The sequence below is a fragment of the Enterococcus sp. DIV1411a genome, from assembly GCF_050531945.1.
Taxonomy (GTDB): Bacteria; Bacillota; Bacilli; order Lactobacillales; family Enterococcaceae; genus Enterococcus_B; species Enterococcus_B faecium.
The window spans coordinates 1650001-1765343 of sequence record NZ_CP172892.1 but is presented as its reverse complement, the minus strand read 5'-3'; the positions used below and the strand labels follow the sequence as shown (position 1 = coordinate 1765343).

General features: G+C 37.5%; 104 protein-coding genes, 1 tRNA gene, 2 rRNA genes and 1 pseudogene (2 of these 108 only partly in view). 91 read left to right on the top strand and 17 right to left on the bottom strand.

The window, feature by feature from the left end; genetic code table 11:
* From IGJ87_RS08530 to tagD, 22 genes are all read left to right on the top strand, one after another.
* On the top strand, positions 1-552 hold the 3' portion of the coding sequence (locus tag IGJ87_RS08530) for a glycosyltransferase family 2 protein (protein WP_010721710.1). The gene continues 156 nt to the left of window position 1, outside the view; 552 of the gene's 708 nt are visible here — the last part of the coding sequence; its start codon lies off the left edge, out of view; its stop codon occupies positions 550-552.
* 99 nt (positions 553-651) lie between these two features.
* Positions 652-1518, top strand: coding sequence for a glucose-1-phosphate thymidylyltransferase RfbA (gene rfbA / locus IGJ87_RS08525; protein WP_002286449.1), 867 nt, complete (start codon positions 652-654; stop codon positions 1516-1518).
* A 13-nt stretch (positions 1519-1531) separates the two neighbouring features.
* Positions 1532-2104, top strand: coding sequence for a dTDP-4-dehydrorhamnose 3,5-epimerase (rfbC, locus tag IGJ87_RS08520; RefSeq protein ID WP_010721711.1), 573 nt, complete (start codon positions 1532-1534; stop codon positions 2102-2104).
* Positions 2105-2125: 21 nt separating this feature from the next.
* The gene (gene rfbB / locus IGJ87_RS08515) at positions 2126-3154 is read left to right on the top strand and encodes a dTDP-glucose 4,6-dehydratase (protein ID WP_002296544.1); all 1029 of its coding nucleotides are present in this window, start codon (positions 2126-2128) and stop codon (positions 3152-3154) included.
* A gap of 97 nt (positions 3155-3251) precedes the next feature.
* A complete protein-coding gene (gene rfbD, locus IGJ87_RS08510; protein ID WP_002294531.1) occupies positions 3252-4103 on the top strand; it encodes a dTDP-4-dehydrorhamnose reductase in 852 nt (283 codons plus the stop codon).
* Positions 4104-4137: 34 nt separating this feature from the next.
* Positions 4138-6171: a DUF7657 domain-containing protein gene (locus IGJ87_RS08505; protein WP_010721712.1), complete on the top strand. Its 2034-nt coding sequence runs from the start codon at positions 4138-4140 to the stop codon at positions 6169-6171.
* Positions 6172-6214: 43 nt separating this feature from the next.
* The gene (locus IGJ87_RS08500; protein ID WP_010721713.1) at positions 6215-7495 is read left to right on the top strand and encodes an EpaQ family protein; all 1281 of its coding nucleotides are present in this window, start codon (positions 6215-6217) and stop codon (positions 7493-7495) included.
* Positions 7496-7704: 209 nt separating this feature from the next.
* Positions 7705-8511, top strand: a complete 807-nt coding sequence (locus IGJ87_RS08495) for an ABC transporter permease (RefSeq protein ID WP_002289081.1) — start codon at positions 7705-7707, stop codon at positions 8509-8511.
* An 11-nt stretch (positions 8512-8522) separates the two neighbouring features.
* On the top strand, positions 8523-9743 hold the full coding sequence (locus tag IGJ87_RS08490) for an ABC transporter ATP-binding protein (protein ID WP_002289079.1): 1221 nt from the start codon (positions 8523-8525) through the stop codon (positions 9741-9743).
* The gene (locus IGJ87_RS08485) at positions 9733-11319 is read left to right on the top strand and encodes a class I SAM-dependent methyltransferase (protein WP_010721714.1); all 1587 of its coding nucleotides are present in this window, start codon (positions 9733-9735) and stop codon (positions 11317-11319) included. The genes IGJ87_RS08490 and IGJ87_RS08485 overlap by 11 nt, the downstream gene beginning before the upstream one ends.
* Positions 11320-11357: 38 nt before the next feature.
* Positions 11358-13496 (top strand): glycosyltransferase family 2 protein, encoded by a 2139-nt coding sequence (locus IGJ87_RS08480; RefSeq protein ID WP_010721715.1) that lies wholly within the window; start codon positions 11358-11360, stop codon positions 13494-13496.
* A gap of 293 nt (positions 13497-13789) precedes the next feature.
* A complete protein-coding gene (locus tag IGJ87_RS08475) occupies positions 13790-15181 on the top strand; it encodes a sugar transferase (RefSeq protein WP_002295430.1) in 1392 nt (463 codons plus the stop codon).
* 58 nt (positions 15182-15239) lie between these two features.
* On the top strand, positions 15240-16043 hold the full coding sequence (locus IGJ87_RS08470) for a glycosyltransferase (protein WP_033602991.1): 804 nt from the start codon (positions 15240-15242) through the stop codon (positions 16041-16043).
* A 32-nt stretch (positions 16044-16075) separates the two neighbouring features.
* Entirely contained in the window at positions 16076-16930 is an 855-nt protein-coding gene (locus IGJ87_RS08465) for a LicD family protein (RefSeq protein WP_082208319.1), read from the top strand.
* Positions 16927-17628 (top strand): IspD/TarI family cytidylyltransferase, encoded by a 702-nt coding sequence (locus tag IGJ87_RS08460; RefSeq protein WP_002297058.1) that lies wholly within the window; start codon positions 16927-16929, stop codon positions 17626-17628. Before IGJ87_RS08465 ends, IGJ87_RS08460 begins: the two co-directional genes overlap by 4 nt.
* A 7-nt stretch (positions 17629-17635) precedes the next feature.
* A complete protein-coding gene (locus IGJ87_RS08455; RefSeq protein WP_010721718.1) occupies positions 17636-18703 on the top strand; it encodes an NAD-dependent epimerase/dehydratase family protein in 1068 nt (355 codons plus the stop codon).
* Positions 18696-19664, top strand: a complete 969-nt coding sequence (locus IGJ87_RS08450; RefSeq protein WP_010721719.1) for a glycosyltransferase family 2 protein — start codon at positions 18696-18698, stop codon at positions 19662-19664. Before IGJ87_RS08455 ends, IGJ87_RS08450 begins: the two co-directional genes overlap by 8 nt.
* A 33-nt stretch (positions 19665-19697) precedes the next feature.
* Positions 19698-21230 (top strand): lipopolysaccharide biosynthesis protein, encoded by a 1533-nt coding sequence (locus IGJ87_RS08445; protein WP_010721720.1) that lies wholly within the window; start codon positions 19698-19700, stop codon positions 21228-21230.
* A complete protein-coding gene (locus IGJ87_RS08440; protein ID WP_002337658.1) occupies positions 21230-22360 on the top strand; it encodes a glycosyltransferase in 1131 nt (376 codons plus the stop codon). Before IGJ87_RS08445 ends, IGJ87_RS08440 begins: the two co-directional genes overlap by 1 nt.
* Positions 22360-23775 (top strand): O-antigen ligase family protein, encoded by a 1416-nt coding sequence (locus tag IGJ87_RS08435; RefSeq protein WP_010721721.1) that lies wholly within the window; start codon positions 22360-22362, stop codon positions 23773-23775. The genes IGJ87_RS08440 and IGJ87_RS08435 overlap by 1 nt, the downstream gene beginning before the upstream one ends.
* On the top strand, positions 23768-24610 hold the full coding sequence (locus tag IGJ87_RS08430; protein ID WP_010721722.1) for a LicD family protein: 843 nt from the start codon (positions 23768-23770) through the stop codon (positions 24608-24610). The genes IGJ87_RS08435 and IGJ87_RS08430 overlap by 8 nt, the downstream gene beginning before the upstream one ends.
* 14 nt (positions 24611-24624) lie before the next feature.
* The gene (gene tagD / locus IGJ87_RS08425; RefSeq protein WP_002334670.1) at positions 24625-25023 is read left to right on the top strand and encodes a glycerol-3-phosphate cytidylyltransferase; all 399 of its coding nucleotides are present in this window, start codon (positions 24625-24627) and stop codon (positions 25021-25023) included.
* Positions 25024-25283: 260 nt separating this feature from the next.
* Here tagD and IGJ87_RS08420 read toward each other — a convergent pair whose 3' ends face one another.
* Together IGJ87_RS08420 and IGJ87_RS08415 are read right to left on the bottom strand one after the other, a co-directional pair.
* Positions 25284-26192: an IS982-like element ISEfm1 family transposase gene (locus IGJ87_RS08420; protein ID WP_010721723.1), complete on the bottom strand. Its 909-nt coding sequence runs from the start codon at positions 26190-26192 to the stop codon at positions 25284-25286.
* A gap of 189 nt (positions 26193-26381) precedes the next feature.
* A complete protein-coding gene (locus IGJ87_RS08415; RefSeq protein WP_000997695.1) occupies positions 26382-27560 on the bottom strand; it encodes an IS256-like element ISEf1 family transposase in 1179 nt (392 codons plus the stop codon).
* A 232-nt stretch (positions 27561-27792) separates the two neighbouring features.
* Here IGJ87_RS08415 and IGJ87_RS08410 point away from each other — a divergent pair, with 232 nt between their 5' ends.
* From IGJ87_RS08410 to IGJ87_RS08400, 3 genes are read left to right on the top strand one after another with little or no spacing between them, the layout of a single operon-like run.
* On the top strand, positions 27793-28725 hold the full coding sequence (locus tag IGJ87_RS08410) for a GH25 family lysozyme (protein WP_010721724.1): 933 nt from the start codon (positions 27793-27795) through the stop codon (positions 28723-28725).
* Positions 28726-28771: 46 nt separating this feature from the next.
* Complete coding sequence (locus IGJ87_RS08405; RefSeq protein WP_002337799.1) at positions 28772-29080, top strand: hypothetical protein; 309 nt, start codon at positions 28772-28774, stop codon at positions 29078-29080.
* Positions 29081-29119: 39 nt separating this feature from the next.
* A complete protein-coding gene (locus IGJ87_RS08400) occupies positions 29120-30067 on the top strand; it encodes an NAD-dependent epimerase/dehydratase family protein (protein ID WP_010721726.1) in 948 nt (315 codons plus the stop codon).
* A gap of 39 nt (positions 30068-30106) precedes the next feature.
* On the opposite strand, the gene IGJ87_RS08395 is transcribed toward IGJ87_RS08400, so the two are convergent.
* Positions 30107-31267 carry a serine hydrolase domain-containing protein gene (locus IGJ87_RS08395; RefSeq protein ID WP_002295411.1) on the bottom strand — a complete coding sequence of 387 codons (1161 nt, stop codon included), beginning with the start codon at positions 31265-31267 and terminating at the stop codon, positions 30107-30109.
* Positions 31268-31431: 164 nt separating this feature from the next.
* Here IGJ87_RS08395 and mltG point away from each other — a divergent pair, with 164 nt between their 5' ends.
* The 7 genes from mltG to IGJ87_RS08360 all read left to right on the top strand — a co-directional run bounded on the left by mltG (position 31432) and on the right by IGJ87_RS08360 (position 36950).
* On the top strand, positions 31432-32607 hold the full coding sequence (mltG, locus tag IGJ87_RS08390) for an endolytic transglycosylase MltG (RefSeq protein WP_002295410.1): 1176 nt from the start codon (positions 31432-31434) through the stop codon (positions 32605-32607).
* Between the two features lie 135 nt (positions 32608-32742).
* A complete protein-coding gene (gene greA / locus IGJ87_RS08385; protein WP_002295409.1) occupies positions 32743-33222 on the top strand; it encodes a transcription elongation factor GreA in 480 nt (159 codons plus the stop codon).
* 167 nt (positions 33223-33389) lie between these two features.
* A complete protein-coding gene (gene liaF / locus IGJ87_RS08380) occupies positions 33390-34121 on the top strand; it encodes a cell wall-active antibiotics response protein LiaF (protein WP_002295408.1) in 732 nt (243 codons plus the stop codon).
* Positions 34118-35185, top strand: a complete 1068-nt coding sequence (liaS, locus tag IGJ87_RS08375; RefSeq protein WP_002318624.1) for a two-component system sensor histidine kinase LiaS — start codon at positions 34118-34120, stop codon at positions 35183-35185. The genes liaF and liaS overlap by 4 nt, the downstream gene beginning before the upstream one ends.
* Positions 35186-35191: 6 nt before the next feature.
* On the top strand, positions 35192-35824 hold the full coding sequence (locus IGJ87_RS08370; protein WP_002295404.1) for a response regulator transcription factor: 633 nt from the start codon (positions 35192-35194) through the stop codon (positions 35822-35824).
* Between the two features lie 139 nt (positions 35825-35963).
* Positions 35964-36629, top strand: a complete 666-nt coding sequence (locus IGJ87_RS08365) for a potassium channel family protein (protein WP_002289151.1) — start codon at positions 35964-35966, stop codon at positions 36627-36629.
* Between the two features lie 27 nt (positions 36630-36656).
* Entirely contained in the window at positions 36657-36950 is a 294-nt protein-coding gene (locus IGJ87_RS08360; RefSeq protein WP_002318627.1) for a HesB/YadR/YfhF family protein, read from the top strand.
* A gap of 67 nt (positions 36951-37017) precedes the next feature.
* On the opposite strand, the gene IGJ87_RS08355 is transcribed toward IGJ87_RS08360, so the two are convergent.
* A complete protein-coding gene (locus IGJ87_RS08355; protein ID WP_002289148.1) occupies positions 37018-37965 on the bottom strand; it encodes a phosphoglycerate dehydrogenase in 948 nt (315 codons plus the stop codon).
* Positions 37966-38142: 177 nt separating this feature from the next.
* Positions 38143-38946, bottom strand: a complete 804-nt coding sequence (locus tag IGJ87_RS08350) for a DUF1189 domain-containing protein (RefSeq protein WP_010721727.1) — start codon at positions 38944-38946, stop codon at positions 38143-38145.
* A 145-nt stretch (positions 38947-39091) separates the two neighbouring features.
* Here IGJ87_RS08350 and IGJ87_RS08345 point away from each other — a divergent pair, with 145 nt between their 5' ends.
* Complete coding sequence (locus IGJ87_RS08345) at positions 39092-39982, top strand: cation diffusion facilitator family transporter (RefSeq protein WP_240397767.1); 891 nt, start codon at positions 39092-39094, stop codon at positions 39980-39982.
* Between the two features lie 24 nt (positions 39983-40006).
* On the opposite strand, the gene IGJ87_RS08340 is transcribed toward IGJ87_RS08345, so the two are convergent.
* Positions 40007-41185 carry an IS256-like element ISEf1 family transposase gene (locus tag IGJ87_RS08340; RefSeq protein ID WP_000997695.1) on the bottom strand — a complete coding sequence of 393 codons (1179 nt, stop codon included), beginning with the start codon at positions 41183-41185 and terminating at the stop codon, positions 40007-40009.
* Positions 41186-41241: 56 nt separating this feature from the next.
* On the opposite strand from IGJ87_RS08340, the pseudogene IGJ87_RS08335 reads away from it, so the two are divergent.
* From IGJ87_RS08335 to IGJ87_RS08315, 5 genes and pseudogenes are all read left to right on the top strand, one after another.
* Positions 41242-41352 (top strand): annotated as a pseudogene (locus tag IGJ87_RS08335) (cation diffusion facilitator family transporter); the annotation flags it as partial.
* Between the two features lie 47 nt (positions 41353-41399).
* Positions 41400-41870 (top strand): GtrA family protein, encoded by a 471-nt coding sequence (locus tag IGJ87_RS08330; RefSeq protein ID WP_002292862.1) that lies wholly within the window; start codon positions 41400-41402, stop codon positions 41868-41870.
* An 84-nt stretch (positions 41871-41954) separates the two neighbouring features.
* On the top strand, positions 41955-42563 hold the full coding sequence (locus IGJ87_RS08325) for a superoxide dismutase (protein WP_002298541.1): 609 nt from the start codon (positions 41955-41957) through the stop codon (positions 42561-42563).
* A gap of 133 nt (positions 42564-42696) precedes the next feature.
* A complete protein-coding gene (locus IGJ87_RS08320) occupies positions 42697-42897 on the top strand; it encodes a cold-shock protein (RefSeq protein ID WP_002292860.1) in 201 nt (66 codons plus the stop codon).
* 754 nt (positions 42898-43651) lie between these two features.
* Positions 43652-44878, top strand: a complete 1227-nt coding sequence (locus IGJ87_RS08315; RefSeq protein WP_002295400.1) for an LCP family protein — start codon at positions 43652-43654, stop codon at positions 44876-44878.
* A gap of 301 nt (positions 44879-45179) precedes the next feature.
* On the opposite strand, the gene IGJ87_RS08310 is transcribed toward IGJ87_RS08315, so the two are convergent.
* Both IGJ87_RS08310 and IGJ87_RS08305 read right to left on the bottom strand, forming a co-directional pair.
* Positions 45180-46321, bottom strand: a protein-coding gene (locus tag IGJ87_RS08310; protein ID WP_100970418.1) for an IS3 family transposase whose coding sequence is annotated in 2 segments (ribosomal slippage) — positions 45180-46093 and positions 46093-46321 — 1143 coding nt in all. Because the reading frame shifts where the segments join, the coding sequence is not laid out codon by codon here.
* Positions 46322-46386: 65 nt separating this feature from the next.
* Entirely contained in the window at positions 46387-46845 is a 459-nt protein-coding gene (locus IGJ87_RS08305; protein WP_430609133.1) for a TspO/MBR family protein, read from the bottom strand.
* 321 nt (positions 46846-47166) lie between these two features.
* Between IGJ87_RS08305 and IGJ87_RS08300 the strand changes: the two genes are divergently transcribed.
* A complete protein-coding gene (locus IGJ87_RS08300) occupies positions 47167-47745 on the top strand; it encodes a lytic polysaccharide monooxygenase auxiliary activity family 9 protein (protein ID WP_002292856.1) in 579 nt (192 codons plus the stop codon).
* Positions 47746-47918: 173 nt separating this feature from the next.
* On the opposite strand, the gene rlmD is transcribed toward IGJ87_RS08300, so the two are convergent.
* Entirely contained in the window at positions 47919-49301 is a 1383-nt protein-coding gene (rlmD, locus tag IGJ87_RS08295) for a 23S rRNA (uracil(1939)-C(5))-methyltransferase RlmD (RefSeq protein ID WP_002318633.1), read from the bottom strand.
* 107 nt (positions 49302-49408) lie between these two features.
* On the opposite strand from rlmD, the gene recX reads away from it, so the two are divergent.
* The 3 genes from recX (at position 49409) to ntdP (ending at position 52004) form a co-directional block, all read left to right on the top strand.
* Positions 49409-50206, top strand: coding sequence for a recombination regulator RecX (recX, locus tag IGJ87_RS08290; RefSeq protein ID WP_010721729.1), 798 nt, complete (start codon positions 49409-49411; stop codon positions 50204-50206).
* Positions 50199-51377 carry an A/G-specific adenine glycosylase gene (gene mutY, locus IGJ87_RS08285; RefSeq protein ID WP_010721730.1) on the top strand — a complete coding sequence of 393 codons (1179 nt, stop codon included), beginning with the start codon at positions 50199-50201 and terminating at the stop codon, positions 51375-51377. The genes recX and mutY overlap by 8 nt, the downstream gene beginning before the upstream one ends.
* A 93-nt stretch (positions 51378-51470) precedes the next feature.
* Positions 51471-52004: a nucleoside tri-diphosphate phosphatase gene (gene ntdP, locus IGJ87_RS08280; RefSeq protein WP_002290817.1), complete on the top strand. Its 534-nt coding sequence runs from the start codon at positions 51471-51473 to the stop codon at positions 52002-52004.
* A 77-nt stretch (positions 52005-52081) separates the two neighbouring features.
* Here ntdP and IGJ87_RS08275 read toward each other — a convergent pair whose 3' ends face one another.
* The gene (locus IGJ87_RS08275) at positions 52082-52516 is read right to left on the bottom strand and encodes a GNAT family N-acetyltransferase (protein WP_002290819.1); all 435 of its coding nucleotides are present in this window, start codon (positions 52514-52516) and stop codon (positions 52082-52084) included.
* 141 nt (positions 52517-52657) lie between these two features.
* Between IGJ87_RS08275 and IGJ87_RS08270 the strand changes: the two genes are divergently transcribed.
* From IGJ87_RS08270 to IGJ87_RS08255, 4 genes are all read left to right on the top strand, one after another.
* A complete protein-coding gene (locus IGJ87_RS08270; protein ID WP_002290821.1) occupies positions 52658-53776 on the top strand; it encodes an AI-2E family transporter in 1119 nt (372 codons plus the stop codon).
* 127 nt (positions 53777-53903) lie between these two features.
* Positions 53904-55280 carry a hemolysin family protein gene (locus tag IGJ87_RS08265; RefSeq protein ID WP_002295395.1) on the top strand — a complete coding sequence of 459 codons (1377 nt, stop codon included), beginning with the start codon at positions 53904-53906 and terminating at the stop codon, positions 55278-55280.
* A 400-nt stretch (positions 55281-55680) separates the two neighbouring features.
* Entirely contained in the window at positions 55681-57261 is a 1581-nt protein-coding gene (locus tag IGJ87_RS08260) for a peptide chain release factor 3 (RefSeq protein WP_002290823.1), read from the top strand.
* Between the two features lie 194 nt (positions 57262-57455).
* Positions 57456-57680, top strand: coding sequence for a hypothetical protein (locus tag IGJ87_RS08255; protein WP_010723843.1), 225 nt, complete (start codon positions 57456-57458; stop codon positions 57678-57680).
* 204 nt (positions 57681-57884) lie between these two features.
* On the opposite strand, the gene IGJ87_RS08250 is transcribed toward IGJ87_RS08255, so the two are convergent.
* Both IGJ87_RS08250 and IGJ87_RS08245 read right to left on the bottom strand, forming a co-directional pair.
* Positions 57885-58205: a DUF1827 family protein gene (locus IGJ87_RS08250; protein WP_002290825.1), complete on the bottom strand. Its 321-nt coding sequence runs from the start codon at positions 58203-58205 to the stop codon at positions 57885-57887.
* Positions 58206-58352: 147 nt separating this feature from the next.
* Entirely contained in the window at positions 58353-60587 is a 2235-nt protein-coding gene (locus IGJ87_RS08245) for an ATP-dependent Clp protease ATP-binding subunit (RefSeq protein ID WP_002287598.1), read from the bottom strand.
* A gap of 478 nt (positions 60588-61065) precedes the next feature.
* Between IGJ87_RS08245 and IGJ87_RS08240 the strand changes: the two genes are divergently transcribed.
* From IGJ87_RS08240 to IGJ87_RS08215, 6 genes are all read left to right on the top strand, one after another.
* Complete coding sequence (locus IGJ87_RS08240; RefSeq protein ID WP_002287602.1) at positions 61066-61332, top strand: phosphocarrier protein HPr; 267 nt, start codon at positions 61066-61068, stop codon at positions 61330-61332.
* Positions 61332-63059, top strand: coding sequence for a phosphoenolpyruvate--protein phosphotransferase (ptsP, locus tag IGJ87_RS08235; RefSeq protein WP_002290826.1), 1728 nt, complete (start codon positions 61332-61334; stop codon positions 63057-63059). Before IGJ87_RS08240 ends, ptsP begins: the two co-directional genes overlap by 1 nt.
* A gap of 163 nt (positions 63060-63222) precedes the next feature.
* Positions 63223-64269, top strand: a complete 1047-nt coding sequence (locus tag IGJ87_RS08230; RefSeq protein ID WP_002319376.1) for a glycosyltransferase family 4 protein — start codon at positions 63223-63225, stop codon at positions 64267-64269.
* Positions 64270-64285: 16 nt separating this feature from the next.
* A complete protein-coding gene (locus IGJ87_RS08225; protein WP_002287605.1) occupies positions 64286-65509 on the top strand; it encodes a glycosyltransferase family 4 protein in 1224 nt (407 codons plus the stop codon).
* 88 nt (positions 65510-65597) lie between these two features.
* Positions 65598-66485 carry an NAD(P)-dependent oxidoreductase gene (locus tag IGJ87_RS08220; protein ID WP_002287606.1) on the top strand — a complete coding sequence of 296 codons (888 nt, stop codon included), beginning with the start codon at positions 65598-65600 and terminating at the stop codon, positions 66483-66485.
* A gap of 85 nt (positions 66486-66570) precedes the next feature.
* Positions 66571-66801 carry a YkuJ family protein gene (locus IGJ87_RS08215; RefSeq protein WP_002287607.1) on the top strand — a complete coding sequence of 77 codons (231 nt, stop codon included), beginning with the start codon at positions 66571-66573 and terminating at the stop codon, positions 66799-66801.
* Between the two features lie 56 nt (positions 66802-66857).
* On the opposite strand, the gene IGJ87_RS08210 is transcribed toward IGJ87_RS08215, so the two are convergent.
* Entirely contained in the window at positions 66858-67823 is a 966-nt protein-coding gene (locus IGJ87_RS08210; protein ID WP_002326067.1) for a GIY-YIG nuclease family protein, read from the bottom strand.
* 305 nt (positions 67824-68128) lie between these two features.
* Between IGJ87_RS08210 and fabT the strand changes: the two genes are divergently transcribed.
* The 21 genes from fabT (at position 68129) to IGJ87_RS08105 (ending at position 84396) form a co-directional block, all read left to right on the top strand.
* Positions 68129-68569, top strand: coding sequence for a fatty acid biosynthesis transcriptional regulator FabT (gene fabT / locus IGJ87_RS08205; protein WP_002287610.1), 441 nt, complete (start codon positions 68129-68131; stop codon positions 68567-68569).
* A gap of 9 nt (positions 68570-68578) precedes the next feature.
* A complete protein-coding gene (locus IGJ87_RS08200; RefSeq protein ID WP_104770843.1) occupies positions 68579-69541 on the top strand; it encodes a beta-ketoacyl-ACP synthase III in 963 nt (320 codons plus the stop codon).
* Positions 69542-69593: 52 nt separating this feature from the next.
* Positions 69594-69818: an acyl carrier protein gene (locus IGJ87_RS08195; RefSeq protein ID WP_002287614.1), complete on the top strand. Its 225-nt coding sequence runs from the start codon at positions 69594-69596 to the stop codon at positions 69816-69818.
* Between the two features lie 106 nt (positions 69819-69924).
* Positions 69925-70842 (top strand): ACP S-malonyltransferase, encoded by a 918-nt coding sequence (gene fabD / locus IGJ87_RS08190; RefSeq protein WP_002326069.1) that lies wholly within the window; start codon positions 69925-69927, stop codon positions 70840-70842.
* 11 nt (positions 70843-70853) lie between these two features.
* Entirely contained in the window at positions 70854-71591 is a 738-nt protein-coding gene (fabG, locus tag IGJ87_RS08185) for a 3-oxoacyl-[acyl-carrier-protein] reductase (protein ID WP_002326070.1), read from the top strand.
* An 18-nt stretch (positions 71592-71609) separates the two neighbouring features.
* Entirely contained in the window at positions 71610-72845 is a 1236-nt protein-coding gene (gene fabF, locus IGJ87_RS08180; RefSeq protein ID WP_002287619.1) for a beta-ketoacyl-ACP synthase II, read from the top strand.
* A 2-nt stretch (positions 72846-72847) separates the two neighbouring features.
* Positions 72848-73324, top strand: coding sequence for an acetyl-CoA carboxylase biotin carboxyl carrier protein (gene accB, locus IGJ87_RS08175; protein ID WP_002290844.1), 477 nt, complete (start codon positions 72848-72850; stop codon positions 73322-73324).
* Between the two features lie 24 nt (positions 73325-73348).
* The gene (gene fabZ / locus IGJ87_RS08170) at positions 73349-73768 is read left to right on the top strand and encodes a 3-hydroxyacyl-ACP dehydratase FabZ (protein WP_002287621.1); all 420 of its coding nucleotides are present in this window, start codon (positions 73349-73351) and stop codon (positions 73766-73768) included.
* Between the two features lie 7 nt (positions 73769-73775).
* On the top strand, positions 73776-75155 hold the full coding sequence (locus IGJ87_RS08165; RefSeq protein ID WP_430609125.1) for an acetyl-CoA carboxylase biotin carboxylase subunit: 1380 nt from the start codon (positions 73776-73778) through the stop codon (positions 75153-75155).
* Positions 75156-76025 (top strand): acetyl-CoA carboxylase, carboxyltransferase subunit beta, encoded by an 870-nt coding sequence (gene accD, locus IGJ87_RS08160; protein ID WP_002290846.1) that lies wholly within the window; start codon positions 75156-75158, stop codon positions 76023-76025.
* Positions 76018-76803, top strand: a complete 786-nt coding sequence (locus IGJ87_RS08155) for an acetyl-CoA carboxylase carboxyl transferase subunit alpha (RefSeq protein ID WP_002343529.1) — start codon at positions 76018-76020, stop codon at positions 76801-76803. Before accD ends, IGJ87_RS08155 begins: the two co-directional genes overlap by 8 nt.
* 227 nt (positions 76804-77030) lie before the next feature.
* The gene (locus IGJ87_RS08150) at positions 77031-77558 is read left to right on the top strand and encodes a YqeG family HAD IIIA-type phosphatase (RefSeq protein ID WP_002287626.1); all 528 of its coding nucleotides are present in this window, start codon (positions 77031-77033) and stop codon (positions 77556-77558) included.
* Positions 77555-78664 (top strand): ribosome biogenesis GTPase YqeH, encoded by a 1110-nt coding sequence (gene yqeH / locus IGJ87_RS08145; protein ID WP_002290850.1) that lies wholly within the window; start codon positions 77555-77557, stop codon positions 78662-78664. Before IGJ87_RS08150 ends, yqeH begins: the two co-directional genes overlap by 4 nt.
* A gap of 15 nt (positions 78665-78679) precedes the next feature.
* The gene (gene yhbY, locus IGJ87_RS08140; RefSeq protein WP_002290852.1) at positions 78680-78991 is read left to right on the top strand and encodes a ribosome assembly RNA-binding protein YhbY; all 312 of its coding nucleotides are present in this window, start codon (positions 78680-78682) and stop codon (positions 78989-78991) included.
* A gap of 9 nt (positions 78992-79000) precedes the next feature.
* On the top strand, positions 79001-79651 hold the full coding sequence (locus tag IGJ87_RS08135) for a nicotinate-nucleotide adenylyltransferase (RefSeq protein ID WP_002326075.1): 651 nt from the start codon (positions 79001-79003) through the stop codon (positions 79649-79651).
* Positions 79635-80228, top strand: coding sequence for a bis(5'-nucleosyl)-tetraphosphatase (symmetrical) YqeK (yqeK, locus tag IGJ87_RS08130; RefSeq protein WP_002326076.1), 594 nt, complete (start codon positions 79635-79637; stop codon positions 80226-80228). The genes IGJ87_RS08135 and yqeK overlap by 17 nt, the downstream gene beginning before the upstream one ends.
* 20 nt (positions 80229-80248) lie before the next feature.
* Positions 80249-80608 (top strand): ribosome silencing factor, encoded by a 360-nt coding sequence (rsfS, locus tag IGJ87_RS08125; RefSeq protein ID WP_370531476.1) that lies wholly within the window; start codon positions 80249-80251, stop codon positions 80606-80608.
* Positions 80609-80611: 3 nt separating this feature from the next.
* Positions 80612-81352, top strand: coding sequence for a class I SAM-dependent DNA methyltransferase (locus tag IGJ87_RS08120; protein WP_002287639.1), 741 nt, complete (start codon positions 80612-80614; stop codon positions 81350-81352).
* Between the two features lie 216 nt (positions 81353-81568).
* Complete coding sequence (locus IGJ87_RS08115; protein WP_002324388.1) at positions 81569-82720, top strand: nucleotidyltransferase; 1152 nt, start codon at positions 81569-81571, stop codon at positions 82718-82720.
* A 130-nt stretch (positions 82721-82850) separates the two neighbouring features.
* On the top strand, positions 82851-83570 hold the full coding sequence (locus IGJ87_RS08110) for a YebC/PmpR family DNA-binding transcriptional regulator (RefSeq protein WP_002287641.1): 720 nt from the start codon (positions 82851-82853) through the stop codon (positions 83568-83570).
* A gap of 178 nt (positions 83571-83748) precedes the next feature.
* The gene (locus IGJ87_RS08105) at positions 83749-84396 is read left to right on the top strand and encodes a hypothetical protein (RefSeq protein ID WP_002319388.1); all 648 of its coding nucleotides are present in this window, start codon (positions 83749-83751) and stop codon (positions 84394-84396) included.
* Positions 84397-84488: 92 nt separating this feature from the next.
* Here the strand turns inward: IGJ87_RS08105 and helD are convergent, their stop codons facing one another.
* Positions 84489-86768: an RNA polymerase recycling motor HelD gene (gene helD, locus IGJ87_RS08100; protein WP_104770845.1), complete on the bottom strand. Its 2280-nt coding sequence runs from the start codon at positions 86766-86768 to the stop codon at positions 84489-84491.
* 277 nt (positions 86769-87045) lie between these two features.
* Between helD and IGJ87_RS08095 the strand changes: the two genes are divergently transcribed.
* From IGJ87_RS08095 to IGJ87_RS08075, 5 genes are all read left to right on the top strand, one after another.
* Positions 87046-88869: a heavy metal translocating P-type ATPase gene (locus IGJ87_RS08095; RefSeq protein WP_002327143.1), complete on the top strand. Its 1824-nt coding sequence runs from the start codon at positions 87046-87048 to the stop codon at positions 88867-88869.
* Between the two features lie 46 nt (positions 88870-88915).
* Positions 88916-89095: a 2-hydroxymuconate tautomerase gene (locus IGJ87_RS08090; RefSeq protein WP_002287649.1), complete on the top strand. Its 180-nt coding sequence runs from the start codon at positions 88916-88918 to the stop codon at positions 89093-89095.
* Positions 89096-89431: 336 nt separating this feature from the next.
* Entirely contained in the window at positions 89432-91372 is a 1941-nt protein-coding gene (thrS, locus tag IGJ87_RS08085; RefSeq protein WP_002326078.1) for a threonine--tRNA ligase, read from the top strand.
* Positions 91373-91596: 224 nt separating this feature from the next.
* Positions 91597-92445 (top strand): MurR/RpiR family transcriptional regulator, encoded by an 849-nt coding sequence (locus IGJ87_RS08080; RefSeq protein WP_002326079.1) that lies wholly within the window; start codon positions 91597-91599, stop codon positions 92443-92445.
* A 293-nt stretch (positions 92446-92738) separates the two neighbouring features.
* On the top strand, positions 92739-94892 hold the full coding sequence (locus tag IGJ87_RS08075; protein ID WP_002287654.1) for a peptidoglycan D,D-transpeptidase FtsI family protein: 2154 nt from the start codon (positions 92739-92741) through the stop codon (positions 94890-94892).
* Positions 94893-95322: 430 nt separating this feature from the next.
* Here the strand turns inward: IGJ87_RS08075 and IGJ87_RS08070 are convergent, their stop codons facing one another.
* The gene (locus IGJ87_RS08070) at positions 95323-96132 is read right to left on the bottom strand and encodes a Cof-type HAD-IIB family hydrolase (protein WP_002296740.1); all 810 of its coding nucleotides are present in this window, start codon (positions 96130-96132) and stop codon (positions 95323-95325) included.
* Positions 96133-96424: 292 nt separating this feature from the next.
* On the opposite strand from IGJ87_RS08070, the gene IGJ87_RS08065 reads away from it, so the two are divergent.
* Together IGJ87_RS08065 and IGJ87_RS08060 are read left to right on the top strand one after the other, a co-directional pair.
* Positions 96425-97861, top strand: a complete 1437-nt coding sequence (locus IGJ87_RS08065; RefSeq protein ID WP_002298256.1) for an NCS2 family permease — start codon at positions 96425-96427, stop codon at positions 97859-97861.
* Positions 97862-98030: 169 nt separating this feature from the next.
* A complete protein-coding gene (locus IGJ87_RS08060) occupies positions 98031-99227 on the top strand; it encodes a multidrug efflux MFS transporter (protein WP_002290958.1) in 1197 nt (398 codons plus the stop codon).
* A 61-nt stretch (positions 99228-99288) separates the two neighbouring features.
* On the opposite strand, the gene IGJ87_RS08055 is transcribed toward IGJ87_RS08060, so the two are convergent.
* Positions 99289-99474: a YjzD family protein gene (locus tag IGJ87_RS08055; RefSeq protein ID WP_002295359.1), complete on the bottom strand. Its 186-nt coding sequence runs from the start codon at positions 99472-99474 to the stop codon at positions 99289-99291.
* 230 nt (positions 99475-99704) lie between these two features.
* Here IGJ87_RS08055 and dnaE point away from each other — a divergent pair, with 230 nt between their 5' ends.
* From dnaE to pyk, 3 genes are all read left to right on the top strand, one after another.
* Positions 99705-103019, top strand: coding sequence for a DNA polymerase III subunit alpha (gene dnaE, locus IGJ87_RS08050; protein WP_002325491.1), 3315 nt, complete (start codon positions 99705-99707; stop codon positions 103017-103019).
* 167 nt (positions 103020-103186) lie between these two features.
* The gene (gene pfkA / locus IGJ87_RS08045; RefSeq protein ID WP_002304759.1) at positions 103187-104149 is read left to right on the top strand and encodes a 6-phosphofructokinase; all 963 of its coding nucleotides are present in this window, start codon (positions 103187-103189) and stop codon (positions 104147-104149) included.
* A gap of 73 nt (positions 104150-104222) precedes the next feature.
* The gene (gene pyk / locus IGJ87_RS08040; protein ID WP_002295355.1) at positions 104223-106007 is read left to right on the top strand and encodes a pyruvate kinase; all 1785 of its coding nucleotides are present in this window, start codon (positions 104223-104225) and stop codon (positions 106005-106007) included.
* Positions 106008-106041: 34 nt separating this feature from the next.
* On the opposite strand, the gene IGJ87_RS08035 is transcribed toward pyk, so the two are convergent.
* On the bottom strand, positions 106042-106944 hold the full coding sequence (locus IGJ87_RS08035; protein ID WP_002319209.1) for a LysR substrate-binding domain-containing protein: 903 nt from the start codon (positions 106942-106944) through the stop codon (positions 106042-106044).
* Positions 106945-107129: 185 nt separating this feature from the next.
* On the opposite strand from IGJ87_RS08035, the gene IGJ87_RS08030 reads away from it, so the two are divergent.
* The 8 genes from IGJ87_RS08030 to IGJ87_RS07995 form a co-directional block, all read left to right on the top strand.
* The gene (locus tag IGJ87_RS08030) at positions 107130-107699 is read left to right on the top strand and encodes a YceD family protein (RefSeq protein WP_002295352.1); all 570 of its coding nucleotides are present in this window, start codon (positions 107130-107132) and stop codon (positions 107697-107699) included.
* A gap of 57 nt (positions 107700-107756) precedes the next feature.
* Positions 107757-107936, top strand: coding sequence for a 50S ribosomal protein L32 (gene rpmF / locus IGJ87_RS08025; RefSeq protein WP_002290970.1), 180 nt, complete (start codon positions 107757-107759; stop codon positions 107934-107936).
* Between the two features lie 169 nt (positions 107937-108105).
* Complete coding sequence (gene gndA, locus IGJ87_RS08020; protein WP_002295350.1) at positions 108106-109527, top strand: NADP-dependent phosphogluconate dehydrogenase; 1422 nt, start codon at positions 108106-108108, stop codon at positions 109525-109527.
* Positions 109528-109719: 192 nt separating this feature from the next.
* Positions 109720-110406 (top strand): response regulator transcription factor, encoded by a 687-nt coding sequence (locus IGJ87_RS08015; protein WP_002290973.1) that lies wholly within the window; start codon positions 109720-109722, stop codon positions 110404-110406.
* Positions 110403-111908: a HAMP domain-containing sensor histidine kinase gene (locus IGJ87_RS08010; RefSeq protein ID WP_104770846.1), complete on the top strand. Its 1506-nt coding sequence runs from the start codon at positions 110403-110405 to the stop codon at positions 111906-111908. The genes IGJ87_RS08015 and IGJ87_RS08010 overlap by 4 nt, the downstream gene beginning before the upstream one ends.
* A gap of 684 nt (positions 111909-112592) precedes the next feature.
* Positions 112593-114152 (top strand): 16S ribosomal RNA (locus IGJ87_RS08005).
* 76 nt (positions 114153-114228) lie between these two features.
* Positions 114229-114301 (top strand) — tRNA-Ala (locus IGJ87_RS08000).
* A gap of 292 nt (positions 114302-114593) precedes the next feature.
* Positions 114594-115343: ribosomal RNA gene (locus IGJ87_RS07995) — 23S ribosomal RNA — on the top strand; it runs 2165 nt beyond the window's last position.
* The 16S and 23S rRNA genes sit together here with 1 tRNA gene alongside, the layout of an rRNA operon.

The following is a 115343-nucleotide window of genomic DNA, read 5'->3' as shown; positions in this document are numbered from 1 at the left end:
AAAGATAAGCGAATCCAGCTTTTTTCGGGGCCTCGTCAAGGATTGATCACTAATTTTGGTTATGCGATCCAGCAGACGAAAGGAGATCTAATCTTTTTGGCAGACCAAGATGATGTTTGGTTGGAGACAAAAGTGAAAAAGATCACTGACTATTTTGAGCAGAATCCGGATCAGCTAGTAGTAGTTTCTGATTTGATCATTGTGGACAGCGAGCTGCAAGAGATCCATGATTCGTATTTTTCGTTTCGAAATTCCAAAGAAGGATGGCTTAATAATGTGATAAGAAGTCACTATATTGGTGCTGGTATGGCTTTCCGGTCTTCTTTAAAACCCGATATTTTGCCGATCCCGTCAGAAGTGCCGATGCATGATATGTGGATTGGTTTGCTGGGAGGAAAGAAGACTGGGTTCCTAAGAGAACCGTTAACTCTGTACCGAAGACATGATTTAAACGCGAGTGAGATTGAAACACATTCTAAATTACGGCAAAAAATTTCTTGGCGTATTCATCTGATTACGGCGTTGATCAAACGAAAATGGTTTAAACGTTGATAAAAGATGTTTAAATCCTTAATATTTCCATGACAAATATAACAATTGATGAGATAATAACAAAGTGAAATTTGAAATCAAAAAGGAGAACATATATCCATGAAGGGAATCATTCTTGCTGGGGGCAGCGGAACACGTCTGTACCCTTTAACAAAGGCAACATCGAAACAATTGATGCCGATTTATGACAAACCAATGATTTATTATCCAATGTCTACTCTGATGTTGGCAGGAATCAAAGAAATTCTGATTATTTCAACGCCACAAGATACACCACGTTTCAAGGAATTATTTGGAAACGGAAATGATTTAGGACTGCAGATCGAATATGCAGTACAAGAAAGTCCAGATGGATTGGCACAAGCGTTTATCATTGGAGAAGAATTTATTGGAGATGATAGTGTCTGCTTGGTATTAGGGGACAATATTTACTATGGTGGCGGTCTGTCTAAAATGTTGCAACGAGCAGCTTCAAAAGATACAGGAGCAACAGTATTTGGCTATCATGTCAATGATCCAGAACGCTTTGGTGTAGTAGAATTTGATGAGAATATGCAAGCTTTGTCGATTGAAGAAAAGCCTGCTCAGCCAAAATCAAATTACGCTGTAACTGGCCTTTATTTTTATGACAATGAGGTAATTTCTATCGCTAAAGGTATCAAACCTTCAGAACGTGGAGAACTAGAGATTACGGATGTCAATAAAGCATATTTGGATAAAGGAAAACTATCCGTAGAACTTATGGGACGCGGATTTGCTTGGCTTGATACAGGAACACATGAATCATTGCTTGAAGCATCTACCTTTATCGAAACAATTGAAAAACGTCAGAACTTAAAAGTGGCTTGTTTGGAAGAAATTGCTTACCGTATGGGCTACATCGATAAGGAACAATTGCTGGCCCTTGCACAGCCATTGAAAAAAAATCAATACGGTCAATATTTATTGAATTTGGCCGCTGAATAAGGAGTCCTTACAGATGAAAGTAACAGATACAAAATTAACAGATGTCAAAATCGTAGAAATGGATGTCTTTGGCGATCATCGCGGTTTCTTCACAGAAAGTTATTCAAAAGCAAAATTTGCAGAACATGGATTGAAATATGACTTTGTTCAAGACAACCATTCACTATCAGCTGAAGCTGGTGTCCTTCGGGGGCTTCATTTCCAAAAAGGAGAAGCTGCACAGACAAAATTGATTCGGGTAGTCACTGGAGCAGTTTTAGATGTAGTAGTGGATATCCGCAAAGGTAGCCCGACTTATGGTCAATGGGACGGATTTATCTTATCTGAACATAATCATCGACAGTTGCTTGTACCTAAAGGATATGCCCATGGATTCGTTACTTTGACACCAAATGTGAACTTCCTTTATAAGTGTGATAATTACTATAATGCAGAAGCAGATGGGGGCATCGCATTTGATGATCCAGATCTAGCGATTGATTGGCCAATTGATCCATCAAGAGCGATTATGTCGGAAAAAGATCACCGTCATCCGACATTAAAAGGATTTGAAGCAGAAAATCCATTTGTTTACGGAGAAATCTAAGAATTAAGGAGAAATTTTCTTATGAAAAACATCATTGTTACCGGAGGTGCCGGATTCATCGGCTCTAATTTCGTTCATTACGTGGTAAACAATCATCCAGAAGTGCATGTCACTGTTTTGGATAAACTGACTTATGCAGGAAACAAAGAGAACTTGGCTGGACTTCCTAGCGATCGCGTAGAATTGGTCGTAGGAGATGTTGCAGATGCAGAATTAGTGGACCGTCTAGTAAAAGAAGCGGACGCAGTTGTTCATTACGCGGCAGAATCCCATAACGATAATTCATTAAAAGATCCTTTCCCATTTGTACAAACGAATATCATTGGTACGTATACACTTTTAGAAGCTTGCCGCAAGTATGATGTACGCTATCATCACGTATCTACTGACGAGGTTTACGGCGATCTTCCATTACGTGAAGACCTGCCAGGACATGGGGAAGGCGAAGGAGAAAAATTCACTGCGGAAACACCATATAATCCTTCAAGTCCATATTCTTCTACAAAAGCTGGTTCAGATCTGTTAGTAAAAGCATGGGTGCGTTCTTTTGGCTTACGTGCAACCATTTCAAACTGTTCAAACAACTATGGTCCTTATCAGCATATTGAAAAATTTATTCCTCGCCAAGTAACGAGTATCTTAAGCGGTATTCGTCCAAAATTATATGGCGAAGGAAAGAATGTTCGTGACTGGATCCATACGAATGATCATTCTTCAGCAGTGTGGCTGATTTTGACGAAAGGCAGAATTGGCGAAACCTATCTGATCGGTGCAGACGGTGAAGAAGATAATAAGACCGTGATGGAATTGATCTTAGAAATGATGGGCCAACCAAAAGACGCATACGACCATGTAAACGACCGTGCAGGGCACGATTTGCGTTATGCAATCGATTCGACAAAATTGCGAGAAGAGCTAGGTTGGCAGCCTGAGTTTACGAACTTCCGTGATGGGTTGGCTGACACGATCAAATGGTACGAAGAACATGAAGACTGGTGGAAAAAAGAAAAAGAGGCCGTTGAAGCAGCATATGCCAAAAATGGACAATAATACAGAGGAAATTTCACTGTATTAATGGAAAAACACATGTGAGGCAGGCGCTCGCCTGTCTCTTTTTTAAAATAAAAATCAAGGAGCGGATAACCATATGTTTTTATTAACTGGAGGAAATGGACAATTAGGTACAGAATTGCGCCATTTATTAGATGAAAAAAATCTGCCATATGTTTCAACAGATGCAAAAGACTTGGATATCACAGATGCTGAGAAAACAATGGCTTATATTACAGAATTAAAACCCGATGTTATTTTCCATTGCGCAGCTTACACAGCAGTAGATAAAGCAGAAGAAGAAGCAAAAGAATTAGATGAGAAAATCAATGTCGATGGCACAAGAAATGTAGCACTTGCAGCAAAAGCTGTGAATGCACAATTCGTCTATATCAGTACAGACTATGTTTTCGATGGAAAAAACAAAAATGTAGAATACGAAGTAGACGACCAAACGAATCCACTAAATGAATATGGTCGTACGAAATTATTAGGCGAAAAAGCAGTAGAAGAGATTTTAGAAGACTATTATATCATACGAACTTCTTGGGTTTTCGGGATCTATGGACACAATTTCGTCTTCACGATGCAACGCCTAGCGGAAACCCGCGACAAACTGACTGTAGTAAATGACCAGTTTGGGCGACCAACTTGGACACGTACTTTGGCAGAATTTATGGTATATGTCATCGAAGAAAAAGCACCATTTGGTATTTATCATTTGTCGAACGAAAATAGCTGTTCTTGGTATGAGTTCGCAAAAGAAATATTGAAAGATACAGATGTAGAAGTTGCACCTGTTACGTCAGAAGAATTTCCGCAAAAAGCAACACGTCCGCAGTATTCAGTCATGAGCCTGAAAAAGACAGAAGCGTTAGGTTTTGTCATACCAACTTGGCAAGAAGCACTTGCGCAAATGCTGGAAGCTGCCAAAAAAATGAATAAGTAATTTCCTTTTTATCAAATAGAATTTGGAGCATGATATGGAAAAACAAACAAGAAGTGCACGACGAAAAGAAAAGCCAAAAGCGAATCAGGCAGATTCGAATTTGGTGCTTGACCTGTTTCTAAAACTCCGCTATCTTATTGGCGTTTTAGTCATCGTGGTCATCGTTACTTTTAATTTAAACGGAAGTTCACTTGGTGTTTGGGATAAATATGTGTCGCAAAGAGACGATGGGAAAAAAACTGATGTGATTTTTGGACAGAATCGGGAAGTGCGGTCAGACGAATGGCTGGTGCAGACACCTTTTTACCTCTCACAAGCTGAAGAGGACTTTCCGTTGGTGAACGAGGATTATTCATTAAACGGACAAAACATGATCATTGCGTATAATTCTCCTGTAAAGGATATTACGGTTATCGGAAAACCATTCAACTGGGGATTCTTTTTCCTCGGAAGAGATCGAGGACTTTCCTTTTATTGGGCGATGAAATTAGTCGTCATGGTCTTGCTTGGATTCGAAGTACTGATGATATTAACGAAGAGGAAAAAAGCTCTATCGCTAATCGGTGCATTTGCGCTGACATTTTCTCCAGCAGTCCAGTGGTGGTTCATGCAACATGTGGGCGATTTGATTTTCTTTACTTTGGGACTGATGACTGCTTTTTATCATTATTTCTACAATCATGATAAAAAATGGCTACGAACGTTGATGATGCTTTTGGTGGTTATTTTCGGTATTGGGTTTATTTTAGTGATTTACCCAGCCCATCAAGTGATGCTGGCGTACTTGCTGATTTTTTATTTTGTTGGCCTGCTTATTTACTATAGCAAGAAAGTTTCATGGGATCTGTTGGATGTAGTGTTGATTGGAGGGGCAGTTTTATTTATTGGCGGAGTCATGGTTCATTTCTGGCTAACGTCAAAAGACGCATTGTTAGCTTCTTTGAATACCTTATATCCAGGAAAACGGGTAAGTACTGGAGGAAAGTGGACGATTGGCGAATTTTTTTCTTTCCTTACAAATTGGAAAATTCCTTTTGAAGATATCAACTATTCGAATAACTCTGAAGTGGCCCTGTTCTATCACTTTTTTCCAACTGTATTCCTAGCAAGTCCATTTGTGTTATTTGGCAAAAAAGATAGCGAACAAAAGTTACTGGGACGTATTTTGATGATTTTTTGTCTGTTTTCTATCTTTTGGATTACCGTTGGGTTGCCAAAATGGCTAGCAGGAATCACTCTGCTGTCTTATGTTCCTCCATTAAGAGCCATCCTTACTTTTAGTTTTGCGGCTTGTTTATTATCGATCTGGTTTATCGCTTATATTTGGAGAGAAGATGTTATTCCTATTTGGTATAAATTCATTTTGTTGGCAGTAAATGCATGGTCTTATTTCTATGCGATTACGCATTCGAAAATGGATAATTATTTTTCGGATTTTGAAACCATCGCAGTTGCTGTGTTGGGAACAGTGATTTTAGCTTTTGCATTATTTGGCTGGAGACGCTTGTTTTACCTCGCTTTTGTCGCCTTAGTTATCGTATCTGGCTTTTTCGTCAATCCAGTCGTAGAAGGTACAGGAGCGATTTTTGAAAAAACACTGGCAAAAGAAATCCAAAAAATCGATCAACAAGATCCTGGTAAAGTTTGGTTGTCTGAAGATGAATTATATAACTTCACCCCAACATTGGGAGTGAAATCCTTCAATACAGTACGCTTTTATCCAGATATAGCTGCATGGAAGAAAATCGATCCGAAAGAAGAATACGAGAAGTATTATAATCGGTATGCTCATACAAGAGCTTTTATCGCTAAGGAAGATACAAAGTTCATTTTAGATCGTCCAGATATGTTTTCGGTCACGTTGAATTTTGAAGACGCAGAAAAATTAGGGATCGACTATGTGATCAGTAAACGACCATTAACTGATTACAACCAATTATATGAAGCGCAGTTCACGCAGCTATATGGACCGGATAAAGACGGTTATATGATTTTTAAAGTAGAATATCCGGATTATCCAGATGTACCACAAACACAAACTCAGGAAAATCAGCTAGTCGTACAGTAATAGGCTAGCTGAGAATAATCCTGAAATATTAGTAGAAAGGAGAGTGGAGATAATTCAAGCAATCGTACAAAAATTTGTCAACAAAATGAGTGTCGGTTTCTTGCTTTTGTTGCTGACGCTAGTCTTTTTTGTTTGGACAGCAGGGTTAGGTTTTCCAGCAACTTTGTTTATATATAACAATAGTTCATTACTTATCGCTTTTAGTGTGGCTATTTTGCTCATTTTAAATGTTTATAAAGCAAAAGGCGTCGATTTTCTTTATCTAGGTGTTGCGCTTGCCCTTTTCATTTTCTTTTCTTACTTTCGGGAATTAAGAAATGAGTCTTTATTTGGAGACTTACTGTTTCCTTTGATTATTTTATTTTGTTTAGTAATTAAATGGATCGAGTGGACAAAATGGGATCGCGGTATTTATCTGATTGTCTTTACGGTCTTCCTCGGAATCACGTTATATCGTGTATTTACAGAGATCCAAGTACCAGAAGGACAAAGCATCTGGGCTCCAGGCAATTCGCTTTCTGATATTTGGATCAATACGAATACAATCGGAAGTTCTTTGATGACTCTTGCTTTATTGATCAGTGGATTTGCCAGTTCTTTTGAACGATGGTATGTTCGAATCATCGGTGGGATAGCAGTCGTTGCAGCCTTTTTAGGTATTTGGGTCTGCCAATCTAGAGGTGCATTAGTCGCGTTGATTGTTTTTGCGATATTGGATCTTTTACCTAAATCGTTGATGCGTGTCATTCGTGCGCCATTTATTGCCTACACGGTTACGATTCTTTTAGCTTTGCCGATTTCTTATCTGGCGGCTGTCTCTGAAAAAGTCAATTTGTTTACCGGTCGAGAAGATATTTGGCATAAATTCTATCAGACGCTAGGAGAAAAATCTGAACAAGTTTTACTAGGAATGAAAACATTTATCTTCCAGCGAGGAAACCAATTTTTAGGAAACCACAATAGTTATAATTCTATTTTGAATATCTATGGATTGATAGGATTTGGGATTGCTGCTTTGCTGCTTATCCTTTTTATTGGTCGCTTAACGTTGAAAGCAGATTTATCCAACGGGCAGATGACTTTTATCTGGGCCTTTTTTGCGGTGATGATGCAGTCATTTATGGAGGATACATTGACTTCATACCCATGGGTTCCGATTATTTATATCCTGTTGGCTATGGCCGTTCATCGATATGATGAACCAGAAGTTACGGAGGAATTCTATGTTATGGAAGAGGCATATGACGATATGACTTATGATGATACATCTTATGAGGAACAACCAGATAGCGCTCATTCTTCCAGGATCCAACGCTATCATTGATAGGCACAAAATACGAGAGAGGCTGTGACAACCGTCGCAGCCTTTTTTGGTTTATTGCAATTGTCTAGCATCTTCTGTAAAATAGAAACGTTAGAGAAAATCTTGTATCATAGAAAATTAAGAAAGAAATAAGAACGCAGCTCGGTACCAAAAATATGGTAAAATGGCACTTGACTGTAATTCACTGAAAATCGCTTGGAGGAACACAAATGTTTAAAGATTTGTATTTATTTATGAAGGACATTTATCAGAACAGAAAATTACTGCTACAGTTTTCGATCAATGACTTCAAATCAAGATATGCAGGATCGTTTTTAGGAATCTTATGGGCGTTTATCAATCCGCTATTTACTGTATTGATTTATTGGCTGGTATTTGGTGTTGGACTGAAAGCACAAATGATCGATGCAAAATACCCATTTATCGTATATTTAGTTACCGGGATGATTCCCTGGTTCTTCTTCTCAGATGCATTTGCATCAACTACGGTTGTTTTTCGGGAATATACTTATTTAGTAAAGAAAGTCGTATTCAATATTCGTATCTTGCCCACGACGAAAATCCTATCCAATCTGTACACCCATTTATTCTTCATTCTGATTGGCATAGCTGTCGCGCTTATAAATGGTATATATCCTTCAGCAATGTCTTTACAGCTGATTTATTATTTATTTTGCATGTGTGCTTTCTTGACAGGATTGACTTGGCTGACGGCATCGATCCAACCATTTTTACCTGATATCATGCAATTAATTACGATCGTGCTGCAGTTGATCATGTGGACATTACCGATATTATGGAGCCCTAATCAGTTTGATTCAGGTCTTGTAAGCATATTGAAATTAAATCCGCTGTACTATGTTGTTCAAGGTTATCGTGAGTCATTTTTAAGTGAAGCTTGGTTCTGGGAGCATGGAACATATACTTTGTATTTCTGGGTTTTCACGTTAGTAATGTTCGTAATCGGCTCTGCAGTGTTCCGTAGATTGAAACCACATTTTTCAGATGTGCTGTAAGGAGAATAGCTATGACAGAATATGCAATTAGACTAAAAGATATCACAAAATCTTATAATATGTACGCAAAACCTTCGGATCGATTTCGTGAAGCCCTCAATCCTTTTAAGAAATCCTATCATGATGTATTTTATGCGTTGAAAAACGTGAATGTAGAAATAAAAAAAGGTGAGATGATCGGTTTCGTGGGAGAAAACGGATCGGGAAAATCTACAATGTTGAAAATCATTACGGGAGTACTGACACCAACATCCGGCACGATGGAAATCGAAGGAAAAATCTCAGCTTTGCTAGAACTAGGATCAGGATTCAATCCTGAGTATTCTGGCTATGAAAATATCTATTTAAATGGAATGGTTCTAGGATTTTCAAGAGAAGAAGTCGATGAAATGGTCGATGATATCATTGAATTTGCTGATATTGGCGACCATATTTATCAACCTGTAAAAACCTATTCAAGTGGGATGTTCGTTCGTCTAGCTTTTGCTGTAGCGATCAATGTGAATCCTGATATTTTGATTGTGGATGAAGCATTGGCAGTAGGAGATCTTGAATTCCAACTGAAATGTATGGAAAAATTTACAGAAATTAAGAACTCGGGAAAAACGATTTTATTCGTTTCTCATGATATTAGTTCGATTCGCCGTTTTTGTGATCGTTCCTATTGGTTGAAAAATGGAGAAGTTGTCGAATATGGTGATACGATGGAAGTAACGACGAATTACGAAAACTTTTTGAAGAAAAAATCAGTTAAAACAGTAGATCGAAATAAAAACCAAGTAGAACGCTTCGCAGCTCCAGATATCGTAGACGTGACGAAAGCCGAATTGTTGGATAAAGATAAAAATCCAGTGGATATGCTGGAACAAGGAGAAAAACTATACGTTAAAGTAACCTATGAAGTAAAAGACGATACAATCAAAAATCCAGTTTTAGGAATTGCTCTGCGTACAGTCGACAATTTTTATGTGTGCGGACTCAATACTCTACTAGATGGTATCAAGATCCCTTGGAAAAAAGGTGAGAATATCTTTTATCTGGAGTATGAAAAGTTAGGTTTGTTAGCTGGTGAATATTATTTTGACGTTGCGGTCTTTGAAGAAAATGCAACGGTTCCTTTGGTATACAAGACAAAATACATGAACTTGTTTGTCAGCGGTTCTTATATCGGAGAAGGCATCGTGGTCTTAGACCATAAATGGGAAGAAGGGACTCATAGCAATGAAATATGATTTTGAAATGGACCTAGATGAACAAAGCAGTGTGGGAAAAATTGCCGCACAGATCAAACCAGGAAGTAAAGTTTTAGAGTTTGGTCCTGGAAACGGCCGATTAACGAAACATTTGATCGGAGCAAAACAATGTGAAGTGAGCATTGTCGAGCTAGATAAGGAATTGTTCGATTTTGTCAGCGAGTTTGCCCAAGATGGATTTTATGGAGATATCGAAAGTTTTGAATGGGCAAACTATTATGCTGGACAAACATTTGATTACGTTTTGTTTGCCGATGTTTTAGAACATTTGGTAGATCCTGGAAAAACGTTGAAGAAAGTTAGAGAATTTTTGAATGAAGAAGGAGAAATTCTAATTACATTCCCTAACTTGGCGCATAATTCTGTCATGATTGATTTGTTCAATAATCAATTGCCATGGGCTTCTTATGGTTTGCTAGATGAAACCCATAATTCTTTTTATACTCATGATGGCTTCCAAAAAGTTTTTGAAAAAGCAGGATTATACATCAATATTGAAGATTATTTGTACTTAGCTGTAGGTGATACAGAATTAAAATCAACTTATGAAGAATTGCCGGAAGCTGTACGTTATGATTTCAAAATGCGACCATTTGGCGAAGTCTACCAATACTTCTTCTCATTGATGAAACATCCAGTAGCACAAAGTTCCATTGCGCAGCCACAAAATTCTAATTATGTGAAAGTATTAGAAGTAATCCAGCAAACGAAACAAGATGAAATAATTCAACAAATACCATTCAATAATTTCACAGGGGAAAATGAGACACTAAGTTTCCATGTATCAGAATTAGCAGAACGAATGGTGTTTCGCTTCGCGCAGCAACCTAGCTTTATCGAATTCAGCGCAGAAGCTGCTGGAGAAAAACTCACATTTATCGATTCAAATGCTGTAGTCAAAACAGTAAATGATTGTTATTTGTTTGATGGTAAAGATTTACCAGAGTTTTTTTTAACGGATATTGCAGGGAAAGAAGTGACTATCCATTGTCACTATCGTTTTATCGGAGAATTGACACCAACAATGAAAGAATTGCTGGAAACAATCCGTCCAATGGCTGAAGTTACAAAGCAGCTTTCTGAGAAAAATGATGAATTAGAAAGAGAAAATCATCATCTTATTGAGAATAATACAAGATTAGATCAGACGTTGAAAACAACCATAAATCGCTATTGCACGTTGTTGGAAAGTGGTGAATGGACAATCAAACATAGATTAGGGCGACGTAAGAAAGAAACATCGAAAAAAATCCAAGAAAAAGAGCTTTCTCTATGTATTGACGAAAAAATCTGGGATGCAGAAACAAAGATATTGAAAATCATCGGGTGGGGAATCGCTAATTCGGATCGCCAACCATTGTCCTATAAGTTATCAGCCGACCAATCACCATTTTTTGAAGCAATTCCTGTTTTACGAGAAGAAGTCAATCAAGCAAAACAGCTAGCTGAAGGAGCAAAAGCAGGATTTGAACTGCGGATCCTTTGCGAGAAGGAACGTTCATTCTTAGTGGAAGCAGTGGCTCAAAATGGTCAATCATGGATCATTGAAATGTAAATAATGATTAACTTATAAAGATAAGGAGTAAACGAATCGTGCAAAAAAAAGAAATTGCCGTATTTATCGATCAAATCACTCGTGAACGGACCACTGGCGATTTGCTTATTGTGGGCTGGGCAATTGATGAAGTGACCAAAGAAATCCCTACGATAAAGGTAGAAAAAGAAAATGTGATTGCTGAAGCAACACATGTCGTAAGATTGGATATCAATCATTTATATAATCTTGATGTTAAGACCCAAAGCGGTTTTAAGGTACGTTTATCAGGGAAAATGAGAGGAAAAGCAATCTTAGACTTCCAAACAGCAAGACATCAAAATGGCATAGCTGTGAAATTAAACGGTAAATATCCTTATGATGACGGCATTGAATCTTCATGGGAAAGAAAAAAAAGATTACTGAAAAAAGGGATAAATTATGCAAGGACTCATGGAGTAAAAAAAGCAATCCGCCGGGTCAAACTGGAATTGAAACCAGGATCGATCGACTATGCAGAGTGGATCAGTCGTCATGAGAAACCTGATCTGAAAGAGCAAAGGAAGGAAGTACAAGGATTTGCCTACCGCCCATTGATTTCCATACTTATGCCTGTCTATAACGTTGAAATCAAATGGCTCGAAAAATGCATTGATTCGGTACTTGATCAAACGTATGATCACTGGGAACTATGTATCAGTGATGATGCTTCTACTGATCCAGCTATCCGAAAGTGTCTGGAATCCTATCAAGCAAAAGATGATAGAATCAAAGTCGTTTTCCGACAAGAAAATGGACACATCAGTCTGGCAACTAATTCTGCATTGGAAATGGCAGAAGGAGAGTTTATAGCGCTCTTAGATAATGATGACGAATTACCCCCATTTGCATTATATGAAGTGGCAAAAGTGCTAAACGTACATCCAGAACTGGATTTGATCTACAGTGACGAAGATAAAATCGATGCAGATGGGAATCGCTTTGACCCGCACTTCAAAGCAGACTGGTCTCCCGATACATTGATGGGAAATAATTATATCTCTCACTTAGGCGTATATCGGACAAGCATTGTTAAAGAACTTGGCGGTTTCCGTAAAGGATATGAAGGCTCTCAAGATTATGATTTGGTTCTTCGTGTGACAGAACAAATTCCTGCAGAACACATTTACCACATTGACCGTGTCTTGTATCACTGGCGGACGATCCCGGGATCAACTGCAAGCAATGGAGAAGCTAAAAGCTACATCTATGATTCTGGAGTGAAAGCATTGACAGATGCTCTATCTAGAAGAAATATCAAGGGAAGCGTACATCCTGGCAGAATTTCTGGTTTTTATGAAATCACTTATGATGTTTTGCAAGAAGACTTGGTCAGTGTGATCATTCCAACTAAGAATGGCTATGAAGATCTAAAAACTTGTGTGGATTCGATCATCGAAAAAACGTCTTATCCAAATTATGAAATCATTATTGCAGATAATGGAAGTACAGATCCTAAAATGCAAGAATTATTTGCAGAATACAAGCATCAGCTGAAAGACCGATTTATCGTCGAATTAATTGACATTCCATTCAATTATTCACGTATCAACAATCTGGCAGCAGAAAAAGCAAACGGCAAATACTTTTTATTCTTGAATAACGATACAGAAGTGATTGAACCTGACTGGATGACAGCGATGGTTTCTTATGCACAGTTTGATCGAATCGGCTGTGTAGGAGCAAAATTATTTTATCCGGATGATACAACGCAGCATGCAGGTGTATTATTAGGGATCGGTGGCGTTGCAGGACATGCATTGAATAACTATGATCGAACACATTGTGGTTACTTTGGCCGATTGGTCATTGACGTCAATTACTTAGCAGTCACTGCAGCTTGTATGATGGTCAAGGCAGCTGACTTCAATGCTGTCAATGGATTTGATGAAACATTAGAAGTAGCATTCAACGATGTTGACTTGTGCTTGAAAGTTTATGAACTGGGTCGTTACAATGTCTATGCACATCAAGCAGAATTGTACCATTTCGAATCTAAATCAAGAGGTTATGAAGATACACCAGAAAAACAAAGACGTTTTGCTGGGGAAATCAAAAAAATGCAAGATAAGTGGCCTTCTTATATTGCTCATGACCCATTTTATAACGATAATCTAACTAAAGAAGGAATCGGCGATTTTTCGTTGAGACCTGATTGATTAAAAGAACTGTATTTTCATTTTTATTAATGAAAATACAGTTCTTTTAATTTAATTATATGAATATTGTAACTTGTGAATAAGGAATTAGCAGGAGAATACTAGTTCAGCATAAAGGAAGTGATGGGACTTCTGAGACAACTTTCTGTTATGCAGAAATACACATATAAACAGACAATAAACGCTTTTCCCCGTTTCTTTTAATTTCCTTTACAATTTGGTTATTCACTAGGTTTTTAAACTTTGCTATGGTAAGATGATAGAGGCATTATTTTATGGTTAGGAGTGTATATATGAATAAAAATGGGGAGTGGAATGCGGCACGCAGAATATTCATTATTCTTATGGATGTACTTGTATTAAATGTGTCGATCTATCTTAGTTTTTTGCTGAAATTCCAGGGAGAAGTACCAGTGAGAAACTTAGAGACCTTTCAGCATTCAGCAATTTTTATTTCCATCATCTTTATTGCGTTGAATATTTTGTTAGGAGCTTATGTATTCTATAACCGAATGATCAGTGATATTGTCTTCATTACTGTTATTGGACAAGTACTAATAGCATTGGGGATCATGGTAGTTACTTTTGCTGGCCGATGGTTTGCATTTCCGCGTGGCGTCATTTTGATCTCGTTTATCCTAGGTACGATATTACTTAGTGTTTACCGGATAGTCGTTTACAAACTGTACTTAAGAGTCAGTCGTGATAAGAAAGTCCTTATCGTAGGTTTGGAGAAAGATGTCGCACCAGCTATCCAAAATTTTCAATCTAAGAAAAACAATAAACATAAGGTTGAAGCAGTGGCAATCGATAATTATTACGAAAATACAAAAAAATTGATCGATGATATGGATATCGTCTATTTGGCTTCTAAAATCCCAGAAGATGAAAAAATCAACATTTATCAATTAGTGACTAAAAAAGAGAAGAAATTATTTTTAAATACGACTTTTGAGAATCTGACAATGATAAATCCGAATATTATGAATTTTGAAGATGAAAGCATCATTGAAGCTTCTGGGTTCAGAATCCAACCAGAATACGAACTATTCAAGCGTCTCTTTGATATCATCGTTTCGCTTATTTTACTGATCCTCGCCTCACCTTTTATGCTAATCACAGCGATTTTGGTAAAAACAACTTCACCTGGACCAATCATCTATAAACAAGTACGTATTACGAAAAATCAAAAGGAATTTTCAATCTATAAATTCCGTTCCATGAGTGCGACAGCTGAAGCAAAATCAGGACCAGTCTTGGCTAAAAGTAACGATGCACGTGTGACACCAGTAGGTAAATTTATCCGTGCTGTACGTTTTGACGAATTACCTCAAATCTTTAATGTATTGAAAGGCGATATGTCGATTGTCGGTCCAAGGCCAGAAAGGCCATTTTTCGTTGATCAGTTCAATGAAGAAAATCCTTATTATTACTTAAGACACAATGTACGTGCGGGAATTACCGGATATGCACAAGTATACGGAAAATATGTATCAGATTATAACAGTAAACTACGTTTTGATTTGTTGTATATCAAAAAATATTCATTACTATTAGATTTGAAGATTTTACTTCAAACAATCAAAATCTTATTTGATAAGATGTCATCTCAAGGACTAGATGAAGATGAAAATATTAGTTCATTAGCAGAAATCGACTTTTCACAAGAGAAAATTTATCGCTAGATTGGAAAAATTTTGAGCAAAGAAGTAGGAGAGAACATTGGAAAATAAAAATGTAAGTATGCTGCTTTCTTTATATGATAAAGAAAAGCCAGAGTATTTAAAGGAAGCATTAACTAGTATTTTTGAGCAAACAGTAATGCCAAAAGAAATTGTATTAGTTTATGACGGCCCTATAAATGAAAAACTTCAAGTAGTTGTCACTTATTTCCAACAAAAAGATCCTCACTTGTTTACAGTTGTAAAATTAGAAAAAAATCAAGGATTGGGGATTGCTTTAGCAATTGGATTAGAACATACGAAAAATCGCTTAGTAGCCAGAATGGATACAGATGATATAATGGAACCCCAACGATTAGAAAAACAATTAGAGATCTTCCAAAAAGATCCAGAAATAGCGATTGTTGGGAGTAATATTGAGGAATTTACTGGCACGCTTAGCAATGTTATCGGAAAAAGAATTGTACCTGAATATAACAATGCAATTCGTGTATTTTCTAAAAGAAGAAATCCCTTTAATCATATGACCGTTATGTTTGATAAAAAAGCTATTTTGGAAGTGGGAAATTACCAACCATTAAGTGGGTTTGAAGATTATTATCTTTGGGCAAGATTATTAAAGGCAGGTTATAAAGGATATAATATTCAAGAAACATTAGTCTATGCGCGAACTGGCAAAGATATGTATGCAAGAAGAGGCGGAATGAAATATCTTGGTTCTGGTCTTATAGGTCGTTATCGTATCTGGAAAGACGGTTTAGGGTCAGTAAAAGATTTTATAATTGTTTCTTGCGGACATATTTTTATTAGCTTACTACCAAATCAATTAAGAGGAAAATTTTATCAAACGCAATTAAGAAAATAGGAGGTTTTTCTTTGTATAGCACTGATCCAAAAATGAAAAAAATACAACAGATTACGTTGAAAATGTCTCAAGAGATTGTTGATTTTTGTCTAAAAAATCAACTTCTTTGTTATTTCTGCGGTGGTGGTGCCATCGGTACTGTGAGAGAACAAGGGTTTATTCCATGGGATGATGATTTAGATTTCTTTATGCCTAGAGAGGATTATGAAAAATTTTATCAACTATGGGTTAATTCAGAAAAAAGTAAAAAATATCCCATACAGAAGGCTTCTAAAAATTATAATGATCATAATTCTTTTACAACTATCCGCGATGCAGATACTACATTTATTAAAACTTATCAAAGAGATTTAGATATAGTCCATGGAATTACTATTGATATTTTCCCGTTAGATGTTGCCCCTGTTTCGAAATTTAGCCGTAAAATTCAAAAACTATGGGCTTTAGTATATGCTTTATTTTGTTCTCAAGTCGTCCCTGAAAAACATGGTGGAATAATGGCTACAGGTAGTAAGATACTCTTATCTATTTTCCGCTCACCTCGTATGAGATATAAGATATGGTCTTTTGCTGAAAAACAAATGACAAAATATAATAATGAACCAACGGGCTATGTGACTGAACTTTGTGTCGGACCTAAATACATGGGAAATGTTTATCCTGCAAAAGACTTTGAATCTGCTGTGTGGGTGCCATTCGAAGATACAGAGATGCCAGTACCAGTTGGTTATGATAATTATTTAAGTCAAGTTTTTGGTGACTATATGCAGCTTCCGCCTGAAAAAGATCAGGTTTCTCATCATGAAGCAGTTTATATTGATCCAGAACATCCATACACAATGTACAAAGGAAAATATTATTTAACTAAAGGAGCAGAAAAAAAATGATTACAGCTATTATTATTGCCGGTGGTGTGGGTAAACGAATGGGACAAGATATCCCAAAACAGTTCATTACAATTGAAGGAAAACCTATTATTATCTATACTTTAGAATCATTTCAACACCATCCTCAAGTTGACCGGATTTTAGTCGTTTGCAAATCTGGTTGGGAAGAAACGATGTGGGCGTATATCAAAGAATTCAATATTAGCAAAGTCAAATGGGTCATTACAGGTGGATCAAAAGGACAAGAGTCGATCAATAATGGTGTTCAGTTTTTGAAAGACTATTCTGAAGATGATGATACGATCATCATCCATGATGGAATCCGTCCACTAGTAGACGAACTGGTATTGTCAGATGTAATCGTTAAATGTAAAGAATTTGGTAACGGTGTAACCTCTCTACCTTACAACGAACAAATTTTTATCAAGAAAACAGAAGAAACGACGGAACAGTATGTCGATCGTAACACATTGAGGCGTGTCTCAACTCCACAAGCTTATCAATACGGAAAACTACGGGCAGCATATGACCGGGCAGTGAAAGAAGACATCGGTATGACTGATTCTTCTTATACGAATACCATGATGGTAGATTTGGGAGAAACTTTATATTTTGCTGCTGGTTCTGATAAAAATATCAAATTGACAACAACAGATGATCTAGAATTGTTCAAAGCATATTTAAAAATGAAAGACTAGGTGAAAGATGATGACGTTGATTAAACAACCAATGTACCAAGAAGATTTGGCAAAAGTAATCAATCATACACCAAAAATAAAACAGCTACATGGAAAATCCGTTCTGATGATTGGTGCTTCTGGAATGATCGGCTCTTTTTTGATTGATACGTTGATGGCTGCTAATGAACAACTAGGCATCAAAATCAAAGTTTATGCAATGGGCAGAAACCGTCAGAAGCTTGAAAAAAGGTTTGCCAGTTATCTTGAATTAGATACTTTCGAAATTGTTGAAGGTGACGTCACAGAACCCTTACCAAAAGAAATTCAAGCTGACTATTTGATACACGGTGCAAGTAACACACATCCTAAGGCTTACGCAACTGATCCAATCGGTACGATCATGACTAATCTTGCAGGTACAGAGCAAGTATTGGAACATACAGTAGCAACCCAACCGGTTAGAGTATTATTTTTATCAACAGTAGAAATCTATGGCGAAAATCGAGGCGATATAGAAAAATTCACAGAAGATTACTGTGGATACATCGATTGTAATACACTGAGAGCAGGCTACCCTGAAGGAAAAAGAGTCAGTGAATCATTATGCCAAGCCTACATCGCAAAACACGACCTCGACATCGTGATTCCAAGGCTTTGCCGTACGTTTGGTCCGACGATGCTTTTATCTGATACGAAAGCATCCTCACAATTTATTTTAAATGCAGTCGAACAAAAAGATATTGTTTTAAAAAGTGAAGGAAACCAATATTTTTCGTATGTATATGTTGGAGATGCTGTTTCTGCTATTCTTCATTTACTGCTTGAAGGAGAAAAAGGAGAGGCGTACAACGTTTCTTCAGAAAACTTTGATTTACGACTAAAAGAATTAGCCCAACAGCTAGCTGATATCAGCGGTAAACAAGTAATTTTTGAATTGCCGGATGAGATTGAACAAAAAGGTTTCTCAAAAGCTAGCACAGCGATACTTGATAACAAGAAAATCAAAGAAAATGGTTGGTATCCAATATTTGAATTGAAAGAATCATTGATACACACAGTAGAATTAGTTAAAGGTGAGAAGCAAAATGTGTGAGATTAGTATTATTGTTCCTGTCTATAAAGTAGAACCTTATTTAAGAAAATGTGTAGATTCAATCTTAGCACAAACATTTACTGATTTCGAAGTGATATTAGTAGATGACGGTTCTCCCGATAACAGTGGTAAAATATGTGATGAATATGCATCAAAAGACAGTCGTGTCCGTGTCATCCATAAAGAAAACGGAGGATTAAGTAGCGCAAGAAATGCCGGGATTGATGTGGCACGAGGAAAGTATTTAGGTTTTGTTGACAGTGATGATTATATTGCTGAAGATATGTATGAAGTTTTGTATGAGAATTTGAAAAATTATGATGCTGATATCAGCTCTGTTGAGTTGATTCCTTTTCATGACGATAAGTATAAGAAAGCTAACAAAGAAAAAAAAGTAATTCTATTAAATAAAAAGGAAGCAATAAAATCTGTCTTAGAAGGAACACAATTTTATGCATACGCATGGAACAAACTTTATCGCAAAGAACTTTTTTATAACAAGCGATATTTAGATGGAAAAACTTTTGAAGATGCTTATATAATTATAGATATATTGCTTGAATCTGAGAAAATCATTGTATCAAATGAAGAAAAATATTTTTATCTACAAAGGAATGATAGTATAATGGGTAAAAAATTTTCTAAGAAAACTTTTGATGTTATAGAAGCATGGCAGTATAATCAGAAAAAAATATTGAGATATTTTCCTGATTTAAAAGATTCATATCAGCGTAGAGTATGTTGGGCATATTTTTACGTTTTGGATAAGTTGATTTTATCTAGTGATTATAAGCAGATTCCAGAGACAAAAGAAATCATTGGATTTCTGAAAAAAAACAGAAGATTCATATTATTTTATCATGGCTTTACTAAATCAAGAAAAATAGCAATTGTCGCTTTAAGCTTTGGAAGCATATGGTACAAAAAACTGGTTGAGATTCAATTAAAAAAACTTGATTAGTTGAGTTTGTAAAAATTAAAGCGGAGGAATTATATGAAAAAATCACGACTTTACTATTCACTAATGAACTCATCTATTTCTACTATAGTATTTTTTCTAAAATTAGTTATGCAATTTGTGGTAAGAACATTCTTTATAAGGTATCTAGGCGTAACTTACTTAGGATTGAATGGTCTCTTTTCTAATGTACTTAGTATTTTGTCTTTAGCTGAATTAGGAATAGGTACATCTATTGTATATTCTATGTATAAACCTATAGCAGTAGGGGATAGAGAAGAAATAAATGCATTGATGGATTTGTACAAAAAAGCTTATCATTATATAGGAATTGGAGTTGCAGTTATAGGTGTCAGTGTTATCCCCCTTTTTCCTTATATTTCAGGGAATTATTCAATTACTAATGAATTTATTTTGTACTATCTGTTGTACTTATCAAATTCAGTTTTAAGCTATTTCTTTACTTATAAGCGGTCATTATTGATTGCGCATCAACGAACGTATGTTGTAAATTTAAATGATTTTATTTTTTTATTGCTAAGTAATATTTTTCAAATATACTTACTTGTACATTATAAAAGTTTTTCATTATATTTACTTGTTCAATTAGTTTTTACACTATTAGGGAACCTAAGTATTTCTTTCAAAGTTGACAAGGACTATAGTGAATTAAAAAGATATCAAAAAAAGCAGCTGTCTAAGAAAAAAATGAGTAACATTAAAAGAAATGTAATTGGGAATATGAGCTCTAAAGTTGGCGGGGTTATTGTTATGGGGACAGACAGTATCTTAATCTCTAGTTTTGTAGGTCTCTCAGCAGTCGGATTTTACTCCAACTATACAATGATAATTAATAATGTTCAAAATCTCTGTAAACAGGTAACTAACTCAATAACTGCTAGTATTGGTAATTATATTGTTAGTGCAAACACAAAGGATGCATTGGATTTATTTAAAAAACACTTGTTTGTAAATTATTCAATGTTATATTTTTCCACTTTAATCCTTGCTTCAGTGCTTAATCCTTTTATAATTTGGTGGATTGGCGATAAATATGTTTTGCCTTCTTTTACCGTTTCTTTAATTATTATTAACTTAGTGGTGCAAATATTTAGAAATACAAGCTTTGTTTTTATAGACTCCTATGGTCTATATTGGATTCAAAGATGGAAATCCATTATTGAAGCCACCATTAACTTAACGTGCTCATTAATATTACTAATATTTTTTGATATGGGTATAAATGGAGTACTCTTAGGTACATTAATATCTTCACTAGGATATGTGTTATGGGTAGAAGTATTTTATATTTTTAAGTATGGTCTTAAGGTAAGTATATCGGTGTACTTAAAGTTATTTACAAAATATTGCTTTTTGTTAGTTTTAGCTACCCTAGTTACCCTTTATTTACAATCCTTTATTGTTTATAGTGGCTTAGTTAGCATAATATACAAAGCTATTATATCAATTTGTAGCGGGGGAATTCTATACTTGATTTTTTACTCGCGATCAAGTGAATTTAAATATCTACTCAATATAGCTAAAAAAGTCTTAGGGAGGAAATTTTAATGAATATTTGCATAGTCAGCCCTTCGTTTGGTTATGGAGGAGCGAATATCATCGCTGCAACGCTTGGAAAGGAACTAGATAAGACTCACAATTTAGTATATTATTCTTACAAGTATACAGATAATTATTCTAATCTTCCCGAAGAAAAAATATTTTTTTTTAAAGGGACGCATAACAAATTATTGGACAAGTTTAAAAAAAGTACAGAATACATTTTTAGTGGTGGAGAATTTACCCCGTACAAATACTATAAAGGAGAAATTGAACAGCTTTACGAATTAATTGAAACATTTAATGTAGAGTGCATCATTCTAAATTCTTTTACTGCAGTGTCAATATTTGCAATTCCTTTGAATAAAAAATATCCTAAGGTTAAACAAATAGCGTGGATGCATGAATCTGCAGAACAGAGTTTTGGCTCTTTAGTAAAAAATTATTTAAGATCATATGAAAAATCTTTAGCAATAGTAGATAGAGTAGTGTGTTTGACGCAAACAGATCTAAAGACTTATAGACAATACAATAATAATTCAGTAGTAATTCATAATCCTGTTACTTTTAATACCAGTGAAGAGTCTAATTTAGAAGAGAAAGTAATTTCTTTTACTTCTAGATTAGATATAGAGATTAAGGGACTTGACTATCTAGTTGAAGTAGCAAAAAAGATACCAAATAATTGGAAAATAAGAGTTGCAGCAAATGGTAGAGAGGACCAAATAGAAGAGTTTTTAAGGCTTATAAAAAAGAATGGTGTAGAAAATGTAATTGAATATGTTGGTGCTTTGAAAGGAGAAGCATTAATCGAACATTATGTAAATAGTTCTATTTTTATCTCCACTTCACGAATTGAGTCATTTCAGCTTGTCTTAATCGAAGCAATGGAATGCGGGTTACCCGTAATCAGCTTTAAACATAGTGGGGCTAAAGAAATTTTAGATAATGGTAAATATGGTATTTTAATCGAAAACTACAAAATTAATGAAATGTCTAGAGAAGTAAATAAACTATGTAATAGTTATGAAGAGCGTTTAAAATGGCAAAACATTTCATTAAAAAGAGTTAATGATTTTAATATGGACGAAATAAAAGAATACTGGATACAACTTTTGGACAATTTAGGAGTGAAATAATGGATAATCTTAAAAATAAACCTTATCTGGAAAAATCATATTTACTTATTTTAATTTTTGCGTTAATCATTCGATCTATGAATATATACAGTTTGCTACCTTCCACATTAGATAGTATATTATTTACTTTTTTAGCTTTTGTTGGTTTTATTGTGGTTCTTTTTGAATTATACATTTTTTTAATAGAAAAACATAAAGATTGGACCGATTGGTTAATCGTAATATTTCTGGCAGCATTTCTGATATCTACGATATTAAATAGAAATTATGGAATAACTAGTAATTTAAAACTACTAGTATGGAATAGTATTTATACAATCGGAATATATCAATTTATCAAAAGACAAAAGAATAGTTTTTCTATAATAGATTATATAAATTACATTGTGATGATAGGAATGTTTCTACTATCATTTGTATCTCTAGTAATGTATATTATTCAATATAGTTATGTATTTGTCTATGGACCTGGACCAAGAGATCACATAAGAATCGGCTTTTTAGAATCTAGACTATTTGGAGTCTTTGGAGACCCAAATTACGGTGCAACTACTGCTTTGGTTACTATTGTATTATGTTCATACTATTTGTTTAAGTATTTCAATACAAAAAATTTCTTTATCAAAACATTTTTTATAGTTAATATCGTAGTACAATACTTCACCTTATTGCTAACAGGTTCGAGAAGCGCTTTACTTTTAAGCTATTTAGCTTTCGGATTTATTGCATTTTCTATAATTTTTTATAAACAAGGATTAAAAAAGACCTCTACTTTTAAAAATTTTTTATATTCATGTGTGTTGACTCTATTAGTACTATTTGGATATTTGATAGTTCAAAATGGGACAAAAGATGTGTTAGTTACTATACCTAATAAGATTTACTCAACATTGTATAAAACAGAAGAAAGAAATAAAAAAACTATTGAAGAGAAAAAAGAACCTATAAGTTTAGACCGTAAAGATGTTGTAGATAATTCTGATATTTCAAATATGCGTTTCTCAATTTGGAACAGTTCAGTTGAAATATTCAAAACTTCTCCTATTTACGGTACTTCTCCGAGAAATTTATTACCATATGCTCATGACAAATTACCTAATACTTTTATTTCTCAGAAATCTATAGTAGTGCATAATGCTTTTTTTAATGTCTTGACAAGTGTTGGCTTACTTGGCTTTATCCCCTTTATGGTATTTTTGGTATTTAATGGAGTAAAAATTATATTTTGTTATTATTCCTATCAAAAGGAGCTAAGTTTACAATTCTTAACTTTACTCACCGTTGAAATTGTTTTAGTTATGTCCGGTATGTTTAATAATGAAATTATTTTGGTCAATACAGTTGGTTCTTTCTTATTTTGGAGTTATTTAGGCGCACTAAATGGAAATTTAAAGGGGGCGTTAAGAAATGAGTAAAATGGAGCGAAAGATGAATCTGACAGAAATTAAGTCGGCTGCTTTAGAAATGTTACTTTACGTTGATTCTATTTGTAAAAAAGAGAAACTACGCTATTCAATCTATTATGGAACTCTTTTAGGAGCTGTTCGCCATGGAGGTTTCATTCCATGGGATGATGATGTAGATATAGTTATGCCTAGGAATGATTATATAAAATTATTGAAGATTCTTGAAAATGACAAAAAATATATTTTAGCTAGTCCATATAATCGTAACAATTATCGTTATACTTTTTCAAAGTTATTTAACCCAAAAACTAAATTAGTATCAACACAAGTGTTTAATTACGAAGAAAAGGACTTGGGTGTTTTTCTTGATATTTTTCCGTTTGATGGGTTACCAGATGATCCTGTAAAACAAAAAGAAATAGGAGAAGAGATGGATGAATTAAAACTGAATTTTATGAATAGTATAGGAAAATTATATGCACGTTCTTATTCATATCCAAGAAGTATAGCTAAATTAATTATTAAGTATCCTCTCCATAGAAATTTAGTGAGAAAAGGAGGATACAAGTTTTGGAATGATTTATATGAAAAAAAATCTTTAGATTATCCTTTTGAAAAAAGTAACTTTTGTGGACATCTAGAGTATGTTAAGTTTTCAAAGGCTGTTTATCCTACTGAGTGGTTTGAATGGGATAACTTAATTCCTATTCAATACGAAGGCCATGAATTGCAATGTATTAAAAATTACGAGGATTTTTTAACACAATACTATGGAGAGTATATGCAATTACCTCCAAAAAAAGAACAGATTTCAAATCATCATTATGTAGCATTCTGGAAATAAGAGGTGGAATTAATATGAAGAAAGTTATAACGTACGGTACTTTTGACTTATTGCATTATGGACATATAAATTTGCTGAGGCGAGCGAAAGAACAAGGTGATTATCTTATAGTTGCATTGTCAACTGATGAATTTAATTGGAATGAAAAACAAAAGCGATGCTACTTTGACTACGAAAAAAGAAAGCAGCTATTAGAGGCAATAAGGTATGTAGATTTGGTTATTCCTGAAAATAGTTGGGAGCAAAAAATTAATGATATTAAAGAGTTTAAAGTAAATAGATTTGTAATGGGTGATGATTGGGCTGGAAAATTTGACTTTATTGAAAAAGAAACTAATGCTGAGGTAATATACCTTCCACGAACACCTGAAATCTCTACTTCTCAAATCAAAAAAGATTTATATTATAAATAATCTCTAGTTGCAAAATTGAGTTTATCAAAATAATTTTAAGATTCTAATAGTATTTAGAAACATTGAAAATATAATAAGATGAGAAGGTATAATCGCTGACAAATGATTTTACCTCCTCATCTTTTTTCTTATAATAGGCACGAGACAATTATTATAGATTGAATTTTCAAAGTCTCTAAATAAAGTATTTGGGAGATCTTTTGCTTATATTCTCCAGAGGCATCTTAAGGTATAGTTAATACCCGTGGTGCTAGTTAATTTTAATATCCTAAAGAATATCTCAAAGTTCCTTCAAAACGTCGTTGTGCTCGACTTAATAGAACACTGTAAGCCAGTAATATGCTTTCAAATCTACTCTCTAGCCCTTTAACAGAACGTGAGTTGAAATTTTGACAACCTAATTTTTCTAAGGAAGAAAAAACAGTCTCAACTGTTTTTCTTTGTTTTCCAAGTAAGCTGTGGTCTAGTTTTTCTGATTTATCCATGTTTTTACGTGGCGGAACGGATATTGTAATGCCCTTAAGGGCAAGCTTTTCATGGATTTTATGGCTAATATATCCTTTGTCCCCTAGGATATTGGGAAGATTCGCTTCTTCCGATAAAGTCTCTAACACTTTCACGTCATGGACACCTGGATTCGTGATTGAGTAAGTAATCGGAAAGCCAGTCTTAGTAACGATCATATGAATTTTAAGACCATAAAAATAAGATTTTTTTGTTGAGTTATAGCCAACTTTGGCTATTTGATTCAATAGTTTTGCTTGTCTATTTCTAACTGGTTTACATAATGGACTAGGAAAACTATCTATAATTCCGACTAGTTCACCTTTGGTGAGCTTCTTGATGAAAAAGTATCGAATAATCTTGATAGTGTAAGCTAAGTTTGAACTTAAGCGAGTGAATCGACTCCTACTAGGAAAGTCACCATTAGGAAATAAGACGGAACAAACCGCTCTATACGTGGCTCTTTGGCTAGTATAGCCATTAATTATGCCCCATATAACACAAGTAATAATCACTGTATCGCGTTGCTTCAGTTGATCAGTATTTCTTCGGTTTTTAATCTTATCTGGTACACAATTGTGGTATATGTTAGAAACAGTTCTCATAATTTCCTTGAATGTTATAAAAGTATCTGTATAATGTTCAGTATATTTTGATGAACGCATATGTAGTCCTCATTTCTTGGGAGTTTTGAGACTACTATATGCGTTTTTTTGTTGATTTACCAACATGTTTAGACATTTTCCTCTAGGAAAAAATTAACTAGCACCACGGGTTAGTTAATATATTTGTATATTAATAAGGGAGCGTCAATAATTTTGTGTAAATAAATTGTCCTCCTGCAAAATAATTAGTTACTCAGTAAACATTGAAACTAATGTATCGGTTACCTGTTGAAAACCTTTATGGCTTCTGTTTAGAAATTTTTGATTGTATGTATCAAAAATGCTGACTAGAAAGCGTTCTAGTGATTCTTCATTTTGAAACTGCTCTTTTCTACGGCTGTATCTTTTAATTTGCTTATTGAAAGACTCGATTAGATTGGTTGAGTAAATGGTTCTACGAATGCTAGGTGGAAAATCATAAAAAGTTAATAAGTCTTGGTTTTCTATGAGTGACTGCGTCACTTTAGGATAGTTTTTCTTCCATTTCTCAATCATGCCGGATAAGAAGGTATTCGCTTCTTCTTTTGAGTTAGCTTGATAAACAGCCTTAAAGTCATCACAGATTTCTTTTCGGTCTTTGACACGTACTTTATGAGCGATATTACGAGATACATGGATACAACAATGCTGATATTTTGCTTTAGGATAAATTTGATGGATAGTATCTTTCATGCCTTTTAAGCCGTCCGTAATAAAAAGCAAGACTTCTTGAACTCCTCTGGAGTTAATATCCTGTAGCAGCTCATTCCAAACGTATGTTGATTCAGTTGGAGCAATCGCATAACTCAGTACTTCTTTAGTGCCGTCTTCTCGTATACCAATGGCAATATAAATCGCTTCTTTGGATACAGTTTGACGTTTTAGTGGAATGTAAGTAGCGTCCATAAAAATAGCGACATACTTATCATTTAAGGCTCTGGATTTAAAGGCATTTACTTCTTCAGTCAGAACTTTAGTCATGTTGGACATGGTTTGTGGAGTATAGTGATGACCGTACATTTTTTCGATCAAATCAGCAATTTCAGACATCGTAACACCTTTTTCGAATAAATGGATAATAGTGGTTTCCAATGTATCGTTTGTTCTTTTGTAGGCTGGTAAAGTTTGTTGTTTAAACTCACCATTACGATCTCTAGGTATTTCCAATGTTAATTCACCATATTCGGTTTTGATTGATCGAAAGTAAGAACCGTTTCTCGAATTACCTGAATTAAAACCAGTGCGATCATATTTTTCGTAATCTAAAAAAGCCGTTAATTCAGTCCGTAGGAGTGTGTTTATCGCTTTTTCTAAGTGCGAACGGAATAATTCATTTAAATCGCCTTTAGTGACTAGAGTTTGCACAATTTCTGTAGTAAAATCATTCATAGGGAAGTCCTCTTTTCTGTGAATTGGTTGTCGTTAACTTTATTCTACAGAAGGGACTTCCTTTTTTGTATGGATTTTTTCATTTACACAAAATATTTTATACTCTCATTAATAACTAGTATCTCTTTTTTTTATAATTATAAAAATCATTATTTAGTCCCTTTTATTATATGCTATAATTACAATAACACTAGTTTACTAAGTGTGTAGAAATAGAATTAAGGAGATACTTATGAAAAGTACAATAGCTATCTTTATTAATATTGTCATATTGGTAGCCTCATTATTTACTTCAACAAATTATTCCATAGCAGATACCCAAACTTATAATCAGACTGAAATTAGCAGTGATGTAGGCATGTATAGCTACGAAAGCAGTGATGGGAAAAATGAAGAAGCAATATCTGAATCTTCTCAATCTATTATTAGTAGAGAAGAAACTGATAGCTCCAGTAGTTCGTCAAGATATATTTATTCGTCAGAATCTACTTCTAAAACTTCTGAAGCAAACTCTGACACTGAGGAAGCAAATTCTGATACTGAAAAAACAAATGTAATCCAATACGACACAATAAATGAGTATCCATCCAATAGATCTGATTTAAATTATAGTTCTAAAAGAAATAGAAGCAATGTCGCCATTGATTCACTAATAACACCTTCGGATAAGAATCCGGGAACAGATTTTATTGATGTGTCTTCACATAACGGACCAATAACTGTGGAACAATTTAAAAAAATTAAATCTTACGGGATAAAGGCTGTTATAGTTAAAGTGACTGAGTATACAACTTACATCAATCCATATGCTCACACCCAAGTTTCTAATGCCAGGGCTGCGGGAATGAGAGTAGGTGGCTATCATTATAGTTGGTATGAAAACGAAAATGAGGCTAAAGCTGAAGCAAATTATTTTGCTAAAAATGCTAGCGATGTTGGGTTAACAAAAGCAGATGTCATGATAAATGATCTAGAAGAAAATAGTATTTCAGCTAATCCAAATCATACTAAAAATGCTCAAGCTTTCGAAAATCAGCTTAAATTGCTTGGTTATTCTAATATACAACACTATATAGGGTTAAACTGGATTAATAATGGATTGATTAATCCTCAAGTTTTGGGTGAAAAAAATATGGGTAGCTGCTTACCCTTATACTGTCACTGATGAAAAAAAATATCAACAATATAGTGCTTGGCAATGGACGTCTCAAATGTCTTTTCCAGATGTCCCAGGGGTTTTCGATGTATCTGTTGACTATGAAAATAAAATCAGTGGACTACCACAAGGTATCCCTCTAACCGATAATCGGTATGTGACCATTACAAAAAAAGGATACAATTTATGGTCAAACTTTAATTGGAGTAAGCGTAATAGTACAGATAATTTATACAATCAAACGTTTGAATCAAGAGTGAAGTATAATCATATTAACGGTTCGACCTACTTATCTTTGTATGATTTCAATGGGATATGGAAAGGATATTTGAACGCAGAAGCTATAAACCTTATAAAAAATTGATTTTTATAATATAACGAAATTTTAACTGGAGTGAATTTGATGGATACTATATTGATTACTGGCGGAGCTGGTTTTATCGGTTCAACGCTAGCGAATTATTTGGGAAAAGAAAACAAAATCGTAGTAGTCGACGATTTATCAATGGGAAAAAAAGAAAACTTGGATATGGAGAAACAAGTGACTTTCATTGAGGGGGATGTATCAGATCCTCAATTGATGGAAAGAATCATGAAACAGTATCAGTTTGCCTATATTTTTCATTTAGCTGCTGTAGCTAGTGTGGCAGATTCTGTAGAACGTCCTCTAGAAACTCATCGTGTAAATTTTGACAGTGCGCTTTTATTGCTTGAATTGGTACGAAAATATCAATCTGATTTAAAACGATTGGTATTTAGTTCATCAGCTGCAGTTTATGGCGATGAACCAACGTTGCCAAAAAAAGAAGAATCGGTCATCCGTCCTTTAACACCATATGCCATCGATAAGTTTGCAGCAGAACAATATGTTTTGGATTACTGTCATTTATATGATGTTCCGACTAGTGCTGTCCGATTTTTTAACGTTTATGGTCCAAATCAAAATCCTAACTCTCCATATAGCGGAGTTATTTCGATTCTAGTGGACCGATACAAAAAACAATTGGCAGGAGAAAAAACAGAATTTACTTTATTTGGTGATGGTAGCCAATCTAGAGACTTCGTTTATATAGAAGATGTTATACAAGCACTTTTACTTGTTGCTAAGGAAGAAAAAGCTTTAGGACAGCAATTCAATGTCGGTACAGGAAAAAGCACTACGCTACTTGAATTGATTCATTCAATTGATCAAATCTTAGGAACAGAGCTAGCGCTTAAATATGAAGCGGAGCGTTCAGGGGATATTCGTGATTCTTTAGCGGATATTTCAAAGATCCGTTCTTTAGGTTATCAACCCAAATTTGATATATTGAACGGAATGGAACGTTATTTAAAGACAGAAATCGATTAAAACAAAAAACCAGCATCCTGCTGGTTTTTTTGTTTCGACTTAGCTTTTTAAATTAACACCTTCCATCAGTTCGTAAATCTGATTTCTTAAATCAGTGGCCGGCAATTTGATGTTTTTATCAGATTGGATATTACTTTCCATGACGATTGCATCTTTTGTGTCTTTTTTCATCGCCGCTACTGCATGGAATCGATTGATATTTCCCTGAGCAAGGATATAATCATTTCCACTGTAAACACCGCCGCTGTAAGGATGTTTATCACCATTATTTTGCCACAATGAGAAAAGTAGTTCTTTTGGTATAATATCGCCAGACAGAACACTGGTAAAGAATTTGTTCAAGTCATAAACAGACATACTTATATTTCCTGTGCCTAATTCATTTCGGATGTCTGTTTCAGGCTCGACCAATGCTTTTGAATAATCGTCAGTTGCAGACATTTGGTAAGATACAGCATGCTGAGGGGAATTTTTTACATTTTCATAAAAATCTGTATGTTCTAGATGGAGTGGCCGAATGATTTCTTTTTTTAAAAGAGTTTCATAAGGCTGATTCGTTAGTTTGATCAATACCCCTGTAAGCAATGTATAATTTAATGGTTCATAATGATACGTATCATAATCAGTAAATTTCAAATGATGAAGGGCAAACTGAATGATCTCACTATCTGACATAGGTTTTTTTGGAGAAGCGGTTCGATGAAGACCAGAGCGCATGTAAAGCATATTTTTGATTGAGATTTGCTGACTTCCAGGAATCTGAGGATAAAATTCAGATAGCTTTGTGTCAAAAGTTATCTTGCCAGATTGAATTTGTTTTAGGATAAGTAAAGCAGTCATCGCTTTTTGGATCGAACCGATTTGATAGTAAAGAGAAGGAGAATTCGATTCTTTTATGCGTAGATTTGCGTACCCATATCCTTTTTCTAATATCACTCGATTATTTTTGCGTACATAAATCGAACCGATATAATCTGATTTTTGCAGTAATTGATCAATTTTGCTGGCAAGCATCTGCTCATTAGATGTTAAATTGGAAGCAAGTTGTGCGGGTTCCGTTTTATAAATTTGTGGTTGAGGTTGTTTTGTTAATTGCCATCCTGTAATGATGCCTGTTGAAAAGAAGCTGACAGCCAGCAACAAAACTGCGAGAAAAGAAAGAGAGATCTGCTGTTTTTTTTGATGTTTTCCTTTTGCCATGTTAATTCCTTTCTATCCATTTTTAACTATTTTTCATTGTAATCCTCAAAAAGAGCATTTGCCACTTACAATTTTGACATAATATTTGGTAAAATAATTCACGGCAGTAGAAATTTCATGTATAATAAACAGAGTTACGAAGATGATAGTAAGGAGGAGTTGTTTTGTCAGGAAACAAACAACACCCAAGCAAAGACAAAAAAGAAGCCAGTAAGGCAGCTACAGCAGATATAATCGACAAGCGGAGAAATCTGCGTAAAAAAGAAGATAAGATCGTGAGGAAGATCATTTTAGTGATCGCTCTTACATTATTGATTATTGGCGGATTTCTCGGGTTTACCGTATATCGTTATGTAGATAGCGGGTTGAAGCCTTTAGATAAATCGGACGACCAATTAGTCCAAGTGGAAATCCCAAGCGGCTCTTCTAATAAGCAGATTGGCGAAATTTTGGAGAAAGACAATATTATTAAAAGTGGGATTGTTTTCAATTATTATACAAAATTTAAAAATTTAACTGGCTTTCAAGCTGGTTATTATCAGTTAGCGCCTAATATGACTCTTGATGAGATTGGCAAGCAGTTGCAAGAAGGCGGCACATCTGAGCCAACAAAAGTTGCAGATGGGAAAATTGCCATTCCAGAAGGCTACGACATCGATCAGATTGCTGAGCGGGTAGCGAAGGTAACTGGTAAAGACAAGAAAGAATTTTTAGATTTAGTAAATGATGAGACTTTCTTTAACGAGTTGTATCAAAAATTCCCAGAATTGTTGGAAAGTGCCTCTAAAGCTGAGAACACAAAATACCGTTTGGAAGGCTACTTATTCCCAGCTACTTATGATTACTACACGAGTACTTCGCTTAAGGATCTTGTGATTGAGATGGTGAACAAGACAAATACGGTCATGCAAAACTATTATTCAGCTATCAAACAGAAAAATTTGACTGTACAAGAAGTTTTAACTTTGGCTTCTCTAGTTGAAAAAGAAGGCGTAAAAGAAAATGATCGTAAAAATATTGCACAAGTCTTCTTTAACCGAATCAAGGCAAATATGCCACTTCAGTCAGATATCTCTGTTTTATATGCATTAGGAGAACATAAAGAATTGGTGACGTATGAAGATACAGCTGTAGATTCACCATACAATTTGTATACCAATACCGGCTATGGGCCTGGTCCTTTTGACAATCCAAGCGAAGAGGCAATCAAGGCAGTATTAGAACCAGCAGAAAATGACTATTATTATTTCGTAGCAGATACGAGCACTGGAAATGTTTATTTCGCTAAAACGTATGAAGAACATATGGAACTAGTGCAAAAATATGTAAATAATTCTTAGAAAAACAGGGGCTAGTCATTGATCATTTTTAGAAAAACATTTACATTTTAAGAAAAGCGTGGTAATCTTTTTTGGACTATATTCCTCAAAAGATTACCTTTTGCGGTATTTTATCGAAAAAAGGAGACGTTACACATGGTAGAGAAAGTTTATCCAATGACTCTAGAAGGTAAAGAAAAATTAGAAAAAGAATTAGAAGAACTAAAAACAGTTAAACGCGGAGAAATCATTGAACGAATCAAAATCGCTCGCGGTTTCGGAGATCTTTCCGAAAACTCCGAATACGAATCAGCTAAAGATGAACAAGCATTTGTTGAAGGAAGAATCACAACAATTGAAAATATGATCCGTTTTGCACAAATCATCGATAATGACGGCGTAGATGCAGATGAGGTATCGATCGGTAAAACAGTTACGTTCATCGAGTTGCCTGATGGAGATGAAGAAGAGTACACGATTGTCGGAAGTGCTGAAGCAGACCCGTTTTCTGGAAAGATTTCCAATGATTCTCCTATCGCGCAAGCATTGATTGGCAAACGTAAAAATGATGAAGTAACCATTGCTACACCAGGTGGCGATATGTTAGTTAAAATCGTCAAAGTAGAACAAGCGTAGTCTGACTGAAAGATCTAGAGAGTTCATCTTACTGATGACGCACTCTAGATCTTTTCTCTTTGAGTATTGCAGGTTTCACTGAACGATCTTACATCTAAAGTCCTATAGCCAACAGTCAAAAAAATAGGTATGATGAAATGAGAATGTGTCAGGAGGGAGAAAAAGCGATGAATAGTTCTTGGCGTTTTTTTGTGGTAGTCGAAGCACTGCTGCTGTTATTTGCTGTTTGGCAAATCGTAAACAATACTGGACTTTTGCTTTTAGTAATATTCGGTATTTTCAATATATATCTAGCTATGCGCAAATATCCTCGTACTAAATTTCAAAATTTTCAATTGATCTTAGGGAGCTTGGTCATTTTTTTTAGCTTAGTCAACAGTCCTGCTTTATGGATGATGGTTGTATTGGCCGTTTTATTTATCGGGCTGAAAGGTGTAGAGATTTCAGGAATAGATTTGACAAAAAATGCTTTTTGGCGAAAAAAACAGATCATGATGGTCCAAACAGAGCAATTAAAAACACATAATAATGAGCGTAAAAGACAGCAATTATTTGGTAACCAACGTATTGGAAACGACGTCTATGAATGGGATGATATCAACATTGCCATCATTTCTGGTGATACTATCATCGATTTGGGCAATACACTTTTGCCAAAAGATGATAATATTGTGATTGTAAGAAAAGGGATAGGCAGAACACGGATCTTAGTACCCCTGGGAGTGGCTATTCGTTTAGAGCATGCGACATTAGTAGGAAATGTCTTGTTTGAAGAAGAGCAGTTTTCCTTAAAAAACGAACAGATCAAAATCTGCAGCAGTGATTATGATGAAAATCCTCGCAGATTGAAGATCATTACCAATACCTTGGTTGGAGATGTCGAGGTGATACGAATATGATGGGAAGAATATCCAAAGCAATGCTAGCTGTTTATTCGGGGATTGCGGCTTTCCTTATTATTCTATTTTCACTTTTCACTTATTTTTATGCCAGTAACCAAAGTCATTGGTGGGGAGAATTGCTGCGTGCGCGTTTATTATACGTTCCGCTTATCTTCCATTTGATGGCAATTTCATTAGGTGTAGGATTGATCGTATTTCTATTGTTATCACTTATTCAAAAGGCAAAATACGGGAAAATCGAAGAAAAGCTTCGTGCACTTTCTTCTGGCAATTATGAATCCAAACTTTTGCATCAGCCGATCCCAAGCGCGTCGGATGATCTGTACATCAAAGATATTGATATGGAAATTACTAAAATAAAAGAAAAAATGATCGAAGTATCCAGTGAATTACAGATTATGACTAGCCGTCCTCAATATGTAGATGGACAAACCAAAGAAGAGATTTTAGAATTAGAAAGGCATCGATTAGCTCGTGAGCTTCATGATTCAGTTTCACAGCAATTATTTGCAGCGATGATGATGATGTCGGCATTGACGGAGCAAGCAGAAAAAAGTGAGACACCAGAAATGTTCCGTAAGCAGTTGAAAATGGTGGCAGAGATCATCAACGCTTCCCAGTCTGAGATGCGTGCGCTGCTTCTTCATCTGCGTCCAGTCAATTTAGAAGAAAAAAGTTTAAAACAAGGCATTGAGCAGTTATTGAAGGAATTGCAGAATAAAATCCAGATTTCGCTAAAATGGGATGTAGAAGATGTAAAATTAACTAGTTCCATTGAGGATCACTTGTTCCGAATCGTTCAAGAATTGTTATCAAACACATTAAGACATGCTAAGGCTAATGAATTAGAAGTCTATTTGCATAAAATAGATAACAATCTTTTATTACGTATCATTGACGACGGGACAGGATTTAATATGAATGAAACCAAAACGGGAAGTTATGGATTGAACAATATCAAAGAACGAGTAGCTGGTATTGGTGGAACAGTAAAAATCATTAGTTTTAAAGGGCAAGGTACGAGCGTGGAGATCAAGGTCCCTTTGATGAAGGAGGCATAGATAAAGATGATAAAAGTTTTATTAGTAGATGACCATGAAATGGTACGCTTAGGCGTCTCTTCTTATTTATCTATCCAAGAAGACATTGAAGTGATTGGAGAAGCTGAAAATGGACGTCAAGGCTATGAAAAGGCGATGGCACTTCGACCAGATGTCATTTTAATGGATCTAGTCATGGAAGAAATGGATGGCATCGAATCAACAAAAGCAATCTTAAAAGATTGGCCAAAAGCCAAAATCATTATCGTCACAAGTTTTATTGATGATGAAAAAGTTTATCCTGCAATTGAAGCAGGAGCAGCAGGATATTTGTTGAAGACGTCTACCGCACATGAAATAGCTGATGCTATAAGGGCTACGCAACGCGGCGAGCGAGTATTGGAACCTGAAGTGACAACAAAAATGATGGAAAAAATGAGTCGGCGAAATGATCCAGTATTGCATGAAGAATTAACGAATCGAGAAAATGAAATTTTGATGCTGATTTCTGAAGGGAAAAGTAATCAGGAAATCGCGGATGAATTGTTTATCACACTGAAAACAGTTAAAACGCATGTGTCGAATATATTAGCTAAGTTAGAGGTAGAAGACCGAACTCAAGCAGCTATCTATGCGTTTAAACATGGTTTGGTGAAATAAAAACGATGATAAAGAGGATAATCAAAAGCTGAGAAAATAACTATTATTTTTCTTGGCTTTTTTACAATAATGATGCTTGCTTTTGTTTTTGGAAAGGCTTTGTTATACTGAGAAAAGAAGATACTAAAGGAGGAAAATGGTGAAACAAAATTTTGCAATTGTAGGCCTTGGACGATTTGGCGGAAGCATCTGCCGTACACTGATCGAAGCTGGACAAGAAGTACTGGCTATTGACAGTAATGAAGATCGAGTCAATGAATATATGAATATAGCCACTCATGCTGTTGTGGCAAATGCACAGGATGAGATGACACTTCGTTCATTAGGTATAAGAAATTTCGATCATGTAATTGTCGCTATTGGAGAAGATATCCAAGCCAGTATCTTAGTTACTCTGATGGTAAAGGAAATGGGCGTACCGAATATTTTAGCAAAAGCCCAAAATGAGTACCATGCCCGTGTACTAGAGAAGATCGGAGCAGATCGTGTCGTACACCCTGAGCGAGACATGGGGATACGGATTGCACATAACTTAGTATCAAAGAATATTCTAGACTACTTAGAGCTGTCAGATAAATATTCTTTAGCAGAAATCCGAGTCTCCAATCCTAAATTTTTCAACAAAACATTAGCTGAATTAAATTTCAGGCAACGTTTTGACTTAACAGTAGTCGCCATACGAAGAGTAGATCAAACGGTTATCGCTTCTCCTGCAGCAGATGAATATGTTCGCGAAAATGATAATCTACTGGTGATTGGAGAGACAGGCGATGTGGATATTCTAGACGATAAGATGAATCAATAGAAAGAAAAGAGAAAGTAGGTTGTTGGGATGGAATTAACGGTAACGCCAAAAGCACAAAAGTGGTTTGACTCAGAAATTGATCTGCCAGAAACTTACGGAATACGTTTTTTTGGAAAAGTCTACGGCAAAACAGAGGTTCATGATGGTTTTTCGATTGGAATGTCAGTTGAACAGCCAGAACATCCTGTAAAGAAAGTGGAAATGGATGGGACACTTTTTTTTATCGAGGAAGCAGATGAATGGTTCTTTAAAGGATATGATTTACTTGTTGATTATGATCCCAACCTGGAGGAGCCAACCTATCACTTTAAAAAACAATAAAAAAAGAGAGGGTGACACAAGTTTTGTCACCTTCTCTTTTTTCTTTTGAAAATATTGTTTTCAGCTATTAATATCCTGCAGACAATTTTACTTGATTGGTTTGAAGCTCATGGGTGGCAAAGTAGCTTTTCAGATTGGTTAAAAAAATAGCCATTAATTTCTTTTGAAAATCAGGTGTCAAACCTGCAATGTGGGAAGTAATCAGTACATTGTCCATTTTCCAAAGAGGATGATCTTGTGGAAGAGGCTCTTCCTCAAAAACGTCTAATGCTGCAAAGGAAAGTTGCTGGTTATTTAAAGCCTGCACCAGATCTTGTGTCTTAACAGAAGCACCACGGCCAACATTGATGAATACAGATTTTGGATCAAAGTGTTCAAACATATGCTGATCAAAGAGCCCAGTTGTTTCCTCCGTTAGAGGTAAGATATTGACTACGAAATCTACTTCAGGAAGAACTTCCTTTAGTTGATTTAAAGAAAAAGTCTTTTCCATTCCTTCTGCTGGATGACCGGATGTATTGATTCCATAGCAGTTCATGTCTAATGCTTTGCATTTTTTTGCAATCATTTTTCCAATATGGCCAGTTCCAATGATTAGTATTTTTTTTCCTTGGATAGATTGGTAATGGACCGATGAACCTAACCATTTCATGTCACTCTGTGCTTTTTGTGCTTGAAAAAGACCACGAGAATACCCAAGGATGATTCCTAAGACATGCTCCGTAATCGATTCACTGTGGATGCCACTACCATTTGAAAGTAAAATATGTTTCTTTGAAAAAGTCTCAAGGGGTAGCTGATCAACACCAGCTGAGATAGATTGGACCCATTTCAAGGTAGAAGAGGCTAATAGTTTTTCTTGGTAGTCTGAGTTCCAGCCCAAACTGATCTCTACATTTTGTAGATCCTCTGGTTGTAATTCTGTTTTAAAGATATAACCAGGCGCTATAGTATGGATTTCTTCGATAAATTCATCACGAAATGGACGATCTGCATAAATGATTCTTTCTGACATAGTTAATTTCCCGCCTTTCTTTACTCTAAGTGTAGCGCATACAAGAAGAACTTTGAAGCGCCTTGCTTGTTTTTTGAGAAAGAAATATTTTTCAAATAAAAAAGGGGCTGTGACAAAAAAATGTCACAACCTCTAAAAGGGTCTATTGAAGTAGAAATAACGAGTTGTCTTTATTTCTTAATTGATCGATATTTTTGCCCATCCTTTGACAGCTTGAGCAAAAATAAAGATTCCTGCAAAAGCAATGAAGGCGCTTGTGTCAAAAGAAGGAAGAAAGACCATCAAGATTGTTGCAATTATAGTAGGCAATGAAATTGAATAGATCAATGTTTTTAAACAATCAAGAAAAGTAGCTTTTGTTAGTCGAAAGCGTGCATAGAGAAAAGCAGCAATGTTGGTAAATAGCAAAGTGATCAGCAGATTCAGAAAACTAGGATAAATAGAAAATATAAATGTCAGGACTTTTATCCAAAGTGGTATAGATGCTTTACTTAAAAAAGAACGGAGCTCCTTACCTGTTAAGTTTTTTAAAGATTCATTGGTGTAGGGAAGTTCTAATTGGTTATTGTTCAACAAAGCAGAAGTCGTGCCTGTATTAGGAAGAGCTATGATAAGTTTGTTTTTTAACATCCCGACACTAACAAAATTCCCCATCAAATCAGTAGAGATGTCCTGTTCTGTTCGTTTTCCCTCTGGATCAAATGTGAAGATAATGGAGTTTGTTTGGTAAATGAATCCTTCTTTTTCTTCGGTTTGAAGCTGCCCGTTTTGGATTGTAAAATCAGGAATGCGAGTAGCAATCTTTTGCCCATCCAATTGAATGTTGTTTAAGACTTGAAAAACTTGAAAAGAGATTGGCAAAGCCATAATTATACTCAAAACTAAAAGATAGACAATGGCTTTCCAAAATGGGACATTTCTCGCCTCCTTTAGGTCTTTGAATCGTATAAAGGAACTGATAATTAATTGTTTTGTTGTCATAAGTACTCCTCATCTAGTAGTGTCATCACTTGCAATTCTAGCGAAGTATCAAGTGAAATACAAGTGCTTTAGGGAAACAGCTGAATGATTGGTGAAATATCAAAAAAATGTTATTCTTGTCTAAAGACTATCCAATATAAATAAAATGGAGGAAGGAATAGTGCCTACACAGCCACAGAGATCATCAAAAAAACTATTTGGAGTAGTGGTTTTGAATGCGGTGATCACTTTATCAGAATTTATTGGAGGGATTATGTCAGGGAGTTTGTCTCTTGTTTCAGATGCTTTCCATAACCTTAGTGATACATTGGCAATTATTTTTTCTTACGGGGCACAAAAAATGGCCCGAAAAGAAGCAAATAAAAAACGTACGTATGGCTACCAGCGTTTAGAAATATTGAGTGCTTTCATCAACTCATTCATATTGATCATATTATCCTTGTTTTTAACCGTTGAAGCATTCAAGCGGTTCACTTCACCAGAAAAGATAAATAGTCATTTGATGCTAACAGTAGCAGTTATTGGATTGCTCGCGAATTTGTTCTCAGTATTATTATTACGACAAGAAGCAGATGAAAGTTTGAATATAAAATCTAGTTATTTGCATTTGTTAAGTGATACACTGTCTTCGGTAAGTGTGATTATCGGAGCAATTTTGATCCGTTTTTTCGATATCTACTGGATCGATCCAGTTATTACACTGATCATTTCGATATATATATTGATAGAAGCGATAATGGTGATCAAAAAAGCTGCCGCTATTTTGATACAAAGTGCACCTGCTATCGACTATGAAAAAATGGAACAAGAAATTGAAGCAATCGATGGGGTAAAGGATGTTCATCATGTCCATATTTGGCAGTATAGCGAAAAGATAATTATTTTCGACGGACATATTGATTTTGAAGATCAGCTACTAAGCGAGATTGAAAAGATATATCCTCGTATAATTTCTTTATTAAAATTAAAATATGGTATTACACATGTGACGATCCAAGCAGAGACAAAGGGAGCGTCAATAATTTTGTGTAAATAAATTGTCCTCCTGCAAAATAATTAGTTACTCAGTAAACATTGAAACTAATGTATCGGTTACCTGTTGAAAACCTTTATGGCTTCTGTTTAGAAATTTTTGATTGTATGTATCAAAAATGCTGACTAGAAAGCGTTCTAGTGATTCTTCATTTTGAAACTGCTCTTTTCTACGGCTGTATCTTTTAATTTGCTTATTGAAAGACTCGATTAGATTGGTTGAGTAAATGGTTCTACGAATGCTAGGTGGAAAATCATAAAAAGTTAATAAGTCTTGGTTTTCTATGAGTGACTGCGTCACTTTAGGATAGTTTTTCTTCCATTTCTCAATCATGCCGGATAAGAAGGTATTCGCTTCTTCTTTTGAGTTAGCTTGATAAACAGCCTTAAAGTCATCACAGATTTCTTTTCGGTCTTTGACACGTACTTTATGAGCGATATTACGAGATACATGGATACAACAATGCTGATATTTTGCTTTAGGATAAATTTGATGGATAGTATCTTTCATGCCTTTTAAGCCGTCCGTAATAAAAAGCAAGACTTCTTGAACTCCTCTGGAGTTAATATCCTGTAGCAGCTCATTCCAAACGTATGTTGATTCAGTTGGAGCAATCGCATAACTCAGTACTTCTTTAGTGCCGTCTTCTCGTATACCAATGGCAATATAAATCGCTTCTTTGGATACAGTTTGACGTTTTAGTGGAATGTAAGTAGCGTCCATAAAAATAGCGACATACTTATCATTTAAGGCTCTGGATTTAAAGGCATTTACTTCTTCAGTCAGAACTTTAGTCATGTTGGACATGGTTTGTGGAGTATAGTGATGACCGTACATTTTTTCGATCAAATCAGCAATTTCAGACATCGTAACACCTTTTTCGAATAAATGGATAATAGTGGTTTCCAATGTATCGTTTGTTCTTTTGTAGGCTGGTAAAGTTTGTTGTTTAAACTCACCATTACGATCTCTAGGTATTTCCAATGTTAATTCACCATATTCGGTTTTGATTGATCGAAAGTAAGAACCGTTTCTCGAATTACCTGAATTAAAACCAGTGCGATCATATTTTTCGTAATCTAAAAAAGCCGTTAATTCAGTCCGTAGGAGTGTGTTTATCGCTTTTTCTAAGTGCGAACGGAATAATTCATTTAAATCGCCTTTAGTGACTAGAGTTTGCACAATTTCTGTAGTAAAATCATTCATAGGGAAGTCCTCTTTTCTGTGAATTGGTTGTCGTTAACTTTATTCTACAGAAGCGACTTCCTTTTTTGTATGGATTTTTTCATTTACACAAAATATTTTACACTCTCGAGACAAAGGCAAAGGATCAAAAAAAATTAATTTTTTTAAATAAAGATGAAAGTTATTGAAATATAGAGTATGATAAATAAGAATTTTTAATAAGGTAGGTTGGCTCATGAAGCAGTATCGACAGTTAAAAGGATATTTAGAAGCAAAAGGATATTGGGAGATACTAGTCTATCTCTTTTTTGGTGGTTTGGCTACGATTGTAAATTTTGTTAGTTTTGCTCTCGCACGCCAATATTTTGATTTAAGTATGGCCTTATCCAATTCTATTTCGTGGTTTTGTTCTGTATTGTTTGCTTTTGTAACGAACAAACTTTGGGTATTCCATTCAAAATCACCGAATTTTACACATGCACTTATTGAATGCGGTAAGTTCTTCTTCTACCGTATCCTTTCTTACGGATTGGACATGGGGGCAATGGTATTGTTGATCAATGTTATGAACAGCAATGAGTATGTGGCGAAAATCATCACTCAAATTATTGTTATCCTAGCGAACTATATTTTCAGCAAGTTGTTTATTTTTAAAGAAACTGAGGTTTTTGAAGAAGAAGTAGGTCAAAGTGAAAAAGACGACTAGGCATAACAATTGAAGAATTTCCTTCTCTTTGTTACTCTTTGTAATGTAGACATTATTAAGAAAACATTGAGGAGGAATTTTTTTATGACTTACACATTACCAGATCTACCTTATGCATATGACGCATTGGAACCTTATATTGACGAAGAAACGATGCATCTGCATCATGATAAGCATCACAATACTTATGTGACGAATTTAAATGCAGCAATTGAGAAATACCCAGAATTAGGCGAAAAAACAATAGAAGAATTATTATCTGATATGGACGCTATTCCAACAGATATCAAGACAGCTGTACGTAACAATGGTGGCGGACATGCTAACCATTCATTTTTCTGGGAAATCATGGCACCAAATGCTGGTGGCGAACCTACAGGAGAAATAAAAGAAGCGATTAATGAAGCTTTTGGTGATTTTTCTTCTTTTAAAGAAGAATTCAAAAAAGCAGCCGCTGGACGATTTGGTTCTGGATGGGCTTGGCTTGTAATGGAAAATGGAAAATTAGCTATTACCTCTACTGCAAATCAAGATTCTCCATTGATGGAAGGAAAGACACCAATTCTAGGTTTGGACGTTTGGGAACATGCTTATTATTTGAAATATAAAAATGTCCGACCAGATTATATTGCAGCATTCTGGAATGTTATTAATTGGGATGAAGTAAACAAACGTTTCGAAGCAGCAAAATAACCATTTCCTCCGTCATATCAGTCTTAAAAATAATTTGGAAAATAAAAGAGCGAAAGCTTGCTAGCGTTTTCTAAATTGGGTATAATGTTCTTGCAAGGTTACTTGCAAGAACTTTTTTGGAGGCTATACATTTATGGAACACGGAACGGTTAAATGGTTCAACAATGAAAAAGGATTTGGGTTTATTACAGTAGACGGCGGAGATGACGTATTTGTTCATTTCTCAGCAATTCAAGGAGACGGCTTCAAGAGCCTGGAAGAAGGTCAAGAAGTAGAATTCACGATTGTTGAAGGTGCACGCGGACCTCAAGCTGCTGAAGTGACTAAATTATAATAATTTGTTGAATAAAGACACGACTTCTTAGAGAGTCGTGTCTTTTTGTCTATTTATGAAGTTTTTAGATTTTTTGGCTAAGTAAATGCATTTGTTCACTTGACATGTCCTAACTAATTATCAAGCAAGGAACATTTTCTTCGTTAGTAATGGATTTTAAAGAAATTTCAGTTTTTTGGATGTTGAATAAAAGACCATTTGTGAAACCACTAGTATACATACTCATTCTCATGTCAATTCTATTACTTTAAAAGAAAATCGTTTTACTTTGAAGAGGAGCATATCTATCCATTAAAAGATGATGGTAATGCAATCACTAGTTCGAGTCATTTTAATAGCCATGCAGTGAGCTGGAAATAAAACGAATAGAAGATGGGTTTAACAAAAGGAACAGTCATAGGAAGAAATTTTCGTGAAATCGAATGATAATCTGAACGGTAGGCAAAGACTGTTAAAAAGATGAGAAAGGTATGTGCGATTATTTTACTGCACGATTATTTGGAAAATACCTTGTTGTTCGCTTTTTCTGGAAAAAATACATAAAAAAAGATAAAACGATTGCGAACTGCGTGTATTCGGTCTTTCGATCTTTTTCACGGTATGGTATGATAGTTAAGAATTTTGAGAAATTTTAAAAAATAATAATCGTTACACAAAAATGTTTTTTAAAGTTTTCTTATGATTAAAAAGTGAATTTGCTGATTGAACAGTTATATGAGACAATATTTTAGAAAATGTGAAACAGAGGTGTATTATGAAGCGATGGCAAAAAGTTCTATTAACCTTGTTAGGGGTATTCGTTTTGCTGATTGCCGGATTATCAGCATACGGAATCAGATTTATGGGAGAAGCGAGCCAAACAGTAAACAAAATTTCTAAAAACTCTAATCGAATATCCTCCAAACGTTCTGAGAGAGTAAGCATTGATGACAAAGAACCTTTTTCGGTTTTGCTATTAGGTTTAGATACCGGTGGATTAGGAAGAACGGAACAAGGACGTTCTGATACGATGATGGTAGTAACAGTTAATCCGAAACAAAAAAAATCAACGATCATCAGTTTGGACCGAGATATTTATACGAATATCGTAGGTTATGGAACGGTAGATAAATTAAATCATGCCTATGCATTTGGTGGTGTCGAAATGGCCATGGATTCAATTGAGCAACTGCTCGATATTCCTATTGATCATTATGTAACGATCAATTTGGATGGCATGGAAGATTTGATCAATGCGGTCGGTGGCATCAAAGTGAATAATAAAATTGACTTTACTTTGGATGGTGTCCATGTACCAGTAGGTGAACAAACATTGAATGGAGAAAAAGGTTTAGCCTATTCTCGAATGCGACACGAAGATCCAGAAGGCGATATCGGTCGACAACGTCGTCAGCGGGAAGTAGTGACGAAAATCGTCAATAAAGTTTTAAGTTTAGATGGCGTAAGCAATTATAGAAAAATTTTAAAAGCAGTTGAGAACAATGTGACGACGGACTTAGATTGGGATGACATGCTTGATGTAGCGACGAACTACACCCCGGCGTTTGAAACAATCAAACAAGACCAGTTGCAAGGCGAAGGACAAATGATCAATGATATCTACTATCAAATTTTAGGAAAAAATGATCTTCTTTCGATCCAAAATGAACTGAAGAAACAATTAAATATAAAAACAAGCGATACATTACCTAATTTGAAAAATGAGAATGCTTCAATGATGTTCTTTGATGATTCGGAAGATGGCGATTCGACAAACGGTGATGGATCGAATAGTGAAGGGTACACCGATTATTCTTCCTATTCAGAAAACACATATGATCAGTACCAAGATCCGAATACCTATTATCAGCAAACAGAAGATACAAGTCAGTACTATACACCAAGTCAAGATACTCAAAGTTATGATCCTTACGCTGGACAGGAACAAAATGGTTATGGTTATGACCAGAATAATGAGTATGGAACAACAAGTGGGTACTAGAAAAAAATAGTTTGGTTAATAAAGAGTGCCACCTAAATTAGACAAAAAATCTAACTTAGGTGGCACTTTTTCTATGTGTTAAATTACAGGACGTCTCTTTTTAGCGCTTAGTTTAAAAAATAAATTGGATTTGAGTCAATACCTCGGACACGATTTGTGAGAATTTTTTCGAGATTCCAGCGGGTGAGTATCTCATCGTTTCGACCAGCGGTCAAACCAAAACCGTTTGACCGCTGATCGAAGCGATGAAGTTGAAACCCTGTGGAAATCTCGCCAAAAAAATGTAGGTGGTAGCTAGGAACTAAGCTTGCAATGCCAACTCCTCCATCTGATTTGGTGTTAAATAGTTGATACTACTATGGATTCGCTTGCGATTGTAAAATCCTTCAATGTATTGAAATAACGCTAAATGAGCAGCTTCAAAGTTTTCATACGCTTTTGATGGATAGACTTCTTCTTTTTTGAGTGAGGCGTGAAACGATTCGATACCGGCATTATCGTAGGGACAGCCCTTACGACTGAAGGAGTGCCGAATGTTCAATTCATTCAGCTTTGCCTCATAGGCTTCGCTAGTGTACTGAGAACCCAAATCTGAGTGGATGATCAAGTTCTCGGAGGGTGTTTGGTTTAAGAGCGCATTGTCAAGGGTTTCGATAACCAATTCTTTCGTCATCTGCTTGCCAAACTTCCAACCGATGACTTTCTTTGTGTGGAGGTCTTGAATAGTGGAGAGGTAGGTCCAGCCATCTTTTAGGGTATGAATATAGGTAATATCTGTCACCCATTTTTGATTGATCGACGTAGTGGTAAAATCTTGGTTTAACAGGTTTTTACGTCCTTCACTTTTAACTTTCGCTTGTTTGCCAGGCTTGTACTTCTTGAGGGTGACTGAACGCAAGCCTAATTTTCTCATCAGTATTTGTACTTTCTTTAAGGACAAGGTCTCGCCACGGCCAACAAGAATCTTATGAATTTTAGGCGCACCATAGATACCCTTGTTTTCAAAGTAGATTCCTGAAATCAAGCGGTTTAAGCGTTTGTTTTCTGATTGGCGCTTGGAAGGTTTCTTTTTCTTCCAGTCATAGTAGCTGGATTTCGGTGCTTCCAAAACGGTACACATTTGTTTTACGTCATGATCATGAACATTTGATTGAATAAATTCGAAGACATCACTCATTTTTACTTTTGAGCGAATATGGTTAAAGCCTTTTTTAGGATAGTGTTTTCCTCCTGCATGCGGGCCATTTCCTTTTTCATCGCTAGGATTTCTGCCTCAGTCATGCCGGTTGCTACATTCTTTGTATGAAGCTTCTTCCAACGATAAATCGTTTGTGTAGCGATACCATATTGCGCTGCCAGTTCTTCGACCGATTGGCCAGACTGGTTTAAATCTAAGATCATCTTCTTAAAGTCTTCATCAAATTTTTTCTTGGCTTTTGCCATCGTGGACACGTCCTTTTCTTAGTAGTTAGATTCTACCAAATCGTGTCCATGAAATCATCCTAACATCAAATTGAATAATTCAATAGAGTTGCGAATAGTACCCATAAATAATAAGGAATCATGAGCCACATTGCCAGGCGATGATGCCGCCACAACTGATACATAAGCACTGACAAGAAAATAACTAAAAGTGTAATATCGATTGCTGCAATGAAAATATTTCTTAAATTAAAAAATAGAGCAGACCATATAAAATTAAAAATGAACTGAATCACAAAAAGACCGACAAGATTGTTTCGCTGTTTTTTGTTGTTGTGATTAAGTAACAAATAAAGAGAAATACCCATCAATATATACAGTAAGGTCCACATCGGCCCAAATATCCAGCTAGGTGGTGCAAATGGTGGAAGTTGCAAAGAATAGTAATATTCTCCGGGATTTCCGCTAAGCAACCCTGATAAAAAGCCTAATATGACAATTCCTATAACACAAACCCAAAAACGAATATCTTTTATCATCTTCATTTTACTAACTCCTTTCTATAATAGTAGTTTACCATGAAGGCTCACAGCAAGACCTGTATTTAGTTTGTGAAGTAAGAAAAAAATTGATAATTGTTGTTATTAAAAAGTTGAACATTTGTTTATATGAATGATGTTTTTGAAAAAGATCATATGATTTGATTCTCATGTTTTCTATTTGTACTTTTCTCGTCTACTTCTGTTATAATCTGCATCTTACTTTTTTCACCTTTTTTACTTCAACATAAAATTATAAAATCATAATGTTTGTGTTAATGAAATAAAGCGTTTACAATGTGGTTATCAAATGAAGGAGGTTTCTACATGAAAAAGATTAGTACGTTATTGTTTATTGGGTTAGTTAGTTTAGGGTTGTTCGGTTTTAGCATTCCAGGTTTTGCGCATGGTTATATTACTTCTCCAGGAAGCCGTGCATACCTAGGAACATCAGCAGCAGGAAACTTAAATCAAAATGTCGGAAGAGCACAATGGGAACCGCAAAGTATCGAAGCTACCAAAAATACATTCATTGATGGAAAAATTGCTAGTGCAGGAGTCAGCGGCTTTGAGCCTTTAGATGAACAGACATCTAACAGATGGCATAAAAACATGGTTAATCCAGGAACATTAAATATTACTTGGAATTTAACAGCACAACATCGGACAAGTACTTGGGATTACTACATTACCAAACCAACTTGGAATCCTAATCAACCTTTGAAATTTAGTGATTTTGAATTGATCACAAAAATAGACGACAAAGCAACTGTTCCACCAAAAACAGTCAACCAAACGATCACACTTCCGCAGGATCGAAAAGGATATAATGTGATTTTAGCAGTATGGAATATCAGCGATACGACAAATGCATTTTATCAAGTGATAGACGTGAATATCCAATAATAATCAAAAAGGGCTGTGACAAAAACTATGTCACAACCCTTTTTTTAAATAAATAGTGTCCTCCTGTTAACTCTTCGGTCACAAGTACAGTATTCATAAAACATGAAGAGCTATTTTTGTTTGGCTGTTCTTATTACTTGATACAGGGCAGACTTTTTCACAACCTCTTTCATTTAGTCAGCGAGTCTCGTCATCTTCACGACAACTTCACAACGTGCAGTCTGAGGAAACATGTCGACAGACTGTAAATATTCAATCTTGAACTTTTTACTTAAATCAACCAGATCTCTGGCAAGTGTAGAAACATTACAGGAAATATAAACAAGTTTTTTTGGAGGGTATTTCAATAATGATTGGATCAATGCGTTATCCAAACCCGTACGTGGTGGATCTACGATGATACCATCAGGCTGAAAACCTTCATTCAACCATTTAGGCAGAACTTGCTCTGCTGTCCCGACTTCATATCGAGTGTTGTGATATCCTAATCTTTCCGCATTTTTTTTTGCATCAGCGATTGCTTGAGGAACGGTATCCATTCCCCGTACTTCTTTGGCTTGTTTTGCTACACTTAAGCCGATCGTCCCAACTCCGCAATAAGCATCCACGATCGTTTCATTAGGCTGGACATCTAATGCTTTAATTCCTTCGCCATAAAGCAATTCGGTCTGCTGAGGATTGAGTTGAAAGAAGGCACGAGGAGAAAGATCGAAAGTCACTTCATTGATTTGTTCTTCAATGGCTTCTTTTCCCCATAAGTGGATCGTTTCATCCCCCATCACGAGAGACGTTTTTTGTGCCTGGACATTTTGCATGATTGAAACAACTTCGGGCAGTCGTTCATTGATCTCACGGATCATTGCGTTTTTTTGCGGGAATTTTTTACTGCGAGTAATAAAAACAACTTGTAACTCCCCAGTTTTGACACCGATTCTAACCATGATTGTGCGGAAGATTCCACTGTTTGTCCGTTCATCATAGATGGGTGCATCAAATTTATTCAATAGTTGAACAACAGTATTCATTACTTTTTGTGTTCGAGGTTCTTGAACCAAGCAGTCTGTTATAGGGACTAACTGATGAGAGTTTGCTTCGTATAAACCAGCTTCAATTTTTTGAGTCTGCTTATTTTTTCGTAACTGAAATTGTGCTTTGTTTCTATAATGCCAAGGCTCATCCATCCCGATCGTCGGCAAAAGTTGATAAGATCGAAAGCCTGCTGGTTTGAATTTTTCCAATGCTTGCAAAAGCAGATCCTTTTTAAAATCCAATTGGGCTTGATAAGCTAAGTGTTGTAATTGACAGCCACCGCATTCATAGTAAACAGGACATGGTGCCACTACGCGATCTTTGCTTGTTTTTTTGACTTTTATTAATTCTCCTTCTGCATAGCGAGGGGTTGCTTTCGTGATTTTCACTAGTACTTCTTCTTTTGGTAGTGCATATGGAACAAATATGATCAACCGTTTGAAATAACCGATTCCTTCACCATTTATGCCTAAACGCTTGATTTTCAAAGGAACCGTTTGTCCAGTTTTGACAATTGTTTCTGCCATAAGTATCTCCCTTTTTTCTTTTTTCTGTGGTTTATTCTAACATATAATACCTGATTACGGGGATTTTCTGTGGTATGATAGAGAATATATGTTCGAGGAGGATGTTTATGTTAACCGTTACGAGAATCAGTAAAGGCAAAGGCCCTTTCTATCGCGTAGATTTATCTGAAGGAGAAGCTTTACAAGTATCTGAAGATGTATTAGTACGCTATCGATTATTAAAAGGACGGGAATTAGACGAAGAAACTATCCAAGAGATCAAGAAGAGTAGCGGAGCTGATTTCGGTTTTCACCTAGCAATGAATTACTTAAGTTATCAGTTGCGATCGGAAAAAGAAATCCGAACATACTTAAAAGAAAAGGAAATCCTTCAAGAAGATCGAAATAAAATCGTAGCCCGCTTAAAAGAATTGGACCTTGTCGATGATTTGGTCTATGGGGAAAGTTATGTGCGCACGAATATACGCTTAAGTGACAAAGGACCAAAGAAATTAGCGCAGCAGATGCAGCAAAAAGGTTTGAAACCTGAAATCATTGAACAAGCGCTCAGCCAATATACATTTGAAGACCAAGTTCAAAATGCACATCAGACAGCCGAAAAAGCGTTTGGAAAAAATCACGGAAAAAGCCAAAAAGAATTATTGAGAAAAATCCAACAAACATTGATGACGAAAGGCTTTTCTCAAGAAGTGATCCAACAAGCGATGGCTGATCTTCCGCAAGAAGCAGATCAAGAAATAGAATATGATTATTTAATCAAACAAGGAGATAAACTATGGCGAAGAAATTTAAGATTTGAACCTAAAAAAAGAAATCTAAAAGTAAAGCAAAGCTTATATCAAAAAGGATTTGATTTGGATATGATCCAGCGATTCATTACGGAAAAGGAAGAGGAAAGTGAATAAAGAATGGGAAAAATGGACAGATAAAGAAACAAAAGAATTTCAAGATCAGTTCATTCAATGGTATGAACAAGAAAAAAGAAACCTGCCTTGGCGCTATAATCGTGATCCTTATCGTATCTGGATCTCTGAGATCATGCTTCAGCAAACCAGAGTAGACACAGTGATCGATTATTTTTATCGTTTCATGGAATGGTTTCCTACAATTGAAGAGTTAGCAAATGCTCCAGAAGAAAAGCTTTTAAAAGCATGGGAGGGCCTTGGTTATTACTCAAGAGCCCGAAACATCCAAGCTGCTGCTAAACAGATCATGTCTGAATTTGACGGAAAAATGCCGCAAACGCCTGAAGAAATCAGCTCATTGAAAGGAATAGGCCCCTATACGACAGGAGCGATTGCAAGTATCGCATTTGGACTTCCAGAACCCGCAGTTGACGGCAACGTGATGCGAGTAGTCAGCAGATTGTTTTGCATTGAAGCAGACATCGCAAAAGCTTCTAGCAGGAAAATCTTTGATGAAGCGATGCGGAAAATCATTGATGAAAAGCATCCAGGTGAATTCAACCAAGCAATGATGGATCTAGGTTCAGCTATCTGTACACCAACTTCTCCAAAGTGTGAGACTTGTCCGATCCAAGCCTTTTGTTTAGCTAACAAACGAGGAATCCAAACGAGTTTTCCTGTAAAAACAAAAAAAGCAAAGCCAAAAGACGTTTATTATATCAGTGCGGCTCTTCAAAATCATTCTGGAGCGTATTATTTTGAAGAAAGAGATAGCCAAAAATTGCTGGCGAATATGTGGACATTTCCAATGATGGAAGTGACACAAGAGGAGTATGAGCGATTGAAAAAAGAATGGGAAACAAAGCCAGAAATCGATCTGTTTGATGACCTAGTAGCAGAAGAAGAGCAAAATCTCCCATTTGAAAAGCAGGAACTCTTTGTTTGGCAGACACGACATTTAGGAGAAGTTACTCATATTTTTAGTCATCTGAAATGGCATGTTCTCCTTTTTTACGGACGGGCAACCGAGGGAGCAGAACAAGAATTTACCGAGAACAAAACTTCGAAGTGGTTGAAGCCTGATGCATTTGATTCGGTCGTTTTTCCTAAGGTCCAAATGAAACTGGTAGATCAGTTAGAGAAAAATCGAAACAATAGGAATCCTTTCTAGGCAAAGCTCATTTTTATTGATATAATAATTATGATGTCGGTGTAATGAACACCCAAACACAAAGCACAAAATGCTGCTTAAGGAAGGGTTGCTATGGGAGTTCCAAAAGAAGGAGAGTTTGTGACGATCCAAAGTTACAAGCACGACGGCAAATTGCATCGAACGTGGCGAGATACCATGGTATTAAAAACAAGCGAACACTCTATGATCGGCGTGAATGATCACACATTAGTCACTGAATCTGATGGACGCCGATGGGTAACGCGCGAACCAGCGATTGTTTATTTTCATAAAAAATACTGGTTCAATGTAATAGCAATGATCAGAGAAAAGGGGGTTTCCTATTATTGTAATCTAGCTTCACCTTTTTTGCTGGACGATGAGGCCTTGAAATATATCGACTATGACTTGGATATCAAGGTATTTCCTGACGGCGAGAAACGACTATTGGATGTCGATGAATATGAGATGCACAGCAAAATGATGAATTATCCGAACGATATTGACTTCATCCTAAAAGAAAATGTGAAGATTCTGGTTGACTGGATCAATAATGGAGATGGCCCGTTCTCGGAAGGCTATATTGATATTTGGTATAACCGTTACAAGCAATTGTCGCGTAAGTAAACACAAAAAAGAACAGTAAGCCAGTGAGAGATTTTTCTCAAAAGCTTGCTGTTTTTTGCTTTTTTCGAAATAAATTTTTATAAAGTCTTTTTCATATAAATATGAGGCATGCCAGCATCTTCAAAAGGATCGCCGTAAGCTGTATATCCTAGTTTTTCGTAAAAAGTTTCAGCTGTGGACTGTGCCCCTAATAAAATCGTATTATAGCCTTGATTCTTAGCAAAGTTTTCTGCTTCTTCAATCAGTATTTTTCCTAACCCTTGGTGTCTGTATTCAGAAAGAATCGCCATCCGCTGTAATTTCATTTTTCCGTTTTCTAAAGGCAAAAGACGTACAGTTCCTTGCGGTTCTTTTTTATCTGAGTACAGGACGAAGTGGATACAATGGGCTTCATCTTTGTCTATTTCTCGAGACAAAGGCACACCCTGTTCGACTACAAAAACTTGATGCCTGATCCGTACAGCATCTAAGTAAATATTGCTCATTGTATCTTTTGTTTGTACAACTTTCATGGTCTAGCCACCTTCCTTTCGTATAGTATACTGGAAAATAAAACAAATAAAAAGTATGGCAAGTTTTCAAAAATAAAAAAAGAATAAAAGAATTTTTAACGAATATAATATATACTAGTAAGAAAGAAAGGAGGAAATCTATTGTTTGAAAAACTTAGACAGTCTAAACTAATGTTTTGGTCGCTTGAATTATTAATCATAGCTGCATTGATCATGATTTCATCAGAAATAAACTTTATTTTCGAACCGATCGGGACATTTTTTTCCACGTTATTTGCACCTGTACTGATTGCAGGCTTTCTTTACTATTTATTGAATCCTATTGTCAAGCTGTTGATGAAAGCAAAAATCAAAAGAATATGGGCTGTCGCAATTGTGCTGCTCCTTTTAGTTGCAGCAATTATTTGGATTTTACTTAGTGTCATCCCAAGTCTAGTACAGCAAATTTCCTCATTGGCATCTAATATGCCTGATTTCATCAAACAGGTAGAAAGCTGGTTGAAAGAGGTAGCCGAATTGCCTTTGTTCAAGGAAGTAGATATTAATAAATATTTTGAGCAATTAGACATTTCTTACGGGACAATCATTCAGCAATTCCTTAGTGGAGTATCCAATAGTTTAGGTTCGATCGTTGGAACGATCGCTTCGGCAACCGTAGTAATCATTACAGCACCATTCATCTTGTTCTATATGTTGAAAGACGGAGAAAAACTAGTGCCAAACATCCAACAGTTTTTCCCAGAAAAAAGAAGAAACCAAATTGTGGAGTTATTGGGGCAACTGAATAAAACATTGGCTAATTACATTAGCGGACAAGCAATCGAATGTTTATTCGTTGGTACCTTCACATTTTTAGGATATATGGTAATTGGTGTGGATTATGCTTTCTTATTTGGGGTCATTGCGGGATTGACAAACCTAATCCCATATTTAGGACCTTATCTAGGACTAGCACCTGCATTTCTAGTAACAGTCTTCAATGATCCGGTAAAAGCATTACTTTGTTGTGTGGTTGTGCTAATCGTCCAACAGTTGGATGGGAATATCATTTATCCTAATGTAATTGGGAAATCACTGAAAATCCATCCATTAACGATCATTATCGTTCTTCTAGTAGCTGGAAATATTGCCGGATTGCTTGGTATCTTCTTAGGTGTTCCTTTTTACGCAATCTGCAAGACGATCATTTCCTATATAATCAAAATCGTCAAAGAAGACAAGCAAAATGAAAACAAGAAGAAAATTGCTACGACCTCGTAGGTAGTTTTAGTACACTTGTTTTTATTGCAAAGAAAATTGCTTTGTGATACCATTTTAACGTGGCTATAGTGCCACGTTTTTTTCTATCGTAAACTAAAAATTAATTTTATAAGGAGAGAATGCGATTATGAATGCTGACCCTGAGAGTCAGTCGCTGTTAGCGCAGATTTTATTATTGATCGTTTTGACATTGATCAATGCTTTTTTAGCAGCTTCCGAAATTGCTGTTGTTTCGATCAATAAGAATCGAATCGAGCAAAAAGCTGATGAAGGAGATGTGAAATCTCAAAAGCTTTTAAAAATATTGCAGAATCCAAATAATTTCCTATCGACAATCCAAGTAGGAATCACTTTGGTCAACATTTTGTCTGGTGCTTCACTAGCTAATACTTTATCGGAACGGTTAGCTCCGGTATTAGGTGGCGGCACAGCGGCAAAAAATATTGCAAATATCATTGTGCTGGCTATTTTGACCTATGTATCGATTGTTTTTGGAGAATTGTACCCTAAACGTATTGCTTTAAATAAATCAGAAGAAGTCGCAAAGTTCACTTCAGGGCTGATACGCTTGATTGGTGTAGTAGCTAAGCCCTTCGTCTGGCTGCTTTCTGCTTCCACAAGTTTATTGGCGCGTATCACGCCGATGACTTTTGATGATGAAGATTCAAAAATGACCAGAGATGAAATGCGTTATATGCTTGAAAACGAAGGCGTATTGAATAATGAAGAATTAGAAATGCTCCAAGGGGTTTTTTCTCTTGATACGAAAGTTGCCCGAGAAGTCATGGTCCCACGAACGGATGCATTTATGATTGATATCAACGACACTGTGGAAGAAAATGTGAATGAAGTTTTATCCGAAAACTATTCAAGAATCCCTGTTTATAACGAAGACAAAGATAAAGTAGTCGGAATCCTTCATACAAAGAATTTACTAAAAGCTGCCCATAAATTCGGCTTTGATAATTTAGATATCAAGAAAATCATGCAGGAGCCTTTATTCGTTCCTGAAACGGTCTTTATTGATGATCTGTTATATGAAATGAAAAAGACGCAGAATCAGATGGCTATTTTATTAGATGAATATGGCGGCGTCGTTGGGTTAGCAACACTAGAAGACCTTTTAGAAGAAATCGTCGGAGAAATCGATGATGAATCAGATGAAGTTGAGAATCTTTATGAAAAAATCGATGAACACGAATATATCATCCAAGGACGTATGCTGATTGATGAGTTCAATGAAGCTTTTGACAGCGATCTGCATATGAGTGATGTAGATACGATGGCTGGTTATTTGATTACAGCATTAGGCATGATTCCGGATGAAGGCGAAAAGTTATCGTTTGATGTCGATAATATTACGCTGGTTTCTGAAGAAATGGAAGGTTCTCGAATCCTTAAAATCCGTGTCATTTTTCATGATCCGGAAGAAACAGAAGCGGAACCTGAAGAAGAACGAAGATACTTCAGAAAAGAATTCGAAGATGACGAGCCAAGAAGATAATTGGAAACTTGGTTATGAAAGACGTGTTGCTTGAATAAACAAGCAACACGTCTTTTCTTTTAGTCAGCTGACAAAAAAATATTTGACTCTTATGGTTTGGTGGCTTTTTCATTCGCTGAATCCATGCTATACTGATTCAGTTGTAGTAGTTGACAAAGGTTGTGAAAAAGCTATCCTGCATTAAGTAATAAGAGCAGCCAAGCAAAAACAGCTTCTCGTGTTTTTGGCTTGGGCGGGCTTATTGCTGATAGGCTGTCTCTAGAACGCCGTTTACTCGGAAAAAGAGACTGCTACACGGCTTTTGTCACAGCCCTATATGAAATTGTCTTTCTTTAAGAGATCGGACAATCTGTGCCTAGAGAAAATATAAATAATTGAATGGAAGAAATGGAGTTAGGTTATGAATAATCCAGAATTAAAGCAACAAGTGGACAATCGCAGAACTTTTGCGATCATTTCCCATCCGGATGCTGGGAAAACAACGATTACAGAACAATTACTATTGTTTGGTGGGGCTATCCGTCAAGCCGGGACCGTAAAAGGCAAAAAAACAGGTAATTTTGCCAAATCAGACTGGATGGAAATCGAGAAACAACGTGGGATTTCTGTTACTAGTTCTGTTATGCAGTTTGATTATCAAGGGAAACGAGTAAATATCTTGGATACACCAGGACATGAAGATTTTTCTGAAGATACTTATCGTACTTTGATGGCCGTGGATAGTGCGGTTATGGTAATCGATAGTGCAAAAGGGATCGAAGCACAGACAAAGAAATTATTCCAAGTTGTAAAAAAACGTGGCATCCCGATATTTACTTTTATCAACAAACTAGATCGTGATGGTCGTGAACCATTGGAATTGTTAGAAGAATTAGAAGAGCTATTAGATATCGAATCTTATCCGATGAATTGGCCAATCGGTATGGGTAAAGGGCTAGAAGGTCTTTATGATATCTACCATAATCGTGTAGAGTTTTATCGTCCGGAAAATTATCAGGATGAACGATTAGTAGAATTGGATGAAGATGGACTGCTTCCCGAAAATCATCCTCTAACTGAAAATTCCTTATATGAACAAGTCTTAGAAGAAGTAGAACTAATCAAAGAGGCTGGAGATGCATTTAATCAAGAAAAAATTGCTCGTGGCGATCAGACACCAGTATTTTTTGGTTCTGCATTGACTAACTTCGGTGTACAGACTTTTTTAGAGACTTTCGTTGAATTGGCACCAGCTCCTTATGGACACAAAACACAAGATGATCAGATGGTAAGTCCTTATGAGGAAGAATTTTCAGGTTTCGTATTCAAGATCCAAGCAAATATGAATCCAGCCCATCGTGACCGAATCGCTTTTGTCCGAATCTGTTCTGGAACATTCGAACGAGGAATGGATGTCTGTTTGGAACGTACAAATAAAAAACTGAAATTAAGCAATGTCACACAATTTATGGCAGATTCGAGAGAAAACGTCGAAAAAGCAGTAGCAGGCGATATCATCGGTGTATATGATACAGGTAATTATCAGATTGGGGATACATTGTTCGAAGGAAAACTAAAAGTTGCTTATGAAGAACTCCCTTCATTTACTCCAGAGCTATTTATGAAAGTGACTGCAAAAAATGTCATGAAGCAAAAATCCTTCCACAAAGGAATCTATCAATTAGTTCAAGAAGGAGCGATTCAGCTTTATAAAACATATCTAACGGAAGAATATATCATTGGAGCTGTTGGTCAGCTACAATTCGAAGTATTCCAATATCGTATGTTAAATGAGTATAACGCCGAAGTAATCATGTCTCCAATGGGACACAAAATCGCTCGCTGGATCGATCCAGAAGATTTGGATGAGAAGATGAGTTCAAGCCGCAATATCTTGGCTCGTGACCGTTTCGACCAACCATTGTTCTTATTCGAGAACCAATTTGCAGAACGCTGGTTTGCGGATAAATATCCTAATGTAAAATTAAAAAGTTTGATGTAAAGAAGTCTTGACAAGCTGCCCTGCATCAAGTAATAAGAATAGCCAAACAAAAACAGCTTCTCATATTTTGTTTAGAGCCGTGACGGATTTTCCGTGACGGCTCTTTTTACTATTTAAAATCATAGAAATGTCTAATCAAAAAAATATAAAAATTATTTTGCGTACATATGATTAAAGAAAGGAGAGTGTGACACATGGAAACAGAATGGCAAAGACGTGAAAGAAAAAAACAGAAAAAAGAAGAGATGTTACAATTATGTCAATTATTAGATGTAAAAGACTGGGACAAAAACGAGCAGATTGCACAAAAAGTACGATCAATCATCCATAAAGAGAAAAAAGTTAAAAATAAAGACACGCGTAGAACTGAAAATGAAAAGAGAAAAGTACAAAAGAAAAGAGAAAAATCAAAAAGCTAGAAAGAAAAAGAGGCTGGGACAGAAGCGTTTAACTCCAAGAAATAAGAAGGAATTCACGAAAATTGCTTTTCAAATTTTTGTGAATTTCAGCTTATTTCCGAAGGAGTTGCTTCTGCTTCCGCCGTTTATACGTGTTTAGAGCGTGAGACAAAAGTGTTCTTTACTTTTGTCCCACGCTCTTTAATTATTATGTTCAAAATTTGTTTACACGGCTAATGTAGCGCCTAATTCATGTTTTGGAATCGAGATCTCAACAAGGCCTGCCAATTCGATTACTTTGATTTCATCCTCGTGGTAAACGGCGTCTTTGATTTTATCTAAGAAATAATTTTTAGCATCTTCGATTTCTTTCGGCTGGATTTTACGTTTGTCATTGATCAGCAGAATTTCATTATGTTCAGGGGCTTCAGTGTAGACAATAGTGGTATTTCCGGCTGTGTAGACCTTGACTAGATGGGCATCAGTGTTTTCAAGCTGGTTTAATACAAGACGGGAATGGCTGTTTGTTACATTTACCAATTTCATGGCGCTCACCTCTTTTATGTATTTTTAATTGCTTGTTTCTCTTATTATAATTTCTTTTTTATAAAATGAACAGTATTTTGACTTTTCTGAAAAAAGAATGAGACGGCATTTCTCAAAGAAATACCGTCTCACGCTATAAAACTGGATTTATTCAGCCGTTTCTTCGGCTGATTCTTTTGCCAAACGTTCTGGTTTAGAAGTAACGATGATTTTTCCATCTTTATCCAGTTTTGCTTTCAACTCATGGATAGAAGGGTGATCAAGATAAAATTCAGCGATACCATCTTCGATTTGTTCTTGGATCGTGCGTCGAAGAGGACGAGCACCCATAGATGGATCATAGCCTAAGTCAACTAATTTTTCTTTGACATTCGTAGGAACTTCGATGTGAAGTTGCTGTGCTGCCAGCATTTGGTTGACATCGTCTAGCATTAGTGTGACGATTGTCATCAAGTTTTCTTTTGATAATGCACTGAATTCGATGATCCCGTCAAAACGGTTCAGAAATTCTGGTGTAAAGTAGTTGTTTAATTGGTTCAATACAGAACGAGTAACACCTTCGCGTGCCGCACCAAAACCAACGTTTGCTTCTACTTTACCAGTTCCGGCATTACTTGTCATAATGATGATCGTATCTTTAAAGCTGACCGTTCTTCCTTGTGCATCTGTCAATCGACCATCATCTAAGATTTGCAAGAACATATGCAAAACATCTGGATGAGCTTTTTCTACTTCATCTAACAAGACAAGACTGTAAGGATTTCTCCGTACTTTTTCTGTTAATTGACCAGCTTCTTCGTATCCGACATAACCTGGAGGAGAACCAATCAATTTAGAGACACTATGTTTTTCCATATATTCAGACATATCGAAACGAATCATTGAATCTTGTGAACCGAATAGTTCGTAGGCAAGTTGTTTCGCAAGCTCTGTTTTACCTACACCAGTTGGACCAACAAATAAGAAGGAGCCGATTGGACGATTCTGTTTGTTTAATCCAACACGGTTTCGGCGAATCGCTTTCGCTACTCGATCTACAGCGTTATCTTGTCCGATGACATGAGCTTTCAAGTCATCTGCTAAGTTTTTCAGTTGTGTCTGTTCTTTTTCTTTTAATTCACCCACTGGAATACCTGTCCGTTGTTCAACGATTTTTTCCATATCTTTTTCGGTAATCACAGGTGTTTCCTCTTCAGTGAGCTGACGTTCTTTCATTTTTTGAAGTTTATTGATCTGATCGCGATAATAAGCTGCTTTTTCGAAATCTTCTTCTCGAGAAGCTAAAACTTTTTGTTCTTCTGCTTCTTGCAGTTTTTTCTCGATTGTTTTAGGATCAACGATTTGGATCGTCAAGTTTTTCTTAGAACCTGTTTCATCTAGCAAATCGATGGCTTTATCCGGCAAGAAGCGATCTTGGACATAACGATTGGATAAAGTTGCGGCTGCTTCGATGGCCTCATCAGTATATTTTACATGATGATAGTCTTCATAACGTTTTTGCAAACCTTTCAAAATACTAATCGTTTCTTCGACAGTTGGTTCATCTACCCGTACAGGTTGCATACGACGTTCTAAAGCAGCGTCTTTTTCGATGATGCGGTACTCGTTTAAGGTAGTAGCACCAACCATTTGCAATTCTCCTCGAGCTAAAGCTGGTTTTAAAATATTACCAGCATCCATATTTCCATCACCAGCAGAACCAGCACCGACGATTTCGTGAACTTCATCTATGAATAGGATCACATTTTCTGCTTGACGGATCTCTTCAATCAATTTTTGCATACGTTCTTCAAATTGTCCTCGTATACCAGTACCTTGGACTAAAGATACGACATCTAAACGAATGACTTCTTTGTCCATTAATTTTTGCGGTACATCACCATCTACGATTTTTTGTGCTAAACCTTCAACAACGGCTGTTTTACCAACACCTGGTTCTCCAATCAAGACAGGATTGTTCTTGGTTCGGCGATTTAAAATTTCAATGACTCGTTTGATTTCGTCATCGCGTCCGATCACAGGATCGATATCACCTTGTCGTGCTTGTTCTGTGATATTGATTCCATATTCTCCCAATAAACCTTCTGTATTGCCTTGAGGTGGCTGACCACCATTGAAGTTGTTGTTTCCGCCAAATTGTGTTGGTGGTGTTTGCTCATAATTTCCTTGCTGTTGCATTTGGCGAGACATGGAACGGAAAAGATCGTCCAAACTGCCAAATCCAAATGGATCGTTTTGGGCCATATTAGTCAGACCTCCATTTTGTTGATTTTTGATTTTTTGATAACAGCTCTGACAATAATCAAGTTGTGTCCGCTGACCATTGACAGTGGCATACAAGTGAATCGTTGCCTCATTCTTGCCGCAGTTTTGACAAAGCATGAATCATTCACGTCCTTTCACAAAAATGGGTACATCCATATTTTACATCTCGTTTTTCATGAGGTAAAAGAATAACCCCTAGTTTTTTAAGAGATTTATGAGGTAGAAAAGGTGAAATTTCTATTGACCATTCCTGACCTTTGACTCTTATTATACTAAAAATAAAAAGGGAAGCAAGTAATTCGTTTCATATGAAAACAAAGAGGGTCAAAGGAAAGAATGATAAACGTCAGGAGAAGAGAAAGCGACAAGAAAAAGAAAATAAACATGTTTGTTATAAAATGTGAAGAAAAGGATGAAAAAGAATCCGGAATAATTTGAATACTTTTATCTGAAATTGAATGAAAACTGTTGTATCTAACGAAAAAAAATGTTAATCTTTACAGATGAAAGGGTGGCATTTGTTAGGATTCTCTGAATTACTAAAAAAGAAAACCCTCACATAAAAACAACACTCACTTAAAGGAGACCGATTAATATGGAAAAGAAAGAATTTCACGTAGTAGCAGAAACTGGGATCCACGCTCGTCCAGCTACACTATTAGTACAAACAGCAAGCAAATTTAACTCTGATGTAAACTTAGAGTATAAAGGTAAATCAGTAAACTTGAAATCAATCATGGGCGTTATGTCTTTAGGTGTAGGTCAAGGTTCTGATGTTACTATTACTGCAGAAGGTGCTGACGAAGCTGATGCAATGGCAGCAATCGTTGAAACAATGAAGAAAGAAGGCTTATCTGAATAATGGTTGAAATGCTAAAAGGGATTGCCGCTAGTGACGGTGTAGCCGTTGCAAAAGCTTACCTGCTAGTTCAACCGGATTTAACATTCAGTAAGGCAACAGTAGAAGATACTGCGGCTGAAGAAGCTCGTTTGGATGCTGCATTAGCTAAATCTACTGAAGAATTGCAGCAAATTCGTGAAAAAGCAGCGCAAAGCTTAGGTGAAGCAGAAGCGCAAGTATTTGATGCCCATTTGATGGTTCTTTCAGATCCAGAAATGGTAGGTCAAATCAAGCAAAATATTAAAGACAACAGCGTAAATGCTGAATCAGCGCTAAAAGAAGTAACGGATATGTATATCGGTATGTTCGAAGCAATGGAAGATAATGCTTATATGCAAGAGCGTGCTGCAGACATTCGTGACGTTGCTAAACGTATTTTAGCGCACTTATTAGGCGTTACTTTACCAAATCCATCAATGATCGACGAAGAAGTGGTCGTTGTTGCACATGACTTGACTCCAAGTGATACAGCACAATTAGATCGCAATTTTGTAAAAGCGTTTGTAACAGACATTGGTGGACGTACTTCACATTCTGCTATCATGGCACGTTCTTTAGAAATTCCAGCAATCGTTGGGACAAAAGAAATTACTGCTAAAGTCAAAGAAGGCGATATTTTGGCTGTCAACGGGATCGAAGGCGATGTAATCATCGATCCTACAGATGAACAAAAAGCTGAATTTGAAAAAGCAGGTGCAGATTACGCAGCACAAAAAGCAGAATGGGAAAAATTAAAAAATGCAGAAACTGTCACAGCTGACGGCAAGCATTTTGAATTAGCTGCAAACATCGGAACACCAAAAGATCTAGTTGGTGTCCATAATAATGGTGGAGAAGCAGTTGGTCTGTACCGTACTGAATTCCTGTATATGGATTCTCCAGACTTCCCAACAGAAGATGACCAATATGAAGCTTATAAAGCTGTATTAGAAGGTATGGAAGGAAAACCTGTAGTTGTTCGTACAATGGACATCGGTGGAGATAAAGAACTACCATATCTGCAATTACCTCATGAAATGAATCCATTCTTAGGATATCGTGCATTGCGTATCAGTTTATCTGAACAAGGCGATGAAATGTTCCGTACACAAATGCGTGCATTGCTTCGTGCATCTGTTCATGGTAACTTACGTATCATGTTCCCTATGGTAGCTACACTCAAAGAATTCCGCGCAGCAAAAGCGATCTTTGAAGAAGAAAAACAAAAATTGATCAGTGAAGGCAAGGAAGTATCTGATACGATCCAAGTCGGCATCATGATCGAGATTCCAGCAGCAGCAGTCTTAGCAGACAAGTTTGCAAAAGAAGTAGATTTCTTCTCTGTAGGTACAAACGATTTGATTCAATACACAATGGCAGCAGACCGTATGAACGAACGCGTTTCTTACTTGTACCAACCATATAACCCATCAATTTTACGTTTGATCAAAAATGTAATTGATGCAGCACACGCTGAAGGAAAATGGGCAGGTATGTGTGGAGAAATGGCTGGAGATCAAACAGCTGTTCCATTGCTAGTAGGTATGGGTCTAGATGAGTTCTCAATGAGTGCGACATCTATTCTTAAAACGCGTAGTTTAATGAAACGCTTGGACACAGCGAAAATGGCTGAACTTGCTGATCGTGCATTGAAAGAATGCGATACGATGGAAGAAGTCGTTGAACTTGTTCATGAATATGTAAAATAAACAACGTATCAAAAGCTGGTGTGGCTTGTAAAAGAGCTACGCCAGTTTTTTTGTTCTTTTTTAAGAAAACGTTTTCGTCAGTAAGAATAGACAAAAATAGGGCTTAAGTTTGAGTGACAGTTTGTAGGCTATGTTATACTATATAAGTGAAGGGGGACGTAAGGTGAAGGTATTATTATATTTTGAAAGTGAAAAGATGCTTGCAAAATCTGGAATCGGGCGTGCGCTTGATCATCAAAAACGTGCTCTGACGGAAGTCGGTATCTCTTATACACTAGATGAAAAAGAAGATTATGACATCCTGCACATCAATACATACGGAATCAATAGTCATAACATGGTCAATAAAGCCAGAAGAGAAGGAAAAAAAGTTGTCTATCATGCGCATTCTACAGAGGAAGATTTCCGAAATTCCTTTATCGGATCGAACCAGCTTTCTCCTATCGTAAAAAAATATCTGGTAGGATTGTACCAAAAAGCGGACTATCTGATCACGCCAACACCTTATTCAAAACAGTTGTTGGAAAGCTATGGTATCCGTGTGCCGATTCAAGCTATTTCCAATGGGATCGACTTAGAGAAATATCGCCCTGATCCAATGAAAGAACAAAAGTTCAGAGAATATTTCAAACTGTCTCCGGATCAAAAAGTAATCATTTGTGTCGGTTTGTTTTTCGAACGTAAAGGAATCATTGATTTCGTAGAAATTGCTAAGAAGATGCCCGAATACACATTTATTTGGTTTGGCCATGTTCCCATGTACTCGATTCCTCGGAACATCCGGAAAATTGTAAAAGAAGATCATCCTGAAAATGTCCTGTTTCCTGGATACATTCGTGGAGAGATCATAGAAGGTGCGTATTCAGGTGCAGACCTATTCTTTTTCCCTTCTTATGAAGAGACAGAAGGGATCGTTGTTTTAGAAGCTTTAGCAAGCAAACAAAACGTACTTGTTCGAGATATTCCAGTGTATAATGGCTGGTTAGAAGATAGCAAGAACTGCTATATGGGGAAGACAAACGAAGAATTTATCCGACTGATCCAACAGATTACCAATCAAGAACTACCGAGTACGACACAAGCCGGTTATCAAACAGCAAAAGAGCGAAGTATCAATAAAATCGGTGAAGAACTTAAAAATGTATACGAAAGTGTACTGAATGAAAAAGTCTCTAGCAAATTAAAAAAAGTAAATCAGATCAAGGACTAGTTTGGAGGCGAAAAACATGAAAATCGGCTTTTTTACCGATACCTACTTTCCGCAAGTCAGCGGAGTTGCTACATCGATCAAAACATTAAAACAAGAATTAGAAAGACATGGGCATGAAGTCTATATTTTTACAACGACCGATCCTAATGCGGATAAGTTGGAAAAAGATGTGATTCGAATGCCAAGTGTACCATTTATTTCTTTCAAGGATCGAAGAGTTGTTGTTAGAGGCATGTGGTATGCTTATTTGGTTGCCAAAGAACTAGAACTAGATCTTATTCATACCCATACAGAATTCGGAGCAGGGATACTTGGGAAGATGGTAGCTAAGAAGCTGAAAATACCTCTGATCCATACTTACCATACGATGTATGAAGACTACCTTCATTATATCGGTAAAGGAAAAGTGATCAGGCAATCCCATGTAAAATACTTGTCTAGATTATTTGCAAATCATACGACAGGTGTAGTTTGTCCAAGTGAACGTGTTATTGATACATTACGCAGCTATGGTGTAATAGCACCGCTTCGCGTGATTCCTACTGGTATCGACATTGAAAAATTCAAACGTTCTGATATCACTCAGCAGGATATCAGCAAATTAAGGGAGTCACTAGGTCTTCAGGAAAACCATTTGATGATTCTTTCTTTAAGCAGGATTTCTTATGAGAAAAATATCCAAGCCTTGATTAATGGGTTTCCTCAGGTCATCTCCGCTTATCCTAACGCCAGATTAGTTATCGTAGGAAAAGGACCTTATGTAGAAGAGTTAGAGGAATTGATCTCAGAACTGCAGTTAGAAGAATTTGTGCAGTTCACAGGAGAAGTGGACAACAATGATGTAGCACTTTATTATAAAGCGGCAGATTATTTTGTCAGTGCTTCTACTTCAGAAACACAAGGGCTTACTTATACAGAAGCGATGGCAGCCGGAACACCTTGTGTCGTGGAAGGAAATGCTTATTTGAACCGATTGTTCGATCATCCTTCATTAGGGAAAACTTTTGAAACCGACGAAGACTTTGCACCAGCACTTATTGATTATATTTCCAGTGAAGTTCCTAAAGATCCAAAAGTTTTAGAAGCTAAACTTTATGATATTTCATCTACACATTTCGGCGAAGCTATGATCGAATTTTATCAAGACATGGTTGTTTATCATGAAGAAGAGATGCGAAGAAAAGAAGAAGAAGACTCGATTGAACGAATCAAAATAAAATTAAATTCATTTAAAAGATAAAATTCAAACATTTTTTATGAAAAAATCCTTGTTTCTAGCGTATACTAGCATAGAAGCAAGGATTTTTGATTTTTAGGAGGTCGAAAAAATGAAACTTGGTTTTATCGGAACAGGCGTCATGGGAAGTGCTGTCGCACGCCATCTACTAGAAGCAGGACACGAAGTAGCTGTCTATAATCGGACAAAAGCAAAAGCTGATCCTTTAGTAACAGAAGGAGCTATCTGGGCAGATACACCAAAAGCGGTAGCAGAACAAAGTAATATTCTCTTTACAATGGTAGGTTACCCCAAAGATGTAGAAGAAATCTACTATGGACAGTCGGGGATTTTTTCTGCAGATATCTCAGGACATATTTTAGTTGACTTGACTACAAGTACACCAAGCCTGGCAGAAAAAATTGCAAAAACAGCAAAAGAAAAAGGCGCAGATGCGTTAGATGCACCGGTATCCGGTGGTGACTTAGGAGCAAAGAATGGTACACTGACGATCATGGTCGGTGGAGAAGAAGCCGTTTATGATCAAGTACTGCCTTTATTCAAAGAATTTGGTACGACATTTACATTGCATGGTTCTGCTGGGAAAGGTCAGCATACAAAAATGGCTAATCAGATCATGATTGCAGGTACGATGACAGGAATGACGGAAATGCTTGTCTATGCACAAAAAAACGGACTTGATTTAAAGAAAGTGATTGAGACGCTTTCAGGTGGAAGTGCAGCTAACTGGTCTTTAAGCAATTATTCTCCTCGTATTTTAAAAGAAGATTACACACCTGGTTTTTTTGTCAAACATTTTATCAAAGATTTAAAGATTGCATTAGAAGAAGCAGAAAAAATGGACCTTGTATTGCCAGCAACTACCCAAGCATTGAAACTATATGAAGAGTTGGCAGATAAAGGTTTTGAGAATGACGGAACCCAAGCTTTGATCAAACTTTGGTGGCCTGAAGGAAAAATACCAGAAAAAAAATCATAAAAAACGAGTTTTTTTAGAGAAAATCAATGCAAGTAGGCTATGCTTTTGATACAATATAACAGAAATAAGAAAAGGAGGACCTCCGATGACACATTCACAATTAGTCGCAATCATAAAACGACTGGAGGCTATGGTCGAGTCAGCAGATAATGAACTGCAAGTTCGCCGTTTTGAAAAAGAAGGCGTAGAGAAGTGTACAGTAACTTATGATAAAGCGACCGATACATTTGAATTAACTGAAACAGATACTCATCAGCAATACGAATTTGATAATATCGATATCGTAGCGATGGAAATCTATGACTTAATCCAATAAATTTTAGGATAATTGACATTTGAAGTTGAAGATGCCTAAAAGAAGCCGAGAAGCAACTAATTTAGTTGCTTTTCAGCTTCTTTTTTGTTTAACAGTTCAATTTCAGACTGTTCTTTTTCTAATTTTTTGCGGTAACTGATCAAGATTTGTACAGGATCGATTTCTTCTTTTGATAATTGACGTTTCAAAGATAAATGAGCTTCTTTCTTTTCATAATAGAAGTCAGGAGAAACATCACCAGAGGCAATCATTGTTTCTACAAGTTGACCATAACAAACGAGGTAGTGCTTTTTCTGACTCTCATCTGCTGCTAATGGCATGCTGAAGGTGAGCGATGGTGTTCTTAAAAACTGCTTTTGTTCCTGGATCCGTCTAATAAAATAAGTAACTAATTCGATATCTTTTTGAAGCATACCGGCTTTTTCGAAATTCAACTGATAGATGAAATGTTGTTGTCTTTTTTTCAAGTAAGTCAGTAGCTTTTTGTTTCGGCCTTGAAACAGCCCTTGGAGTTCCTTTTTTTTCTGTTCAAAAGTCATTTCCTGTAGGTCAGGAAGCTGGACACGCAAAGCTAACAAACTAATTTCAGACAACCAAGGCATTTGATAAGTTTCTTCCATTATACGCAAAATAGACGGCATTTTTTTATAGAGACGAAAAGGCCCGTATGTTCGAGCCGTAGGAGTATCTGTTAATACAAATCCCTTATTGGTAATATGTACATAATTATAATTACTGAAATAATTCATTTGTCGGTTATAAAAAGGTCGGTAATGTTGGATCAATTGACACTCGAGCAATAAAGCATCTAATTCCGTGTCTACTACGACGAAATCAAAATCTGTTATATGATGAATCATGCGTAATACTTTTTTCGAATGCTGTTTATTCTGATGAAAATAGCTGCTTACTCTATTTTTGAGCCGTTTTGCTTTACCAACATAGATGACCTTACCATCTCGGTCTTTCATAAGATAGACACCCGGCAGCATGGGGAGAGTTTTCATTTTTTCTTTTAACATAGGATCTCCTTTTACGCTTTGAATAAAAAGACTATAACAAATTTTGAAATAATGGACAAGTTTTAGGGAATTCTATAGTTCTGTTCACAGAAAATACTTTGATAATCAAAATATGTGAGATAGATGATTTTTCTAATAAAAGAAATTATAAATGCTGATTTATCAGTTGTTTTAAATGAATAAAATCTTAAAAAAAGCTCATATAGTAAAAAAATGATCTTTTAAGGTTGCATTTTGAAAAAAGTTAAGATATAGTTTGAACATCAAAAGATTTGATAATCAAACTAATTAGTGGGCGGTGGAACATGGAACCAGATTTAAAAACAGTAAATGATTATCTTGTTAGTGTCTTCAATGATATTTTGACAATCGAAGAGTCTGAGCTGAAAAAATCTCAATTCAAAGATCTGTCAATCACAGAGATGCACACGATCGAGGCAATCGGGATGTACAAGAAAAAAACAACTTCAGAAGTAGCCAAAGAACTATCAATTACTGTTGGGACCTTGACCACTGCTATTAACAAGTTAGTAAAAAAAGGCTATGTCGAACGTATCCGCAGTGAAGATGACCGCCGCGTTGTAAAGTTGGGACTAACGAAAAAAGGAAAGTTACTATTTCGGGTCCATCAGCATTTTCATCGTGAAATGGTCAAGAACATCTTAGACGGAATGGCTACGGAGGAACAGCATGCCTTGCTGGATGCACTGAAAAACTTGCACGACTTCTTGCAAGACTATAAGTGAGGATATTTAATGGAACAATTTGGAATGATTACTGCAACAGCCAGCGTCCTTCCTGAAAAGATTATTACTAATAATGATCTTTCCAAGATGATGGATACCTCTGATGAATGGATTTCGTCAAGGACGGGTATTCGTGAACGAAGATGTGTAACAAATCAGGAGACTTCTGATTTATGCATTTTAGTGGCGGAAAAATTGATAAAACAGAAAAATCTAAACCCTAAAGATTTGGATTTTATTTTAGTAGCAACAATGTCGCCCGATTACACGACACCATCTGTAGCAGCACAAGTACAAGGGAAATTGGGAGCAACTCATGCTATCGCTTTTGATATCAGTGCTGCGTGCTCAGGATTTGTTTATGCGTTAAGTATGGCTGAAAAAATGATCCGCTGCGGCTCAACTAAGGGACTGGTGATTGGTGGTGAAACACTATCTAAGCTAATCGATTGGTCTGATCGTACGACTGCTGTGTTGTTTGGCGATGGAGCAGGTGGGATTCTCTTAGAAGCGAATCCACAGAAAAAATTGCTGAAAGAAAAATTAGCAGCTGACGGAACCAGAAGTAGCTCATTGACCGCTGGCTACCAGCAAAATAAAAATCCGTTCTATTCAGAAGATTCAGAAGGTTCGTATTATTTGCGAATGACTGGCAGAGATATTTTTGATTTTGCCGTACGAGACGTTGCAAACAATATCCAAGAAGTCATGAAAGACAAACCAGTTGATTATCTGCTTTTGCATCAGGCAAACCTCAGAATTATTGAGAAAATTGCCCGAAAAGTAAAGATGCCGCAAGAAAAGTTCCTGACCAATATGGATAAATATGGGAATACATCTGCTGCAAGCATCCCTATCTTATTGGATGAAGCAGTTTCTAGTGGAAAGATCACCTTGGGAAAACAGCAGAAAGTAATATTTACAGGCTATGGCGGAGGTTTAACATGGGGAAGTATTCTCATGGAGTTGTAGACTGTTAAATTATAAAAATAAAAAGCAAACAATATCGGAGGAATATATTATTATGGTATTCGAAAAAATTCAAGAAATCATCGCAGAAGAATTAGGAAAAGAAACTGAAGAAATCAAATTGACTACTGACATCCAAGAAGACTTAGAAGCTGACAGCTTGGATTTATTCCAAATCATCAATGAAATCGAAGATGAATTTGACGTGAAAATCGAAACAGAAGACGGAATCAAAACGGTTCAAGATTTAGTGACTTACGTAGAAAAACAAACTGCATAATCATTAAAATTAGGTTGGGGGCTGGGACATTTCCTGAAATAGGAATGTCTCGGCCTTTTTGAATAAAAAGAATCAAACATATATTCTGGATATATTGGAGAAAAACATGAAAACAGCATTCTTATTTAGTGGCCAAGGTGCACAATATCAAGGTATGGGAAAAGATTTGTATGAAGAAGTCATTGTAAAGCAGACATTTGATGAAGCAAGTGAAATTCTTGGCTACGATATGGCTGAACTTTGCTTTACAGAAAATGAACATTTGGATCAGACGCAATATACACAGCCAGCTATTCTAACAGTCAGCATCGCATATTATCGCTTATTGAAGGAGCACGGAATCATCCCAGATGCAGCTTTAGGACTGAGTTTAGGAGAATATTCGGCATTAGTAGCTAGTAATGCGTTATCCTTCACTGAAGCAGTTGCGTTAGTAGCAAAAAGAGGCGCTTATATGACAGAAGCGGCCCCAGCTGGAAGCGGGAAAATGGTTGCAGTGATGAATGCGCCGATTGAAACGATCGAGGAAAGCTGTCATGAAGCTAGTAAGTACGGCATCGTATCTCCTGCAAATTATAATACACCTCAGCAGATCGTGATTGGTGGCGAAGAAAAAGCAGTAGACGAGGCTGTTTTACTATTAAAAGAAAAAGGGTTCAAAAGAATAATCCCTCTAAATGTCAGCGGGCCTTTTCATACAGCTATTTTAGAACCGGCAGCAAAAAAACTGGCGAAGGACCTAAGTCAGATTCAATTCTCTGAACCTTCTTTTCCTATCATAAGCAACACAACAACGGAAATAATGAAGAAAGAAACGATCGCGGGACTACTTGAACAGCAAGTCATGCAACCTGTTCGTTTCTATGAGAGTATCCATAAGTTAAAAACAATCGGCATCGAGCAAGTCATCGAAGTCGGCCCCGGAAAAGTATTAAGCGGATTTATGAAAAAAATCGATAAAACAATACCAGTTCTGCGTGTTGAGAATAAGCAGACATTTGATGAAACAATAGCAATACTATAAGGAGGAACGTTATGGATGTAAAAGGAAAAAATGTATTTATCACAGGTAGTACAAGAGGAATCGGCAAAGCGATGGCCTTAGCTTTTGCAAAAGCTGGAGCAAATATCATTTTGAATGGTCGCGGAGAGATTCCAAAAGAAAAGATAGAAGAAATCGAAGCATTCGGTGTAAAATGCGTAGGAGTTTCCGGTGACATCTCTGATTATGAGAAAGCGGGACAAATGATCAAAGAAGCAGAAGAAAAGCTTGGATCGATCCATGTGTTAGTAAACAATGCCGGAATCACAAATGACAAACTTGTGATGCGGATGGATGCAGAAGATTTCAAAAAATGTCTTGATATCAATTTGATTGGAACCTTCAATATGACGCAGCACGTATTGAAAAAAATGATGAAGCAGCGAGAAGGGGCCATCATTAATCTCTCTAGTGTATCTGGGTTGATTGGAAATATTGGTCAAGCAAATTATGCAGCTAGTAAAGCTGGCGTAGTAGGATTAACAAAATCTGTGGCACGAGAAGCTGCAACTAGAGGCATTACATGTAATGCCATTGCGCCAGGATTCATCACAACTGATATGACGGAAGTTTTAGCAGACAAAGTCAAGGAACAAGCGGAAAAGCAAATTCCGATGCAGCGTTTCGGACAAGTAGAAGATGTTGCACAAACAGCAGTTTTCTTAGCACAAAATCCATATATCACCGGACAAGTCATCAATGTCGATGGCGGATTGGTCATGCACGGATAAGAAAAGGAGAGCAAATAAATGAATCGAGTGGTAATTACTGGCTATGGAGTCACTTCACCTATTGGAAATGACGCAGACAGCTTTTTGAATAGCTTAAAAGAGGGTACGAATGGCATCGCACCGATCACTAAATTTGATGCTTCAGAAACAGGGATTACCTTAGCGGGCGAGGTCAAAGATTTTCCTTACGATAAATATTTTATTAAAAAAGATAGCAAACGAATGGATATGTTTTCAATCTATGGAATCTACGCTGCTTTAGAAGCAATGGAGATGAGCGGTTTAGATAAAGAAAAAATGAATCAAGACCGGTTTGGCGTCATCATCGGATCTGGGATCGGTGGTCTTCCAACAATCGAAAACCAAGTTATTCGTCTACATGAAAAAGGTGCAAAACGAGTTTCTCCAATGTTCGTGCCAATGGCGATTGCCAACATGGCAGCTGGAAATATTGCTTTGCGCGTAGGTGCAAAAGGTATTTGTACAGCTATCGTAACAGCTTGTGCTAGCGGAACGAATTCAATTGGGGAAGCATTCCGTAACATCAAACATGGCTATTCAGATGTCATTCTTGCTGGAGGAACAGAAGCAACGATTTGTGAGATGGGGATTGCTGGATTTGCAGCTTTAACAGCACTCTCAGAATCAACTGATCCTAATCGTGGTTCGATTCCGTTTGACGAAAATCGGAATGGTTTTGTGATGGGTGAAGGAGCAGGTGTTCTAGTTCTTGAATCTTTAGAACATGCACAAGCTCGCGGTGCCAAAATCTATGGAGAAATCGTTGGATACGGTGCAAACTGTGACGCTTACCATATGACAGCTCCTACTCCAGATGGTTCTGGTGCATCTAAAGCAATGAAGCTTGCGATGGAAGAAGCTGGTGTACAGCCGGAACAAGTCGGATATATCAATGCTCACGGAACAAGTACACCAGCCAATGACCAGGCAGAAGCAAAAGCAATCCAAATCGCATTAGGTGAAAATTTCAGAGATACTTACGTCAGCAGCACGAAATCGATGACTGGACATTTATTGGGAGCAGCCGGCGGGATCGAAGCCTTGGCAACTTTGCTGGCATTAGAACATCAATTTATCCCACCTACGATCAATGTAGAAAAACAAGATCCTGAGATTGACTTGACAGTTGTCAAAAACGAAAGCAAACCTGCAAGTTTTACTTATGCAATGAGTAATTCATTAGGGTTTGGCGGACATAATGCGGTTCTGTGCATGAAACGCTGGGAGGAATAATTTTGGATATCAATGAAATCAGAGAATTAGTCAGTCAATTTGATCAATCCTCGCTAACGGAATTCGATTTGCGTGAAGGTCAATTTGAATTGTATATGAATAAAAATAAAACAAGTCGAGGCATGAATATGGTTCAAACAAACGAAACGTTGCCAGTTTCGGAGCCAGTCAATGTCATACCTGAACAAGCAACAACTGCTCCAGAAACAATGAAAGAAAAAGAATCGGCAGTATTTGATGGAATCGAGGTTGTTTCGCCAATCGTGGGAATCGTTTATCTGCAACCGGCGCCCGACAAACCAGCTTTCAAAAAAGTAGGTGATCAAGTTGCCAAAGGAGAAGTTATCTGCATTATTGAAGCGATGAAACTAATGAATGAGATAACTAGTGAGGCCGACGGAGTAATCACAGAAATTCTTGTAGAAAACGAGTCAGTTGTTGAATATGGACAGCCACTCTTTAGGATCCAGCAAAAATAAGCAAAGCAGGAAAGAGGGAAATCAATGAACATACAAGAAATAAAAGAAATCATTCCACATCGTTATCCAATGCTTTTGATTGATCGAGTGGAAGAAATGGTTGAAGGAGAACGGATCGTTGCTAAGAAAAATGTAACGATCAATGAGCCCTTTTTTCAAGGACATTTTCCAGAAGAACCTGTTATGCCAGGGGTATTGATTGTTGAAGCAATGGCTCAAGCAGGAGCAGTTGCATTACTTTCTCTTGAACAATTCAAGGGAAAGACGGCTTATTTCGGCGGATTGGACAAAGCAAAATTCCGTAAGAAAGTTACACCGGGAGATACCTTATACCTTGAAGTTGAGATATTGAAAGTGAAAGCTTCAGCCGGAATAGGCAAAGGAATCGCTAAAGTAGACGGTAAAAAAGTAGCCGAAGCGGAATTAACCTTTATGATTGGATAGGTGAAATATGTTTTCTAAAGTATTGATAGCTAACCGCGGTGAAATCGCTGTACGTATCATTCGTGCATGCCGCGAACTAGGGATCCAAACCGTAGCGATATATTCAGAAGCAGATGCCGAAGCACTTCATACACAGTTAGCAGATGAAGCAATCTGCATTGGCCCGGCAAAAGCCGTTGATTCATATCTGAATGTTCAGGAAGTACTGAGCGCTGCAATCGTGACAAAAGCCGAAGCAATTCATCCAGGATTTGGTTTTTTATCTGAAAATAGCCGATTTGCCTCCATGTGTGAAGAGTGCAATATCACATTTATTGGTCCTAAAAGTGCAACGATCGATGCAATGGGAAATAAGATCAATGCGCGTCAATTGATGCAAGAAGCAAATGTCCCAGTCATTCCAGGAAGTACTGGTGTATTATCTACAGTAGAAGAAGCATTGGAAATAGCAGACATAATTGGTTATCCAGTGATGCTGAAAGCAGCTGCAGGTGGTGGCGGGAAAGGCATTCGGAAAGTTCAATCAAAAGAAGAGCTCCCACAGCATTTTTCTTCAGCTCAGCAAGAAGCAGCAGCGGCATTTGGAAATGATGATATGTATTTGGAAAAAATCATTTATCCTGCTCGCCATATAGAAGTTCAGATTTTAGGTGATCATTTTGGCAATGTCATTCATTTAGGAGAACGAGATTGTTCTTTGCAACGTAATAATCAAAAAGTACTGGAAGAATCTCCTTCTGTAGTGATCTCACAAACAAAAAGAGAAGCACTAGGAGACGCTGCTGTTCGAGCAGCTAAAGCAGTCAATTATGAAAATGCCGGAACGATCGAGTTTCTGATGGATGAAGAAGGCGATTTTTATTTCATGGAAATGAATACTCGAATCCAAGTGGAACATCCAGTAACAGAAATGGTCACAGGAATCGATTTAGTAAAAAAACAGGTGGAGATAGCAGCCGGCGAGCCTTTGAATGTGTGTCAAGAAGAAGTAGTATTCCAAGGACACGCAATCGAATGCCGGATTAATGCAGAAAATCCTGCTTTCCATTTTGCTCCTTCTCCAGGGAAGATCCAAAACTTACTGCTTCCAGCAGGTGGGATGGGACTGCGAGTAGACAGTGCAGTTTACCCGGGATATACGATCCCGCCATATTATGATTCAATGATTGCAAAAATAATCGTCCATGGAAATACGCGTTTTGAAGCATTAATGAAGATGCAGCGAGCCTTAAGTGAATTTATCACAGAAGGAATCATCACGAACGCAGAATTTCAGATGGATTTGATTAGTCATCCTGCAGTCATAGCAGGTGATTACAGCACAGCATTTTTACAAGAAGAATTTTTACCGAATTGGACACCAGAAACGGAGATAGGAGGCGCATAGATGGCTCTGTTTAAGAAAAAGAAATATATTCGGATCAATCCTAATAGAGAGAGCAAACCTGCTAACTCGCCATCTGTTCCTGATAACATGTGGGCAAAGTGTCCAAATTGCAAACATATCCTTTATACGAAAGACATCGGTGAAGAAAAAGTATGCCCTCATTGCGGATACGCTTTTCGAATCGGTGCATGGCAGCGTCTAGCTTTGATTATTGATGAAAAAAGTTTTGAAGAATGGGATACGGATCTTGTAACCAAAGATCCGCTAGCATTTCCCGAATATACGGAAAAAATTAAAAAGATGCAAGATAAAACAGGACTTCATGAAGCAGTCCTCACTGGTAAAGCAACCATTCAGGGGATTCCCTTCATTATTGGAGTGATGGATCCTAATTTTATCATGGGAAGTATGGGAACGATTGTCGGAGAAAAGATCACCAGATTATTCGAACGAGCAACAAAGGAAAGACTTCCAGTCGTCTTGTTCACAGCTTCAGGTGGTGCACGGATGCAAGAAGGAATCTTTTCTCTGATGCAGATGGCAAAAATCTCTGCTGCTGTCAAACGGCATAGTAATGAAGGTCTTTTTTATCTAACTGTTTTGACAGACCCGACGACCGGAGGAGTAACTGCCAGTTTTGCAATGGAAGGTGATATCATTTTAGCAGAACCCCAAAGCTTGATTGGTTTTGCTGGAAGACGTGTCATCGAACAGACGATCAAGCAGGAACTTCCAGAAGATTTCCAAAAGGCTGAATTCTTATTGTCTCATGGTTTTGTCGATCAGATTGTTCCCCGCATGGAATTAAAGCAGAAAATCCATACGCTTCTTGAATTGCATACACAGAAAGGATGGATAGATCGTGGATAAGACAGCACATGATGTCGTTCAGTTAGCAAGAGCTAAAGAACGATGGACAAGCTTGGATTTTTTTGAAGAGATCTTCGATTCTTTCGAGGAATGCCATGGTGATCGTTTATTTGCAGATGACGAAGCGATTGTTGGTGGAATCGCTCGATTAGATGGCAAACCGGTAACAGTGATCGGTATTCAAAAAGGACGGGATCTGCAGGAAAATATCCGCAGAAATTTTGGTTCTCCCCATCCTGAAGGCTATCGAAAAGCTTTACGACTGATGAAACAAGCGGAAAAGTTCAATAGACCGGTGATTACATTGATCAATACAGCAGGTGCATATTGCGGTGTAGGAGCAGAAGAGCGCGGCGAAGGAGAAGCTATTGCCAGAAATCTGCTCGAAATGTCTGATTTAAAGGTACCGATCATCGCCATCATCATTGGTGAAGGTGGAAGTGGCGGTGCCCTTGCTCTAGGTTTAGCGGATGAAGTCTGGATGCTGGAAGAAACGATTTATGCTGTGCTTTCTCCAGAAGGATTTGCGTCGATTTTGTGGAAAGACGGTAGTCGCGCCGCAGAAGCAGCTGAGTTGATGAAAATTACTGCGCCAGAACTACGCGAGTTAGGAATCGTTGATCGAGTTATTCCTGAAACGTTCAACGGCGAGCAGTTGCCACCATATAAAGTCGCACACATTATGAAAAAAGCGTTGATTGAAAGATTGACGGAACTTGTTCGATTCGACCAGCATGAATTACTGGAAAAACGGTACAAGAGGTTCCGCCAATATTAGGTGTTTAACAACTAAGCAAAGAGTAAAGAATGGTTCTTGCTCGCTTAGTTGTTTTTTGTTTCTAAATTTTTCTGTGATCAATCTTTATTTTTGGTCATTTTGTAAAGAAATGCTTTTTCTGAAAGACGAACGAGTATAGAGGTAGTTTTTTTTGCTGATATGCAGTATAATACGGGGTTGAGGAGTACTTTATGTGCTCCTTCATTTTTTGCAGATGAGGAGACAGCATGTTTTCAAATTACAAACCAACATGGATGGTAGAAGCCATCTATCAGATTACACCTGCCCAATTAAAGAATCTAGGCATCAAAGCAGTATTGACCGATTTAGACAATACGTTGATTGCATGGAATAATCCAGATGGAACAGAAGAGTTGCTTACTTGGATTTTAGAAATGAAAAATGCAGGAATCCCTGTTGTTGTTGTTTCAAACAATAATTCAAAACGTGTCGCGCGAGCGATTGAAAAATTTGATCTTTTGTATGTTGCACGAGCAATGAAACCTTTAGCAAGAGGGATCAACATAGCAAAGAAACAATTGGATTTAGCAGATGATGAGATAGTAATGGTAGGCGATCAGATTATGACTGATATACGTGGAGCCAATCGTGCAGGGATACGTAGCATCCTTGTAAAACCCATTATCGCAACAGATAGTTGGAAGACACAATTTAATCGTTTTTGGGAAAAAAGAATTATGGCCTATCTATTAGCAAAACACCCTGATATGGGCTGGCGAGGTGGAATCGAATGACAGAAGAATTACAATGTATCGGCTGTGGTGCCGTTATACAAACAAACAAACCCGGTGAATTAGGATACACGCCGCAAACGGCTTTGGAAAAAGGTTTAGCTTCCGGGGAAGTCTATTGTCAGCGTTGTTTCAGATTACGCCATTATAATGAGATCCAAGATGTCTCATTGACGGATGACGACTTTTTGCGCTTACTGAATGAATTAGGGCAAAAAGATGCATTGATCGTCAATGTGGTGGATATTTTTGACTTCAATGGTTCACTAATCCCAGGACTACACCGTTTTGTCGGTGACAATCCAGTACTTTTAGTTGGGAACAAAGTGGATATATTACCTAAATCATTGAAAAAAACTAAATTAACACAATGGATGAAGGAACGTGCTTACGAAGCAGGAATTCGTCCAGTAGATGTATTATTAACTAGTGCTAAGAAATCTCATGAGATGACGGAACTATTAGAAAAAATCGAAGAATACCGCGATGGACGGGATGTCTATATCGTCGGGGTAACAAATGTCGGAAAATCGACGCTTATCAATCAAATCATCAAAAATACAGCGGGAGTACAAGATGTAATCACAACTTCGCAGTTTCCAGGAACGACCTTGGATAAAATCGAGATTCCTTTAGATGACGGGCATTTTTTGATTGATACACCGGGAATTATCCATCGCCATCAAATGGCGCACTACTTAGGTAAAAAAGATTTGCGGATCATTGCACCGTTAAAAGAAATCAAACCTAAAGTTTATCAGCTGAATGAAGGGCAAACACTTTTCTTGGGCGGGCTTGCAAGATTTGATTTTATCAGCGGCAATCGTGCTTCATTTATTGCTTATGTGTCGAATGATGTTAATATTCATCGAACAAAACTGGAAAAAGCAGACGAATTTTATCAAAAACACGTAGGTGGGTTATTGCAGCCGCCTCGTCCTAATGAAGTCGAGGAATTTCCCGAGCTTGTTCGTTTTGAATTTTCCGTGAAAGAAAAAACAGACATCGTTTTTGCCGGTCTAGGCTGGATCACCGTAACAGCACCAGCAGTAATTGCTGGCTGGGCGCCAAAGGGTGTAGATGTCTTGAAGCGAAAAGCATTGATTTAAGGAAGAAGGAAAATTATGAGTTTAAGAGGAAAACAAAAGCGTTTTTTACGTAGCCAAGCGCATCATCTTCAGCCGATTTTTCAAATCGGAAAAGGTGGGATCAATTCAGCAATGATCGTTCAAATTGAAGAAGCTTTAGAAAAAAGAGAACTGATCAAAGTATCGTTACTTCAAAATACAGATGAGATTGCAGAAGAAGCAGCTCAAGTATTAGAAAAAGAAATAGATTGCGAAATCGTCCAAATCATTGGACGTGTTATCGTATTATACAAACCTTCCACAAAAGAAAAGTATCAAAGGCTATCAAAAGAAGTAAAAGCAATATAAGGAGTGACCATGATGAATACGCAAGCTAAGACATTTGTTCGTTCACAATTATTTCCTGAAGAAATGCCTCAATTCTTAGAGAGGAAAAAGCAAGTAGGGATCTTGGGCGGAACATTTAATCCCGTTCACCTTGCACATTTAGTGATGGCTGAACAAGCTGGCCGGAATTTAGGTCTTGACCGCGTATTTTTGATGCCTTCTTATCAGCCACCTCATGTTGATGAGAAACAGACGATTGATGCAAAACATCGACTCAACATGTTGGAATTAGCTGTGGAAGACAATCCTTTTTTGCAGATTGAAACGATTGAATTAGCTCGTGGTGGGAAAAGTTACACCTATGATACTATGAAAGAATTGACGCAAAACAATCCGGATACAGATTATTACTTTATTATCGGTGGGGATATGGTAGAATATTTGCCAAAATGGTATAAAATCGATGAGCTGACTTCTATGGTCAACTTTGTGGGTATACGTCGACCAGGATACACAACGGATACTCCATATCCTGTAATTTGGGTAGATGTACCTGAGATCGACATCAGTTCCACGAAAATACGTCAAAAGATCAAAGAAGGCTGTTCTATCCGCTACCTTGTTCCAGATAAAGTAATTGATTATATTCAAAATGAAGGGTTGTATGAATATGGACTATAGTAATGAATATACTGCTTATTCTAGAGAAAACCTGATGCAAAAAATACAGATGAGAATGAGCGAACAACGCTTCAAGCATGTGCTTGGAGTAGAAGAAACAGCCGTGGCTCTTGCCAAAAAATACGGTGCTTCTCCTGAAAAAGCTAGTATTGCTGCATTGACACATGATTATGCAAAAGAACGACCAGATGAGGAGTTCAAAATGGTAATCGTAAGAGACGGTTTTGATCCAGAGTTATTGAATTATAATAATGCAATCTGGCATGGTCTTGTTGGCGCTTCGTTTGTAGAGCGGGAATTAGGAATCATCGATGCAGAGATTCTTCATGCAATCCGGGTGCATACGACTGGGGCTGCTAAGATGAGTCTCCTTGACAAAATCATTTATGTAGCAGACTATATTGAACCAGGTCGAGATTTTCCTGGGGTACAAGATGCACGAGCCATTGCATGGGCTGATCTAGACGAAGCTGTAGCATTTGAAACAAAACATACATTGGCCCATTTGCTTGCGCAAGAACAACAGATTTATCCAAAAACAATCGAAACATATAATTACTGGGTAGCAAAAAAATAAGCTGCTCATATTAGGAGGAAATCATCATAGATAGTAAAGAACAATTAAAAATTGCGGTTGAAGCAGCAGATTCAAAACGGGCAGAAGACATTATCGCTTTAGACGTTCGAAATGTTTCCTTGTTGGCAGATTATTTCATGATCTGTTCAGCAAATAGCGAACGTCAAATCAACGCAATTACAGAAGAAATCATTGATAAAGAAGAAGAAAACAAATATGAAGTAAAACGTATTGAAGGAAAAGAAGGCGGAAAATGGGTATTGATCGATCTTGGAGATTTGATCGTACATGTTTTCCATGCGCCAGAACGAAGTTTCTATAATCTGGAAAAACTATGGTCAGATGCTCCGCTAGTCGATCTTAGTGAATGGTTGGATTAACATATGGCTTATGAAACATTTGCTTTCATTTACGATGAAGTGATGGACGAAACACTTTATCAGCAATGGCTAGCTTTTTCGAAACGTCATTTACAAGAAGACACAAAAAATATTTTGGAACTGGCATGCGGTACTGGAGCATTAGCGGTTGCCTTTGCAAAAGATGGATATAAAGTGACAGGGTTAGACCTTTCAGAAGAGATGTTGATGATTGCCAGCCAGCGAGCATATGAAGAAGACGCATCGATCCAATTTGTGGAAGGCAATATGCTCGATTTATCAGAAATCGGACAATATCAGGCAATTACCTGTTTTTCTGATTCGCTGTGCTATATGAAAAATAGACAAGAGGTACAGCAAGTGTTTGATGAAGTCTATCAAGCGTTAGAAGAAAATGGCCGATTTTTATTTGACGTACACTCCACCTATCAAGTAGATGAGGTTTTTCCAGAATATAGCTATCATTATCAAGGGGATAATTTTGCTTTTTTGTGGGATAGTTATCCAGGAAGCGAGAAACACAGCATCGAACATTTTCTTACCTTTTTCGTTGAAGAACAAGAAGGATCTGGTCGATTTATTCGTGAAGATGAACTACATCAAGAGCGTACCTATCCATTGGAAAGTTATTTAAGAATGCTGGAAAACAGCGGCTTTTCGAAAGTCGAAGCATTTTCTGATTTTACAGACGAAGCAGCATCAGAGAAATCAAAGCGCTGGTTCTTTGTAGCATACAAAGACTAGCGGTTTTGCCTGCTCGAGTTAACAAGAAAAGAATAAATATTCAACATAAATTATATATCCGAACGATATAGGCATTGCTCTTGCAGTGCAGCTTTTCGTCGCAGAAGTATTGTGTTTGCGAGAATAGTTTATATAGTTCGGGTATTTTTTCCGATTTTTGCCTTTTTTTACTTGTCTCTATTTCTTTTTTATCGATAACTATGAAGGAGGATGCGCATGAAAAGCTGCGGGATTATCGTAGAGTACAATCCTTTTCACAATGGACATCGCTATCATGTGGAAATGGCACGAAAAACAACAGGAGCAGAGGTCGTCATTGCTGTAATGAGCGGGAATTTTTTGCAACGAGGCGAACCGGCTATCATCGATAAATGGCATCGCGCGAATGAAGCTTTACAAAATGGTGTGGATTTAGTAGTGGAGCTTCCCGTCGAATGGGCGGTTCAGTCAGCTGACTATTTTGCTAAAGGTGCAGTAAAAATCTTGCAAACACTGGACTGTGACAGTTTGTGTTTTGGAACAGAAGAAGAGACTTCGTTTGATTACAGCAGTTTCGGACGCTTTGTCCAAGAGAATCAAGATAGGATAGAAGAGGCATTTCAAGAACTGTCTGATCAAACGTATAGTTATCCGCAAAAAATGACTGAGGTTTTTCGCAGTCTGTATCCCGATATTGTGCTTGATTTTTCTTCGCCAAATCATATCTTGGGATTAAGTTATGCAAAGGAAAATGCCAAGTATGTCCACCCTATGGAATTACATCCGATCCGACGTAAAAGTGCAGGCTATCATGAAAAAATCATCACAGATCAGACGATAGCCAGTGCAACAGCCATTCGCCATGCGTTAGAAGAAGGAAAAAGGATAGCTGGACTTGTGCCGCCTCAGACAGAAGAAGATCTTTCAACTTGTTCGCTGCAGACTTGGGAATCTTATTGGCCGTATTTGCGTTATCGGTTGTTATCTTCTACTTTGCTGGAACTGACAGATATCTATCAGATGACCGAAGGAATAGAATCGCGCATGAAAACAGCAGCTGCAACTGCTGATAGTTTTGAGGATTTTGTGTCAAAGGTAAAAACAAAAAGATATACATGGACACGGATCCAACGATTATCTTGTTATGTCTTGCTGAATATCAAAAAGCAAGAGATTCCTGTCCAACAAAATAAAAATTATCTTCGACTACTTGGATTTACCGATGTTGGAAGAAGATTCTTAAAAGAAAAAAAAGAGATTTCTATTTATTCCCGAATCGGAAAAAAAGAGGCACAAGAAGCGGAACTGTTAGTTAGAAGTGATCAAATCTATCAATTGGGAGGCAATATTCCGGAACAGAATTTCGGGCAAATCCCAATCCGAGTATAGATAATTGACTAAAAATGAGAAGAATGAAGGAAGAAAGAAAAAAAGCTTCACAGAATCGTGATTCACAAGTATAATGGAACAGGACGTTTTTGCGTTATGAAACTATCAAATCAGAAAGCGAAGTGAAAATATGGGACGTAAATGGGCAAATATCGTAGCAAAGAAAACTGCTAAAGATGCTAATAATAGCCGGATTTATGCAAAATTTGGGATTGAAATCTACGCGGCAGCAAAATCAGGTGATCCTGATCCGCATGCAAACCAAAAACTACGTTTCGTCATTGATCGCGCTAAAACTTATAATGTACCAAAACATATTATTGACCGAGCAATCGAAAAAGCAAAAGGTGCAGGAGATGAAACATACTCTGAATTGCGCTATGAAGGATTTGGACCAAGCGGCTCAATGGTGATTGTTGATACATTGACGAACAATGTGAATCGAACAGCAGCAGACGTACGGGCAGCATTTGGGAAAAATGGCGGGAACATGGGTGTTTCCGGAGCGGTTTCTTACATGTTTGACAATACAGCAATCTTTGCTTTTGCAGGAGAAGACGCTGACGAGATCCTTGAATACCTAATGGAAAAAGACATCGATGTTCGCGATGTAATGGAAGAAGAAGGACAAATCATCGTTTACGGTGAAGTAGCGGATTTCCATAGTATACAAGAAGCATTAAAAGAAAAAGGAATCACTGATTTTTCAATCGCTGAGATCCAAATGATCCCTCAAAACGAGGTAACACTATCTCCAGAAGATCAAGAAACATTTGAAAAAATGATTGATGCACTGGAAGATCTAGAAGATGTACAGCATGTGTTCCATAATGTGGCATTAGAAGACTAAGCAACCAGTTTTAACGAAAAGTATTCAGTCTTTTTCGAAAAGCAAGACAATCTCACTAACAGATTGTCTTGCTTTTTTGTGTGATTTATTTTCTTTTCTAATTCAACCTGTGGTATGATGAGAGCATAAGTATCATGTGAAATGATATGAAGTATGTGGAAGATGGACGGGGAAGAATATGGAAGCAAAAATCACTTTAGAACCTTTTGAACGTATCTTAAGCGGTTACCGCAAAGTAGAAGAGTTAGCTGTGAACGTAACTGATTGTTCAAAATTAGCGCAAAAATACGCAAGATTCGGCGTTGAAGGCTATCGATTAGGAAACTATGTCGGTACAGGGTATCTGAACCGTTATTTAGAGTGTATGGTGGACCGCGCACCAATGCTGATTTATAGACAAAAATATTTGATTCCGCTGCTTTTTCGTCGTTCTGATTCAGCCTTTCGGTTATTTGAAGAAGAGTATCGGATGGAGGCTTTCTTTCTACTATTAGAGTGGAGCTTGAAGCATCGTCCTGAAAAAATTCTTATCGAAAGAAATGAGAAGATAGACACGAAAAAAAATAAAGTGATCGATAGTGCATACCTAGCATTTCGTGTATCAGAGATTTTGGATTGTGGCGGCTATCCAATCAGCAATTTCCAATCAATTGACCAATTCATTGAATGGAATCGAATTTACCGATTGATCGACAATGGCGGGATTGGCCGTCATAGCAAGGTATTTGACCCAGAATATCCAGAAAACATGGAAGAACTGAAAATGATTATTTCGCTTGTCAAATTAAAATATCCTGAAACAGATTTGGATTTATATATAGAATAAATGACCTTAAATGATTGAATTACTTTTTCTGCAATTATTATTGTAAATAAAAAGACAACTGCTAACATTAATGATAGCAGTTGTCTTTTTACTTACAGTACTTTTTTCTCATAAGATGAAATATCCATATTGTTTAACAAAGGACTTTCATTATTGGAGGTAAAAAGGGTCAATTCATGCATCGCACGTGTACACATGGTGTAAAGGATCAATTTGTCTTGCTGAGAAGAAAAATGTTCTGCATCTACATCCCACAAGAAAACTCGGTCAAACTCCAGACCTTTTGCTAAAAAGGCTGGAAGTAAAATAATGGAACGCTTCATAAAGTCACTCTCATTTAAAATCAGCTGGACTTGTTGTTTCAACTCGTCTGGCAGTTGAGCATAAAGAGCTTCGCATTCTTCTTGTGTTTTAGCTATGATTGCTGTACGCCAATACCGGGCTTTTCCCTGAGTCGTTCGAATGGCATCTGCTAACCAATTCAATTTGATATCATCTGTTGTTCCTTGGATGAGCAAAGGAAGGTCTCCTTTTCTTGCTGTTGTTTCTACTTGATGTTCTTTTGCAATAAAATGATTAGCAAAATCAGTGATTTCTTTTGTGGAGCGATAGCTTGTCGTTAATTGGAAACGAGTGACTTCACGGTCCACGAAAAGGTCTTCCAATGATCCAACGATCGTTTCATTTCCAAAGACATTTTGATTTAGATCTCCACAGAAAGTCAAATTTACTTTTGGGAACAAGGCTTGCAGCAATGCCACTTGTGATGGTGCGAAATCCTGCATTTCATCAATAAAGATATAGCGAGCTTTGTGTGTAACCGTCACTGGATATGTTCGGCGCATCAGTAAAAAGAATAGTACAGCATCCTCTTGACGCAATTCTCTTTGACGCAAGTGTGTACGAACAGTTGTCAAATGTTCCTGCCATCTGGTCTCGCTGATTTTATGTCGTGTTAGAAGAGAAAGTGGCACAGTTTGTAGAAAGTGGAGATATTGTTTCGTTATATTGACAAATTGATAATTCATGATCCCTCGATGGATTCGACGGAATCTTTTACGTACGATTTGGTTGGCCAGTTTTTTACGTAATGAACGCTCCTTTTGTTCTGTATATTCAAGATTTGGATCTGTTGCGTATAGTTCTTGGAGCTGTTCTTCCGCTAGATCTTTGACCCATTGCTGACGTGTTTCGTCTTTTTGCAGACCGCCTAATTTTTTCAGGAGCTTCGTTTGTAATAGAGAGAGTCTATGATGTAAAGGTAATTGTTCATTTGTTTCTTTATACCATTGGCGAATCGATTCCTTTGATAGGATCGTACGGCCATTTATTTTCATATCACGGAACAAGGGACCGTAGTTTGTGATGCCTTGGATATAGCGATCAATCTGATCGACTAAGGTCAATCCGCTTTTCATCACTTGTATCGGATCTTTTTCCCCTAGCAAAAAACCACTTTCTTGTTGTTGTTCATCTAGTAAAGAAAACTCTGGCAGCAGCTGCACCAAATAATTTTTGAATGTCTGTGTAGGCACGCCGCTTTCACCTAATGAAGGCAATACAGTCGAGATGTAATCAGAAAATAAATGGTTGGGTGAAAATAGAAGAACGTTTTCAGCCTCTAGCCACTTGCGATTATGATACAACAGAAAAGCAATACGTTGAAGCAAAGCGGATGTCTTTCCACTTCCGGCGATTCCTTCAATCAGCATTACTTTACTTGTTGTGTCCCGAATGATTGCATTTTGTGCTTTTTGTATCGTAGAGACGATGTTTTTCATATGGTTGCTTGATGATTCATCCAATATCTCTAGCAAAAAGTCATCATTGATTACTTCCGACGTATCTACCATAGATAAAATACGTCCTTCTTGGATTTTAAATTGTCGTTTCAACTGCAGATCGACATCTATTCTATCTGTTTCAGTTTCATAAAATGCGGGACCAATCTCACCTTCATAATAAAGATTGGCAATTGGTGCGCGCCAGTCAATAACGATTGTTTCTTCTGCCAAATCTCTTAAAGAAGCGATACCTAGATATAATGTTTCTGTTTCACGGTCTTCTTTAAAGTCGATACGGGCAAAATAAGGACTATCTTTCATGACAGACAACGTTTGCAGGCGTTTTTGCTGTGCTTCAAGAGTATGGTATTTCAAAAGCAATTCCTGCTCATGTTGGCGATATTCAACAGCAGATTCATAAAAAGCTTCATTGGAACCAGCTCGAATCTTGTGATTAGCTGTGTCTTTTGTCGAATGATTCATTTCCTGAGTCAATTCTTGTTGTTTTGTATCCAGCATATTTTGTTCGATCTGGATTAGTTCGATCGTTTCATCCACGTGCGTTTGTTCTAGTTGTTTCTCATTCATCGCATGTTTGCTCCTTCCGCCGTAAATAACGAATTAAAAGTATAGCATAGTTTTTCGAAAAAAGGTACTTTTTAACTGATGAATCGAAAAAGTCATCCTTGCTGAATATTTTTGTTTGTAGAACTGATGAATTTTGGAAACGCTGATAGTGATAGTTGTTTTCAATTAAGACCTATTGTTTTAAAAAGTGCTAGTCAAGGACTATGCTTAAGATGAAAGAGGCAGCTGGAAATTTATTACTAACCTCTCTAAGTCACATAAAAGAGGAGAAAAAACAATGACACATTTCAAAAAATTTTTACTTACTTTGCTTATTGGTGGAATAGCTTTATTAAGTGAATTTGTTTTTCACCAGCCGGCCCTTGCATTTGCGATTGTCGCATTTACTGGAGGGATTCTCGCCTTCTTGATGTTTTTGGAAATGATCAAGACGTTACGTTCAGGAAGATATGGCGTAGATGTATTAGCGATTACCGCAATCCTTGCAACATTAGCCGTCAAAGAATACTGGGCTAGTTTGATGATATTGATCATGCTTACGGGCGGAGATAGTCTAGAGGATTACGCGAATAAACGAGCGGGTAAAGAACTCCAGTCTTTGTTAGATAACACCCCAAGAATTGCCCATCGATTCAAAGAAGGAAATTTGCAGGATATAGTGATCGATGAAATAAATATTGATGACCAGTTACTAGTCAAACCTGGCGAACTTGTACCTGCAGATGGTCGAGTGATCAAAGGAGAATCTTCGGTCGATGAATCTTCTTTGACAGGTGAGTCCCGCCCGGAAACCAAGAAACCTGGAGATCAGATTATGTCAGGGTCTTTAAATGGAGACGGATCGATCCAAATGATCGCTGAAAAACGTGCCGCAGACAGCCAGTATCAAATGATTATTAAACTAGTCGAAGAATCAAAAGAAAAGCCTGCCCGATTTGTCCGTTTAGCTGATCGTTATGCAGTCCCTTTCACGTTGATTGCTTATTTGATCGGTGGTATTTCTTGGTGGTTCTCAAAAGACCCTTTACGATTTGCTGAGGTACTGGTAGTGGCATCACCTTGTCCACTGATTCTAGCTGCGCCCATTGCTTTAGTTGCAGGAATGAGCCGTTCAAGTAAAAACGGGATCGTTGTAAAAACTGGAACAACGATTGAAAAGCTCGCACGTACAAAAACGATTGCTTTTGATAAAACAGGAACGCTTACCAAAGGGGTATTGGAAGTAGAGGCGATTCAGCCAGTCAATGGAATAAAAAAAGAAGAGCTACTTCTGTATGCAGCTAGTGCAGAACAGGAATCTAGCCATATCTTAGCTCGTTCGTTAGTGAACAACGTGAAAAACAGCCAACTGTATCCTGTTAGTCAACTGAAAGAAGTGACCGGTCAAGGAATCCAAGCAGTAGTCAATAATCATGAAGTAAAGATTGGACGTGCCTCTTTTGTTTCAGCTGAAGAAATAGAAACGTCCAATACAGCAATCTATGTAACAATTGATCGATCTTTTGCAGGAACGATCCTATTTTCGGATCAGATTCGCCCAGAAGCAGCAAAGACAATCAAGGAGCTAAGAAAACTTGATGTGAAAAATTTGATGATGATCACCGGGGATGGATCTGCCATTGCTCAAACGATTGCAGAAAAAGTCCAATTAGATTCTGTACATGCCCGTAGCTTGCCTCAAGATAAACTGACCATTTTAGAAAGTATCCCTAAAGATCAAAGACCTGTTGCGATGGTAGGAGACGGCGTAAATGACGCTCCAGCACTTGCTGCTGCAGATATCGGTATTGCAATGGGGGCTCATGGTTCTACAGCTGCTAGTGAAAGTGCAGATGCGGTCATCTTGAAAGATGATCTCTTGCGTGTAGCAAAAGCAGTAGTGATTTCAAGAGATACGATGAGAATAGCTAAACAGTCTGTACTGATTGGCATCTTTATTTGTATTTTTTTGATGTTAATTGCAAGTACGGGACTAATCCCCGCATTATTCGGAGCTGTTTTGCAAGAAGTCGTGGATACGGTCTCTATTTTGAGTGCCTTGAGAGCAAAAAAAGATCCAGCCATTTTTCCTGATTCAGTACCCAAGACAAACATAGTATGATAGAATCGAGTTGAAAAAAGAACGATCAGAAAGAGGAGAGAGCATTATGCCATTCGTACATGTCGAATTAGTAGAAGGTCGCAGTCCGGAACAATTAGAAAATATGATGAAAGATATCACGGAAGCTGTTCATAAAAACACGCAGGCACCAAAAGAACACATCCATGTCATCATCAATGAGATGAAAAAAGGAACATACGGTGTAAATGGGGAATGGAAAAAATAAGTTTAGTTTCCCACTTGATTTTTCTATTTATTAGTGGTTAAATAAACACATAATTGATTGATGAGAAAGCCAACTGAATTTGAGAGTCTTCGATAAGAGAGGAAAAGCTAGGCTGAAACTTTTCCAGGAGAAAACCAAAGGATGACCACTTTCGAAACCCTTGTTGAAGCAAGGGCGGTCGGACCGTTACAACGCTTGAGGAACGCATTTGCGTTTGAACATTAGGTGGAACCACGAACTTTTCGTCCTAGTATCTCTTTTCAAGAGATGCTAGGATTTTTTTGTTTTTCAGCTTGATGATCTGATCAATCAAAACATTTCAAGGAGGAAACTATTATGATAAAAATTACTTTTCCAGATAGTGCAGTCAAAGAATTTGAGTCTGGAACAACAACATTGGCAATTGCTGAAAGCATTTCAAAAAGCTTAGCAAAAAAAGCTTTAGCTGGTAAAGTGAACGGCAAACTCGTTGATTTGACTCGTCCAATCGAGGAAGATGCAAGTATTGAGATCATCACACCAGACCATGAAGATGCACTTGGCTTAGTCCGTCATTCAGCAGCTCATTTGATGGCCCAAGCCATGCGTCGCCTCTATCCAAATATCCACTTTGGCGTTGGACCAGCTATCGATTCAGGGTTTTACTACGATACAGATAATGGACAAAACCAAGTAACTGCAGAAGATTTGCCAGCAATTGAAGCAGAAATGATGAAAATCGTCAAAGAAAATCTGCCAATCGAACGCCGTGTTCTTTCAAAACAGGAAGCATTAGAAATTTTTGCAAGTGATCCGTACAAAGTAGAACTGATTAGTGAATTGCCAGAAGAAGAAGTGATTACTGCTTATCAACAAGGCGAATTCATCGATTTGTGCCGTGGACCACATGTTCCATCCACTGGCCGTATACAAGTATTCAAATTATTATCAGTGGCAGGTGCTTATTGGCGTGGAAACTCAAACAATCAAATGATGCAACGTGTATATGGGACAGCCTTTTTTGACAAGAAAGCTTTGAAAGAATATATCCGTCTCCGTGAAGAAGCAAAAGAAAGAGACCATCGTAAACTAGGAAAAGAACTTGACTTGTTCATGGTTTCCCCAGAAGTAGGTTCTGGTTTGCCATTCTGGCTTCCAAAAGGGGCAACAATCCGACGCACGATCGAACGTTATATCGTAGACAAAGAAGTTAGTCTAGGTTACCAACATGTATATACACCAATAATGGGAGATGTTGAGTTGTACAAAACATCTGGACACTGGGATCATTATCAAGAAGACATGTTCCCGCCAATGGATATGGGAGATGGCGAAATGCTTGTTCTTCGTCCAATGAACTGCCCTCATCACATGATGGTCTACAAAAACACGATCCATTCTTATCGTGAATTACCAATTCGTATCGCTGAATTAGGAATGATGCATCGCTATGAAAAATCAGGTGCTTTGTCAGGTTTACAACGTGTACGAGAAATGACGTTGAATGATGGTCATACATTTGTTCGTCCTGATCAAATCAAAGATGAATTTAAACGTACGCTTGAATTGATGGTGGCAGTATATGCTGACTTCAATATTACAGATTATCGTTTCCGCTTGAGCTATCGCGATCCAAACAATACAGATAAATATTTTGATGATGACGCAATGTGGGAAAAAGCCCAAGCAATGCTGAAAGCCGCTATGGATGAATTAGAATTAGATTACTTTGAAGCAGAAGGCGAAGCAGCCTTTTACGGACCAAAACTAGATGTTCAAGTCAAAACAGCTCTTGGTACAGAAGAAACATTATCAACTATACAATTAGACTTCTTATTGCCAGAGCGCTTTGATTTGACATATGTTGGAGAAGACGGGGAAAATACGCATCGTCCAGTAGTTATCCACCGCGGAATCGTTTCTACAATGGAACGTTTTGTCGCTTATTTAACAGAAGTATACAAAGGCGCTTTTCCAACATGGTTGGCACCTATACAAGCAACAATCATCCCTGTTTCTGTTGATGCACATGGCGATTATGCTTATGAAATCAAAGAACGCTTGCAAATGAAGGGTTTGCGTGTAGAAGTTGATGATCGTAATGAAAAAATGGGCTATAAGATACGTGCCTCTCAAACACAAAAGATCCCTTACCAATTAGTTGTTGGAGACAAGGAATTGGAAGATGCAACAGTAAATGTACGTCGTTATGGAAGTAAAGAAACAGCTGTAGAAGATTTGAATATCTTTATTGATGCTATGGAAGCAGAAGTCAAAAATTACAGCAGAGAAAACTAATAGGTAAATTTCCTGTAAAAAAGTAGTAGATAGAAAACAATCCGAACAATAGATAACAGGTATTCCTCAAAGACACAGATGCTCAATAGAATCTGTGGGATTGATGGAATAAGATATTCTGTTGGGCGGATTGTTTTTTTGTTTTTTTATCCAGTATACGACCGTGAATAAGGGTCTGATATGGTATACTTACATAGACTATCATTAAAAGGGTGGAGGAACTTATGAGCGTAATTAGTCGTATTGAAAGTATGATGGAAGATTATTCCTCAGCAGAAAAAAAGTTGGCCAACTACATTATCGGTAATATTGAGAAGGTCCCTACAATGACAGCTAATGAATTAGCAGAAGCTTCCGGGGTGAGTGCGCCGACAGTTGTACGTTTTTCCAAAAAAATCGGTTTTCAAAGTCTGACGGACTTCAAAATCACGATTTCAACAGAACTACAGACTGGAATCGATGAAGGTTTTAGTGATATAGAAGCAAATGAGTCCTTTTACTCTATCAAAAACAAACTTGGTAACAATGCACAAGTAGCGATAAAAGAAACAGTAGATATTCTAGAAGAAGAAACGATCCAAAAAGTCGTAGAGTGTTTGGAATCGGCAGAGACTGTTTTTTTATATGGGGTTGGCGCCTCTTCTTTAGTAGTAGAAGATATTCTGCAAAAATGGTCTCGTGTCGGTAAGCCAATCATTTTTGAAAAAGATATCCACGTTTTGCTCCCGCAACTTGTCAGCAATGAGAAAAAGAAAGTGCTTTGGCTTGTTTCAAACTCAGGTAGAAGTGCAGATGTAGTCGCATTAGCCGAGCTGGCGAAAAGCATGAATATCGAAATCATTGCGTTGACGCAATTTGGAAATAACCCGCTTAGCAAGATAGCCGATGTACTCGTACAAACATCTAGACCAAAAGAAATCACGAATCGAAGTGCGGCAACTAATTCACTTTTGGCCCAATTTGCTACGATCGATATCATTTTTTATTTCTATATGGCTAAAAACGAAAAGCTTAGCGAAAAAGTGAAAAAAACACGAGAAGCAATCCAAGAATATTTTATGGATTCGAAATAAAAACCTTACTATTTTTTATATAAGTTTTTTAGAATAACAAAACGTAGTTTTCCACAAATAAATGACCCACCAAAGTGTTTCACGACTTAAGAAAACATAATTTTCAAAAATAAGTTTATTTTTTAATGAAAAAAATAGTTGAATATGTAACTTTAAGTGATTACTGTGAAACAAAAAGTTGATTTTATCTTGAAATTAGGTAAAGAATTTCTTGCTCCGCCCATTTTTTCTTTTTTATTAAGAAGTTTTTGGGTACAATGAAGCATGAATGTAAATAGGCGGAAGGATAGGAAATGATGAAAGATTTTATGAAAAAAATATTAAATACTTCTTGGTTAGAAAAAATAAGAAAAGGTGCACAAGAACCTAAGAACAAAACGTTTCGCCGGTCCCATGTTCCTTTTCGCTTAAATTTTCTTTTTTTCATTATATTTACGTTATTTGTTGCGTTGATTGCTAGATTGGGTTATTTGCAGATCGTGAACGGCGAAGAGATGGAGGCGCGAGTGAAGTCTACTTCTACGATTACGGTCCAAGAAAGTACTCCTCGCGGAATGATCTACGACTCCACAGGAAAAGCTTTAGTCACGAATAAAGCGAATCAGGCCATCACATATACGAGAGGAACACAAGTTACGGCTAAAGATTTGCTTGAAATCGCAACGAAGTTGAACTCGCTGATCGATGTTCCGGTAGATGAAAATCTGACAGATAGAGATAAAAAAGATTTTTGGCTGGCTGACCCCAAACATTTGAAAGAAGCCACAAAAAGACTTTCGGCAAAAGAAAAGCAATTAGGGAACAGCGAACAATATAGTGCGATGGTCAATAAAGTCACAGCTGATGAGATTAATTTAAACGAGGAGCAATTAAAAATTGCTACCATCTTTAAACGGATGAATAGTGCATATGAATTAAACACTGTCTATATCAAAAACTCTGGTGTTACTGATCAAGAGTTAGCTGTTGTGGCAGAACGCGCTTCTGAACTTCCAGGAGTTTCGACTGGCACAGACTGGACACGAGAATATAATGCAGCAAGTTCACTGAAAAGTATTCTTGGCAGTGTGACGACTGAAAAGCAAGGACTTCCAGCAGATGAAGCAGAGAAATACCTAGCAAAAGGTTATTCTCGGAATGACCGTGTAGGACAAAGTTATTTGGAAAAACAATATGAAGATGTCCTGCAAGGAACCAAAACCCAATATGAAGTTTCCCTTGATAATGAAGGAAATGTTTCGAATCAAAAAGAAATCTTCTCTGGGGAAAAAGGTTCTAATTTAATGTTATCTATGAATGCAGAATTCCAATCAAAAGTAGAAGAAATTTTGAAAAGGAATTATCAAACATTGATCAACAACGGCAAAGCACAGTATTCGCCCGGTGCTTATGCAGTGGCTATGAATCCTCAGACAGGAGAAGTGCTAGCAATGACTGGTTTCAGTCATGAACAAGGTTCCAAAGAAATCACCGAGAATGCTTTAGGCACGATTACTAGCGCCTTTGCTCCAGGGTCTGTAGTCAAGGCTGGTACTTTGACAGCAGGCTGGGCAAGTAACGCGATCAGCGGAAATCAAGTTTTGATTGATGAGCCGATTCGTCTGCAAGGTGCTTCAGAAAAAAGCTCTGTCTTTAATCGAAGCGGACAAGTTGCTCTTGATGCAGTCAAAGCATTGGAATTGTCTTCTAATACGTATATGATCAAAGTGGCGTTAAAGATGTTAGGACTAGACTATACACCTGGAATGGGACTACCTAGTTTAGATGAAGAAGCTAAAGCTTATCAGCAATTGAGAGACTCTTTCAAAGAGTTTGGTCTTGGTACAACGACTGGAATCGATTTGCCGAATGAATCTCCTGGGATCTCACGTTCTGTTGATTATATGAAGAAGTTCAATGCGGATAATGGCAAAGAATGGTATACTCCAGGTAACTTTACCGATTTGGCATTTGGACAGTTTGACACATATACACCAATCCAATTAGCTCAATATGCTTCAACAGTCGCTAATGGCGGGAAACGAGTACAGCCGCACCTAGTCAAAGCGATCTATGGCAATGACGAAAATGGAAACTTGGGTGAAGTGAAGAAAGAAATTGGCACAACAGTAGAAAATACGGTCAATATTTCTGCAGAAAATATGGCGATCCTCCGTGAAGGATTCCACCAAGTTGTCCATGGTACCGATCCTTACACAACAGCCAAACCATTAGCCAGTGCGAAAATGGACCTTTCCGCAAAAACAGGGACTGCAGAAACGGTTGCGGAAGGTCATCCAGATATTACGACAGTCAATAGTAATATCGTGGCATACGGACCAACAGACAATCCGGAAATTGCCATCAGTGTTGTCTTGCCGAACTTATTAGACGAACAAGACCACATGAACTTGACGATTGCTAAAGAAATAATGGACGCGTATTATGATATGTTCATGGCAAAATAAAAAAGAGGTCGTGAAAAAGCCGCTTAGTTTCGAGTATGAAGAAAAATTTTGTGAAAATAGCTTCTCACATTTTTGCTTAAATTTGACTTCATACCGAGAAACTGGCTTTTGAACACCGTTTAAGGAAGAGGTTGTGAAATCAGCGCCCTGACCTGAGTATTAGAGAAACAAAACGGAAAAATAGCTTCTCATATTTTGCCGTTTTTGAGCTAATACCGAAGGACAGCTGATTGAACGCCGTTTATCAAGAGGTCGTGGGCCTGCCGTTCAGCTCCGAGTCACAAGGAACAAGTTCAAAAAAACAGCTTCTCATGTTTTATGAATATTGTGACTTGTGATTGAGGAGTTGGCAGGAGAACACCGTTTACTCGGCAAAAAAGGTTGTGACAAAAATTGTCACAACCTCTTTTTTGTGGAATCTAATTCTCTATTATAGTTTAAGTAGTTTTTCCAGATAAACAGCTAAACCGTCTTCCTGATTGCTCAAAGGAGTGACATCATTTGCAATGCCTTTGAGTTGATCAGTACCGTTAGCCATAGCTACTCCCCAACCTGCATAATCCAACAATTCCAAATCATTATGCTCGTCACCAAAGGCAATGACGTCTTTTTGATCGATAGACAGGTAGTTAGCAATCTCTTGCACGCCTTTTGCTTTTTGGATTCCTTTTGAAACAATCTCTAAGATGGCAGTAGGTCCACCCCATGTCCGAACATCGACATAACTGCCAAATTGACGTGTTAATTCAGCAGATACAGCTCCTGCAAAACGTTTGTCTGTTCGGACAAGCAAAGACGTAGGATTTGTCGTCAAATTTTTAGGAGAAAGCAAATTCTTCTCTCCTGGACGAGAAGAAGCAAAAATTTTTTCATCAAAGAAATCAAAACTGTCAATAAAAAAAGTATCACGATTTTCAGCAGCGATAAAATCTAAATTTAGCTGCTTTTTTTGCGATAAGATTTCAAAAGCGATTTCACGATTGATCAACGTTTCTCTTTCACCATCCCAGTGCTGATTAGGGATGTGTACTAATGCGCCGTTAAAATTAACCATCGGTGTTGTTAATTCTAATTGTTGGTAAAACTGATGGCTCATTCGGAATGGGCGTCCTGTAGCAATACTGACATGATGACCGGCATTGATTGCTTTTTTCAGAGTCTCTTTTGTTTTAGATGTAATCATCGAATCTTGATTGAGGGTAGTTCCGTCCAGATCGATGGCAATTAATTTTTTATTCAATAAGGGTCCTTCCTTCCTCAACTAGCATTTGTTTTAGTCTAGCATATTTTAGGTAATTAACAAGAGCAATCAGCTATTCCTAACAAAAACTACAGTTATGGCTATATAAATAGCTAAACACAAGCTAAACACGAACGTTAAGTATTATTTTCGCTTTTTTTGTTAAAAAAACGTTGAAAAGCGAATGAAACGTCTATATAATTTGAAATTGTTCGATGGATTTGCCCTATTTTACTTATTTTTTATTATTATAGTTTTCCATCAGAAAAAAATTCAGGGAGTGGAACTTTTTATGGAAAAGTTTTTCGGTTTAAAGAAAAACAATACAAATGTATCAACTGAAATAATGGCGGGAGTAACGACATTCTTTGCCATGAGTTATATCTTATTCGTAAATCCGACGATTTTGTCAGCATCAGGTATGCCCTTCCAAGCAGTATTTCTAGCGACAATCATTGCATCGATTATTGGTACGCTGGTAATGGGATTGTTCGCAAATGTACCATATGCTCAGGCACCAGGTATGGGATTGAACGCATTTTTCACTTTTACGGTCGTTTTTGGGCTTGGTTATTCTTGGCAACAAGCCTTGGCGATGGTGTTTATTTGCGGATTAATCAATATTTTTATTACTGTCACAAATATTCGAAAAATGATTATTCGGGCGATTCCCGAAAGTCTTCAACATGCGATTGGTGGCGGGATCGGTATTTTCGTTGCGTATGTCGGAATCAAAAATGCAGGATTCTTATCTTTTTCAGCAGACCAGTCAGCTATTTCGAGCTCTGTCGTTGAAGGCGGAAAAGCGACAAATGTTACGATAAATGGTGGAATCGTCCCTGCGTTAGCCAACTTTGACAACGCTCCTATCTTATTGGCTGTGATTGGTTTGGTACTGACAGCCATTTTAGTTGTAAAAAATGTCCGTGGGGCTATTCTTATCGGTATCGTAGCGACCACAGTCCTTGGTATCTTTATGGGGGTTGTTGATTTAAGTTCCATTGATTGGCAAACGAATTCGTTAGGTAATTCATTTAAAGAATTAGGAACAACTTTCGGTGCAGCATTTGGCTCTGAAGGCATGCAATCTTTATTCAGTGATTCTTCCAAGATTCCTCAAGTATTGATGACGATCATCGCATTCAGTTTATCTGATACTTTCGATACGATCGGAACATTTATCGGTACAGGACGCCGCACAGGCATTTTCTCAAAAGAAGACGAGATCGCGTTGGAAGATGGTCGTGGGTTCAAAACAAAAATGGATAAAGCACTATTTGCCGATGCGATCGCTACTTCCGTGGGGGCTATCTTTGGTACATCGAATACAACAACTTATGTCGAATCTGCAGCTGGGATCGGGGCCGGTGGACGTACTGGTTTGACTTCAGTAGTAGTGGCAGTGCTATTCGCATTAAGTAGTTTATTCTCTCCACTGATCGCCATTGTACCAAATCAAGCAACTGCGCCAGCATTGATTTTAGTTGGAGTAATGATGATGGCTTCTTTTGCAGACATCAAATGGCTAGATATGGAAGAAGCTTTACCGGCCTTCTTTGCATCGATCTTTATGGGATTGTGCTATAGCATTTCCTATGGGATTGCAGCAGGATTTATTTTCTATACAATTGTGAAAGTAATCAAAGGAAAATACAATGAAGTTTCTGTTGCTTTGTGGATCGTTGATATTTTATTCATTATCAACTTCATCATTCTAGCAACAATTTAACTAAAGAGAAGGGATTGGAACAGTATTTGTTCCGATCTCTTTTTGTTTTACATAAAAAGAACGTTACATATAAAATGACCTTTGCGGGATTTTTCTCTTTTTACTGGCGAGATCGTTGCTTGTTTATTCGAAAATAGGTATGATAAAAGAGACGAAAGAGGGATGATAGATGGAGATTAATTGGAGAAAAAATTTAGTGATTGCGTGGATTGGCTGTTTTTTCACTGGTGCAAGTATTAGTTTAGTTATGCCATTCATACCAGTTTATGTCGAGCAACTAGGAACACCAAAAGATCAAATCGAATTGTTTTCGGGACTAGCAATCTCTGTGACTGCTTTCGCATCTGCCGTGGTTGCACCAATCTGGGGAAATCTAGCTGATCGAAAAGGCCGAAAACTCATGATGATCCGTGCAGCAGCAGGGATGACATTAACAATGGGATCTTTGGCTTTTGTACCGAACGCGTATTGGCTTTTGATCATGCGGTTTTGGAATGGGATTTTGTCTGGATATATTCCAAATGCCACAGCGATGATTGCTTCACAGGCACCTAGAGAAAAGAGCGGATGGGCGTTAGGAACGTTGTCTACCGGAGCGATTGCTGGAAATCTGATCGGACCTTCAATGGGCGGTGCACTGGCTCAGTGGTTTGGTATGGAAAATGTATTCTTGATCACAGGGGCTTTGTTGATGATCACAACGGTGCTGACCATCTTCTTAGTCAAAGAAGATTTCCATCCAATCGAGAAAAAAGATCTGATAAGCACCAAAGAAATTTTTTCAAAAATGGATCATCTCTCTATTTTGATCGGTCTCTTCATTACGACCTTGATTTTACAGATAGGAATCACTACGATCAGCCCTATTTTGACCTTATATATTCGTGAATTGAGCGGAAGTACAGAAAATATCCTTTTTGTCAGCGGCTTGATTGTTTCGATAGCTGGTGTTTCCGCTGTCTTTTCTTCACCGAAACTAGGAAAACTAGGGGATAAGATTGGGAATCAAAAAGTTCTAATTGGAGGACTCATTTTATCATTTTGCTGTTATTTACCTATGGCATTCGTCACTACACCGCTCCAATTAGGTATACTTCGCTTTATTTTAGGCTTTTCAACTGGCGCTTTGATGCCTTCTGTCAATACACTGATCAGTAAGATTACGCCTCAAGAAGGAGTCAGCCGAATCTATAGCTACAATCAGATGTTTAGCAACTTTGGACAAGTTTTAGGTCCCATGCTAGGATCGACAGTCGCGCATGCTTATAATTACAGTGCTGTTTTTATTGTGACAAGTTTGTTTGTTCTGTCAAATATTCTTCTTTCTTTATTCAACTTTCGTAAAGTTCTTCGCAGCAGATTATAATGGTGGTGAGGAGTAGAAAATAAAAAAGAGCTTGAGATATCTCAAGCTCTTGGCTGTTTTTTTACGAATGGGCAGAGGTTTCTTTTCTTGGCGCAACTGCACCAATCAAAAGGATAATGACACCCGCAATGAATGAAATGATTGTTGTCAAAGTAAAATCATATGTTCCGCTTGTTAATGCAGCACCAATATAACCGACTACTTGACCTAGAACGACAGCCCAGAATAATGTAACGATATATCGCATAAAGAACACCTCTTTTCTATCTTAATTTTACCAGATTTTCTTTGAATGTAAAGAAACGAGACCAAATCTCAATAAAATTTGAGTTCTTGCGAAAGAACTCATTCCTACAGATTACAAGCAAGCAAATGAAGTGGAATAATCAACTTCAGCGCCTGCTATCTTAATGAAAGTAAAAGGATCAAACCTTTTAACGCTAGTGAATTTTAACGAAAAAAAAGGCGGAATGCAAGATGTTTTTCCCACAACTTTATACAATTACTTCTTATTCTCTTTTACAAAGTACAATACGTATTCGAGAATATGTACAAGAAGCAAAAAAACAAGGCTACACTTCATTAGCCATAACGGATAAAGATGTCTTATACGGTGCACCTGAATTCTATCGTATTTGTGTAGAAGAAGGAGTACAGCCAATCATTGGATTACATCTTAGTTATACTTATGAAGAAAAAAATTATGGCTTGCTTGCGTACGCAAAAGATGAAATAGGTTATCAGCAGCTGATGAAACTTTCCAGCCGAAAAATGATCCAAGAAAAATTGGAACTTGCAGAAATGACAGAAACCGACCATCTAGCGTTTGTTGTTCCGGCAAATCATTCTGTTTCTGAGGCTTTCAATAAAGAGGATAACTTTTTCGGTCATTGGCAGTTTTTACTTGAAAATGTTTTTACTAGAAATTTTTATATCGGCTTGACAGAAAACACGCCTGATCAATTGCCTGAATGGTATCAGTATGTGATAAAAGAAAATTATTCGCTTTGTGCATTACATCCCATCGCTAGTTTACAACAAGAAGAACTTTTTGCACTTGAAGTGATGAAACATATCAAAGATGGAAGCCAAATACCTTTAGAAAATTTATCTGCATCTTTACCACTAACAGCAAATGGCTATCTTCTTTCAGAACAAGAAATGATCAAACGATTCGAAAAAGCGGGTCTTTCCCAAGCTGTAATAGGCGCCCAGCGTTTAGCTGAATCGATTTCATTTGAATTCCAGTTCCATCAGAAATTACTTCCGCATTATCCAGTTCCTAATGGAAAACAAGCTGGAGAATATTTAAGAGAGTTATGCTATTCGCAAGTGGAACGCCGAATCACTGATTATACAAAGGAATACCAAGAACGTTTGGACTACGAGTTATCTGTCATCCATCAAATGGGATTCGATGATTATTTCTTGATCGTATGGGATGTAATGGCTTTTGCTCATAGAAACAAAATCGTTACCGGTGCAGGTCGTGGTTCTGCTGCGGGTTCATTAGTAGCCTATGTGTTAGAAATCACAGATGTGGATCCATTAGAATATGATTTGCTGTTCGAACGCTTTTTAAACCCCGAACGCTTTACGATGCCAGATATCGATTTGGATATTCCTGACAATCGACGTGAAGAAGTATTGAATTATGTTCGAGAAAAGTATGGACAATATCATATGGCACAAATCGCAACATTTGGCACAATGGCAGCAAAAATGGTTCTTAGAGATGCAGCTAGAGTGTTTGGTTTATCGCAAAGTGAAGCAAACCGCTGGTCAAAAGCAATACCCAATCAATTGAAAATCACATTGACCCAAGCTTATAAAACTTCGCATCAATTAGTAGAATTAGTTCAGGCAAGCGAAAAAAACCAACTTTTATTCAAAACTGCAGTGATTTTAGAAGGATTGCCAAGACATGTTTCGACTCACGCAGCAGGTGTAGTTATCAGCGATAAGAATCTACTTGAACTAGTTCCGCTCCAACGCGGTTCTGATGAAGCTTTTCTGACCCAGTATACGATGAATGAGGTAGAAGCAATCGGTCTTTTGAAAATGGACTTTTTAGGACTACGCAACTTATCGATTATTGATTTTACTTTGAAAGCTGTTAAGCGAGTAGAAGGGTATGAGATCCGATTAAAAGAGATCCCGCTAAATGATGCAAAAACGCTGCTCTTGTTTCAACGAGGCGAAACCTCAGGAGTATTTCAATTTGAATCTGCTGGTATCCGGAACGTTTTACGAAGATTAGGTCCAGAAAACATCGAAGATATTGCCGCAGTCAATGCATTGTATCGACCAGGCCCTATGCAAAATATAGATACCTTCATTGCCAGGAAGAAAGGAAAAGAAGCCATTCGCTACCCAGATGATTCACTGATCCCGATTTTGAAAAACACATATGGAGTGATCGTCTATCAGGAACAAATCATGCAGATCGCCTCGACTATGGCTGGATTTACATTAGGGCAGTCAGATATTCTGCGACGGGCAGTGAGTAAAAAGAAAAAAGACGTATTAGATGAAGAAAAGTCGCATTTTGTATCAGGAGCATTACAACAGGGATATTCGGAAAAAACAGCAGCGACCGTATATGAATATATCGAAAAATTTGCAAACTATGGATTCAATCGGTCACATGCATTTGCTTATTCATTCGTGGGATTCCAAATGGCGTATCTAAAAGCCCATCATCCAGGTGCTTTCTTTACCAGCCTGATGAATTCTGTTCGGCATAACACATCAAAATTGAAAGAATATATTGCAGAAGCACGTAAAAATAAACTCAAACTTTCCTCGCCGTCCATTAATCAAAGTAATTCCAGTTTTGAGTTGGTCAATAAGGAAGAAATCAGATTCGGACTGACAGCGATAAAAGGTATTCGGCGTGATTTTGTAGAAGATATATTAAACGAAAGAAAACAAAATGGCCCGTTCCAGTCAGTGGATCAATTCCTCATACGGATCGATAAGCGTTGGCTGAAATTAGAGTTACTGCAATCACTGACAGCAGTAGGCGTTTTTGATGAATTATCTCCTAACAGGAAACAATTGATGCTTGATCTCGAAGGAAAAATCCAAAATATCGTTTACAGTGGTGGAAGTCTTGACTTGCTGGGAATCATGGCATTAAAAGAAGAAGAAGTCGCTGACTATACACTAGAAGAACGCTTGAAGCTGGAAGAGGAGTACTTAGGTATTTATTTGTCAGGTCATCCTGCAGAAGGGTTTGATCGTCTTCGTTTAGCTAAACAAGTTCAGCTGATTACAGATATCGTCCCTAATCAACCAGTCAATTTATTAGTGATGATCAAGGAAGTTAGAGAAATTCGGACAAAAAAAGGAGAACTGATGGCCTTTGTTGAAGGAACCGACAGTAGTGGAGAAATTTCTGTCACAGTTTTTCCAACTCTTTATCGTAAATATCGTAATTTGTTTGCCGTTGATCGAGTGATCTTTGTTCAAGGGCGGAGCGAAATCAGCAAATATAATCAGGAACTGCAACTAATTGGAGAAAGCTTTGCTGATCCTAACCAGTTAGAAGCCCAGTATCCTTCGCAAACTTGCTATTTGCGTATTACAGAAGAACGAGAAGATCCCGAGATAATGAAACAATTACAAGTGATTTTTCAGAAACACCCAGGATATATACCAGTAGTTATGTATCACGAAAAAACGCAACGAAAAGTAGTTCTGTCAGATGCTTATTGGGTGGATGACAGCAAGAGTATAAAGGGGCAACTTATTTATCTGCTTGGCGAAGATAATGTGGTTTTCAAATAACTTACGGTAAAAAATACTACTTGCTTTCATTTTTTTTCATTTTTTTATCCGTAAATCAAGACAAGTGAGAAAAATAATGTTAGAATGTTAGTCGTGGTTAACGCAAAAATGGTTGTAAACCTAAGTCATACTTAGGATAAAGTATTTTAATGAGGTGAATGTTTATTATGAAACGCATCGGAATTTTGACCAGTGGCGGAGACGCACCTGGAATGAATGCAGCTGTTCGTGCCGTTGTTCGTAAAGGTATTTACGAAGGACTGGAAGTATACGGGATCAATTATGGTTTTGCCGGTTTAGTTGCTGGAGATATTCGTCGTCTTGATGTGGCAGATGTAGGTGACAAGATCCAACGTGGTGGTACATTCTTGTATTCTGCACGTTATCCAGAATTTGCAACTGAAGAAGGTCAATTAAAAGGAATCGAACAATTGAAAAAATTCGGAATCGAAGGTCTAGTGGTTATCGGAGGAGACGGCTCTTATCATGGCGCAATGGCTTTGACAAAACGCGGTTTCCCAGCAGTAGGTATTCCTGGAACAATCGATAATGATATTCCTGGGACTGATTTCACAATCGGTTTTGATACAGCAATCAATACAGTACTAGAATCAATTGACCGTATTCGTGACACAGCGACTTCTCATGTTCGTACATTCGTTATCGAAGTAATGGGACGCAATGCAGGAGACATCGCTTTATGGTCAGGTGTGGCTGGCGGAGCGGATGAAATCATCATCCCAGAACATGATTTTGATATGGCTTCAGTTGCTAAAAAAATCCAAGAAGGCCGCGATCGCGGGAAGAAACATTGCTTGATCATCTTGGCTGAAGGTGTAATGGGCGGAAATGAATTCGCTGAGAAACTTTCAGAATTTGGCGACTATCATACACGTGTATCTATCTTGGGACACGTTGTCCGTGGCGGAGCACCAAGCGCACGCGACCGCGTGTTGGCAAGTAAATTCGGTGCTTACGCTGTCGAATTGCTTCAAGAAGGAAAAGGTGGATTATGTGTCGGTATCCATGACAACGAAATCGTTGCGTCTGACATCATTGATACACTTGAAAACAACAAACATAAACCAGACTTATCACTATATGATCTAAATAATTCACTTTCATTTTAAGAGTGAAAGAAACCAAGCTATTTAAGCTGTGTACAGCTTTAAATAAACAAAATTGAATGGGAGAGTTTTTTAAATGAAAAAAACCAAAATCGTTAGTACATTAGGACCAGCAAGTAACTCAGTAGAAATTATTTCTCAATTGATTGAATCTGGGGCAAATGTCTTCCGCTTTAACTTTTCTCATGGTGACCATGAAGAACAATTATCACGTATGACTATGGTCCGTGAAGCAGTTAAAAAGACAGGAAAAGATGTCGGTATTCTTTTAGATACAAAAGGAGCTGAAATCCGTACAACTGTTCAAGGCACAACAGAAGCTGATTTTGGTCGTGCAGGATACATCAAATTTGAAGTAGGAGATCAAACACGCATCTCTATGGATCCTGAACATGTAGGTTCAAAAGAAAAAATCGCGGTTACTTACCCAGGATTATTTGACGATGTTCACGTTGGTGGACACATTTTATTTGATGATGGTTTGATCGATATGCAAATCATTGAAAAAGACGAAGCAAACCGTGAATTAGTCGTAGAAGTTAAAAATGCAGGTATGCTAGGATCACGTAAAGGGGTAAATGCACCAGGCGTTTCTATTAGTTTGCCAGGTATTACTCCAAAAGATGCTGACGATATTCGTTTTGGTTTAGACAACGATATCGACTTTATCGCTGCAAGTTTTGTACGTAAAGCACAAGACGTTCTAGATATCCGCGAAATCTTAGAAGAAAAAGACATGACTCATGTTCAAATCTTCCCTAAAATCGAATCTCAAGAAGGTATCGACAACATTGACGAAATCATCAAAGTTTCTGACGGTGTTATGATTGCCCGCGGAGATATGGGTGTTGAAATCCCAGCTGAACTAGTACCAATGGTTCAAAAACGCATCATCAAAAAATGTAATGCTGCTGGTATCCCAGTTATCACTGCTACACAAATGTTAGAATCAATGCAAGAAAACCCACGTCCAACACGTGCGGAAGCTTCTGACGTTGCTAACGCTGTATTTGATGGCACAGATGCAACAATGCTATCTGGTGAATCTGCAAACGGGGACTACCCAGTTGAAGCTGTTTCAACAATGGCACGTATCGACCAAGAAGCTGAAAATGCATTATCAGAATTAGGTACATTCCAATTGAACGAATTCGATAAAACAGATGTAACTGAAACAATCGGTTTATCTGTAGCTCGTGCTGCAAAAAATCTAGGCGTGAAAACAATCGTTGCTGCAACTGAATCAGGATACACTGCAAAAATGATTTCAAAATATCGTCCAGATGCAGATATCTTGGCTGTTACTTTTGACGAACGCACAAAACGTGGTTTGATGTTAAACTGGGGCGTTTACCCAACAGTTGCTGAAAAACCATCAACAACTGATGAAATGTTTGAACTAGCAGCTAAAAAAGCTGTTGAATTAGGTTTCGCATCAGAAGGCGATTTAATCTTGATCACTGCTGGTGTACCAGTTGGTGAACGCGGAACAACTAACGTGATGAAAATTCAAATGATTGGTTCTAAATTATTAGAAGCTCAAGGCGTTGGACAAAAATCTGTCGTTGCAAATGCAGTTATTGCTTCATCTGCTGAAGAAGCTGTAAAAAAAGCAAAAGACGGAATGGTTCTAGTTGTACCATCAACTGACAAAGAATATATGCCTGCAATCGAAAAAGCAGCTGCTGTTATCGTTGAAGAAGGCGGATTGACTTCTCACGCTGCAGTTGTAGGAATTGCACAAGATATTCCTGTAATCGTTGGTGCTAAAGGCGCAACAACAACAATTACAGAAGGTGAATTGATTACCGTTGATTCACGTCGCGGCATCGTTTACCGTGGCGAAACAACAGCTATCTAATTTAGCTTAATAAAAAATAAAAACAGCTCTTCTTTTACGAAGAGCTGTTTTTTTGTGCTGTAACGAATTCATGGATAACTTGGACTACTTGTTCTTGAAGAGGCGTGACGATCTGCTGTGTTCGTTTTGCCAATGAAATCAAGAAGCGAGGCTGAACTTCATCTGAAAGAGGGAGGCAAACTAAATGATCTTCAGGATGGACAGCAATCTCTGCCAAAAAACCGATACCCACATTTTCTCGGACCATACTCTTTAAAATCGTCAAGTCATTGCTTTGATAAACAACTTTTGGATGAGTATGTGTTTGTTTAGAAAGCTTAGTGAATGCTGCGGGGTGGACATAATGTTCGTTCAATAGTACAAACTGTTCATCTGCTATATCTTTGAAAGAGACAGTATCCTGCTTGGAAAGAGGATGTGTAGGTGGCACGACGATCATGAAACGTTTGTCCAAAAGTAACTCTGTTTCTAAATATTGATCCACGATTGGCTGTGTTGAGCCTAATACAGCTAAATCGATCCTCCCTTGTCGGATCATCCCGTATAAGTCCCGAGAGCCTCCATCGGTAATCTCAATTTGATTCATCAATTCATGCTTGATAAAGTAACTTGACAGTTTAGGAAAGTATTCATTGCCGATAATAGGAGGCATCCCAAAACGAAGCTTTTTCTTTTGCAACTGAGTGATTTCAGCTCTTGCAGTAGAAATCTCTTGGAGAATGGTTTGTGCATGGAGAAACAGCTGCTTTCCAGAAGGCGTGACGATTAAATCGTGATGCGATCGATCTCTTGTAATAAGTACGGTATCAAACTCTTTTTCAAGACGTTGTAATGCATATGTAATAGTAGGTTGGCTCACACGGAAATAATTAGCCACTTTCGTAAAGTTTTTTTGTTTGACGATTTGGACATAGTATTCGATATCTTTCGTGTTCATGAAGATCATCCGCTCCTTTAATGGAATAATGATTATTGTAAATGATTCTGAGGGTGATAGCAAACAGAGGCTTTCTAATAAAGATTTTTCTGTTTTTTTATGAACTGCAAGGTGTCAAGAAAATTTCATTGACAACATGCTTTTTGCCCTGTATAATTGCTTTTGTTGCTTAGGAGTGATGAAAAATGAAATGGTCTTTATTGGAATTGAGAAAATACCAGGAGACACCGTTAACTTTTCATGAGACGCTCGACTTGAAAGCCGCTCTCATGAAGCGAGACAATTTAATACTTGATGTTGCGCCAGTGGAAGTCGAAGGTTTGGTCTCAGTTGATAAGAAAGGCTATATCGTTCATTACACTGTGCAGACGACTTTGACAGTTCCTTCAACACGTTCACTAGAACCTGTTGAACTGCCCATGGATTTTTCTGTAGACGAAGTATTCATGACAGAAGAACAATTCCAAAGTAGAGATGAACAAATGTCTGCGGATGAGATTTTGCTAATTGAAGGTCCATTATTGAATTTAGCAGAGTCGATTGAAGACAACATCTTATTGGCGATTCCAATGCGGGTATTGACAAAAGAAGAGGAAGCAGCAACAGAACTTCCAAAAGGCAATGATTGGGAAGTTGTTTCCGAAGAAGAATACCAGCGCAGAAAAATGGAAGAAGCCGAGAATAAAATTGATCCTCGTCTTGCAAAACTATCTGAACTTTTTGATTCTAAATCAAAAGACGACGATAACAAGTAAGATTGGAATATATTGTGTCTAATTTAGATACAAGACTTTACAAGGAGGTGTAGCAAAATGGCAGTACCAGCTAGAAGAACATCAAAAGCTAAAAAAGCAAAACGTCGTACACACTACAAATTGACAATCAAAGGGTTAAACGAATGTCCAAACTGTGGTGAAATGAAAAAAAGCCATCACGTATGTGCAAATTGTGGTTACTATGATGGTAAGGACGTAATGTCAAAAGAAGCTTAATACATTTTAATTAGAAAATGTAAAACCTCAAGGCTAACCATGGAGCCTTGAGGTTTATTTTTTTGTAGTCGGTAAATAAAAAATATGTTGTTCTTTAGTTTGCAATGTAGCCGTGTTAAGCTATAATGTAAGAGATTAGGGAGAAATCCCGTATGTAGGAGGAGTTCATATGTCAAAACAACAAATCGGCGTTGTCGGTATGGCCGTTATGGGTAAAAATCTAGCCTTGAACATAGAAAGCCGCGGCTATTCAGTGGCTTTATTCAATCGTACAGGGGCTAAAACAACCGCTGTAGTAGAAGAACACCCAGATAAAAATTTCAAAGCAACATATACAATCGAAGAATTTGTAGAATCTATCGAGAAACCACGTCGGATCTTGCTAATGGTCAAAGCAGGACCGGCAACAGATGCAACAATCCAAGAATTACTTCCTCACCTTGATAAAGGCGATATTTTGATTGACGGAGGAAATACATTCTTTAAAGATACGATGCGTCGTAATGAAGAGTTAGCCAACTCTGGCATCAACTTTATCGGTACAGGCGTTTCCGGTGGTGAAGAAGGAGCTTTAAAAGGACCTTCAATCATGCCTGGTGGACAAAAAGAAGCCTATGCGCTAGTTGCACCAATCTTAGAGCAAATTTCTGCAAAAGCAGAAGACGGAGCACCATGTGTCACATATATTGGCCCAAATGGAGCCGGACATTATGTGAAAATGGTACACAACGGTATTGAGTATGGAGATATGCAACTGATTGCTGAATCTTATGACTTAATGAAGAATATTTTAAACCTTTCAGTAGAAGAAATGGCTGATATCTTTAAAGAATGGAATCAAGGCGAATTAGACAGCTATTTGATAGAAATCACTGCTGACATTCTGACACGTAAAGACGATGAAGGAACAGGTAAACCAGTAGTAGATGTGATCCTTGATGCAGCTGGGAATAAAGGAACAGGTAAATGGACAAGCCAAAGCGCGCTTGACTTAGGTGTGCCACTTCCATTGATCACTGAATCTGTATTTGCCCGCTATATTTCTGCTTATAAAGAAGAACGCGTACAAGCAAGCAAGATTTTATCTCGTACGAACGATTTTGAGTTCACGGGAGACAAAAAAGAATTGGTCGAAAAAATCCGAGAAGCGTTGTATTTCAGTAAAATCATGAGTTATGCCCAAGGATTTGCTCAATTACGTGTCGCTTCAAAAGAATTTGATTGGGACTTGCCATTTGGTGAAATCGCAAAAATCTGGCGCGCTGGATGTATCATCCGAGCTCGATTCTTGCAAAAAATTACGGATGCCTATGACAAAAATCCTGAGATCGAAAATTTATTGCTAGATGATTACTTCGTTGAAATCACGAAAAAATATCAGCAATCAGTCAGAGACGTCGTTGCCTTGGCTGTCCAAGCTGGCGTACCTGTACCGACTTTCTCATCAGCCATCGCTTACTTCGATTCATACAGAGCAGAACGTCTGCCTGCAAATATAATCCAAGCCCAACGCGATTACTTTGGCGCACATACCTATGAACGTGTCGACAAAGAAGGAATCTTCCATTACTCATGGTACCATGAAGAATAATAGTCTTTCGGCTGTTAGGAAATGAGAAAATAAAAAGAGGACGAAAGAGCTGAAGTCGATTGTTATGAGTAGACTTCAGCTCTTTTTTAAAATTGCTATCCATGATAAAATGACTATAGATTTTTAAGCATATTATCGGTATAATGATAGAGTTTTTAAAAAGCCAGTAGAATAGAAAGGATAAAATAATAAATGAGCAATATTCTAATCATTGAAGATGAAAAGAACTTGGCACGATTTGTCGAGCTAGAGTTGAAGCATGAAGGGTATAACGCAGAAGTCCACTACAACGGCCGAACTGGTTTAGATGCGGCATTAAATAATGAGTGGGATGCCATATTGTTGGATCTGATGCTCCCAGAATTGAACGGTTTAGAAGTCTGCAGACGTGTACGCCAAGTCAAAAATACACCAATCATTATGATGACTGCAAGAGATTCTGTGATCGATCGTGTATCTGGACTTGACCACGGAGCAGATGACTACATCGTCAAACCATTTGCTATCGAAGAATTATTAGCACGTCTTCGTGCATTGTTGCGTCGAATCGATATTGAAGGCGATAAAAATGTGGCTAAACAAACTACTATTACTTATCGCGATTTGACTATCGAAAAAGAAAACCGTGTCGTACGTCGCGGAAATGAAGTAATTGAACTAACAAAAAGAGAATACGAGTTGCTGCTTACTTTAATGGAAAACGTGAACGTGGTATTAGCACGTGACGTTTTACTAAATAAAGTGTGGGGATACGAAACAGAAGTTGAAACAAACGTAGTGGACGTATATATTCGTTATCTTCGCAACAAAATTGACGTTCCCGGGGAGGAAAGCTATATCCAAACTGTACGCGGAACAGGTTATGTGATGCGCTCGTGATAAAGCCGAAAAAATCGGAAAAAAGAGAACTGAAAGGGCCCTCCTTGACAATCAAGTGGGCCTTTGCGAGTTCTTTCTTCATATTCGTTGTGTTTACAATTTTCGCTGTCATTACCTATAAATCATCTATCAATCTGATTGTGGCAAAAGAAAGAAACAATGTAGAGCGTACGATTTCAGAAGTAGCTTCTCGTTTGGCTAACTCGGATGAAGAACTGACATTAGTAAATACGTATCGTAATCTGACGAAAGCGACAAATGACGGAGATGAGGTCGTAAATCATACTTCACTGGTCGAAGGAAACTTAATGAAGATCGATTCCTTTATAGCTGAGCTAGGGCAGCCATCAATGGGTCTTTATGTTTATGATTTGGACGAGAACTTGATTTTTAAAACCCATGAAAACAGTCGAAACCTGATTCAGACTACTCGTAAAGTGCCAACGATCGTTACACTAGAAGGAAAAACTGGCTTTTTATCTATCCAGCCTATATATTCTAAAGGTACAAGAGAAAAGATTGGCTATGCGCAAAGCTTCTATGAATTATCTTCTTTCTATGATATCCGAAATAAGCTATTATTGACTCTTATTGTTTTAGAAGTTGTTTCTTTGATCTTAAGTAGTATTTTAGGTTTCTTTTTATCTTCTTATTTCTTAAAACCACTCAAGGTACTCAGAGATACAATGGATACTATAGGTAAAGATCCGCAATCAGATATCCACATGCCTGAAATCGACACAAATGATGAATTGGCAGATTTAGCTGAAATATTCAATGAGATGCTTGACCGTATGCGTTTGTATATTGAACAACAAGAGCAATTCGTGGAAGACGTATCTCATGAGTTAAGGACACCTGTTGCAATTATTGAAGGGCATCTTAGTCTGCTAAATCGTTGGGGGAAAGATGATCCTGAGATATTAGAAGAATCATTAAGCGCCAGCATGCAAGAAATCAGCCGTATGAAAAGCTTAGTTCAAGAGATGTTAGACTTATCAAGAGCAGAACAAGTAGATGTTCATTATGCGAATGAAACAACTAAAGGAAAAGAAGTCACCTATCAAGTTTATAATAATTTCAAGATATTATATCCAGACTATGTGATCACTTTAGATGATGATTTGACAAAAGAAGTGACCCTGCAAATTTATCGTAATCACTTTGAACAATTAATCATTATCATATTGGATAACGCAGTAAAGTATTCAACTACACGAAAAGAAGTCCATATCTCTATTTCTTCCACTCTGAATGAATTTGAGATCGCGATTCAGGACTTTGGCGAAGGAATACCCAAAGAAGACCTTAATAAGATCTTCAATCGTTTTTATCGAGTGGATAAAGCAAGAGCTAGAACGAAGGGTGGAAATGGTCTGGGGTTGTCTATCGCTAAACAACTGGTTGAAAACTATAAAGGACGTATCTTAGCAGAAAGTGTAGTAGGGCAAGGGACAATTTTTAGAATCTTTATTCCTATCGCAAAGGCAGAAGACAAGTAAAGCATGTGCTTTACTTGTCTTTTTATATATCCAACAAAGAATAAGGTACAAAATACAAGCAAGTGAGAAATTCAGGGATGTCATTATAAAAAACTAGCGAACAATTAAATAGAATAACATCCGTTAATTAAATGTAAGTAGCTTTTAGATGAACGAAAAAACAATAAAATACTGTAATATTCGTGTTTAAAAATAATAAATAAAAATAGGGAATTTTCTATTGCAATTTTATAAAGAGATTGCTATATTATTATTTGTTCTAAATGATTCCTTTAAGGTGTCGCTAAAAATTATAAAAAATAGTGTTGACGCACTTTTGATGTCATGTTATGATAACGAAGTCGTTTAAATGAGATAGCTAATAAAGCTTGATTTTATCGAAAAAAACTTCAAAAAAGTTATTGACAAATAACAATAAAGATGATATGATAATCAAGTCACTGCTAATGAGTGATAAAGACGTTTAGAAAAAATAAACAAAGAAGTTGTTGACATTCTCTTTTGAATCTGATAAGATTAAAGAGTTGTTGAAACAAAAAGATTAGACCTTTGAAAACTGAACAAAGTAAGATAAACCAAATGTGTAGGGCGTCTTGATTCAATTCAAGACAACAAACATTTTTAATAAGCAAGCAATATGCTAGCAAACAAATTGAGCTTAACAATCGCAAGATTGTTCGAACTTTTTATGAGAGTTTGATCCTGGCTCAGGACGAACGCTGGCGGCGTGCCTAATACATGCAAGTCGAACGCTTCTTTTTCCACCGGAGCTTGCTCCACCGGAAAAAGAAGAGTGGCGAACGGGTGAGTAACACGTGGGTAACCTGCCCATCAGAAGGGGATAACACTTGGAAACAGGTGCTAATACCGTATAACAATCAAAACCGCATGGTTTTGATTTGAAAGGCGCTTTCGGGTGTCGCTGATGGATGGACCCGCGGTGCATTAGCTAGTTGGTGAGGTAACGGCTCACCAAGGCCACGATGCATAGCCGACCTGAGAGGGTGATCGGCCACATTGGGACTGAGACACGGCCCAAACTCCTACGGGAGGCAGCAGTAGGGAATCTTCGGCAATGGACGAAAGTCTGACCGAGCAACGCCGCGTGAGTGAAGAAGGTTTTCGGATCGTAAAACTCTGTTGTTAGAGAAGAACAAGGATGAGAGTAACTGTTCATCCCTTGACGGTATCTAACCAGAAAGCCACGGCTAACTACGTGCCAGCAGCCGCGGTAATACGTAGGTGGCAAGCGTTGTCCGGATTTATTGGGCGTAAAGCGAGCGCAGGCGGTTTCTTAAGTCTGATGTGAAAGCCCCCGGCTCAACCGGGGAGGGTCATTGGAAACTGGGAGACTTGAGTGCAGAAGAGGAGAGTGGAATTCCATGTGTAGCGGTGAAATGCGTAGATATATGGAGGAACACCAGTGGCGAAGGCGGCTCTCTGGTCTGTAACTGACGCTGAGGCTCGAAAGCGTGGGGAGCAAACAGGATTAGATACCCTGGTAGTCCACGCCGTAAACGATGAGTGCTAAGTGTTGGAGGGTTTCCGCCCTTCAGTGCTGCAGCTAACGCATTAAGCACTCCGCCTGGGGAGTACGACCGCAAGGTTGAAACTCAAAGGAATTGACGGGGGCCCGCACAAGCGGTGGAGCATGTGGTTTAATTCGAAGCAACGCGAAGAACCTTACCAGGTCTTGACATCCTTTGACCACTCTAGAGATAGAGCTTCCCCTTCGGGGGCAAAGTGACAGGTGGTGCATGGTTGTCGTCAGCTCGTGTCGTGAGATGTTGGGTTAAGTCCCGCAACGAGCGCAACCCTTATTGTTAGTTGCCATCATTCAGTTGGGCACTCTAGCAAGACTGCCGGTGATAAACCGGAGGAAGGTGGGGATGACGTCAAATCATCATGCCCCTTATGACCTGGGCTACACACGTGCTACAATGGGAAGTACAACGAGTTGCGAAGTCGCGAGGCTAAGCTAATCTCTTAAAGCTTCTCTCAGTTCGGATTGCAGGCTGCAACTCGCCTGCATGAAGCCGGAATCGCTAGTAATCGCGGATCAGCACGCCGCGGTGAATACGTTCCCGGGCCTTGTACACACCGCCCGTCACACCACGAGAGTTTGTAACACCCGAAGTCGGTGAGGTAACCTTTTGGAGCCAGCCGCCTAAGGTGGGATAGATGATTGGGGTGAAGTCGTAACAAGGTAGCCGTATCGGAAGGTGCGGCTGGATCACCTCCTTTCTAAGGAATATTACGGAGACTACACAATTTGTTTTTACTTTGTTCAGTTTTGAGAGGTTTACTCTCAATTTAAAACGGGGCCTTAGCTCAGCTGGGAGAGCGCCTGCTTTGCACGCAGGAGGTCAGCGGTTCGATCCCGCTAGGCTCCATTAACAACATTAGTTGTTAAATTTGTTCATTGAAAACTGGATATTTGAAGTAAATGTAAGTAATATAAACCGAGAACACCGCGTTGAATTTGAAAGCTGAACAAATTGTTTAGCCTGAAGCAAAATAGGCGGACGGCCATAAAATCTTTGATTTTATGAGACGATCGATCTTTTTACCGCACAGGCTGATTTGTGAGCTGGATAGAGTTTTTTAATAAGTTCAATTGCTTATTTTCTTGATCTAACTTCTATCGCTAGAAGAAGGGTCAAAACCCAACCGCAAGGTTGATAAGGTTAAGTGAATAAGGGCGCACGGTGGATGCCTTGGCACTAGGAGCCGATGAAGGACGGGACTAACACCGATATGCTTTGGGGAGCTGTACGTAAGCTATGATCCAGAGATTTCCGAATGGGGGAACCCAGCATCTTTAATAGGATGTTACGATTGTGTGAATACATAGCACATTCGAGGTAGACGCAGAGAACTGAAACATCTAAGTACCTGCAGGAAGAGAAAGAAAATTCGATTCCCTGAGTAGCGGCGAGCGAAACGGGAAAAGCCCAAACCAGCAAGCTTGCTTGTTGGGGTTGTAGGACTCCAATATGGTAGTTCTTTCAGATAGTCGAATGACTTGGAAAAGTCAGTCAAAGAGGGTAAAAACCCCGTAGACGAAATGTGGAAGACACCTAGGAGGATCCTGAGTACGGCGGAACACGAGAAATTCCGTCGGAATCCGGGAGGACCATCTCCCAAGGCTAAATACTCCCTAGTGACCGATAGTGAACCAGTACCGTGAGGGAAAGGTGAAAAGCACCCCGGAAGGGGAGTGAAATAGAACCTGAAACCGTGTGCCTACAACAAGTCAAAGCCCGTTAATGGGTGATGGCGTGCCTTTTGTAGAATGAACCGGCGAGTTACGATTGCATGCGAGGTTAAGTTGAAGAGACGGAGCCGCAGCGAAAGCGAGTCTGAATAGGGCGTTTGAGTATGTAGTCGTAGACCCGAAACCATGTGATCTACCCATGTCCAGGTTGAAGGTGC

Coding starts and splice junctions, on each gene's coding strand:
- rfbA (WP_002286449.1), top strand. CDS start 652: ATGAAGGGAATCATTCTTGCTGGGGGCAGCGGAACACGTCTGTACCCT.
- rfbC (WP_010721711.1), top strand. CDS start 1,532: ATGAAAGTAACAGATACAAAATTAACAGATGTCAAAATCGTAGAAATG.
- rfbB (WP_002296544.1), top strand. CDS start 2,126: ATGAAAAACATCATTGTTACCGGAGGTGCCGGATTCATCGGCTCTAAT.
- rfbD (WP_002294531.1), top strand. CDS start 3,252: ATGTTTTTATTAACTGGAGGAAATGGACAATTAGGTACAGAATTGCGC.
- IGJ87_RS08505 (WP_010721712.1), top strand. CDS start 4,138: ATGGAAAAACAAACAAGAAGTGCACGACGAAAAGAAAAGCCAAAAGCG.
- IGJ87_RS08495 (WP_002289081.1), top strand. CDS start 7,705: ATGTTTAAAGATTTGTATTTATTTATGAAGGACATTTATCAGAACAGA.
- IGJ87_RS08490 (WP_002289079.1), top strand. CDS start 8,523: ATGACAGAATATGCAATTAGACTAAAAGATATCACAAAATCTTATAAT.
- IGJ87_RS08485 (WP_010721714.1), top strand. CDS start 9,733: ATGAAATATGATTTTGAAATGGACCTAGATGAACAAAGCAGTGTGGGA.
- IGJ87_RS08475 (WP_002295430.1), top strand. CDS start 13,790: ATGAATAAAAATGGGGAGTGGAATGCGGCACGCAGAATATTCATTATT.
- IGJ87_RS08470 (WP_033602991.1), top strand. CDS start 15,240: ATGCTGCTTTCTTTATATGATAAAGAAAAGCCAGAGTATTTAAAGGAA.
- IGJ87_RS08465 (WP_082208319.1), top strand. CDS start 16,076: ATGAAAAAAATACAACAGATTACGTTGAAAATGTCTCAAGAGATTGTT.
- IGJ87_RS08460 (WP_002297058.1), top strand. CDS start 16,927: ATGATTACAGCTATTATTATTGCCGGTGGTGTGGGTAAACGAATGGGA.
- IGJ87_RS08455 (WP_010721718.1), top strand. CDS start 17,636: ATGATGACGTTGATTAAACAACCAATGTACCAAGAAGATTTGGCAAAA.
- IGJ87_RS08450 (WP_010721719.1), top strand. CDS start 18,696: ATGTGTGAGATTAGTATTATTGTTCCTGTCTATAAAGTAGAACCTTAT.
- IGJ87_RS08445 (WP_010721720.1), top strand. CDS start 19,698: ATGAAAAAATCACGACTTTACTATTCACTAATGAACTCATCTATTTCT.
- IGJ87_RS08440 (WP_002337658.1), top strand. CDS start 21,230: ATGAATATTTGCATAGTCAGCCCTTCGTTTGGTTATGGAGGAGCGAAT.
- IGJ87_RS08435 (WP_010721721.1), top strand. CDS start 22,360: ATGGATAATCTTAAAAATAAACCTTATCTGGAAAAATCATATTTACTT.
- IGJ87_RS08430 (WP_010721722.1), top strand. CDS start 23,768: ATGAGTAAAATGGAGCGAAAGATGAATCTGACAGAAATTAAGTCGGCT.
- tagD (WP_002334670.1), top strand. CDS start 24,625: ATGAAGAAAGTTATAACGTACGGTACTTTTGACTTATTGCATTATGGA.
- IGJ87_RS08420 (WP_010721723.1), bottom strand. CDS start 26,192: ATGCGTTCATCAAAATATACTGAACATTATACAGATACTTTTATAACA.
- IGJ87_RS08415 (WP_000997695.1), bottom strand. CDS start 27,560: ATGAATGATTTTACTACAGAAATTGTGCAAACTCTAGTCACTAAAGGC.
- IGJ87_RS08410 (WP_010721724.1), top strand. CDS start 27,793: ATGAAAAGTACAATAGCTATCTTTATTAATATTGTCATATTGGTAGCC.
- IGJ87_RS08405 (WP_002337799.1), top strand. CDS start 28,772: ATGTCTTTTCCAGATGTCCCAGGGGTTTTCGATGTATCTGTTGACTAT.
- IGJ87_RS08400 (WP_010721726.1), top strand. CDS start 29,120: ATGGATACTATATTGATTACTGGCGGAGCTGGTTTTATCGGTTCAACG.
- IGJ87_RS08395 (WP_002295411.1), bottom strand. CDS start 31,267: ATGGCAAAAGGAAAACATCAAAAAAAACAGCAGATCTCTCTTTCTTTT.
- greA (WP_002295409.1), top strand. CDS start 32,743: ATGGTAGAGAAAGTTTATCCAATGACTCTAGAAGGTAAAGAAAAATTA.
- liaF (WP_002295408.1), top strand. CDS start 33,390: ATGAATAGTTCTTGGCGTTTTTTTGTGGTAGTCGAAGCACTGCTGCTG.
- liaS (WP_002318624.1), top strand. CDS start 34,118: ATGATGGGAAGAATATCCAAAGCAATGCTAGCTGTTTATTCGGGGATT.
- IGJ87_RS08370 (WP_002295404.1), top strand. CDS start 35,192: ATGATAAAAGTTTTATTAGTAGATGACCATGAAATGGTACGCTTAGGC.
- IGJ87_RS08360 (WP_002318627.1), top strand. CDS start 36,657: ATGGAATTAACGGTAACGCCAAAAGCACAAAAGTGGTTTGACTCAGAA.
- IGJ87_RS08355 (WP_002289148.1), bottom strand. CDS start 37,965: ATGTCAGAAAGAATCATTTATGCAGATCGTCCATTTCGTGATGAATTT.
- IGJ87_RS08350 (WP_010721727.1), bottom strand. CDS start 38,946: ATGACAACAAAACAATTAATTATCAGTTCCTTTATACGATTCAAAGAC.
- IGJ87_RS08345 (WP_240397767.1), top strand. CDS start 39,092: ATGGAGGAAGGAATAGTGCCTACACAGCCACAGAGATCATCAAAAAAA.
- IGJ87_RS08340 (WP_000997695.1), bottom strand. CDS start 41,185: ATGAATGATTTTACTACAGAAATTGTGCAAACTCTAGTCACTAAAGGC.
- IGJ87_RS08330 (WP_002292862.1), top strand. CDS start 41,400: ATGAAGCAGTATCGACAGTTAAAAGGATATTTAGAAGCAAAAGGATAT.
- IGJ87_RS08325 (WP_002298541.1), top strand. CDS start 41,955: ATGACTTACACATTACCAGATCTACCTTATGCATATGACGCATTGGAA.
- IGJ87_RS08320 (WP_002292860.1), top strand. CDS start 42,697: ATGGAACACGGAACGGTTAAATGGTTCAACAATGAAAAAGGATTTGGG.
- IGJ87_RS08315 (WP_002295400.1), top strand. CDS start 43,652: ATGAAGCGATGGCAAAAAGTTCTATTAACCTTGTTAGGGGTATTCGTT.
- IGJ87_RS08305 (WP_430609133.1), bottom strand. CDS start 46,845: ATGAAGATGATAAAAGATATTCGTTTTTGGGTTTGTGTTATAGGAATT.
- IGJ87_RS08300 (WP_002292856.1), top strand. CDS start 47,167: ATGAAAAAGATTAGTACGTTATTGTTTATTGGGTTAGTTAGTTTAGGG.
- rlmD (WP_002318633.1), bottom strand. CDS start 49,301: ATGGCAGAAACAATTGTCAAAACTGGACAAACGGTTCCTTTGAAAATC.
- recX (WP_010721729.1), top strand. CDS start 49,409: ATGTTAACCGTTACGAGAATCAGTAAAGGCAAAGGCCCTTTCTATCGC.
- ntdP (WP_002290817.1), top strand. CDS start 51,471: ATGGGAGTTCCAAAAGAAGGAGAGTTTGTGACGATCCAAAGTTACAAG.
- IGJ87_RS08275 (WP_002290819.1), bottom strand. CDS start 52,516: ATGAAAGTTGTACAAACAAAAGATACAATGAGCAATATTTACTTAGAT.
- IGJ87_RS08265 (WP_002295395.1), top strand. CDS start 53,904: ATGAATGCTGACCCTGAGAGTCAGTCGCTGTTAGCGCAGATTTTATTA.
- IGJ87_RS08260 (WP_002290823.1), top strand. CDS start 55,681: ATGAATAATCCAGAATTAAAGCAACAAGTGGACAATCGCAGAACTTTT.
- IGJ87_RS08255 (WP_010723843.1), top strand. CDS start 57,456: ATGGAAACAGAATGGCAAAGACGTGAAAGAAAAAAACAGAAAAAAGAA.
- IGJ87_RS08250 (WP_002290825.1), bottom strand. CDS start 58,205: ATGAAATTGGTAAATGTAACAAACAGCCATTCCCGTCTTGTATTAAAC.
- IGJ87_RS08245 (WP_002287598.1), bottom strand. CDS start 60,587: ATGCTTTGTCAAAACTGCGGCAAGAATGAGGCAACGATTCACTTGTAT.
- IGJ87_RS08240 (WP_002287602.1), top strand. CDS start 61,066: ATGGAAAAGAAAGAATTTCACGTAGTAGCAGAAACTGGGATCCACGCT.
- ptsP (WP_002290826.1), top strand. CDS start 61,332: ATGGTTGAAATGCTAAAAGGGATTGCCGCTAGTGACGGTGTAGCCGTT.
- IGJ87_RS08225 (WP_002287605.1), top strand. CDS start 64,286: ATGAAAATCGGCTTTTTTACCGATACCTACTTTCCGCAAGTCAGCGGA.
- IGJ87_RS08220 (WP_002287606.1), top strand. CDS start 65,598: ATGAAACTTGGTTTTATCGGAACAGGCGTCATGGGAAGTGCTGTCGCA.
- IGJ87_RS08215 (WP_002287607.1), top strand. CDS start 66,571: ATGACACATTCACAATTAGTCGCAATCATAAAACGACTGGAGGCTATG.
- IGJ87_RS08210 (WP_002326067.1), bottom strand. CDS start 67,823: ATGTTAAAAGAAAAAATGAAAACTCTCCCCATGCTGCCGGGTGTCTAT.
- fabT (WP_002287610.1), top strand. CDS start 68,129: ATGGAACCAGATTTAAAAACAGTAAATGATTATCTTGTTAGTGTCTTC.
- IGJ87_RS08200 (WP_104770843.1), top strand. CDS start 68,579: ATGGAACAATTTGGAATGATTACTGCAACAGCCAGCGTCCTTCCTGAA.
- IGJ87_RS08195 (WP_002287614.1), top strand. CDS start 69,594: ATGGTATTCGAAAAAATTCAAGAAATCATCGCAGAAGAATTAGGAAAA.
- fabD (WP_002326069.1), top strand. CDS start 69,925: ATGAAAACAGCATTCTTATTTAGTGGCCAAGGTGCACAATATCAAGGT.
- fabG (WP_002326070.1), top strand. CDS start 70,854: ATGGATGTAAAAGGAAAAAATGTATTTATCACAGGTAGTACAAGAGGA.
- fabF (WP_002287619.1), top strand. CDS start 71,610: ATGAATCGAGTGGTAATTACTGGCTATGGAGTCACTTCACCTATTGGA.
- fabZ (WP_002287621.1), top strand. CDS start 73,349: ATGAACATACAAGAAATAAAAGAAATCATTCCACATCGTTATCCAATG.
- IGJ87_RS08165 (WP_430609125.1), top strand. CDS start 73,776: ATGTTTTCTAAAGTATTGATAGCTAACCGCGGTGAAATCGCTGTACGT.
- accD (WP_002290846.1), top strand. CDS start 75,156: ATGGCTCTGTTTAAGAAAAAGAAATATATTCGGATCAATCCTAATAGA.
- IGJ87_RS08150 (WP_002287626.1), top strand. CDS start 77,031: ATGTTTTCAAATTACAAACCAACATGGATGGTAGAAGCCATCTATCAG.
- yqeH (WP_002290850.1), top strand. CDS start 77,555: ATGACAGAAGAATTACAATGTATCGGCTGTGGTGCCGTTATACAAACA.
- yhbY (WP_002290852.1), top strand. CDS start 78,680: ATGAGTTTAAGAGGAAAACAAAAGCGTTTTTTACGTAGCCAAGCGCAT.
- IGJ87_RS08135 (WP_002326075.1), top strand. CDS start 79,001: ATGATGAATACGCAAGCTAAGACATTTGTTCGTTCACAATTATTTCCT.
- yqeK (WP_002326076.1), top strand. CDS start 79,635: ATGAATATGGACTATAGTAATGAATATACTGCTTATTCTAGAGAAAAC.
- IGJ87_RS08120 (WP_002287639.1), top strand. CDS start 80,612: ATGGCTTATGAAACATTTGCTTTCATTTACGATGAAGTGATGGACGAA.
- IGJ87_RS08115 (WP_002324388.1), top strand. CDS start 81,569: ATGAAAAGCTGCGGGATTATCGTAGAGTACAATCCTTTTCACAATGGA.
- IGJ87_RS08110 (WP_002287641.1), top strand. CDS start 82,851: ATGGGACGTAAATGGGCAAATATCGTAGCAAAGAAAACTGCTAAAGAT.
- IGJ87_RS08105 (WP_002319388.1), top strand. CDS start 83,749: ATGGAAGCAAAAATCACTTTAGAACCTTTTGAACGTATCTTAAGCGGT.
- helD (WP_104770845.1), bottom strand. CDS start 86,768: ATGAATGAGAAACAACTAGAACAAACGCACGTGGATGAAACGATCGAA.
- IGJ87_RS08095 (WP_002327143.1), top strand. CDS start 87,046: ATGACACATTTCAAAAAATTTTTACTTACTTTGCTTATTGGTGGAATA.
- IGJ87_RS08090 (WP_002287649.1), top strand. CDS start 88,916: ATGCCATTCGTACATGTCGAATTAGTAGAAGGTCGCAGTCCGGAACAA.
- thrS (WP_002326078.1), top strand. CDS start 89,432: ATGATAAAAATTACTTTTCCAGATAGTGCAGTCAAAGAATTTGAGTCT.
- IGJ87_RS08080 (WP_002326079.1), top strand. CDS start 91,597: ATGAGCGTAATTAGTCGTATTGAAAGTATGATGGAAGATTATTCCTCA.
- IGJ87_RS08075 (WP_002287654.1), top strand. CDS start 92,739: ATGATGAAAGATTTTATGAAAAAAATATTAAATACTTCTTGGTTAGAA.
- IGJ87_RS08065 (WP_002298256.1), top strand. CDS start 96,425: ATGGAAAAGTTTTTCGGTTTAAAGAAAAACAATACAAATGTATCAACT.
- IGJ87_RS08060 (WP_002290958.1), top strand. CDS start 98,031: ATGGAGATTAATTGGAGAAAAAATTTAGTGATTGCGTGGATTGGCTGT.
- IGJ87_RS08055 (WP_002295359.1), bottom strand. CDS start 99,474: ATGCGATATATCGTTACATTATTCTGGGCTGTCGTTCTAGGTCAAGTA.
- dnaE (WP_002325491.1), top strand. CDS start 99,705: ATGTTTTTCCCACAACTTTATACAATTACTTCTTATTCTCTTTTACAA.
- pfkA (WP_002304759.1), top strand. CDS start 103,187: ATGAAACGCATCGGAATTTTGACCAGTGGCGGAGACGCACCTGGAATG.
- pyk (WP_002295355.1), top strand. CDS start 104,223: ATGAAAAAAACCAAAATCGTTAGTACATTAGGACCAGCAAGTAACTCA.
- IGJ87_RS08035 (WP_002319209.1), bottom strand. CDS start 106,944: ATGAACACGAAAGATATCGAATACTATGTCCAAATCGTCAAACAAAAA.
- IGJ87_RS08030 (WP_002295352.1), top strand. CDS start 107,130: ATGAAATGGTCTTTATTGGAATTGAGAAAATACCAGGAGACACCGTTA.
- rpmF (WP_002290970.1), top strand. CDS start 107,757: ATGGCAGTACCAGCTAGAAGAACATCAAAAGCTAAAAAAGCAAAACGT.
- gndA (WP_002295350.1), top strand. CDS start 108,106: ATGTCAAAACAACAAATCGGCGTTGTCGGTATGGCCGTTATGGGTAAA.
- IGJ87_RS08015 (WP_002290973.1), top strand. CDS start 109,720: ATGAGCAATATTCTAATCATTGAAGATGAAAAGAACTTGGCACGATTT.